Below are 115,343 nucleotides of genomic sequence, written 5' to 3' on the forward strand. Positions count from 1 at the left end.
CCGTCGCCGCCGTGGCCGGTCTGGCCGTCGTCGTGCTGTCCGGTCACTGGTGGCTCCTGGCGGTCGGGGCCGCGGCCGTCGTCGCCGCCTGGTTCTACACCGGCGGAAAGCGCCCCTACGGCTACAACGCCCTCGGCGAGGTCTTCGTCTTCGTCTTCTTCGGCCTCGTGGCGACGGTGGGCACGACGTTCGTGCAGCTCGGTCGGTTCCCGGCCGACGCGTGGATCGCCGGCGTCGCCGCGGGCCTGTTCGCCTGCGCCGTGCTGATGGTCAACAACATCCGCGACATCCCGCAGGACACGGCCGCTGGTAAGCGGACCCTCGCCGTCGTGGTCGGCGATCCGGTGGCCCGGGCCCTGTACGCGCTGTTCCTGCTGCTGCCGTTCCTGATCCTGGCGTACTTCGGCTTCCTGTACTTCGACGCCCCGTACGTCTATTTCACCCTGCTGGCCGCCATCCCCGCCGCGATCATCGGCGTCACCGGGCGCACGCCGCGCGAGCTCATCCTCGCGCTGCAGCTGTCGTCGCTGACGTCGCTGCTGTGGGCCCTGGCCCTCTCGGCGGTCCTGTACTTCTAGCGGACGGTCTGATCGCCGTCGAGGTCCGAGCCGGACCGGCGGATCTCCTCGTCCTCGGCGATGTCGTCGCCGTGCCGGGTCTCGGGCTTCGCCCGTCGCGCGGCCAGATCGAGGGCGACACGGCGACGGAGCGGCGCGAAGAAGATGTACGAGACGCAGAGGCCGACGACCGCCGCGACGACGGTCGCGATGAAGGGGTCGATGCGGATCACGAGCAGCACGGCCAACGCCACCGCGAAGATGCCCAGACGGATGAACGTGTACTTGACCCAGGGATTCACGCGGCGATTCTACGCAGGCCGAGCCGTGCGATCGCCGGGCGCATCACAGGTCGGACACGGAACGGCCGACGGTCAGGAACCCCACCGGGACGACGCATATAGTCGACGCATGGTGAGGTTGTACGTCGTCGGCATCGTGATCGCCGCTGCCTTCATCATCTACGCGCTGGTCGACTGCCTGTTCGCCGACGCCTCGCGATTCCGGGCGCTGAACAAGCCCCTCTGGGCCGTCATCATCGTGGTGCTGCCGGTCATCGGCGCGGTGCTGTGGTTCCTGCTCGGGAAGACCCGCAAGAACGGGCAGCCCGAGCGCCGCCGCTTCGTGGCACCCGACGACGATCCCGAGTTCTCGGGTCGCTCGGCGTCGACGATCAGCGATCTCGACCGCGAGACGACCGACGAGCGCATCCGGCGCCTCGAGCAGGAGCTCTCCGAGCTCGACGACGACGGCAAGACCGGCACGGCGTAACCGGCCGTGTCGTACGGAACCGACGATCCCACGAGCGGCAGTCCGGCCACCGACTACGCCGTCGAGCTGCTGTCGGCGCTGATCGACGCTGGCGTGCGCGAGATCGTGCTCAGCCCCGGGTCCCGTTCGCAGGCCCTCGCGCTGGTCGCCGCCGACCTCGAGCGCGCCGGCAGGGTCCGCCTGCGCGTGCGCATCGACGAACGGTCGGCGGCGTTCCTCGCCCTCGGCCTGGCCGTCGAGAGCGGATCGCCGACGGCGATCATCACGACGTCGGGCACCGCCGTCGCGAATCTGCATCCGGCCGTGCTCGAGGCCCATCACTCCGGCGTCCCCCTGGTGCTCCTGACCGCCGACCGTCCCACCGAGCTCCGCGGCATCGGCGCCAATCAGACGACCCACCAGCCGGGGCTCTTCGGCCGCGCGGTCGCGTTCGTCCGCGACGTCGAGGCACCCGTCGACAGGCCGGTCGACGTCGCCGCGGTCCGCGCGCTGGCCTCCGACGCCGTCTCGGCCTCCCTCGGGCACCGACCGGCCGCGGGCGACGCCTCGTTCGGCGATCTCCCGGCACCCGGCCCCGTGCAGATCAACGTGGCCTTCCGCGAACCGCTGTCGGCTCCGGTGGTGCGACTGGCCGAAGCCCGTCCCGACCCCGTGACCCGCGCCTCCCCGGTGTCCCGTCTGCGGCTGACCGTCGACACGGCGCCGGCCACCCTCGTCGTCGCCGGGCACGCGGCGACGGACGAGGCCGAGCGGGTCGCGAGGGCCCTCGGAGCGCCCCTCGTCGCCGAGGTCTCGAGCGGCGCCCACTTCGGACCGAACCTCGCCCTCGGGTACCGAACGCTGCTCGGTGAGCGCGCGTTCGGGGGCGCCGTGCGTCGCGTGGTCGTCTTCGGGCACCCGACGCTGACCCGGCAGGTGCCCGCACTCCTGCGTCGCTCCGACGTCGAGGTCGTCGTCGTGCGCGGATCCGCGCCCGAGGCCTACGACCCGGGGCGTGACGCCACCGTCGTCGACGCCGTCGACGTGCCCGACGACGACCGACCCCACGGTCGGCATCAGGCCGAGGTCGTCGCGGGTCCTCCCGCCGACGGGCCCGGCGCCGAGGGTCCGAGCGCCGACGACCGGGCCCATCGCGCGTGGGTCGGCCGGTGGGTCCAGGCCGGGCGACTCGTGGTCGGGGACGACGAGTCGGCTCCCGACCTCGGGTCCGCCACCAGCGACGAGCCGTCCGAGCGGGCGGCGTTCCTCCGGGGCGAGGTGGCCCTCCTGCGGCGCGAGGTGTCACGTCGCGCCCTGGCCGAGACCCTCTGGCGGGTCACCTGGCCTCACGACCGGCTCGTGCTCGGAGCGTCGAGGCTCATCCGCGAGGTCGACGAGGTCGTCCCCGGCAAGCGCATCCCCGTGCACGCCAATAGAGGGCTCGCGGGCATCGACGGCACGATCGCCACGGCGACCGGCATCGCCTACGCCAGCCAGCTCGACGAGACCCGCCCGGGCGTCACGCGCGTGCTCGTCGGCGATCTGACGCTGCTGCACGACGTCGGCTCGATGCTCTTCGGCGTCGGCGAGGTCCGCCCGCGACTGCAGGTGGTCGTGGGCAACGACGGCGGGGGCACGATCTTCGACGGCCTCGAGGTCGCCGCCTCGGCCCCTGCCGACGCGATGACCCGGGTGCAGTTCACCCCGCAGAGCGTCGATCTCTCGTCGCTGGCGGCGGCCTACGGCTGGCAGTACTCGAAGGCCGGTACGCGGGCGGAGCTCGATCGCGATCTGGCCCGTCGGTGGGACGGACCCGTGCTCATCGAGGTGCCGCTCGCCCGCTGAGCCGGCCCGGCCCGTCGCCGAGACCGCGTCGTAGGCTCGGCACATGGCCAAGACCTGGACGACCCCTCCCGCCGAATCCCTCCGAGCCGACGAGACGGTCGACCTGGGGGCGATCGACCCGTCGTCGACGCCGGGATTCGCGGGCGACAAGCAGTACGCCGCGCAGTCCCTCGAATCGGGTCGCGACACCCTCGGCGATCTCCAGGAGCGCTTCTTCGCCGGCAGCCGCCACGGGGGCGACAAGGGCTCCGTCCTGCTCGTCCTTCAGGGAATGGACACCGCGGGCAAGGGCGGCATCGTCCGTCACGTCGTCGGCGCCGTCGACCCGCAGGGAGTCGCCCATCACGCCTTCAAGACGCCTACGGAGGAGGAGCTGGCGCACGACTTCCTGTGGCGTGTCCGTCGTGAGCTGCCGGGCCCGGGCATGATCGGCGTCTTCGATCGCTCGCACTACGAGGACGTCCTGATCGGCCGGGTCCGCCGTCTCGCGTCGCCCGACGAGATCGAGGCCCGGTACGACGCCATCGTCGCGTTCGAGCGCGAGCTCGCGGAGGCCGGCACGACGGTCGTCAAGGTCATGCTCCACATCTCGTCGGACGAGCAGAGGTCGCGGCTGCGCGAGCGCCTCGACCGACCGGAGAAGAACTGGAAGTACAACCCCGGCGACCTCGACGAGCGCCTCCTCTGGAACGACTACCAGGAGGCCTACCAGACCGCGATCCGGCGCACGTCGACCGATGCCGCTCCGTGGTACGTCGTCCCCGCCGACCGGAAGTGGTACGCCCGCGTGGCCGTCCAGCGCCTCCTGATCGACGCTCTGGCCGCGCGGCGCCCGGAGTGGCCCGCGGCCGAGTACGACGTCGACCTCGAGCGCACGCGGCTGTCCTCGACATGATCGACGCGGGTCTCCTCACGTCCTGACCCGACCCGCCCCGCCCCGCGTCTCAGCGAGAGGGTGAGCGCAGGGCCGCCCCCGTGTCGCGGGGCAGGCGGAGCCCCTCGACGACGCTCACCAGGGCGAGCGCCGCGAGGACGACGAGGGCGATCCGGTAGCCCGTCGGATCGCCGGGGCCGCTCGTGCCGAGGGCGCCGTCCGCCACGCGCACCACGAGCGCCGTGACCGCGACGCCGAGCCCGACGGCGAGCTGACCGGTGATCGACGACAGCGTGTTCGCCGACCCGAGACGCTCGGGCGGGACGTCCGCGAACTGCAGCGTGTTGTACGCGGTGAAGCCGACGGAGCGGAAGACGCCGCTGGCCAGCAGCACGAGAGCGATCAGGACGGGCGGGGTGTCGGCGGAGACGAGGGCGGCGCCCACGAAGGTCGCGGCGAGCCCGACGGTCGACACCGTCACGATCGGGATGACGGCGAAGCGCCGCAGCAGCGGGGTCGTGAAGGGCTTGACGCCGAGGTTCCCCACGAAGACCCAGGTGAGCATGAGCCCCGCCTCCGTCGGCGACCACCCGAAGCCGTCCTGCAGCAGCAGCGGCACGACGAACGGGACCCCGTTCACCACCGCCCGGTAGACGGATCCGCTCAGGTTCGTCACGCGGAACGACGGGATGCGGAACGCGCCGAGGTCGAGCAGCGGATGCGCCACCCGTCGGAACCACCTCGAGGCCGCGACGACGAGCAGCACCGCCACGACGAGCAGCCCGGCCCCGCTCACGGCCGACGCGCCGGCGCCGAGCAGCTCGAACGCGACGACCCCGGCCACGATGGCGGCCACGACGAGACCGAGCCCGACCCCGTCGAGCCGCGCGCGCGGGGCGCGGGGCAGCACGGGGACGACCCGCCATGCGGCGATCAGCAGAGCGGCCCCGACCGGGACGTTGACCAGGAAGACCCACTCCCAGCCGAGGTTCTCGGTCAGCAGTCCGCCGACCAGGGGCGCGATGACCGGCGCGACCAGGGCGGGCCAGGTGAGGTAGGCGATGGCGCGGATCAGCTCGGACTTCTCGGTGCTCCGCAGCACGATCAGACGGCCGATCGGCACCATCATGCTGCCCGCGAGCCCTTGAACGGCTCGGGCGGACGTCAGCTGCACGAGGTCGCCGCTGACGGCGCAGGCGAGCGACGCGAGCGTGAAGAGGACGATGGCGGCGAGGAACACGCGCCGGGCGCCCCACCGGTCGGCGAGCCAGGCGCCCAGGGGGATGAACGCGGCGACCGCGACGAGGTAGGCGGTCACGGCGATGCCGACCTCGGCCGGGACGACGGCGAAGTCGTCGGCGATCGACGCGGTGGCCGTCGACAGGATGGTGGCGTCGAGGTTCTCCATGAAGAACGCCGCAGCCACCACGAGGGCCACCGGTCGCGACCACGACGGCGTCGCCGCCTCCGGCGCGGTCGCCGAGGGCGGGCCGGGATCCCGAGGAGGCGCGGGTGGCGTCACTGCGAGAACGCCCCCACCACGGGTTGGAACTTCATCCGCGTCTCGGCGACCTCGCGATCGGGGACGGAGTCGACGACGACGCCGGCGCCCGCGAAGGCCCGCACGGTGCCGTCGGGGTGCACCTGCGCGCATCGCAGGGCGATCGCCCACTCGCCGTCGCCGTCGGCGCCGACCCAGCCGACGGGGCCGGCGTAGCGACCGCGGTCGAACGGCTCCAGCTCCCGGATCAGGGCCAGCGCCTCCGGCGTGGGGGTGCCGGCGACGGCAGCGGTCGGGTGGAGCGAGGCGATGAGGTCGAGGGAGCTCGAGCCGTCCGTGAGACGACCGCGGACGTCGCTGGCCAGATGCCAGAGGTTCGGCAGCTTGAGCGTGAACGGCTGCTCGGCGGTGACGATCCCGTCGGCGTGCCGCCCGAGCGAGAGCAGCAGGCTGCGCAGAGCGTACGAGTGCTCGTCGAGGTCCTTGGGGGAGGTCGCGAGAGCGTGGGCGGCGCGTTCGTCGCTCGTCGCGTCGACGCCCCGGGCGGCGCTGCCGGCGAGGACCCTGGCGGTGACCTCGCCGCGCTCGGTCCGGACGAGCGTCTCGGGGCTCGCGCCGATGAGTCCGTCGACGGCGAAGGTGTAGCAGTCGGGATAGGCCGTGAGGAGCGTCGCGGCGACCAGTCGCAGATCCGCCTCCGCCGGGATCCGGCCCACCAGGTCGCGGGCCAGCACCACCTTGCTGACCTCGCCCCGCCCGATGGCCTCGACCGCTCGGGCGACCGCATCGGCGTAGCCGTCGGCGGGCAGGGCGCCGTCGGACAGCCGGAGGCGGACGGAGGCGCCCACCGGCGTGGCCGCGGGCGTCTCGGCTCCGTCGACCCGCGTGATCCAGGCCACGCCGTCGCGACGGCCGAGGACGATGTGCGGCACGATCAGGACGCTGGTGTCGGTCGACTCGTCGTCGAAGGCGAACGAGCCGAACGCGATCAGGCCGCTGCCGGGCACGCCCACCTCGTCGTCCACCGAGGCTCGTGCGGCGACCGCGCGCCAGGCGTCGGCGGCGTCCGTCATGCGGGTCGGGCCGGTGAACTCGAGGCGGAGGGCCTCGCCGATCCCGGCCATGCCGGCGCCGCCCCGGACGAAGACCAGGGGGTTCCTGCGGTCGACGACGTCGAGGAGGGGGCTGATGTGGTCGATCCGCGTGCTGCGGACGGACAACGACGGGGCTCGGAACGACGGGAGGTCCACCGCGACAGACTACTCGCGTGGCGTCCGCGGCACTCGGGCGATGCACCGGCCGTGCCGGTAGGATCGCTCATCGTGACCAAGGCCGACATGAACAAGCAACCCTCAGAGGTCGCGTCGATGTTCGACGGCGTCGCCGCGAACTACGATCGCACGAACGACGTGCTCTCGGCGGGCAACGCCGTCCTGTGGCGGATCGCCACCGTGAAGGCCATCGGCGCGGGCCCCGCCGACAAGGTGCTCGACATCGCCGCCGGCACCGGGACGAGCTCGGCCGCCATCGCCAAGCGGGGCGCGGAGGTCGTCGCGCTCGACTTCAGCCACGGCATGGTCGAGGTCGGTCGCACGCGCCACCCCGAGCTCGAGTTCGTGGAGGGCGACGCCGAGAAGCTGCCGTTCGACGACGCCACCTTCGACGCCGTCACGATCTCGTTCGGGCTGCGCAACGTCAACCGGCCGCAGGTGGCGCTCGCCGAGATGAACCGGGTGCTGAAGCCCGGCGGCCGCCTCGTGGTCTGCGAGTTCTCGACGCCCCCGTTCGGGCTCCTGCGCGCCGCCTACCGCGCCTACCTCCGATTCGGCATGCCGTTCATCGCCCGCTTCGCGAGCAGCAACGGCCCGGCCTACAGCTACCTCGCCGAGTCGATCGCCCAGTGGCCCGAGCAGCAGGTGCTCAGCCAGTGGCTCCGCGGAGCCGGGTTCAGCCGCGTCGCCTACCGCAACCTCTCGTTCGGCATCGTGGCCCTGCACCGCGGTCGCAAGCCGTCCGCCCCGTCGACCCGCGCCTCCTCGAAGAAGCGGGCGACCTCGTGAGCGCGGGTGGGCCGACGACCCACCGCAACAGCCTCGGCTCATCGCTCGGGCTCGGCGAGAAGCTCTTCGCGACACCGGCCGAACGGCGCTTCGTCGCCGCCGTCGACGACGGCCTCGAGCTCGTCGAGGAGGGGCTCCTTCGCGAGATCGCCTTCGCCGACGAGATCGCCGACGCGACGACCCGCTACCTCCTGGCCGCCGGCGGCAAGCGCGTGCGACCGACCCTCACCCTGCTGATCGCGCAGCTCGGCGACGGCGCGACGCCCGGCATCGTCGCCTCGGCGCAGGCGACCGAGATCACCCACCTGGCCTCGCTGTACCACGACGACGTGATGGACGAGGCGCAGATGCGCCGCGGAGTCCCCAGCGCGCAGAGCGTCTGGGGCAACAACGTCGCCATCCTCAGCGGCGATCTGCTCTTCGCCCGGGCCAGTACGATCGTCTCCGGTCTCGGACAGGAGGCGATCCTGCTGCAGGCCGAGACGTTCGAGCGGCTCTGCCTCGGTCAGCTCCACGAGACGATCGGCCCCCGCGAGGGTGACGATCCGATCGCGCACTACATCGACGTGCTCGCCGACAAGACCGGCTCGCTCATCTCGACGGCCGCACGCGCCGGCGTGATGTTCAGCGGCGCACCCCGCGAGTACCTGGCGCCCGTCGCCGAGTTCGGCGAGAAGATCGGCATCGCGTTCCAGCTGATCGACGACGTCATCGACCTGTCCGACCAGCCGGCCGAGACCGGCAAGAAGGCCGGCACCGACCTCCGCGCCGGGGTCGTCACCCTGCCGGTGCTGTACCTCCGCGAGCTCGCCCGGACCGACCTCGAGGCGTCCGCCCTCCTCAGCGAGATCGACCGCATCGTCGAGGCCACTCACGGCGAGGCCGACCCCGACGTCGACCAGAGCTCGCGACTCGAGGCCGAGACGACCCTCGACGACGAGTTCGCCGACGTGGTCCGCCGACTGCGCGAGCACGACGTCACCGAGCGCACGCGTCTCGAGGCCCACCGGTGGGCCAACGAGGCGCTCGAGGCCCTGTCGTCTCTGCCGTCGGGCCCCGTCAAGAAGGCCCTCACCCGCTTCGCCGACCGCGTGGTCGAGCGCTCCGCCTGACCGGCGCCGCGCCTCCTCGTCGCCACCCGCGACACAGCCCACCCGCTCGCACCGCCGAGCCCCTCAGGATGAGAGAGAACACCGTGACCACCTTGCGACTGGCCATCGTCGGAGCCGGACCCGCCGGCATCTACGCCGCCGACATCCTGCTGAAAGCCCAGAAGGGGTTCGACGTCCAGATCGACCTCTTTGAGCAGCTGCCCGCCCCCTACGGCCTGGTCCGCTACGGCGTCGCGCCCGACCACCCGCGCATCAAGGGCATCGTCAACGCCCTCCGCGACGTGCTCGACAGCGGCGACATCCGCGTCTTCGGCAACGTGCGCTACGGCGCCGACATCAGCCTGGACGACCTCAAGAAGCACTACAACGCCGTGATCTTCTCGACGGGCGCCATCCGCGACGCCGACCTCGACGTCCCCGGCATCGAGCTCGAGGGCAGCTACGGAGCAGCCGACTTCGTCAGCTGGTTCGACGGGCACCCCGACGTCCCGCGCACCTGGCCGCTCGACGCGTCGTCGGTGGCCGTCGTCGGAGTCGGCAACGTCGCCCTCGACGTCTCGCGGATCCTCGCGAAGCACGCCGACGACCTCCTTCCGACGGAGATCCCCGACAACGTCTACGAGGTGCTCAAGGCCTCGCCGGTCACCGACGTGCACGTCTTCGGTCGCCGCGGACCGGCTCAGGTCAAGTTCACGCCTCTCGAACTGCGCGAGCTCGGCGAACTGCGCGACGTCGACATGATCGTCTACGACGAGGATTTCGATCACGACGAGGCCTCGAAGACGGCCATCGCGACCAACAAGCAGGTCTTCGTGATGGACAAGGTGCTGAACCAGTGGCGTCAGCGCGAGGTCGGACAGGCCTCGCGGCGTCTGCATCTGCACTTCTACGCGAAGCCCGTCGAGATCGTCGGCGACGACGAGGGCCGCGTCTCGGCGTTCCGATACGAGCGCACCCGGCCCGACGGCCAGGGCGGCGTGGAGGGCACGGGCGAGATGCGCGACGTCCCCGTGCAGGCCGTGTACCGCGCCGTCGGCTACTTCGGATCGCCCCTCGACGGCATCCCCTTCGACGAGCGCCGCGGGGTCATCCCGAACCACGAGGGCCAGGTGATGGACGACGACAACCAGATCGTCCCCGGCGTCTACGCCACCGGCTGGATCAAGCGCGGCCCGGTCGGCCTCATCGGTCACACGAAGAGCGACGCGATGGAGACCGTCTCGCACGTCATCCGCGATCAGGCGAGCTGGTGGCAGCCGAGCGAGCTCGGTCCCGACGCCGTCCCCGCGCTGCTCGCGGCTCGCTGCGTCGAGTTCACCGACCTCGACGGATGGCACCGCCTCGACGAGCACGAGCAGGCGCTCGGAGCGGCGCACGAGCACGAGCGCGTCCGCGTCAAGGTCGTGCCCCGCGACGAGATGGTCCGCGTCTCGCGTGCGGACGAGGCGCGCACCGCCTGACCCGCGCCTCCTCGGTCTCCTCCGCGGGCCGCTCGCGACCTCCATGGCCGCGAGCGGCCCGTGGCGTGAACGGCGTCACCGGCGTCGGAGGGGATGGCTAGGCTGTCTCCCATGGCAGACAGTTCCTTCGACGTGGTCAGCAAGGTCGACAAGATGGAGGTCGACAACGCCCTCCACCAGGCGCAGAAAGAGATCGAGCAGCGCTACGACTTCAAGAACGTGGGCGCCTCGGTCGACTACAGCGGCGAGAAGCTGCTGCTCAAGGCGAACACCGAGGAGCGCGTCAAGGCCGTCCTCGACGTGCTCGAGTCGAAGTTCATCAAGCGCAGCATCAGCCTGAAGCACCTCGACGCAGGCGATCCCTTCGCCAGCGGCAAGGAGTACCGCATCGAGGCCGCCCTGAAAGAGGGCATCGAGCAGGATCAGGCGAAGAAGATCGGCAAGATCATCCGCGACGAGGCGCCGAAGAGCGTCAAGAGCCAGATCCAGGGCGACGAGCTGCGCGTCCAGTCGAAGAGCCGCGACGACCTCCAGGCGACGATGGCTCTCCTGAAGAAGGCCGACCTCGAGGTCGACCTGCAGTTCGTCAACTTCCGGTAGTCGATGGAGCTGCCGACGTGGGTGGCCCCCACCCTCGCGGTCATCGGTCTCGTCGTCGACATCGCGATCCGGGTGTTCGCCATCGTCTACGTGCCCATCAACCGGCGTCCCCAGACGGCCACCGCGTGGCTGCTCGCGATCTTCCTGATCCCCTACGTCGGCTTCATCGTCTTCCTGCTCGTCGGCAGCAGGCGCCTCCCGCGTCGCCGCCGCGAGAAGCAGGCCGAGATCAACAAGTACATCGTCGAGACCACCGAGGGCATCGAGCGGGTCAAACGCGACCACCCCTGGCCCGCATGGCTCGACACGATCGTCGAGCTGAACCGCAAGCTCGGTGCGATGCCCCTCGTCGGCGGCAACACCGCCGAGCTGCACTCCGACTATCAGGAGTCGATCGACGCCATGGTCGCCGCCGTCGACGGCGCCGAGCGCTGGGTGCATGCCGAGTTCTACATCACGAGCGTCGACGCCACGACCGAGCCCTTCTTCGTCGCCCTCGAGAACGCGCGTCGTCGTGGCGTCACGGTGCGCCTCCTGATGGATCACATCGCGAGCCGGGGGTACCCGGGCTACCGCAGGACCCGCAAGCGCCTCGATCGCATCGACGTCGACTGGCGACTGATGCTGCCCGTGCAGCCCTTCAGAGGCCGCTACCAGCGGCCCGACCTGCGCAACCACCGCAAACTGCTGGTGATCGACGGTCTCGTCGCCTTCGCCGGATCGCAGAACATGATCGACCGGGGTTACCAGAAGCGCAAGAACCGCCGCCGCGGGCTCGCCTGGAAGGACTTCATGGTCCGCTTCGACGGTCCGATCGTGGCCGGCATCAACGCGCTGTTCGTGACCGACTGGTACAGCGAGACGGACGAGCTGCTGCTCCGCGAGACCGACCCGGTGCACGTCGCCGACTCGACCGAGACGATCGACTGCCAGGTGGTGCCGAGCGGGCCCGGCTTCGACGGCGAGAACAATCTGCGGCTGTTCAACTCGCTCCTCTACAGCGCCCAGGACCGCATCATCTTGACGAGCCCCTACTTCGTCCCCGACGAGTCGATGCTCTACGCCGTGACCACGGCGGCGCAGCGCGGCCTCGACGTGCAGCTGTTCGTGAGCGAGATCGGCGACCAGCCCGTGGTGTACCACGCGCAGCGCTCGTACTACGAGGCGCTGCTGCGAGCCGGGGTCCGCATCTTCCTGTACCGATCGCCCACGGTCCTGCACGCCAAGCACATCACGATCGACGACGAGGTCGCCGTCGTCGGGTCGAGCAACATGGACATGCGCTCCTTCAGCCTCAACCTCGAGATCTCGATCATGATCCGGGGCCGCCGATTCGTCCGTCAGCTGCGCGAGGTCGAGCAGGAGTACCGCGACGCCAGCCGGGAGCTCCTCCTCGACGACTGGCTGACCCGCCCCTTCCGCTCGAAGGTGCTCGACAACGTCGCCCGTCTCACCTCCGCGGTGCAGTGACACGCTGAGCGTGCCCGTGGTCGGCGCGAGGTCCAGAAGGCTGTATATTTGTCTGGCGCCTCCGGTCGGTGAACACATGGGCTGGGCGTGCATGGCAAGTTACCCAAGCGGCCAAAGGGATCTGACTGTAAATCAGCCGGCGTAGCCTTCGGGGGTTCGAATCCCTCACTTGCCACTCTCGAACGGACTCGATCACTCGAGTCCGTTCGTGTTTCACGACCCGATCGCCCTCAGGAGGCACCGTGTCCGAGAAACCCCCGGTCGACGCCTCGAGCATCGCAGCCCTGCTCGAGGTGGCCCGTTCCGTCGCGATCGACGCCGCCGATCTCGCCGCCCGACGTCGTGCCGCGGGGGTCGAGGTGGCCGCGACGAAGAGCAGCCTGGTCGACGTCGTCACGCACACCGACCGCGAGGTCGAGGAGTACCTGCGCGAGAGGCTCGCCCGCGAGAGGCCGGGCGACGGCTTCTTCGGCGAGGAGGGTGCGCCCGACGACTCGTCGACGGGGCTGACCTGGGTCGTCGACCCCATCGACGGCACCGTGAACTTCCTCTACGGCATCCCGCAGTGGGCGGTCAGCGTCGCCGTCGTCGAGGGCGGTCCCGATCCGCGATCGTGGCGGACCCTGGCCGGCTGCGTGGTGAACCCGCTCGCCGACGAGACCTACGAGGCCTCGCTCGGGGGAGGTGCGTGGTCGTCGGGCCGCCGTCTCGCCGTCGCGTCGCCCGCCTCCCTGTCGCAGTCGCTGGTCGGCACCGGGTTCTCGTACGACGCGACCCGTCGCGTCGAGCAGGCCGAGATCCTCGGGAGGTTCATCGGCCGGGTGCGCGACGTCCGTCGCATGGGCGCCGCGTCGCTCGATCTCTGCGCCGTCGCGAGCGGCCGTCTCGACGCGTACGCCGAGCGCGGACTCAAGCCCTGGGATCACGCCGCCGGCGTGCTGGTGGCGTCCGAGGCGGGGGCCGTGGTCGGCGGTGAGGGCGACGACGCGCCCGACGAGCGACTCACGGTGGCGGCCGCTCCGGGCATCGCCGACGAGCTGCGGGAAGTCCTCGTCGAGGCCGGGTTCTGAGCCGTCGGGCGACCCGGCCGGGTGGCGGCGACCTCGCCCGTCCGACCCCGGCACGACGCCCGGGGTGGCCTCGATCGGCGGCCGCGGGTAGCCATCCGTTCACCCTTCGGCTACCCTTGACTGGTTCGTTACTTTTCCGTGACATGGTCTACGGGGTAGCGGCCGAGAAGAAGAGGGAGCAACCGCCTCTCCGTCCCGACAACCCCGAGGATCCATCAGACGTGTCGAAATACCAGAACATCTCCGAGCCCGACGGCGACGGCATCCCGTCCATCGGAGCAGAGAACGATCTTCTGGTCACCGTCTCGGACACCCCCACCGCGAGCATCACGGTCCCGACCTTCGCCACGCGCCGCGAGCTGCGCGAGGCCGAGCGTGCAGCAGCCCGCGCCGCGCAGGGCAGCGCATCCGCGGTCGGATCCGAGGCACGTGCGTCGGTCGCCGCTGAGAGCGTCGTCTCGGCCCCGATCGTGACCGAGCCCGCCGTCGCAGCTCCCTCCGTCACGGCTCCCTCCGTCATGGCGCCGGTCGACGGCGTGCCCGCCCACGACTCGCGCCGCGCCCGTCGCGCCGCCGAGGCCGCTGCCGCGACCTCCGCGCGTCGCCGCCCGGCCCACCCCGGCGCCCCTGCCGCACCCTCCGAGCCCACCGCCCGTCGCTCGGCGGCCGGGCGCCCCGCAGCGGGTGGCGGTGCGCCGAGTCGCAGCGGCGCCGTCCGCGGCGCATCGCGCCGGCCGGCTCGCACGACCGCCGGTTCCGCGGTCGCCGCGAGCACCGCCTCCCGGGGGTCGTCGTTCAGGCGCACGTCGCAGCGCGTCACCGTCGTCGGAGCCATGCTCTTCGCCGGTGCGATGCTGGTCGCGACGTCCGTCCCGGCCAACGCGTTCTTCGTCGACACCCCCGAGCTCACGGCAGCCAAGAAGGCGGCGGGTGCGCAGCAGAGCTTCGTCGCCGCCGGGGCCGCCCCCGAGGCGAGCGTCTCGCGTGACGGCTACTCCGTCAGCACCATCGTCGTCAACGAGTACGCGTCGACCAGCTCGAGCACCTTCTCGAACGACGTCGCGGGAACCGTCCAGTGGCCGTTCCAGACCGGTGTGCCGATCAGCAGCGGATTCGGCGCCCGACAGGTCAGCAACTGCAGCTTCTGCTCGACCTTCCACCAGGGTCTCGACTTCATCCCCGGCGCCGGTTCGCCGATCCAGGCCATCGCGGACGGCACGGTCAGCGCGGTCACCGGGCCGTCGGGCGCCTTCGGCAACCACGTCGAGATCGAGCACGTCGTCGACGGCCAGAAGGTGACCTCGACCTACTCGCACATGCAGAGCGGCTCCGTGGCGGTCTCCGTCGGACAGACCGTGACCGTCGGTCAGATCATCGGCGCCGTCGGCAGCACCGGAAACAGCACGGGCGCGCACCTGCACTTCGAGATCCACCTCAACGGCGTCCCCGTCGACCCGTACCCCTGGCTCACCGCCAACACGAACTGACGTCGGAGACGCGCGTGGCCCGAGACGGGCCCCACGAGAAGACCCCCGGGCAGGCGCCCGGGGGTCTCGTCGTCGTCGGGACGGACGTCAGGCGTCGACGTCGCGCAGCCAGACCGCCGCGTTGGGCGGCAGGGCGGGCCCGTCGAGCGTCATGGTCGACAGCAGCACCTCGCCGAGGGGCAGCTCGACGGCGACCTCGCCCAGGTTCGCGAGCACGGTGACCCCGGCGGTGCGGAACGCCACGACGTCTCGCGAGTACTCGTCGAGCCAGCCGATCTCCGCCGTGCCCAGGTCGAGCTCCGATCGCAGACGGAGAGCCAGCCGGTACAGCTCGAGCGTCGAGCCGGTCACGCCCACCTGCTCGTCCCGGGCGTACGTCGACCAGTCCGACGGCTGCGGCAGCCAGGAGGCGCCGGTCGAGTTGAACCCGAAGGCCGGCTCGCCGGAGGCCCAGGGCAGAGGCACACGGCACCCGTCCCGCCCGTAGCGTTCGCCCTTCGTGCGGAACCAGGTGGGATCCTGACGGCTGTCGTCGGGGAGATCGATGGCCTCGGGGAGTCCGAGCTCCTCGCCCTGATAGAGGTAGGCGCTGCCGGGGAGCGCGAGCATGACGGCCGTGGCCGCGCGGGCGCGGGCGAGACCGAGCTCGGGGATCGGGAGGCCGGCGCTGAGGGGGCCGATGCCGTGGCCCTGGGGGTTCTCGGCGGTGAGGGCGAGGCGGCTGGCGTGCCGGACGACGTCGTGGTTGCTCAGCACCCAGGTGCTGGGCGCCCCGACGCTCGAGAACACCTCGAGGGAGGAGTCGACGACCCGACGGATCTCGCCCGCCGACCAGCCCGTCTCGAGGTACGAGAAGTTGAACGCCTGGTGCATCTCGTCGGGACGCACCCAGTCGGCCAGTCGCGACAGCGGTTCGACCCAGGCCTCGGCGACGAGCACGCGGTCGCCGGGGTACTCGTCGAGCACGGTGCGCCAGGTGCGGTAGATCTCGTGGACCCCGTCCTGGCCCCAGTAGGGCGGGGGAGCGGACTCGCCCTGGCCGCCGCCCATGCTGCCGGCGTCGGAGGGGGGCGTGTAGTCGGGCAGGCCCTCGGCCTTGATCATGCCGTGGGCGACGTCGACGCGGAACCCGTCGACCCCGCGGTCGAGCCAGAAGCGGAGCACGTCGATGAACTGCTCGCGCACCCACGGGTCGGTCCAGTCGAGGTCGGGCTGCGACGAGTCGAAGAGGTGGAGGTACCACTGGCCGGGCGAGCCGTCGGCCTCGGTCACCCGAGTCCAGGCCGGGCCTCCGAAGATCGACTCCCAGTTGTTCGGCGGCAGCTCGCCGTCGTCCCCCCGGCCGTCGCGGAAGAGGTAGTGGCCGCGCTCGACCGAGCCGGGCTCCGCCGCCAGCGCCGCCTGGAACCAGGCGTGGTCCGACGAGGTGTGGTTGGGGACGACGTCGACGATGACCCTCAGCCCGAGGTCCGTCGCTCGCGCGCGCAGGGCGTCGAAGTCGTCGAGGCTGCCGAACAGCGGGTCGACGTCGCGGTAGTCGGCGACGTCGTAGCCGGCGTCGCGCTGCGGGGATCGGTAGAACGGCGACAGCCACACGGCGTCGACCCCCAGGTCGGCGAGATCGCCGAGCCGGGAGGTGATGCCGGGCAGATCGCCGATGCCGTCTCCGTCGGAGTCGGCGAACGAGCGGGGGTAGACCTGGTAGATGACGGCAGACCGCCACCACTCGCCGCCCCTCTCCGACGAGGGGCTCGGAGCCTCGTCGATGAGGGTGGTGGCGTCGGTCTCGGAGTCTGCGGGGGCGTCGAGCGTGTCGCCCGTGGGCTCTGATGAGGACATGAGGCCACGATACGGCAGGGCGTCGGGCGGTCATCCGCTAGCGTGCAGTCACGACCCGACTGCGATTGGCCCCCACCGTGACCCCACCGAGCGTCCCCGCGACCGCCGACGATCCGACCGACGGGCCCGTCTTCCCCCTCGCCCTCGGCACCAACGTCTTCGGCTGGACGGTGGGTGCGCCCACCGCCTTCGAGGTGCTCGACGTCTTCGTCGGCGACGGCGGCCGCATCATCGACACCGCGGACGTCTACTCGGCCTGGCTGCCCGGCAACGTGGGCGGCGAGTCGGAGACGATCATCGGTCGGTGGATCGCCCGCCCGGGCAATCGCGAACGGGTGCTGCTGAGCACGAAGTGCGGTCAGCATCCCGACGCCCCGGGGCTCACCCGCACGAGCATCCGGACCGCCGTGGACGCGTCCCTGCGCCGGCTGCGCACCGACTACATCGACTACTACTTCACTCACTTCGACGACGACGAGACCCCGCTCGACGAGACGGTCGCGGCGCTCAGCGAACTGGTCGACGAGGGCAAGATCCGATACCCCGCCGCGTCGAACTACACGGGCGCGAGACTCCGGCAGGCGCTCGCGATCGCCGATCGCGACGGTCTGCACCGCTTCGCCGCCGTCCAGGCCGCCTACAATCTCGTGCGCCGGACGGACTACGAGAACGACGTCCAGCCGATCGTCGACCACTTCGGTCTCGCCGTCCTGCCGCACTCGTCGCTCGCCAGCGGATTCCTCACCGGCAAGTACCGAGGCGACTCGGGTCGGGGCGACTCCCCACGCGGCAACCGCGCCCTCAGCTACGTGACCCCCAAGAACCTCGGCATCGTCGAGGTGCTCGTCGAGATCGCCGACCGACAGCGCGTCGTGCCGGGTGCGGTCGCCATCGCCTGGCTGGCGACCCGTCAGAACGTGGTCGGCGCCCTCGCGAGCGCTCGGACGACGATCCAGCTCGAAGGGCTCCTCGAGTCGGCCGGCGTCGAGTTCTCCGAGCACGACCTCGCCGCCCTCGAGGCCGTGTCGGGGCCGCCCGCCTGACCCGCGCCTCCCCGGTCCGGACCGCCGACGTCCTCGCGTCAGAGGATCGTCACGGTCCTCGCGTCGGAGTCCCACCGACGGAGGGCCACGACCCGGCCGCTCTCGGGGGGCCCCGCTGCACCGCCCGGCTCCGGTGCCGTCGTCGAGGCGGCGGCCCGGTCGGCCTCGGCCAGCACCTCGATGGCGCGTGCCAGCTGATCGGGGTCCAGCCGCGAGGCGAGCGTCACGTGGGGCGTCCACCCACCGGGGGTGGTGTGCGCCACCGTCGCCGCGCCTCCTGCGCTCTCGTGCACGTCCCGGTGCAGGGCGAGCAGGGCCGCCGTCGGGATGACGCCGCGGGCGAGGACGAGCCCGCGGGGCGGGCGCCCGAAGACGACGAGTCCGCCCAGTCCGAGCGGCAGGGGCAGGGCGCGGGAGATCCGCCGGAGGCGCGGGTCGGCCCGGTCGTCGAGGTGCTCCGTCACCGACAGGCTCACGTGCGGCGCGTTGGTCTCACCCGCGTGATGGGCGAGGGAGGGCAGCCCCGCGCCGGCGAGGGCGGCCCAGGACTCGCGGACGCCCGCGTCGGTGACGTCGTCGAGGAGCAGTTCGATGCTGTGCACCCGGTCGATTCTGCGCCGTCGAGGGGTGACGCGCCGGGTGCGCGACGGGTGGCAGCAGCACCCTCCGGGCTCTGCTAACATTGCCTGGTGCCAATCGGCCGCGAGCAGATCGCGACCCGGTGGTCACGCCCCGATAGCTCAGTGGTAGAGCACTTCCATGGTAAGGAAGGGGTCGTCAGTTCAAACCTGACTCGGGGCTCCGGCTGTCACGGTCCCGTCGCTCATCGATACGGCGGGGTTCACAGCCTGCGGCGGGGTAGCTCAGTTGGTTAGAGCACACGGCTCATAATCGTGGTGTCGCGGGTTCGAGTCCCGCCCTCGCTACCGCAAGGCCCTCTCCGGAGGGCCTTCTGTCGTCTGCGGCCCGGTCCGCCCGATCCGTCCGGTCGCAGCACCGTCCGATCCGATGGCGTCGTGTCAACCCGAGCGGCCACGCCGGTCGTGGCGGCCCTGCGGCGGAATAGCATGACGTATGCCCGCCCCCGCCGATCCCGTCAGCATCCGCAGCATCGGCACCGCCGTTCCCGACACGGTCATCGGCCAGGAGCACATCCGAGACGTGTTCCGCACGCAGCCGGGGCTGAGCCGCCTCGCGACCCGCCTCGTCGGGTCCGTCTTCGACGCGGCCGCGATCGACACCCGCCACACGGTCATCGACGAGCTCGGCGCCGGCGGGTCGGAGGGCGGCGGCCTCGGGTCGGAACCCCTCGAGGCGCCCGTCTTCCTCGACTCCGAGACCGGCCGCATCCTCGATCCGAGCACCGGCACGCGCAACGACGTCTACGTCGAGCGGAGCCCGGCCCTCTTCGAGGCGGCCGCACGTGACGCCCTCGATCGCGCCGAGGGGATCACGGCCGCCGACGTCACCCATGTCGTCACCGTCTCGTGCACCGGCTTCTTCGCGCCCGGCCCCGACTACCTCCTCGTCCGCGCGCTCGGGCTGGCCGCCTCGACGCGCCGCCTCCACATCGGCTTCATGGGCTGCTACGGCGCATTCCCCGCGATCCGATCGGCCCGCGACACGTGCCTGGCCGACCCGGACGCCGTGGTGCTCGTGGTCTGCGCCGAGCTCTGCACTCTGCATCTGCGGAGCTCGTCCGACCCCGACGCGATCGTGGCGTCCTCCGTCTTCGCCGACGGCGCGGCGGCCGCGATCATCACGGCTCGGCCCGCGCCCGAGGGCAGCCGGGTGCTCGACGTCGAGGCTCTCGAGACCGTGCTGACGCCGGTCGGCGAGGGCGACATGGCGTGGAGCATCGGCGACAGCGGCTTCGACATGGTCCTCAGCAGCTACGTGCCCCACATCGTCGAGCAGCACGTCGACGAGGCCCTGGCGGCTCTGTGGACCGACGGGCTCAGGGCCGCCGACATCGACCTCTGGGCCGTCCACCCGGGCGGACGGAGCATCGTCGACCGCGTGCAGAACCGCCTCGGTCTCGCCGACCACCAGGTCGCCGCGTCGCGGAAGGTCCTGCGCGAGGCGGGCAACATGTCGAGCGCGACGGTGCTGTTCGTGATGCGCGAGGCCCTGACCGGCGAAGGAGGCGCGTGGTCGTCCACCGCGCCTCCTCGGCCTCAGCGGGTGGTCGCGATGGCCTTCGGGCCGGGACTCACCGTCGAGACGGGATCGTTCCGCAGCCGGATCGCCTCGTGAGTCGAGCGCCCCGTGCGGCGCGGGTCGACCTCGACCGGCGCGACGCCGGTCTGGTCGAGCTGATGGACGATCCCGACTGCGACCTGCGGCTGCTCGAGAGGACGTACGGCCTGTTCCCGCTCGTGAACGCGCTCGTGGGCGGGTGGGGGGCGATCTACCGGGAGCTTCTCCGGCCGATGATGTCCGACGAGCGGCCGCTCCGGCTGCTCGATCTCGGTTCCGGGGGCGGTGACGTCGCACGCGGTCTGATGCGTCGCGCCCGGAAGGACGGTCTCCGTCTCGAGATCGTCGCCGCGGACCCGGACGCTCGCGCGCACGGCTGGGCCTCCGAGCACCCGCTGCCCGGCGTCGAGTACCGGTGCGTGTCGAGCGGGGATCTCGTGACGGCGGGCGAGCGCTTCGACGTCGTCGTCTCGAACCACGTCCTGCACCACCTCGACGACGAGGCGCGCGCATCCGTCCTGGACGACAGCGAGAGACTGGCGGAGCGCCTCGTCGTGCACGTCGACATCCGGCGGGCGCGCACCGCTTACCTCGCGTACTGGATCGGGAGCCTCCCGCTCGCCGGGCGCTCGTTCGTCCGCGTCGACGGCCTGCGCTCGATCCGTCGCAGCTTCCGGCCCGACGAGCTCCGAGCCGTCGTCCCGCCGCGGTGGCGCGTGGTCGCCCGCCGTCCGTTCCGGCTCTGGCTCGTGCACGCACCCGAGCGGGCCAGGGAGGAGGCGGCGTGAGGCGGATGCACGACGTCGCCGTGGTCGGCGGCGGCTCCGTCGGGGTCTTCGCCGCGCTGCTGCTCGCCCGGCAGGGACTCGACGTCGTCGTCTGGGAGCGCCGCGCCGCGCCTCCCGAGCAGTCGCGGGCCATCGGCATCCATCCGCCGTCGCTGCGGGCGTTCGACGCCGTCGACCTCGCCGACGACATCGTCGCGGGGGCCGTGCGGATCACGGACGCGGAGGCTCGCGGATCGGGCCGCACGCTGGGTCGCCTGAGCTTCGCCCGCGTCGACACGCGGTACCCGTTCGTGGCGGCGAGACCGCAGTCCGAGACGGAGCGGCTGCTCCGCGCCCGACTCGCGTCCGTCGCCCCCGACGCTCTGCGTCTCGGCGTCGAGGCCCTGTCGCTCGAGCAGACGGCCGAGCACGTCGTGCTGCGGGGGAGCGGACCGGACGGGCCGGCCGAGGTCGCGGCGCGGTTCGTCCTGGCCGCCGACGGTGCCCGCAGCACCGTGCGGAGACTCGTCGGCATCTCGGCTCCGGCGTCGGAACGAGGCGATCACTACGCGATGGCCGACGTCCGCGACGACACCGGCGACGGCGAGAGGGCCGTCGTGTCGCTCGAGGGCGCCGGGGTGGTCGAGTCGTTCCCCCTCCCGGGCGGCGTCCGGAGATTCGTGGTCGCCACGCCCGTCCCGGCCGACGGAGCCTCGGTCGAGACCGTGGCGCGACTCGTCGCCGAGAGGACCGGACTGGCGCTCGACCCCTCCACCGGGACGATGAGCAGTTCGTTCACCGTGCGGACGCGACTCGCGACGTCGACCGTGGCCGGTCGTGTCGTCCTGATCGGCGATGCGGCTCATCAGATCAGCCCGATCGGCGGTCAGGGCATGAATCTCGGCTGGCTCGACGCCGAGGCGGTCGCGCCGGTCATCGGCAGGGCTCTGCGCCGGGCGGGCGGGCGGCGTCTCGATCCGCAGCTGTTCGCCGGCTACGAGGAGGCGCGGCGACGGTCCGCGCATCGTGCGGCCCGTCAGGCGCAGGTCAACACGGCCCTCGGCCGCCCGTGCGGTCCGGTCGCGCTCGCAGCCCGACGGACCGTGATCCGCCTGGGTCTCGGCCTCCCGACGTCGGGCCTGCTCGCAGCGACGTACGCGATGCGCTTCGTCTGATCGCACCGCCGGCCGTGACGGGCGCCGTCAGCGCGCGGTCAGGGCTGCTCCACCGACGGCGAGCTGCGCCACCAGGAGCAGCGCCGACGCCATGATCAGCCGGAACAGCAGCCGCGACGACCGGCCCTGCAGCACGGCGGCCGCGCCGATGCCGGCCAGGGCGACGACGACCGCGGCTCCGCCGAACGCGAGGGCGAGGTGCGGGCCGTCGATGTCCGCGGGGCTCGATGTGAGCTGACCGACGAGGGCGAGCACGGCGGCCGACGCCAGCGCTCCGAACGCGACGAGACCGGCGCGGAGCCGGCCGAGTCGGTGAGGGAGCCCCACGATGCCCGTCCGAGCGTCGTCCGCCAGATCGGGCAGCACGTTGGTGAAGTGGATCGCCACCCCGAAGACGGCGCCGACGCCCAGCGCCCAGAGGGCCGGAGGGGCCGGGGGCGCGTCGGCGAGGGTCACGACGGCGGGGAGGATCCCGAAGCTGACGACGAACGGCACGACGGAGGCGGGCGTGCCCTTCAACCCCGCGTTGTACGCCAGACCCGAGGCCAGCAGGACGGCATGAGCGATCCCGGTGCCGGGCCCCAGGGCGAAGGGCAGTCCGAACCCGATCAGCGCGCACGCCACGGCCACGATGAGGATCGTGCGTGCAGCGATCACGCCCTGAGCGATCGGCTTGTCGCGGCGACCGACCCGGCGGTCGCGTTCGGCGTCGATCACGTCGTTCGAGAGACCGATCGCCAGTTGACCGGCGAGGACGCCGACGGCGACGACGGCCAGGCGGTCCGCCGGGAGTCCGATGGCGAGGCCGAGCACGACGGTCAGGACGGTGACCGTGAGCGTGGGACCGGGGTGCGACGACCGCAGCACCGCGGCGACCACCCGCAGAGCGGAGCCGGGCGACGCACGAGTGCTCACGATGCGATCCGGGGATCGGCGATCGGTGTCACGGAGGTCGGAGCTGACGTGCCCGGACCGGTGAGGATCCGGGCACGCACCCCGGTGCCGCAGGGTCGATGGGGCAAGCGGATCAGAACCAGCTCCAGACCGAGAGGGGGCACCTGCGTCGAGTTACCATCCCAGACGTGGGACGAGCATACGTCGCGCCGGTCCGGGTGAGAAGACTCGGGACGCGAACGGTCAGGCTCCGCGCCCCGTCTTCTGCTGGAGGCGGTCGATGTGCTCGCTCGCCTCGGCCTTGGTCATGTCGGCGGGGAGCTCCTCGCCGGCCTCACGAGCGAGTGTGTCGAGGTAGCTCTTCTGCGGGCCGGTGATGGGCTCGTCGCCGGTGACCCACTGCTCCGGGTCCTTCGAGGCGGTGTTCGAGGCGTCGGGGCGCTCGCCGCCGAGCGTCTCGCCGGTGGGGGCGTCGCCGCTCGGGGCCTGGCCGCCGAGGGTCTCGCCACCGGGGGTCGTGCCGTCGGCGGGTGCGGTCTGCTCGGCCTCGGCCGAGGCGGGGTCGACGGGCGTGATGTCGGGATCGATGTTGGAGTCGCTCATGCCGTGACCGTACGCCGTGCCACCGACACCCGTCCCAGCATCGGGGGCGCTCGGTACACTCGTCGACGTGTCTGTGAACCCCGAGTTGTCAGGGCGGGTCCTCCCGCCGGCGCCGCCCTATCTGGTGGGCCGAGAGAAAGTCCGCGAGTTCGCGAGGGCGACCGGCTCCACGAGTCCCCTCTCGCTCGACGTCCAGGCCGCTCGGGCGGCGGGTCACGCGGACGTCGTGGCCCCGCCCACCTTCGCGATCGTCGTCCAGGAGGCGACTCTGGCGCAGCTCCTGGCCGAGCCCGACGCGGGCATCGACTTCTCGCGCGTGGTCCACGGCGAGCAGAGCTTCTCCCTCTCGCGTTCGATCGTCGCCGGCGACGAGCTGACCGCGACCCTCACGGTCACGGGCGTCAAGAACCGCGGCGGCGTCTCCGTGGTGACGGCGTCGTCCGCGATGGTCGACGCCGACGGAGCCCACGTCGTCACCGCGGTGTCGACCCTCGTGGTCCGCTCCGCCGACGGGGACGACGCGTGAGCGCCCTCGAGGTCGGGCAGGTGATCGCGACCACGACCTACGCCCTGAGTCGCGACACCCTCGTCCGTTACGCCGGCGCTTCCGGGGACTTCAACCCCATCCACTACCGCGACGACGTCGCCGCGTCCGTCGGCCTGCCGGGGGTGCTCGCCCACGGCATGCTGACCATGGGCATGGCCGTGCAGCCCGTGGTCGACTGGCTCGAGGGCTCCGGCGACGACTCCGGCGTGCTCGGCTGGGTCAGCTCGTACCAGGTCAAGTTCACGCGCCCGGTCGTCGTCGATCCGGTCGAGGGCGCCGAGATCTCGGTGGTCGCGACGATCGCCGATCTCGACGACGAGGCCCGGACGGCCCGTGTCGACCTGACGGTGACCCACGCGGAGAAGACCGTCCTGGGCAGGGCCCAGGTCGTGGTGACCCTGGCGTGACGACGCTCGCCGAGCTCACCACGATGCAGGTCGGCGGCGAACCCGCCCGGCTCCTCGAGGCGACCACGACCGACGAGCTCCTCCTCGCCGTGCGCGAGGCCTGGTCGCTCGGCGACCCCTGGTTCGTGCTCGGAGGCGGGTCGAACACGGTGGCCTCCGACGAGCCCTTCGACGGCACGGTCGTGCACGTCGCCACGCGGGGCGTCGAGCGCGTCGGGTCCGACGACGACCGGGTGCATCTCCGCGTCGCCGCCGGCGAGCCGTGGGACGATCTCGTGGCCGCGACGGTCGCAGAGGGGCTCTCCGGTCTCGAGGCGCTGAGCGGCATCCCCGGTTCCACCGGCGCCTCGCCGATCCAGAACATCGGCGCCTACGGGCAGGAGGTCGCGACGACCGTGGTCGCCGTCGACTTCCTCGACGAGGACTCCGGCGAGTTCGTCCGCATCCCGGCGGCGAACCTCGGGCTCGGCTACCGCACGAGCGTCTTCAAGAAGGGCCGCCGGGGCGTGGTCACGGCCGTCGAATTCGCGCTCGTCGACGGAGGCGGGGTGAGCGAGCAGGTCGCGTACCCCCAGCTCGCGAAGGCGCTCGGCGTCGACCTCGGCGCCCGGGTCTCGGTCGCCGACGTGCGCTCGAGCGTGCTCGCGCTCCGCGCCGCCAAGGGGATGGTGCTCGACGCGGCGGATCGCGACACGGCCTCGAGCGGATCGTTCTTCACGAATCCGGTCGTCTCGCGCGCCGTCGCGGCCGAGCTGCCGTCGGACGCTCCGCGCTGGCGTCTCGAGCCGGACGCCGAGCCGCGCGTCGTCCCTCTGGGTGAAGAACCGGCCGCGCCGCCGCCCATCCGATCCGGTGCGGTGAAGCTGAGCGCGGCGTGGCTCATCGAGCACTCCGGCATCGAGCGCGGGTTCCGTCTGCCCGGCTCGGGTGCCGCGATCTCGTCCAAGCACACGCTCGCGATCACGAACCGCGGGTCGGCGACGGGCGACGACGTCGTCGAGCTCGCCCGCTTCGTGCAGCAGCGCGTCACCGCCGAGTTCGGGGTCGTGCTGCACCCGGAGCCGGTGCTGCTCGGCCTGTCGCTCTGAGTCGCACGCCCCCGCGCGGGCGCCTTACGACGACGGACCGCTCGGCAGGTAGCCCCGTTCGAGAGCGAGGGTGACGGCCCGGGTCCGATCCGCGACGGCCAGCTTCTCGAAGACGTGCACCAGGTGGGTCTTCACCGTGGCCTCCGCGACGAACAGCCGGCGGGCGATCTCGGGGTTCGAGCAGCCCGCGGCGACGAGAGCGAGCACCTCGGTCTCGCGGGGGCTGAGCGGACTCGCCCGCGGCACCGGCTCCGTCCCCCGCCGGGCCGATCCGGCCAGCCGCACGGCGAGGGACGGCGCCAGGGCGACCTGTCCGGCCACGACGGCGCGCAGACCCGCCAGCAGCTCCGCCTCGGGCGACGCCTTGAGCAGATAGCCGCTCGCGCCCGCCTCGATGGCCGAGAGCAGATGGTCGTCGGTCTCGTACGTCGTCAGCACGACGACGCGCGTCGACGGGCGCGCCGCCAGGACGGCCCCCGTCGCGGCGACGCCGTCGAGCCCCGGCATGCGGAGATCCATGACGACGAGATCGGGTTCCAGAGCGGCGGCCAGCGCCACGGCCTCGAGCCCGTCGCCTGCCTGGCCGACGACGTCGAAGTCGTCGGTGGCGCCCAGCAGGGCGGCGATCCCCTGGCGCACGATCGGATGGTCGTCCGCCACGAGCGTGCGGTGGCGGGTCACGCCGTCACCGCCCCGACGGTCGACCCGGCGTCCGGGCGGAGGTCGCCGGTCCCGGCCGGGGTCCGAGGCAGGCGGCAGGTGATCGTCGTGCCCGCCGGGCCGGTCTCGACGTCGAACGAGCCGCCGGCCAGGGCGAGCCGCTCGCGCAGCCCGATCAGCCCGAAGCCGGTCGAGGGGGAGTGCGGATCGAAGCCGCGGCCGTCGTCAGCGACGGTCAGCACCGCCGCGTCGTCGCGGGTGGTGAGGCCCACCCGGGCCGTCGGCGAGCCGCTGTGCTTGCGGACGTTGGCCAGCGCCTCCTGCACGACCCGGATCAGGACCACCTGCAGGTCGCGCGGGAGATCGACCGCCTCGGCCCGCACCGAGACGTCGACGCCGCTCTCGCGGCGGAACCGCTCGGCGACGCGGCCGACGGCGGCGGCGACGTCACGACCCGTCAATCCCGAGGAGGCGGTGGCCGCGACGAGCGTGCGGGCCTCGGTCAGCGCCTCCCGAGCGGCCTCCTCGATGGTGCCGAGCCGCGCCAGCGCACCGTCCACGTCGCCGCCCTCGAGCGTGCCGCGCGTGCTCTGCGCCAGCATGACCACGCCGGTCAGGCTCTGCGCGATCGTGTCGTGGATCTCCCTCGCCAGGCGCTCGCGTTCGGTGCTGCTGCCGATGTCGCGGCTGCGGGCCGCGAGCTCGGCCTGGGCGTCGCGCAGCTCGTCGAGCAGGCGTCCGCGCTCGGCGCCCACCCGGGCGATGGTCGTGATCCAGAGTCCGAGCGCGATGCTGAAGACGAGCGAGAGCGCCTCGCTCGTCACCGCCGTCGCGACCGTGTCGGCCGACCAGCCGAGCCCGACGACGAAGCCGGCCGAGATCGCCAGGCAGAGGGCGATGTTGGCCGCGATCGCGGGGCGCGGGCCGGGCATGAGGGTCCAGAGCACCGGCATGACGAAGGCCTGGAGGGTCGCGAGCTCGGGGGTCGCCGCGACCGCGGCGCCGCCGGCGACGACGAGAGCCCCGGCCGCCACGACGGCCTGCGACGAGAGCCGCCCCTCGTTCCGGCGGATCACGGGTCGGGCGACGGCGGACCAGACGAGCACGAGAGCCCCGACGGCCGCGAGCGACAGCCCCACGCGGGAGCTCGACGACGTCGCCGCGAGAACGCCGAGGACGACGGCGGTCAGGGCGAGACCCGCGTCCCACCACCGCATCGACAGGGCCGTTCCCGACAGCTCGCGCCATTCGGCATCGGATCGGTCGCGGTCGTCGTCCATGGGCGACACGCTAGCGCCGTCGGGGGAGGTGCGCGGCCCGATCCCGACGGCCCTCACCCGTCCTTCCGGATCCACCGGAAGGTCAGCACCGATGCGGCCGCGCCGGCGACGAGCCACACGACGAGCCAGAGGGCCACCCCGGGGAGGTCCCACGAGCCCCCGGCCTCGGCGGCGGCGAACGTGTCGGGCAGGAACACGCTGCGCATCCCCTGCGCGAGCCACTTGAGCGGGAACACCGAGGCCACGGTCTGCAGCCACTCGGGCAGCTGCGTGAAGGGCAGGTAGACACCCGAGATGAACTGCAGCACGAGGGTGATCGGCACGATGACGGCGGTGGCGCTCTTGCCGCTGCGGGGCACCCGCGAGAGGGCGATGCCGACGAGGGCCGAGGTCGCGATGCCGAGCAGGTAGACCCAGGCGAGCGTCGCCCACGACGACGCCTCCGTCGGCAGCGGCACGCCGAAGAGCAGCCGCGCCACGAGCACGAGCAGGGCGACCTGCAGCAGGCTCGTGACGAGCACCTGGCCGAGCTTGCCGACGAAGTACGACGCCACCGGCAGCGGGGTCCCCGCGAGCCGTTTGAGCGTCCCGTCGCCTCGTTCGAGGGCGATGTCGACGGCGAGGTTCTGCACGCCCGAGAGCAGGATGCCCGCGGCGATCATGCCGGGCAGATAGAAGGCGGCGGCGCCGACCTCGCTGCCGTCGGCGCGTGTGCCGAACGAGCCCGACGCACTGAACGCCGTCGAGAAGATGGCCAGCATGACCACGGGGAACAGGAACGTGAAGAAGACCGTGTCCCCGGCCCGGAAGTACGACCGCACCTCGTACCGGGTGCGACTCGCTCCGAGCGTCAGCGTCCTCACGACGTCACCCCCGCCGAGGAGGCGCGGTGCGCGTCGACCGCGGCCGGCGCCTCCTCGGGGCCGTCGGCGGTCTGCTCGGCCCGCGCGACCAGGTCGAGGTAGACGTCCTCCAGCGACGGCCGGATGACCTCGAGCGAGCGCGGTTCACCTCCGTCGGCGTGGAGTCGCGCGACGAACGCGCCGGGCTCCGGGGTCCGGACGTCATGGCGCCCGTCGTCGTCGAGCCACGTGACCCGCGGTGTGCGCGTCTCCTCGTCGCCGAGCTCGTCGGGTCGGCCCAGGGCGACGAGGCGGCCGCCCGTCACGACGGCGACCCGGTCGCTGAGCTGAGCCGCCTCGTCGAGGTAGTGGGTGGTCAGCACGATGCTCGTGCCGTCCGACGAGAGAGAGCGGATGAGCTGCCAGAACGCGCGACGCGCCTCGGGGTCGAATCCGGTGGTCGGCTCGTCCAGGAACAGCAGCTCGGGGCGGCCGACCACGCCGAGCGCGACGTCGACGCGACGACGCTGCCCACCCGACAGCGAGCGGATCCGGGCGTTCGCCTTGGCCTCGAGGCCGACGGCCACGAGCACCTCGTCGACGTCGCGCGGGCGGGGGTAGAAGCCCGCGAAGTGCGCGATCTGCTCACGGACGGTCGCCGTCCCCTGGTCGCCCGAGGTCTGCAGCACGATGCCGAGGCGGGCCTTCCAGTCGAGACCGCCCCGACGGGGGTCGACGCCGAGCACGGACACCTCGCCGGAGCTCCGGTCGCGGTAGCCCTCGAGGATCTCGATGGTGGTCGACTTGCCGGCCCCGTTGGGGCCGAGGAGCCCGAGGGTCTCGCCGGGTTCGACGTCGAACGAGACGCCTCGCAGAGCAGCTGTCGCCCCGTAGCTCTTCGTGAGGTCGCGCACGCGCACGACGGGTTCTGAGGTCATGTGACCAGGGTGCGCCCCTTCTCGGCCGGGCACCAGGGTCGACCGGTCGAGCGGGCGTCCATCGACCGGTTGACCCTCGTCGCGGCGGCCGCGTGCTAGCCGAAGAGACGCTGGAGGCGCCGGACCCCTTCGAGCAGCTCGTCGTCTCCGAGGGCGTACGACAGACGCAGGTACCCGCTCGGCCCGAAGGCCTCTCCGGGCACGACCGCCACGTCGGCCTGCTCGAGGATGAGATCGGCCAGCTCGAGCGACGTGGTCGGCGTCACGCCGTTCCAGTCGCGGCCGAGCAGACCGGTGACGTCGGGGTAGACGTAGAAGGCGCCCTCGGGCGTCGGGGTGACGACGCCCTCGATGGCGTTCAGCTCGCGGACGATCGTCGCGCGACGGGTGTCGAAGGAGGCGCGCATCGCCTCGACGGCGCTCTGCGAGCCGGTCAGCGCCGCGATGGCGGCCCGCTGCGACACGTTCGAGACGTTCGAGGTCAGGTGGGACTGCAGGTTGGCCGCCCCGGCGATGACGTCGGCCGGGCCGATCATCCAGCCGACCCGCCAGCCGGTCATCGCGTAGGTCTTGGCGACGCCGTTCACCAGGATGGTCTGCTCGGCGAGCTCGGGGACCGCCTGCGTGATGGAGGTGGCGACCACGCCGTCGTAGGTGAGGTTCTGGTAGATCTCGTCGGTGACGACCCAGACGCCGTTCTCGAGGGCCCAGCGGCCGATCGCCTCGACCTCGGCGGGGGAGTGGACGGCGCCGGTGGGGTTGGACGGCGAGCAGAACAGCAGGACCTTCGTCCGCTCGGTGCGGGCCGCCTCGAGCTGGTCGACGGTCACCTTGTAGTCCTGGTCGGCGCCGGAGAACACCTCGACGGACACCCCGCCGGCGAGGGCGATCGCCTCGGGGTAGGTGGTCCAGTAGGGCGCGGGGAGCAGCACCTCGTCGCCGTCGTCTAGCAGCGCCTGGAACGCCTGGTAGACGGCCTGCTTGCCGCCGTTCGTGACGATCACCTGCGAGGTCGAGACGGTCGTCCCGCTGTCGCGGAGCGTCTTGGCGACGATGGCCTCACGGAGCTCGGGGAGGCCGGCCGCCGCGGAGTACCGGTGGTTGCGCGGGTCGCGAGCCGCGGCCACCGCGGCCTCGACGATGTGATCGGGGGTGGCGAAGTTCGGCTCGCCGGGGCCGTAGCTGATGATCGGACGCCCGGCCGCGACGAGCGACTTGGCCTTCGCATCGACCTTCAGGGTGGCGGACTCGGCGATGGACGCGATGCGGGACGAGAGGCGGCGGGCTGGCGTGGTCACGCCCGTCAGCCTAGCCCGCGGGCCCGGCTTTACACCGGCCCGCGCGGTCGCCTACACTGGTCCAGGCGGTCGATGATCGCCAAGCTTTTGCGCGCCTCACGGCGTCGCCCACCGTGCATCGATCGGCGGTGGTGAGCTTGGTGTCGGCCCCGAAGGGCGGTGGCTCAATTGGTAGAGCAGCGGTCTCCAAAACCGCAGGTTGCAGGTTCGAGTCCTGTCCGCCCTGCAGCCCGGTCGGGCCGTCGCGACTGATCCAGCAGGTTTCAGCGCGGCGGCCCGGATCACGGACACAGGCCCGCGGGCCGAGCTCGGAAGGTACCCACAGTGGCGAGAAAAGACGTTGACGTTCCCAGCGAGGACGTCGTCGACAAGGCGAAGAAGGACACTGCGGCACGCCGTGGTCCCTTCGCCCGGATCGCCCTGTTCATCCGACAGGTGATCAACGAACTCAAGAAGGTCGTCACCCCCACCCGCAAAGAGCTCTTCAGCTACACGGGCGTCGTCCTCGTCTTCGTCGTCATCATGATGGCGCTGGTCAGCGGGCTCGACACGGTGTTCGGCATCGTGGTCGGCTACGTCTTCGGCAACGGCCCCACCGGCAGCTGAGTCCGGCGTCGCCCCGACGCCACACGTGATCCGGCCCCGACCGACGGGCAGCCGATCCGAACCCCACGAACGGAAGTAGAAACCCTTGCCTGACAACGAGCGCGACGACATCGATCTCGCCACCGCTGCGGAGCAGTCCTCCGAGGTCGAAGAGGCCCAAGAGGGCGGCACCCTGAGCGCCGACGAAGAATCCGTCGAGTCCGCCGAGAGCGAGGCCATCACGGTCGTCGACGACAGCGAAGCCGGTTCGGACGACACCGACGACCTCGACGGTCTGCTCGACACGCTCGCCGAGGCCCGCGACCCCGAAGCCGACGCCATCGTCGACGACGCGCTCGACATCGACGACGCCGCTGAGGCGGAGGCCGCCGTCGAGGCGACCGACGACGAGGCCGAGACCGAGGCTGACGAAGCCGCCGCCGAGGGCGACGCCGTCGCGGCCGACGCCGCCGTCGCCGCAGAGCAGTCCGACGACGAGGATGACGACGTGGTCGTCGCCGAGGCCGAGCAGTCGGTCCAGGACGCCGACGCCCAGGCCGCCTTCGGCGACGAGGTGCTCGACGCCGACGACGTCACGACCGACGACGAGGCCGAGCCCGTCGAGGTCGACCCCTACGAGGCGTTCCGTTCGGAGCTCCGCGGCAAGCCCGGCAAGTGGTACGTCATCCACAGCTACGCGGGCTTCGAGCGTCGCGTGAAGCAGAACATCGAGAACCGCATGGTCTCCATGACCATGGAGGACTACATCTACCAGGTCGAGGTCCCCATGGAGGACGTCGTCGAGATCAAGAACGGCCAGCGCAAGCTCGTCACCCGCGTGCGGATCCCCGGCTACGTCCTGGTCCGCATCGACCTCAACGAGGACAGCTGGTCCGTCGTCCGTCACACCCCCGGGGTGACCGGCTTCGTGGGCAACGCGCACAACCCGACGCCGCTCCGCTTCGAAGAGGCGTTCAACATGCTGAAGAGCCTCGTCCAGATCGATACGACGCCGGCTCCCGCCAAGGGCGGCGCCAAGGGCGGCAAGCAGGCCCAGCGCGTCATCCCCGCCGAGGTCGACTTCGAGATCGGCGAGACGATCACGATCAAAGAGGGGTCGTTCGCCGGTCTTCCCGGTACGATCAACGAGATCAAACCCGAGAGCGGCAAGCTCACGGTGCTCGTCTCGCTCTTCGAGCGCGAGACGCCGGTCGAGCTGAGCTTCGACCAGGTCACCAAGCTCTAACCCCTCCACGTCGCGGCATCCTCCCGGGGATGCCGCCCCGACAGATCACCGGAGCCCGCCCCGCGGGTCACCGGGAGAGCCGGCTGCGACCGCAGTCGTCTCGACACCCACAAGAAGGAAAAGAAGAATGGCACCGAAAAAGAAGGTCACGGGTCTGATCAAGCTTCAGATCAACGCCGGCGCCGCGAACCCCGCCCCGCCCATCGGCCCGGCCCTGGGTCAGCACGGCGTGAACATCATGGAGTTCTGCAAGGCCTACAACGCCGCGACCGAGTCGCAGCGCGGCAACGTCGTCCCCGTCGAGATCACCGTGTACGAAGACCGTTCGTTCACGTTCATCCTGAAGACCCCGCCCGCCGCCGAGCTCATCAAGAAGGCCGCCGGCGTCGCCAAGGGCTCCGGTACCCCGCACACGGACAAGGTCGGCAAGCTGACCATGGACCAGGTCCGCGAGATCGCCACGACCAAGCAGGCCGACCTCAACGCCAACGACATCGACGCCGCGGCGAAGATCATCGCCGGCACCGCCCGCTCCATGGGCATCACGGTGGACGCGTAAGCACTCGCCCCCGGGCACCCCACCACCCAGACATCTGTGGGAGAGCCGGCCAGGCTCGTAACCACACTCTCGAAATCAGGAGATTTCCGCATGGCTCAGAAGTCCAAGGCGTACCGCGCCGCTGCCGAGAAGATCGAGGCAGGCAAGTTCTACAGCACCAGCGAGGCCGTCGCCGTCGCTCGTGAGACCGGCTCCAAGAAGTTCGACTCGACCGTCGAGGTCGCGCTGAAGCTCGGCGTCGACCCCCGCAAGGCCGACCAGATGGTCCGCGGAACGGTCATCCTGCCTCACGGCACGGGCAAGACCGCCCGCGTCATCGTCTTCGCGACCGGTGCGGCCGCCGAGGCCGCCCTGGCCGCCGGAGCCGACGAGGTCGGTGGCGACGAGCTCATCGAGAAGGTCGCCGGCGGTTACACGTCGTTCGACTCCGCCGTCTCGACCCCCGAGCTCATGGGCAAGGTCGGTCGTCTCGGCAAGGTCCTCGGCCCGCGTGGTCTGATGCCCAACCCGAAGACCGGCACCGTGACGCCGAACGTGGCCCAGGCCGTGAACGACATCAAGGGCGGAAAGATCGAGTTCCGTGTCGACAAGCACTCGAACGTGCACTTCGTCATCGGCAAGGCCGGCTTCTCGGAAGAGCAGCTGAACACCAACCTCGACGCCGCCCTCGACGAGGTCGTCCGTCTGAAGCCGTCCTCCTCCAAGGGCCGCTACATCACCAAGGGCACGCTGTCGACGACCTTCGGTCCCGGCATCCCCCTCGACATCAACGTCTTCTAGGCTCCGCCTCGATCACGACGATCGTCACGACAGGCCGTCCCGCTCTCGAGCGGGGCGGCCTTCGTCGTCTCCGGTGGGGCACGATGGTAGGGTGACCGTCTCCATCCGCCTGGCCTCCGCCTCCGACGCACCACGGCTTGCGCACGTCGCCGCCATCACCTTCCCGCTGGCCTGTCCGCCCGGCACGGCCCTGGTCGAGATCGCGCGCTTCGTGACGACGCACCTCAGCGCCGAGCGCTTCGCCGAGTACGCGGCCGACCCCGATCGCACCGTGCTCGTCGCCGTCGACGAGGAGACCGACGACGTGGTCGCCTACGCGATGCTCGTCGAAGGGGACCCGTCGGACGACGACGTGTCCCGCTCCGTCGCCGCCCGGCCGACCGTCGAGCTGAGCAAGTTCTACGTCCTGCCCGACCGCCACGGTCAGGGCGTCGCCGCCCGGCTCATGGCGGCCGTGTTCGAGACCGCGGTCACCGACGGGGCGGGCTCCGTCTGGCTCGGGGTCAACACCGAGAACGGCCGAGCCCGCGCCTTCTACGCGGGACGGGGCTTCGAGGAGGTCGGCACGCGACGCTTCGTCGTCGGCGGTCGAACCCACGACGACCTCGTGCTCGAGTGCGAGGTCTGACCCCGCCTCACTCGTCGGCGACGCGCAGCACCAGCTTCCCCCGGGTGTGGCCCTGGGCGAGTCTCCGTTGGGCGTCCGCGGCGTCGGCGAGGTCGTAGACGTCGTCGATGTACACGCGGACGTCGCCCGAGTCGAGCAGTCGCGACACGACGGCCAGCGCCGCGGCGTCCGGGGTCACCGCGAACCCGGTCGCCCGCACGCCGAGATCGGCGGCCATCGCGGCGACGGCATCCCAGCTCGCCGTCGGCGCGTGCACGAGCAGCCCCCCGGGGCGCAGGACCGAGAGCGAGCGCCGCGCGACGTCCTCGTCGTCGAGCAGGTCCACGACGACGTCGATGTCGCGCACCGTGCGGTCGAACTCGGCCGCCGAGTAGTCGACCACCTCGGCAGCGCCGAGCTCGCGCAGCCACGATGAGTTCCTCCCCGACCCGGTCGCGACGACATGGGCGCCGAAGTACGACGCGAACTGGACGGCGAAGTGCCCGACGCCCCCGGCGGCAGCGTGGATCAGGATCCGCTGCCCCTCGTGCGCCTTGGCGAGGTCGACGATCATGCCCCAGGCGGACAGCGCCGCGAGGGGCACCCCGGCGGCCTCGACGTGCGAGAGCGTGGCGGGTCTGCGGGTGACCGACTGCGCGGGCACGCTGACGAACGGGGCGTAGCTGCCGCCTCCTCGGGGGAACGCCGTCATGCCGTAGACGGCGTCGCCGACGCGGAGGGGGTGCGCGGCGTAGGGCGTCTCGACGACGACGCCGCTGAAGTCGTGCCCCGGGACGGATGGGGGACCGGTGAGGACGACGCCGTCCCCCCGACCCTCGCGCGCCTCCTCGTCGCAGCGGTTGACCCCCGCGGCGACCACCTCGATCAGCACCTCGTTGCCCACGCGCTGCGGCCGGGGGACGTCGCGGGCGACGATCCGATCCGCGCCGCCCGTCCCGTCGATCACCATCGCGCGCATCGTCGTCGTCGCCATCGTCGTCGTCATCGCTCTCCCTCGACCCCGGGGCGAGCGCTGCGCAGGTGGCGCACGACGGCCCCCCGGGATCCCACCAGTAAACGGGGGGCGTGAGTCGGCCGTGTTTCGCCGGTGTCACTGGTCGGAGAACTATCGCCGCCGTCGTCGACGAGCCGCGCTCAGCGCAGCGGGTCGTAGGGCGGAGGCTCGTACGCCCGGCGGCCGAGGGCGAACGGGTCGACGGGCGCCTGCCGTGCCAGCGTGTCGAGCACGTGGTCCGCGAGCACCACCAGGCGGTGGATCTCGTCGTCGTCTCGATCGACCCAGCGGCTGAGGGGGACCTCGTCGACGGGCACGAAGTCGAGGTGCTGCTCCCAGACGACGAGGGTCCGCTCGGCGCCGAGCACGTACTGCTGCCAGAAGACCTGGCGCAGGTACGTGCGGGGGATGCTCGTCCAGGCCTTCTTGGTCGTCTTGATCTCGCACAGCTCGACGCGGCCGTCGTCGCGGACGGCGACCCCGTCGGGCGTGGCGAGGTGGCGCCGCTGGTCGGCCGCGTGGAACAGCTTCGAGCTGGGCGCGATGCCGTGCTCGTTCAGCACCCAGCGGGCGATCTCGGGCTCGCGGGCGCGACCGTGGTCGGTGTAGGCGTTGCCGCCGAAGCCGTTGCCGTAGAGCTTGTCGAGCACGACGGCCTGCACGGCCTTCGGGCTCGAGAGCCTCGCGACGTCGGTGGCGGTGATGCCCTGACTGCGGGCTCGCAGCCACGCGATGCGATCGGTCGAGTCGGCGAGCACGCGGGTCTCGTGCGCGGGCCGGCGGGGAGGCGCGGGCTCGGTCTCGTCGTCGTCCCACAGCGAGAGCATGGGCTGGACGACGGTCATGGCTCCATTGTCCCTCGTCCGGCTGCGTCGGTCGACCGGGGCGGCCCCGTGTCGCCGCCGTCAGACCAGGGCGGCGAGCTCGTCGATGGCGGCGGGGGAGAGCGCGTGGTGGATGGCGAGCATGCTGGCGCCGATCATGGCCGCGCGGTCGCCCGAGCGGGACTGCACGATGCTCAGATGCTCGGTGGCGAGCGGCATCGACCGCGTGTAGACGATCTCGCGCACTCCGGCGATCAGATGCTCGCCCGCCTGGGCCATCGAGCCGCCGATGGCGATGACGGACGGGTTGATGACGTTCACGCAGGCGGTGAGCACCTCGCCGAGGTCGCGACCCGCCTGACGCACCGCCTGGATGGCGTCGATGTCGCCCCGCCGCACCAGGTCGATCACCTGCCGTCCGCCGGCGACGTCGAGCCCCGAGGCGCGGAGCGACCGGGCGATCGCGGGCCCCGACGCCACGGCCTCGAGGCAGCCGACGTTGCCGCAGTGGCAGGCGATGCCCGCGCCGCGGGGGATCTGGACGTGCCCGATGTCGCCCGCGATGCCCTGCGCGCCCCGCTGCAGGCGTCCGCCCGAGATGATGCCCGAGCCGATGCCCGTGGCGACCTTGACGAACAGGAAGTGGTCGGTGTCGGGGAACGCATGGCCCCGTTCGCCGAGGGCCATGATGTTCACGTCGTTGTCGACGAGCACGGGCACGTCGAGATGGCGCCTGACCCAGCCGGGCACGTCGAAGCCGTCCCAGCCGGGCATGATCGGCGGGTTGACGGGTCGACCGGTGCTGAACTGCACCGGTCCGGGGAGTCCGATGCCGACGCCGATGAGATCGTCGCGGTCTCGGCCGTAGCCCGACAGGAGCGTGTCGGCGGCGGTGAGCAGGGCCGTGAGACCGCTCTCGGGGCCGTCGGCGATGTCGATCTCGGTGCGGAGCACCGCGAGCTCGACGCCCATGAGGTCGGTCAGGGCGACGTTCAGGTGGCCGGCGCCGAAGTCGGCTCCCAGCACCACGCGCGCCGACGGCACGAGGGCGACGCGCGAGGGAGGACGCCCCCCGGTGGACACGGCGTCGGCGTAGGGGCCGACGAGGCCGAGCTCGATGAGGGCGTCGAGCCGGAGGCCGATGGTCGATCGGGCGAGGCCGGTCATGCTCGCCAGCTCGGCGCGGGTGCGCGGACGACCGTCGCGGAGCAGCTGGAAGAGCTCGCTGGCCCCCGCGCTCCCGAGAGCCGACGACCGCGTCGAATCGGGCATGGGAGCAGTAAAGCACAGGCAGAGGTGACGATCGAGACAAGCTCGTCGATTTCCGTCGACTTTTGCTTGCGCGTCGACAGAAGCGGTCCTATGGTGAGTCTCGATCACCGGCGATCGACTCCCGAACGGGGGTGGTTCCGCCGACGCCACCACCACTCGACGAGGAGTCCATCAGGTGACATCACCGATCTCGGTCCAGCTCTACACGGTCAGGGACGCCATCGCGGCCGACCTCCCCGGCACGCTCAGCCGTCTGGCGAGCATCGGCTACACGCAGGTGGAACCCTGGGGGTTCGTCGAACGCGTGGACGAGTACGCCGAGGCGCTCCCCGCCGCCGGCCTCACCGCGCCGAGCGCCCACGCCAAGCTCGTCGGCCAGGATCTCGAACCCATCTTCGCGGCTGCCGTGCGACTCGGCGTCGGGACGATCATCGACCCGCACATCGACGAGACCCGGTGGATCACCCGGGAGGACGTCGAGGCCGTCGCCGCCGAGCTCGGCGAGATCGCCGAGGCGGCCAGCGCGCACGGTCTCACCGTCGGGTACCACAACCACGCCTTCGAGCTCGAGAACCTCATCGACGGCACCCCGGCGCTCGAGGTCCTCGCCGCGGCGCTGCCGCCCGAGGTCGTGCTCGAGGTCGACACCTACTGGGTCGAGGTCGGCGGCGTGGATGCGGCCGAGCTGCTCGCCCGCCTGGGCGACCGGGTGCGGTTCCTCCACGTGAAGGACGGCCCCAAGACCAAGGACGACACCGAGCAGGTGGCCGTCGGGCGCGGCACGATGCCCGTGCGCGACATCCTCCGGGCCGCCCCCCAGGCGCTCGCGGTGGTCGAGCTCGACGACCACGCCGGCGACGTGTTCACGGCGCTCGAGCAGAGCTTCTCCTTCCTGGACGGGGTGCGCGCATGACCGCCACCGACACGACCTCGACGACCAGCGCCTCCTCGGCGGCCCCCGCCCGCGCGGCGAAGACGGGACCGGTCGGAGTCGGCGTCATCGGCGCCGGCGTCATCAGCGACCAGTACCTCGGCAATCTGACCCGGTTCCCCGACCTGACGGTGCTCTTCATCGCCGACATCGACGAGGCCCGCGCCGCGGCGCAGGCCGAGAAGTGGGGCGTGCCCGCCAGCGGCTCGGTCGACGAGCTGCTCGCCGTGGAGGAGGTCGAGATCGTCGTCAACCTCACCATCCCCGCCGCGCACGTCGACGTGGCGCTGAAGGCCGTCGCAGCCGGCAAGCACGTCTGGGGCGAGAAGCCCTACGCGCTCGACCGCGAGAGCGGGGCGCGACTGCTCGCCGCGGCGAAGGAGGCCGGCGTGCGGGTGGCCGTGGCCCCGGACACGTTCCTCGGCGCCGGACTCCAGACGGGTCTCCGCGTCGTCCGCCGCGGCGACATCGGCACGCCGCTCACCGGGCTGGCGCTGTTCCAGGTGCCCGGCCCCGAGTCGTGGCACCCGAGCCCCGAGTTCCTGTTCGCCTACGGCGCCGGTCCGATGTTCGACGTCGGCCCGTACTACCTGACCACGCTCGTGCAGGTCTTCGGCCCGGTCGCGAAGGTCACCGCGACCTCGTCGAAGGCCCGCGACACCCGCACGATCGGCTCGGGCCCGAAGGCGGGCACCGTGTTCCCCGTCGAGGTGCCCACGCACATCAGCGCCCTGCTCGAGTTCGAGAGCGGTGCGAGCGCGCAGGCCGTCTTCAGCTTCGACTCCAAGCTCGCCCGGGCCGGTTTCGTCGAGATCGCCGGCACCGAGGGCACGGCGGTGTTCCCCGATCCGAACGAGTTCGAGGGCGACACGCTCGTGCACACCGGCTCCGACGAGCCGACGGTCGTCCCGCCGAGCGGGTCGACCTTCACCCGCGGCACCGGCGTCGCCGAGCTGGCGCAGGCGATCCGCGGCGGTCGACGCGAGCGGGTGCCCGGCGAGCTCGCGTTCCACGTGCTCGACGTCATGGTCTCGCTCGCCGAGTCGGCCGAGCGCCACGAGGGCGTCGTCGTCGACTCGACCCTCGAACCGACACCCGAGCTGCCGGAGGACTGGGACCCTTCGGTCGCGACCCTCGGCTGAACCGGCGCCGACGCCCGGCCCCGGGTGCCCCTCGACGACGAGACAGGCACCCGGGGGCCCGGGTCGCAGCACCTCCCGCCCCACAGACCGCACCACCGACGCACAGCACCAGAGACGCACAGCACCATCAGCACCCTCCCTACTCGATGAAGAGAAATCTCGAAGATGAGACACCAGGAGAAGTCATGACGAAGAAGACCCGTTGGATCGCAGCACTGGCCGTAGGAGTCGTGGCCGCAGGGTCGATGACCGCCTGCTCCGCCTCAGGCGGCGACGGCGACAGCAAGACGATCACGTACTGGGCCAGCAACCAGGCCCCCACGGTCGAGAAGGACGCGGAGATCCTCCAGGAATCCATCGACCGCTACACCGAGGAGACCGGGGTGGAGGTCGAGCTCGAGGTCATCCCGTGGTCCGACCTCTACAACCGCATCCTCACCGCCGTGTCGAGCGGCGAGGGCCCCGACGTGCTGAACATCGGCAACACGTGGGCGGTGTCGCTGCAGTCGAGCGGCGCGTTCGTCCCGTGGGAGGGCGACCCGCTCGAGGCCGTCGGCGGGCAGGACCGCTTCGTGCAGTCCAGCTTCGCGACCGGTGGCGCGGAGGGGCAGGCTCCGACGTCGGTGCCGCTCTACGGACTCTCGTACTCGCTGTACTACAACACGGCCATGTTCGAGGCGGCCGGGATCACCGACCCGCCCGCCACATGGGACGAGTTCGTCGAGGACGCCAAGAAGCTGACCATCGACACCGACGGCGACGGCGAGATCGACCAGTGGGGCGTGACGATGGCGGGCTCGAGCATCTCGAACAACTCGCACCAGGCGTTCGTCCGTGGTCTGCAGAACGGCGGGGCCCTGTACGACGACAGCGGCGAGCCCGACTTCGCGAACGACGGCGTCGTCGCGGGCGTCAAGCAGTGGGTCGACCTCATGGCCGTCGACAAGGTGGTCTCGCCCTCCGACGCCGAGAGCGTCAACGGCTCCGACATGGCGGCGACCTTCGCCGACGGTCAGGCCGCGATGTTCTTCGACCAGGCGCCCGACGCGAACCTCGCAGCCCGTGACTTCACGGACTACGCCGCGGCACCGGTGCCGATGGAGAGCGCCGACGCTACGGGTCTGCTCGGCACCCAGAGCCACGTCGCCGGCATCAACATCAGCGTCTTCGACAACTCGGACAACAAGGATGCGGCGATCGACTTCGTCAAGCACCTCACGAGCGACGAGGAGCAGGTCTACCTGAACCAGTCGTTCAGCTCGCTGCCCGTCGTCACCAGCGCGTACGACGACCCGGCGTTCCAGTCGGAGACCATCAAGCTGAAGCAGGTCACGCTCGCCGACCACGCCCAGCCGATGCCCCTCTTCCCCTCGGAGGGACAGATGGAGACCCTGGTCGGCACCGCCGTCAAGGGACTCCTCGCCACCGCTGCCCAGGGCGGTTCCGTCAGCGAGGACGACGTGAAGTCGGCCCTCGAGGACGCGAACAGCCAGATGAGCTCGGGTCAGTAGCCCGTCCCACCGCTGCAGGTCGGAGCGGCCGGTCGATCGACGACCGGCCGCCCCGGCCGAGGCCCCGAGAGGACCCTCATGACCGTCAACGTCCTGCCCCCCGCGACGTCCGAGAAGGACACGCCGCCCGATCCGCATCAGCAGGCTCCGATCGAGCCCGTCAGACGCAAGAGGCACCGCTCGCCCCTGGCGTACCTCCTGGTGACGCCGGCCGCCCTGGCCGAGCTGCTCGTCCACATCGTCCCGATGGTGCTCGGAATCTGGATCGCCTTCATCACGCTCAACCAGCTGAGCATCGCGAACTGGGTCAACGCCCCCTTCGTGGGGCTGCAGAACTTCGTCACCGCGCTCGACCCGAGCTCGCCGATCGCGGCGCAGCTCTACGGGGCGCTCGGGCGGACGCTGCTCTTCACCGTGATCGTCGTCGCGATCGCCTGGAGCATGGGCATGCTGGGGGCGGTGCTGCTCACCAGCTCGTTCAAGGGCCGGGGGATCCTCCGCACCCTCTTCCTGGTGCCCTACGCGCTGCCGTCCTACGTCGGGACGATCGCCTGGGCCTTCATGTTCAACCAGCGCGACGGAGCCATCAACCGGTTCCTGGTCGACGACCTCGGCATCCTCCAGGACCGCCCGTTCTGGCTGCTCGGGGGCAACTCGTTCTGGGCCATCGTCATCGTGACCGCCTGGCAGTTCTGGCCCTTCGCGTTCCTGATGCTGCTGGCGGCGCTGCAGAACATCCCCGGCGACGTCTACGAGGCCGCCAGTCTCGACGGCGCCAGCCTCTGGAAGCAGTTCACCCAGATCACGCTGCCGATGGTGAAGCCCGCCAACGCGGTGCTCCTGCTCATCATGAGCCTCTGGATCTTCAACCAGTTCAACGTGCCGTACGTGCTCTTCGGCCCCGCGTCGCCCGAGCAGGCGACGCTCATCTCGCCGCTGATCTACCAGCAGTCGTTCAACAACTGGAACTTCGGTCTCGGCGGCGCCATGAGCGTCATGCTGCTGATCGTCCTGCTGATCGCCTCGGCGTTCTACATCCGCATGGTTCTCCCGAAGGGACAGAACGACAATGATTGAGACCCGCGGCTTCAAGATCTTCCGGTTCTTCGGGCTCGCCTTCCTGTCGCTGGTCGTCGTCGTGCCCCTGTACGTCGTCCTCACGACGTCGATCAAGCCGCTCGCCGACGTGCAGGGCCTGTTCACCTGGATCCCCTCGCGGGTGACCCTCGAGCCCTACATCCAGATCTGGCAGACGGTGCCCCTGGCGACGTACTTCAAGAACAGTCTCATCGTGACGGTGTCGGCGACGATCCTGTCGGTGGCGATGGCGGTCCTGGCCGCCTACGCTCTGGCCCGCCTGCGGTTCCGCGGGCAGCGCAGCTTCAGCCTCGTCGTGCTGTCGACGCAGATGTTCCCCGGCATCCTGTTCCTCCTGCCGCTGTTCCTCATCTTCGTGCAGATCCAGCGCACGGTGGGGGTCCAGCTGACGGGCAGCTACATCGGTCTGATCATCACGTACATGACGTTCTCGCTGCCGTTCTCGATCTGGATGCTCACGGGGTACTTCGCCTCGATCCCGAAGGAGCTGGAGGAGGCCTCGATGATCGACGGCACGGGTCGTCTCGGCGCCCTGTTCCGCGTCATCATCCCGGTCGCGAAGCCCGGCATCATCGCGGTGGCCGTCTACGCCTTCATCACGGCGTGGGGCGAGGTGCTGTTCGCCTCCGTCCTGACGAGCAAGGACACCCGCACCTTGTCCATCGGCCTCCGGGCCTACGCATCGCAGCAGGACGTCTACTGGAACCAGCTCATGGCCGCCTCGGTCGTCGTGTCGCTGCCGGTTCTCATAGGCTTCATGCTCGTGCAGAGACACCTGATCACCGGACTCTCGTCGGGGGCCGTGAAGTGACCGACCCGGGCGGGGCCGCGGCGGCCGGTCTCGCCGTCTCCGCTCCGGCCTCCCGCTCAGGAGGCGCGGGTCGGGTCGTGCCGCTGCGCATCGGCATCGTGGGCGGCGGGTTCATGGCCCGCGTCCACGCCGGTGCGGCCCGGTCGGCCGGTGCCGAGGTGGTGGCCCTCGCGTCGTCGAGCCCCGCCAGCGCCGCCCGGGCGGCCGACGACCTCGGCGTCGGCACCGCCCACGAGAGCGTCGACGACCTCGTGCACGACCCCCGGGTCGACGTCGTCCACGTCTGCTCGCCGAACGCGACGCACGCGCCCGTGGCGCTCGCCGCGCTCGCGGCCGGCAAGCACGTGGTGTGCGAGAAGCCTCTGGCGACGTCGACCGGCGAGGCGGAGGCGATGGTCGAGGCCGCAGCGGCGAACGGCCTCGTCGGGGCCGTGCCCTTCGTCTACCGCTACCACCCCATGGTGCGGGAGGCGCGTGCTCGCGTCGCCGCGGGCGAGGCGGGCCGCGTGCTCAGCATCCGCGGGTCGTACCTCCAGGACTGGCTGCTCGAGCGCGACGACGTCGACTGGCGGGTGGACTCCGCGGCCGGCGGCCCGTCGCGCGCCTTCGCCGACATCGGCAGCCATCTGGTCGACCTCATCGAGTTCGTCGCCGGCGACCCGCTGGCGCGACTGACCTCGACCACCAACCGCGTGCACGCCGACCGCGGCGGCAGCCGGGTCGACACGGAGGACGAGGCGGCCGTGGTCTTCGAGACCGTCGGCGGGGCCATCGGCACCCTCTTCGTGTCGCAGGTCGCCCCGGGTCGGAAGAACCGCCTCCTGCTCGACGTCTCGGGCACGGCCGAGAGCCTCGAGTTCTCGCAGGAGGAGCCCGAGACCCTCTGGGTCGGACGCCGTTCGGGCACGCGACTCGTCCCGCGGGACACCGCCCGGCTCTCGCCCGACGCCGCCCGGCTGTCGACCGTGCCGGCCGGGCATCCGATGGGCTACGTCGACGCGTTCGCCGGATTCGTCCGCGACGCTCACGACGCCGTGCGGGGCGGTGCGCCCGAAGGGCTGCCGACGTTCGCGGACGGGCTCCGGGCCGCCCGCGTGACCGAAGCGGTGCTCGACTCCGCCGCGAGCCGGTCGTGGGTCGACGTGACCTGAGGGATCGCCGTCCGCATCGTCCTCCGCGACCCCTCCCGTGCCTCCTGACATCCACCCCCACCGAGAAGGACCCATGACCGAGAGCTCCCGCCCCGTCACCTTGTTCACCGGCCAGTGGGCCGACCTGCCGTTCGAGGAGGTCGCGGCGCTCGCGGCGGGCTGGGGCTACGACGGGCTCGAGATCGCCGCGTCGGGCGACCACCTCGACCTCGAGCGGGCGGACGAGGACGACGCCTACCTGCGGTCGCGCCTCGAGGTGCTCGACCGCCACGGGCTGCGGGTCTGGGCGATCTCGAACCACCTCACCGGCCAGGCCGTCTGCGACGATCCCATCGACTTCCGGCATCAGGCGATCGTCCGTCCGTCGACCTGGGGCGACGGCGAGCCCGAAGGGGTCCGCCGGCGCGCTGCGGAGGACATGAAGCGCGCCGCCCGGGTGGCCCGCAAGATGGGCGTCGACACCGTCGTCGGCTTCACCGGCTCGAAGATCTGGCCCTACGTGGCGATGTTCCCGCCGGTGCCGGCCGCCGTCATCGACGCCGGCTACCAGGACTTCGCGGACCGCTGGAATCCCATCCTCGACGTCTTCGACGCCGAGGGCGTCCGGTTCGCGCACGAGGTGCACCCGAGCGAGATCGCGTACGACCACTGGACGAGCGTCCGCGCTCTCGAGGCGATCGAGCACCGGCAGGCGTTCGGCTTCAACTGGGACCCGTCGCACATGCTCTGGCAGGGCGTCGACACCGTCGGCTTCATCACCGACTTCGCCGACCGGATCTACCACGTCGACTGCAAGGACACGCGCATCAAGCCCCCCTCGGGTCGGTCGGGCGTGCTCGGCTCGCATCTGCCCTGGGGCGACCCCCGGCGGGGCTGGGACTTCGTGTCGACCGGTCATGGCGACATGAACTGGGAGGACGCCTTCCGCGCCCTCGACTCCATCGGGTACGCGGGCCCCATCTCGATCGAGTGGGAGGACGCCGGCATGGACCGCCTGCACGGGGCGCCCGAGGCGCTCGCCCACATCCGTTCCCTGCTCTGGAAGCGGCCGACCGCCTCCTTCGACTCCGCCTTCTCGAACCAGTAGCCCGAGAGACCCGACGCATGCCCCGCACCCTCCTCCCCGGTCAGCTCTGCCGTCTGCTGATCGTCGACCCCGCGACCCGCGCGACCGAGACCGTCTTCGAGAGCCGGACGGTGCTGGTCGAGGCGCCCAACTGGAGCCCCGACGGCCGGTGGCTCGTCGTCAACGGCGACGGTCTGCTCTGGCGCCTGCCCGCCGACGCCCGGGGCGTCGACGAGACCGCTCTCGAGTCCGTGCCGCTCGGCGACGTGCCCGAGATCAACAACGACCACGTGATCGCGCCAGACGGTTCGGCCGTCTTCGTCAGCGCTCGCGACGGGCACGTGTACGAGGTGCCCTGGGACGGCGTGCCCGAGGGGGAGTCGGCCCGCCGAGTCACCGCCCCGCACCCCGAGGGTCGCAACCACAAGAACTACCTGCACGGGGTCTCGCCCGACGGTCGCACGCTGAGCATGATCGTGGGCGCGCTGCCCGCGCCGGTCGCCGACCCCGGAGCCGAGGAGGCGCGGGTCGCCTGGCGCACGAACGTCGCCCTGGTCGCGACCGCCGACGGGGCGACGACCCCCGTCACGGACGACGAGCACCCCGACGACGGCGCCGGGTTCTCGCCCGACGGCTCCCGGCTGTGGTTCAACTCGGAGCGGGCCTCCGGGGGAGTCGCCGGTCACGCTCAGCTGTTCCGGGCGGGTCTCGACGGCTCGGACGCCGTGCAGGTGACGCACGACGAGCGGGTGAACTGGTTCCCGCACGTGTCGCCCGACGGTCGCACGCTGCTCTACGTCTCGTTCGAGCCGGGGACGCTCGGCCATCCCGAGAACCGCGACGTCGTGCTGCGCACCCTCCCGCTCGGCGTCGACGGCCTGCCCGAGCCGGGGGCGACGCCGCAGGACGTCCTCGCGGTGCTCGGCGGCCAGGGCACGATCAACGTGCCGGGCTGGAGCCCCGACTCGAGCCGCTTCGCCTGCGCCGCCTACCCCCTCGGGTGACCGGCCCGTCGCTCGGATCCCGCGCACGCGCCCGGCGGTGAGCTGCAGGCGGCGACGGACGGGTGGTCCGCGCCGCCGACGTCAGGGAGCCGCGTCATCCGGCCCCGGTCGCCCGTCTATGAGGCGGTCATGAGACGGACACGGCGCCTTCATCGGCACGTCACAGTCCGCTCATAGGAAGCTCTCGATACTGGAAGACGTGACCACGACCACTCCCGCCACCGCCTCCGCCCCGCGACTCACCCGGGCCGACGGAACCCCCCTCCGCGTCCTCGTCGTCGACGACGAGAACAGCCTCACCGACCTGCTCTCGATGGCGCTGCGCTACGAGGGATGGGACGTCAAGGCGGCCTCCGACGGGCAGACGGCCCTCACGCTCGCTCGCGAGTTCAAGCCCGATGCGATGGTCCTCGACTGGATGCTGCCCGACATCGACGGCATCCAGGTGCTCGGTCGGCTGCGGCAGTCCGGCGACGACACGCCCATCCTCTTCCTGACCGCGAAGGACGCCGTCGAGGACCGCGTCCAGGGACTGACCGCCGGGGGAGACGACTACGTCACCAAGCCGTTCTCGCTCGAGGAGGTCGTGGCCCGCCTCCGCGGACTCATCCGCCGATCGGCCTCGGCCGTCAGCGAGGCGGGCGACTCGCGCATCGTCGTCGGCGACCTCGTGCTCGACGAGGAGAGCTACGAGGTGCACCGCGGCGACCGCGAGATCGAGCTGACCGCGACCGAGTTCGAGCTGCTGAGGTTCCTCATGCGGAACCCCCGCCGCGTGCTCAGCAAGGCGCAGATCCTCGATCGGGTCTGGAGCTACGACTTCGGCGGCAAGTCGAGCGTCGTCGAGATCTACATCTCGTATCTGCGCAAGAAGATCGACGTCGGCGAAGAGCCCATGATCCACACCGTGCGCGGCGTGGGTTACGTGATCAAGCCGACTTCGTGAGCGACGCCCTGCCCGCGCGGGCGGGTTCGAGCCTGCGACGCCTGGCGCGTCGTCTGCCGGGGGCGTCTGGTCCGTTCACCCTGCGGCAGCGTCTGATCCTCAGCATCGTGGCCCTGGTCGTGCTGCTGACCGTCGTGATCGGCTCGCTGAGCGTCCTCGTGCTGCGGGTCTCCCTCGTCGACCAGCTCGACGGCGAGCTCGACGGGGCGACCACGCGCGCCGCCTCGCCGTTCGGGGGCGCCTCCGAGCCGTCGCTCACGCCCGACGGCGGCGAGTTCGACGGACCGCGTCAGGCCCCGGGAACGCTGACGGCGGTCGTCGTCGACGGGCAGGTCAGAGCCGCCTACCGCATCACCGTCGGCGGCGAGCTGGCGGCGGTCGATCTCGCCGAGCTCGACGAACCGCTGGCCGGCGTCGTCGGGCGGCCCGTCGACGCCGAGGGCCGGACGGAGCCGACGACCGTCGATCTGGGTGGCTCGCTCGGGTCGTACCGCGTCGAGTCGCAGAAGGGGACGCTCGTCTCGACCTCGACGACGGCCCACCTCGTGGTGGGTCTGCCGACCAGCGGCGTCGACCGCACCATCACCGTCATGGTCGTCGCCATCGCGGGCGTCACGATCATCGGGCTGGCGGTCGCCATCGCGATCGCCTTCGCGGTCGTCCGATCCGCCCTCCGGCCGCTCGAGCGGATGTCCGACACGGCCCTCCGCGTCGCCGAGCTCCCCCTCGATCGCGGCGAGGTCGCGCTCGCCGAACGCGTCGACGAGCAGGACACCGACACCCGCACCGAGGTCGGTCGGGTCGGGGCGTCGCTGAACCGCATGCTCGGTCACGTCGCCGGAGCCCTGGAGGCGCGGCAGCAGTCCGAGAACAAGGTGCGGCAGTTCGTGGCCGACGCCTCGCACGAACTGCGGACGCCGCTCGCCTCGGTGCGCGGCTACGCCGAGCTCACCCGACGCATGAACGCCGATCTGCCCGACGACGTCGTCTACGCGATGGGACGCATCGAGTCGGAGGCCGTCCGCATGACGTCGCTCGTCGAGGATCTCCTGCTGCTGGCACGACTCGACGAGGGTCGCGATCTCGTGCTCGGCGACGTCGATCTCACCCGCATCGTCCTCGACGCGGTGAGCGATGCGCACGTGGCCGGGCCCTCGCACGCGGTCGACGTCGACGTCCCCGACGAGCCGGTGATCGTCACGGGCGACGGCATGCGACTGCACCAGATCGTCGCCAATCTGCTGACCAACGCCCGGACGCACACGCCGGCGGGGACGCAGGTCCACGTGACGCTCGCCGTCGAGGCCGACTCGGTCGTCGTGCGCGTCGCCGACGAGGGCCCCGGCATCGACCCGGGGGTCCTGCCGGTGCTCTTCGAGCGATTCGCCCGCGCGGACAGCTCGCGGTCGCGGTCGGCCGGGTCCACCGGTCTCGGTCTGGCGATCGTGCAGGCCGTCGTGCAGGCGCACGGCGGCCTGGTCGAGGTCGACAGCTCGCCGGCGGGCGCGGTCTTCACCGTCCGACTGCCGCAGGAGGCGCGACTTGCGTGATCGCGCCTCCTGCCTCTAGTCTGTACGGAGCCCAAGACCGCCGGTCGTGTTCGTCTGCTCGCAGACGATCACCGAAGGTTCTCGAGAGAGAGCGACCAGCGCAGGTGTGTGAAGTCGTTCCTCTTCTCGAAGAGATCCAGCTCCGTGCCCCTGTGCCGGAGCTTTTTTCTTTGTGCTGAACACCTCAGACCCGAGCTCAGAACTCTGAACTCAGACCTGAGGCGTCCAGTCCGATCGAGGCCGGGGGGCTGCCGGCACACCCACGTTTTAGGAGAGCCATGGCGAACAAGGAAGCATCGGTCGCCGAGCTCACGGAGAACTTCCGTGACTCGACCGCCGTTCTGCTCACCGAGTACCGCGGTCTCACTGTTGCTGAGCTGAAAGAGCTCCGCAAGTCCATCAGTGCAGACGCGACGTACGCCGTGGTGAAGAACACGCTCAGCAAGATCGCGGCGAACAACGCCGGAATCAGCTCGTTCGACGACGAACTCGTCGGACCTTCTGCGATCGCCTTCGTGCACGGAGACCCTGTCGCCGTCGCCAAGAGCCTGCGTGACTTCGCCAAGGCACACCCCGCTCTGATCGTGAAGAACGGTTACTTCGACGGTAACCCCCTCACGGCAGACGAGGTCAAGCAGCTCGCCGATCTCGAGTCCAGGGAGGTGCTGCTGGGCAAGCTGGCCGGCGCCTTCAAGGCTTCGCTGTTCGGAGCTGCCTACCTGTTCCAGGCACCGCTGTCTCAGGCCGTTCGCACGGTCGAGGCGCTGCGTGCCAAGCAGGAAGCCGACAGCTGAACAGCTGTCGCACGAACCCACACTTCAGAAAACACATAAGGAGAACACCATGGCGAAGCTCACGCAGGACGAACTGATCGAGGCCTTCAAGGAGCTCACGCTCATCGAGCTCAGCGACTTCGTGAAGAAGTTCGAAGAGGTCTTCGAGGTCACCGCTGCTGCCCCCGTGGCCGCCGCCGGTGCCGCCGGCCCCGCCGCCGCTGCCGAAGAGGTCGAAGAGCAGACCGCCTTCGACGTCGTGCTCGAGGCTGCCGGCGACAAGAAGATCCAGGTCATCAAGGAGGTCCGTGCGCTCACCAGCCTCGGACTCGGCGAGGCCAAGGCCGTCGTCGACGGCGCCCCCAGCACCGTCCTCGAGGGTGCTTCGAAGGAAGCCGCCGAGAAGGCCAAGGGCCAGCTCGAGGCTGCCGGCGCCACCGTCACCCTCAAGTAATCCCGCTTCACCGCTTCACACGAAAGGCGTCACCCTCCGGGGTGGCGCCTTTCGCCGTCCCGGCCGGCAGCGATGGCCGGGGCTGCGCCGACCATGGCCTCCCTCAGCCGACCCGGGCCTCCCTCAGGAGGCGCGGGCGAGCACCGAGTGACGGCGCCCGTACCCGAGGTACACGGCGGCGCCGACCAGCATCCAGACGGCGAAGGCGAGCCAGGTGATCCAGCCGAGGGTCACCATGAGCAGCACGCAGAACGCGCAGCCGAGCAGTGGGACCACCGGGTAGAACGGCACGCGGAACGTCCGGTCGAGCTCGGGCCGGTTGCGGCGCAGCCAGATGACCGACACGTTGACGAGAGCGAACGCGAAGAGGGTGCCGATGCTCGTGGCGTCGGCGAGGGCGCCGAGCGGCACGAGGGCCGCGGCGAGGGCGACCACCCCGCCGACGATCAGGGTGCCGGCGACCGGCGTCCGCGTGCGCGGCGAGATGCGACCGAGCACCCTCGGGACGAGCCCGTCGCGGGCCATCGAGACGAAGATGCGGGTCTGGCCGTAGAGCACGGTGAGCACGACGCTCGCGATGGCGAGCACGGCCGCCACGGCGAACACGAACGCGACCCACGGCTGCCCGGTGATGTCCGCGACGATCGTGACGAGCGAGGCCTCGCCGTCGGTGAACGTCCGCCAGGGCCGGGCCCCGATCGCGGCGACCGCGACGAGGATGTACAGCACGGTGATGATCACGATCGAGGCGATGATCGCCCGCGGGAGGTCGCGCTTCGCATCGCGCGCCTCCTCGCCCGCCGTCGACGCCGCGTCGAAGCCGATGTACGAGAAGAAGAGCCGGGATGCCGCGGCCGAGACCCCGGCGGCGCCCATCGGCGCGAGGGGCTCGAAGTTGCCGGCGCTGAAGGCCGTGAACGCGACGGCGACGAAGAAGACGAGCAGGCCGATCTTGACCACGACGAGGAGGGTGTTCACCCAGGCGCTCTCGCGGGCGCCGGGGACGAGCACGAGGGTCGCGATGATCACGAGCAGGGCGGCCGGCAGGTTGAGCACCCCTCCGGCGCCCGGCGGCTCGGCGATGGCGTCGGGCAGCGCCAGGCCGAAGACGGCGAGCGCCTCGTTGACGTACTGACCCGCGCCGACGGCCACCGCGGCCACCGAGACGGCGTACTCGAGCACGAGGCACCACCCGCACACCCACGCCAGACCCTCGCCGAGCGTCGCGTAGGCGTAGCTGTAGCTGGACCCCGAGACGGGCACGCTGCCGGCCATCTCGGCGTACGACAGAGCCGAGAGCAGGGCGGCGACGCCTGCCAGGACGAATGCGATCCACACGGCGGGGCCCGCCAGGGGGACGGCCGTGCCCAGGACGACGAGGATCCCGGTGCCGAGCGTGGCCCCGATGCTGATGGCCGTCAGATGCCAGACGCCGAGCGAACGTCGCAGGCGCGGCCCGCCCCCGGTCGAGTCGTCGCTCTCGGCGGCGAACGCCTCGAGCGGCTTGCGGCGCCTCAGCTGGGCGACGAGCGGAGGACGGCTGACGGTGGAGGGGGCGTTCTCGGACACCGCGAGAGGCTACCAGGCGCCCGGGGCCGCCCCCGGGCCGCGGGGTCAGTCGTCGACGTGGAGTCCGAGCTCGCGCACCCGCGTCATCGCCTCGCGGCGCGACGACGCCTGCAGCTTGCGGTAGATGCTCCGCACGTGGCTCTTGACCGTGTTGACCGAGATGAAGAGCTGGCTCCCGATCTGGCCGAGGGTCTGTCCCGTCGCGAGGTGGCGCACGATCACGAGCTCGCGGTCGCTCAGCGGCTCGTCCAACCGCGGTACCGCGCCGACCGAGGAGCCGAGGAGGCGCTCGAGGGTCGTGCGGATCGCCTCCGGCTGGTCGCGGTGCGCCGCCCGGTCGAGGAGGTGCTTCAGCACGTCGTCCTGGAGCGTGGCGAACATCCACCGGGAGTCGTTCCGGCCGGCGGCGAGGAGCGCCCGGTCGAAGGCGATGTCCGCGCGGGCCGTGTCGCCGAGGGCGAGATGCGCCGCGGCGACGACGGCGTGCACGTGCGGCATGGTGCGTTCGCTGTGCAGATCGCCGAGCACGAGGCACGGCTCGAGCGCGTCGAGGGCCGCCTCGGGCTCGCCCGCTGCGAGGTGCACGAGCGCCAGCACGCGGGCCGGGCACTGGATGTGGCGTGCGGTGGCGACGAGCGGGGCGGCCAGACGCCGCGCCTCCTGGGGCTGCTGCAGGCACCGCATGGTCTCGGCCCGCAGCGAGGCGACCGCCGCGGCCAGCGTCGGTCGACCGGTGAAGGCGTCGAGGAGGCGCGTGATGCGCGCCAGCAGATCGAGCACCTCGATGAAGCGGCCCTCCTCGAGGTAGGCGTGCGCCTCGGCGAACCAGCCGTGCGCCTCCCAGTCGTTGCCGCGGGTCGCCTGGCGGACGTCGTCGATGAGCTCGGGGATCCCGCCGGGCTGACCGCGGTCGAGGGCCAGCTGGAGCCGGGTGATCTGGGCGAGCGCGCCGAACGAGCTCGTCATGAGCTCGGTCCCCTCGGCGAGGGTCGTGGCCGCGGCGAGGTGCTCGTCGGCGAGTCGGAAGTCGCCGAGCAGCATGGCGACGTGGGCGAGGGCCGAGAGGCACTCGACGCGCTCGGCGAGGCTGAGGTGCTCGGAGGCGAGGCCGCCGGCGAGACCCAGGGCGAACTGCGCCTGGTCGTACTCGCCGTAGTGGATGCGGATCAGACCGAGCTGCAGCGAGAACGACGCGCTGAGCGAGATGCGGCTGCTGATCGACTCGGTGGTGTCCGTCTCGATCATCGTGCGGGCGACCTCGAGGTGCTCGTGCGCGACGACGAGGTTCCCGAGCGTGCGGAGCGTGGCGGCGAGGTGCACGTGGTAGCCGGCCCGCACCTCCAGCGACATCGCGGGGTCGGCGTCGATCGCCTTCGCGACGCCTCGGAACCAGGGGAGGGCGGCGCTCCGGGAGCGGGAGCCGACCGAGCGATGGCTGGCCGCGAGGGCGAGCAGGATGCGGGGTCTGCCCCGCCATTCGTCCTCGGGGGTCGAGCGGATCGCGTCGCGCAGGCGGGCGCCCTGCAGCGGGGCGATGCTCGTCCAGGCGCGCTCGATGGCGTCGAGGGCAGCACGGTGGTCTGCGGGTCGCATCTCGGCGCTCGGGGGTGCGGCCGTCTCGTCAGGCGTCTTCACGGGTCCTAACCTCTGCCGCATCGGGTGGCTCCTCGGTCGGGTACGAGGAATACGGCGTCGGGATGGTGGTCAACCAACCGTCGCGCTCATCCTAAGAGCGGGAAGCTCATCCGGTGAGGAAATATCGGGATGAAGCCCAGAAATGGGGGCGATCATGTACCCCGATGCGGATCGGCGTACCGTGACCGGATGAGCAGGATGGACTCCGTCGCGTCTGGCGGCGGGATGCGCGGCGGCGGAACGCGACCCGGTCGTGTCTCGAGCGGCGACGCGCGGGCTCAGAAGGCGGCCAACGCCGAGGCCCCGCGCGTGCCCCACCTGCTGCGCCGGATCCGCGCGCTGTTCGAGCCGCACCGGCGGGCGCTCGTCGTCACGGTCGTGCTCGTGTTCATCGGCGCCGCCATCAGCGTGCTGCCGCCCCTGCTGACCAAGCAGGCGTTCGACCGGGGCCTGTTCGCGGACGGGGGGCCCGACGTCCCCGTGCTGCTCGAACTCGTCGGGGCCATGATCGGCCTGTGGGTGCTCTCGGCCGGCATCGGCGTGGGGCAGACCTTCCTCACGGCGACCGTCGGCAACAAGGTCATGGGGGCGCTGCGCATCCGGCTCTTCGGGCATCTGCAGCGGATGGAGCTGGCCTTCTTCACCCGGACCAAGACCGGCGTCATCCAGTCGCGGCTGCAGAACGACGTCGGTGGCGTGGCCAACGTCCTCAGCAACACCGTCTCGAGCGTGCTCGGCAACACCGTCACGGTCATCGCGGCGTTCGTGTCGATGCTCGTGCTCAGCTGGCAGATGACGCTCGTCACGGTCATCCTCCTGCCGCTGCTCGTCGTGGCGCAGCGCCGGGTCGGGCAGGTCCGCGCCCGCATCGCCACCCAGACGCAGGAGTCGCTGAGCGACATGACCGCGATCACGCAGGAGGCCCTGAGCGTCAGCGGCATCCTGCTCGCCAAGAGCTTCAACCAGCAGCGCGCCGAGATCGAGCGCTACTCGGCCGAGAACCGCACGCAGATCGGTCTGCAGGTGCGTCAGCAGATGAGCGGCCAGTGGTTCTTCGCCGTCGTGCAGATCTTCCTGTCGGTCATCCCGGCCATCATCTACCTGGTCGCCGCCTGGCTCATCCTGCGCGACGTCCCGGTCACCGCGGGCACGATCGTGGCCTTCACGACCGTTCAGGCGCGACTGACGTTCCCCCTGATGGGCCTCCTGCGCGTCGCCCTCGACCTCCAGACCTCGGGGGCGCTGTTCGCGCGCATCTTCGAGTACCTCGACCTGCACCCGGCGATCGACGACGACCCCGCCGCGGGCGACGTCGACGTGACGCGACTCGGTCGCGTCGAGTTCGACGACGTGTCGTTCTCGTACCCGGACGCCGAGCCCGGCCAGAAGACGCTCGACGGCGTCTCGTTCGACATCGAGCCCGGCCGGTTCGCGGCCTTCGTCGGGCCGAGCGGAGCAGGCAAGACGACGGTGTCGTACCTGATCCCGCGGTTCTACGAGGCCTCAGGAGGCGCGGTGCGGTTCGCCGGGACGGACGTCCGCGAGCTGCGCCAGGAGTCCCTGATCGAGCACATCGGCATCGTCAGCCAGGAGACGTACCTCTTCCACGCCTCGATCGCCGACAATCTCCGCTACGCCCGCCCCGGCGCCACCGACGACGAGCTCGTCGACGCGGCGCGTCGGGCGAACATCCACGAGACGATCGCCTCGTTCCCCGACGGCTACGAGACGCTGGTCGGCGAGCGGGGCTACCGGCTGTCCGGCGGCGAGAAGCAGCGCATCGCGATCGCCCGCGTCCTGCTGAAGGACCCTGCCGTCCTCGTGCTCGACGAGGCGACGAGTGCGCTCGACACGGTCTCGGAGCGGGTCGTCCAGGAGGCCCTCGACACCGCCGCCCGCGGCCGCACGACCATCGCCATCGCCCACCGGCTCTCGACCGTGCGGTCGGCCGACGTCATCTTCGTCGTGGACGCCGGACGCGTGGTCGAGCGGGGCACCCACGACGAGCTCGTCGCGCTCGGAGGCGTCTACGCCGGGCTCTACGGGCAGCAGATCGCGGCCGACTGAGCCGGGGGCGAGGCGCCCTCGTCACGAGGCGTCACTCGCGCTCGGCGAGCATGTCCTCCATGGCGTCGATCTCGCTCTCCTGACTCTGCAGCATGCCGGTCGCGAAGACGCGCACCTGACGGTTCTCGCTGCGCGCCAGCACCGCGTCGGCCATCTCGACCCCGCCGCGGTGATGCGCGATCATCAGGGTCAGGAACCGCCGTTCGGCCTCCACGCCGCTCGCCTCCTGCAGCGCGGCCATCTGCTCGTCGGTGGCGAGCCCGGGCATGCGACCACCCGGCTGATGAGCGGCGGGCGTCGGGGAGCCCTCCGTGCCTCCGGAGGGGGTGTGCTCGTGATCGCCGTACGAGCCGTCGAGCGTCGGCCGCGTCATCCAGGTCATCGTGGGCTCCGCCGGCGCCTGCGAGACGCCCCAGAGCTCCAGCCAGGCGAACATCTGCCCGGCCTGCTGCGACTGGGTCAGAGCCATGTCGTAGGCCATCGAGCGCGTGGCCGGGTCGTCGGTGCGGTCGCGGACGATCATGGCCATCCGCACGGCCTGCTCGTGGTGCACCTGCATGTCGCGCGAGAAGCCCGCCTCGACGCTCTCGGTGCCGGGGGTCACCGGGTTCGGCGAGCTCAGGCGTCCGACCGCGACGCCGACCAGCAGCACGAGGACGAGCGTCAGCGCAGCGGCGACGACGACCCGGGTGCGCCGCCTGCCCGGGGCGCGACCGGAGGCCTCGTCGGACGACGACCCGCCCGTCGCGCCGGAGTCGGTCACGCGATCTTGCCGGATCCGTCGATGCCGCCGGTGCAGGGCGCACCGGGCTCAGGCGCGTCGCCGGATTTCCAGTACTTCGTGACGAAGTCCGAGACGTCCTCCTCGTCGTCGGTCACGTTCGAGAACGGCAGCTGCGCGCCCCACGCCGAGACGTACATCGGCGAGTCGAGACCCTCGTACGGCGAGACGACCGCGTAGGTGCTGGGGGCGAAGTCCTGCAGCGCCTCGATCTCGGCCTCGCTCACCTGGGCGGGGTCGTACGTGAACCAGATCGCGCCGTGCTCGAGGTCGTGCACGGCGTTCTCGTTCGGCACGGGCTCGGTGTAGACGCCGCAGTTGAGCCAGATCTGGTTGTGATCGCCGCCGGCCGGCGGGGTCTGCGCGTAGTCGACCGGGCCGGTGACGTGGTTGGCGGTGAGGTCCGAGAAGGTCTGCGCCCCCTCGACCACGATGTCGCGCGGGTTCTCGCGCGGCTGCCCGCTGGTCACGACGAAGGTGACGATGAGGCCGATCACGGCGAGCCCGGCGACCGAGCCGGTCACGATGCCGATGAGGCGGTTGCGGCGGGCTCGCTCCTGCTGCTTCTTGAGCGCCGCGACCTTCTCTTGGCGTCGGGCGTCGCGCTGCTGCTTGACGGAGGGCTTGTCGTTGTTGCCGTTGACCACGTGAGGTCCTGTCGTCCGGAGGGGCCGATGCGGGATCGGACTGTCGCCTCCATTGTCCGGCACGCGTCGCTGAGAGGAAGGTCACAGTCTGCGCATCGTGCACGACGGGCGTCGCGTCCCGTAACACGCGCAGGGCCGCTGGATAGACTCGACGCCGGCTCGCCACCCCCGCGACCGCGTCCGCCACCTCGATCCGCACCCCACGACGGTGCCGGAGAAATGCGAGTCCTCGTGAAGTACGCCGAGACCGTCCTCGACCTCGTGGGGAACACCCCGCTCGTCAAGCTCAACAAGGTGACGGAGGGCATCAGCGCGACCGTCCTCGTCAAGGTCGAGTACCTCAACCCCGGCGGCTCCTCGAAGGACCGCATCGCCACGCGCATCATCGACGCCGCCGAACGCGAGGGGCTGCTGAAGCCGGGCGGCACCATCGTCGAGCCGACGAGCGGCAACACGGGCGTCGGGCTCGCCCTCGTCGCGCAGCAGCGGGGCTACCGCTGCGTCTTCGTGCTGCCCGACAAGGTCGGCGAAGACAAGCGGAACGTGCTCAAGGCCTACGGCGCCGAGATCGTCGTCACCCCGACCGCCGTCGAGCCCACCAGCCCCGAGTCGTACTACAGCGTCTCCGACCGCCTCGCCCGCGAGATCCCCGGGGCCTTCAAGCCGAACCAGTACGCCAACCCGAACGGCCCGCTCAGCCACTACGAGACGACCGGCCCCGAGATCTGGCGCGACACCGACGGGCGCATCACGCACTTCGTCGCCGGCGTCGGCACCGGGGGCACGATCAGCGGCACCGGCCGCTACCTCAAGGAGATCTCCGGAGGCGCGGTGCAGATCGTCGGGGCCGATCCCGAGGGCAGCGTCTACAGCGGCGGCACCGGCCGCCCGTATCTGCTCGAGGGCGTCGGCGAGGACTTCTGGCCGAGCGCCTACGACCCGAGCGTCGTCGACCGGATCATCGCCGCGTCGGACGCCCGGTCGTTCGAGCTGACCCGACGTCTCGCCCGCGAGGAGGGCCTGCTCGTCGGCGGGTCGTCCGGGCTGGCCGTGGCGGCGGCCCTCGACGTCGCCCGGGAGCTCGGACCCGACGACGTCGTCGTCGTCCTGCTGCCCGACGGCGGACGCGGCTACCTCGGCAAGATCTTCAACGACGCCTGGATGCGCTCGTACGGATTCTCGGACAGCACCGACGAGCGCACGGTGCGCGATCTGCTCGCCTCGAAGACCGGAGCGCTGCCCGAGCTGGTGCACGCTCACCCGAGCGACACGGTGCACGACGTCATCGGCATCATGACCACCTACGGGGTCTCGCAGATGCCCGTGCTCTCGGCGGAGCCGCCCGTCGTCATCGGCGAGGTCGTGGGCGCCATCGAAGAGAAGGCGCTGCTCGAGGCCCTCTTCGCCGGCGGTGCGACCATGGGCGACGCTCTGGCCCGGTTCGTGGGCGAGCCGCTGCCGCTCATCGGCATCAACGAGTCCGTGGCCGCTGCTCGCACCGCCCTCGAGTCCACCGACGCGCTGCTGGTCACCGACGACGGCAAGCCGGCCGGCGTCATCACCCGGCACGACGTGCTCGCGTTCGTGTCCGCCTGACCCCCTCCTCCCGCACCGTCGTCCCCCTCGAAAGGACACCCGCATGACCCACGGCTTCTCCACCCGCGCCATCCACAGCGGCCAGGACTTCGACCCCACCACCGGTGCGGTCGTCCCGCCGATCTACCAGTCGTCGACCTTCGTCCAAGACGGCATCGGCGGGTTCCGCGGCGGCTACGAGTACGCCCGCTCGGCCAACCCCACGCGCGACTCGCTGCAGACCCTGCTCGCCGACCTCGAGGGCGGCAGCCACGCCTACAGCTTCGCGTCCGGCCTCGCCGCGGAGGACGCCCTGCTGCGGTCGGTGCTGCGTCCGGGCTCGCGCATCGTCATGGGCAACGACGTCTACGGCGGCACGCACCGACTCGTGAACCGGCTGCACGTGCCGTGGGGGGTGGTGCTCGAGACCGTCGAGATGACCGACCTCGACGCCGTCCGCGCCGCGGTCCGTCCGGGCGAGACGGCGATCCTCTGGGTCGAGACCCCGAGCAACCCCCTGATGAAGATCAGCGACGTCACGGCGCTCGCCGAGATCGGTCACGCCGCCGGCGCGATCGTCGTCGTCGACAACACCTTCGCGTCGCCGTACCTGCAGCAGCCGCTGTCGCTCGGCGCCGACGCCGTCGTCCACTCGACGACCAAGTACATCGGCGGGCACTCGGACGTCGTCGGGGGAGCCGTGGTCGTCGACGACGCGGAGCTCGCCGAGAAGATCGGGTTCCTGCAGTTCGGCGCCGGGGCCGTCTCGGCCCCCATGGAGGCCTGGCTGACCGTCCGCGGCATCAAGACGCTGGGGGTCCGGGTCGATCGCCACTCGTCGAACGCGGCCACGATCGCCGAGACGCTCGAGGGTCACCCGGCGATCGATCGGGTCTACTACCCGGGGCTCGCCTCGCACCCCGGGCACGAGATCGCGGCCCGGCAGATGAGGGCCTTCGGGGGCATGATCTCCGTCTCGCTGGCGGACGGGCCCGCCGTGGCGCGTCGCTTCGCCGAGTCGACCGAGCTCTTCCAGCTCGCCGAGTCGCTCGGGGGCGTCGAGTCGCTGATCGGCTACCCCACCGAGATGACGCACGCGTCGGTGCGCGGAACCGAGCTCGAGGTGCCCGAGACCGTGGTCCGGCTCTCGGTCGGAATCGAGGACGTCGACGACCTCCTGGCCGACGTGCTGCAGGCACTCGACCGCGCGACGACCGACTGACGTCCGCCCCGCCCCCGCCGACCGTCCGCGCCGGAGGGGGCGCGGCCTAGGCTGGGACGATGACCGACGGCGTCCTGCGAACCCGGCCCGAGGGCGTCCTCAGCAGTCGCTATCGCCTGGCCACGCTGGGGATGTGCGCGCTGATCGGCATCGCGGCGTTCGAGTCGCTCGCCGTGACGACGATCATGCCCCTGATCAGCGCCGAGCTCGACGGGGAGCGCCTCTACTCGCTGAGCTTCGCCGCCCCGCTGGCGACCGGGCTGGTCGGCATGGTGGTGGCCGGCAACTGGGCCGATCGCAGCGGCCCCCGGGTCGTCGTCATCGCCTCGATGCTGCTCTTCGCGGTCGGCCTGCTCGTGGTCGGCACCGCGCCCGACATGCTGGTCTTCCTGCTGGGTCGTCTGGTCCAGGGGCTGGGGTCGGGCGCCGTCATCGTCGGGCTGTACGTGATGGTGGCCCGGCTGTTCCCACCGGGTCTGCACCCGTCGATCTTCGCCGGATTCGCCGCGGCCTGGGTCGTCCCCGCCCTCGTCGGTCCGCTGATCGCCGGCTTCATCGCCGAGACCCTCGGCTGGCACTGGGTCTTCATCGGCGCCGTCGTGCTGGCCGTCCCGGCGTTCGTCATGATCCTGCCGAGTCTCCGGCGGGTGCCCCCGCCGGCTCGGGCCGAGGGGGCCGACGTCGTCCCGTGGAGCCCGAGGCGCATCCTCTGGGCGGCGGGCGCCGCTCTCGGCGTCCTCGCCCTGAACCTCGTGAACGAGTTCGAGCCGGTGCTCGCGGTCGCCGTCGTCGTGGCAGCCGTCGCGGCCCTCGCGATCGCGTTGAGGCCGCTGCTGCCGCCCGGAACGCTGCGGGCCCGGCCGGGTCTTCCGACCCTCGTGCTCCTCCGGGGCCTGGCCGGGGCGGCGTTCCTCGCGAGCGAGGTCTACATCCCCTATCTGCTGCACGACCGGTACGGCTTCTCGGCCTCCGCCTCGGGCACGGCGCTCACGCTCGGCGCCCTCGGCTGGGCCCTCGCCAGCTGGGCCCAGGGGCGACTCGGCGACCGGGTGCCGCAGCGGACCGGCATCCGGGTCGGCCTCGCGCTGGTGCTCGCCGGTCTCGTGGTCGCCGTCGTCACCCCCCTGCTCGACCTGGCCCCGGGGCTGCTCATCGCGACGTGGACCCTCGCGGGCTTCGGCATGGGGTTCATGTACCCGCGGTTCTCGGTGCTGACGCTCGCCCTGTCGACCCCGACCGATCGCGGGTTCAACAGCTCGGCGCTGACCATCTCCGACTCGGCCGGCTCCGCCGTCGCCCTGGCCGTCGCGGGCGGCGTGTTCGGGCTGCTCGGAGGGTCGCCCGGCGCCGCGGCGTTCGCCGCGTGCTTCGCCGTCGGCGCCCTCGTCGCGCTGCTGGCGCTGGTCCTCAGCGGGCGCGCGGTGCCGCGCCCGAGCTGACCCGCGCCTCCCGCCGTGGGCGGCCCGTGGTCGTCGATCCGGTCCGCCGAACTGCATAATGGTCAGCAGACAGCGATGTGTACGGTCACACCGCTCGGCAGCAGAGCGACGGAGCCACGGTGAAGCCTGACATCGACAAGGTGCGTGCTCCCAACATCCGCGACGTCGCCGCCCTCGCCGGGGTGTCGTACCAGACCGTCTCGAGGGTGCTGAACGACAGCCCGAGCATCCGGCCGGCCACGCGACAGCGGGTGCTCGACGTCATCGACGAGATCGGCTACCGGCCGAACCAGGCGGCCCGGGCCCTCGTCACCAGCCGCTCGCGGGCCATCGGGGTGCTGACGCTGCAGAACGTCCACTTCGGGCCGCAGACCATGGTGAACGCGATCGAGGCCGAGGCGCGCGCCGCCGGCTACCGGCTGAGCATCGCGAGCACGACGCGGGCCGACGGGGACGTGCGCGCGAGCCTCGACCTGCTGACGAGCCAGGCGGTCGAGGCGATCATCGTCATCGCGCCCCAACGCAAGTTCTTCGACATCATCGACGAGCTCGATCTCGACGTGCCGATCGTCGCCCTCGACTCGACCCAGCGCAATCGTGCGCACAGCCTCTCGGTCGACCAGTTCGCCGGCGCGCGTCTGGCGACCCGGCATCTCATCGACCTCGGTCATCGGCACATCGTGCACGTGGCCGGCCCGCAGGACTGGATCGAGGCCGACGAGCGCATGCAGGGCTTCCTCTTCGAGATGGGCGAGGCCGAGCTCTCCATCGAGCCGCCCATCCTCGGCGACCTGACCGCCGACTTCGGGTACCTCGCAGGCAAGGAGCTGCTGCGTCGTCGCGACTTCACGGCCGTCTTCGCGGCGAACGACCTGATGGCCGTCGGGCTCCTCCACGCGTTCCGCGAGGCCGACGTCGACGTCCCGCGCGAGGTCAGCGTCGTCGGCTTCGACGACGCCCCGACCGCGGCGCACCTCTGGCCGCCGCTCACGACGGTCCGTCAGGACTTCGATCTGATCGGCCGTCGGGCCGTCGAGCTCGTCATCGGCGAGCTCGAGGGTCGAGAGGTCGTGGACCGCACCCTGCTGGCCGCCGAGCTCATCGTCCGCGCCTCGACCGACCGGCCCTGGTTCCTCTGACGGCAGGCGGCGCGGCGACGTCCCCGCGCCTCCTCGGCGGGTCCGTCGCGACGGCGATCCGGCGGGCTTCATAACAGATCGGCCACGGCATTTGACACGGGGCATTCCCAGGATTAGCTTTGCTCCAGTCGCGGTGTGAACGGTCACATTCAGTCCCCGCCCTGATCCGCCGCCCTCGGCGCGGGTCGCCACCCGACGTCGAACAGACAGTGCCCACCACGCCTCGCGGCGGGGCGGACCGACAGAGAAGTCGAACGTGGAGGTCAGCGTGCCCGGTGCACACATCGCGACGAACGGAACCCCCGGGGGTGACTCGCGTGGCTGAGTCCCCGATCATCCTCGAGATGCGCAGCATCACGAAGGAGTTCCCCGGCGTCAAGGCGCTCGACTCCGTGTCGATGCAGGTGCGGGCCGGAGAGGTCCACGCCATCTGCGGCGAGAACGGCGCCGGCAAGTCGACCCTCATGAAGGTCCTCTCGGGCGTCTACCCGTACGGCACCTACGCCGGCGACATCGTCTACCAGGGCGACGAGATGCGCTTCCGCGACATCAAGTCGAGCGAGTCGGCCGGCATCGTGATCATCCACCAGGAGCTCGCGCTGATCCCCGAGCTCTCGATCACCGAGAACATCTTCCTGGGCAACGAGCCCACCCGCTTCGGCGCCATCGACTGGACGACCGCCAAGCTCCGCGCCATCGACCTGCTCGCCCGCGTCGGTCTGAAGGACGACCCCGACACGGCCATCAAGAACCTCGGCGTGGGCAAGCAGCAGCTGGTGGAGATCGCGAAGGCGCTCAACAAGAACGTCAAGCTGCTCATCCTCGACGAGCCCACGGCCGCGCTCAACGAGGCCGACTCGCAGCACCTGCTCGACCTCATCCGCGGGCTCAAGGGCCGCGGCATCGCGTCGATCATGATCAGCCACAAGCTCAACGAGATCGAGGCCATCGCCGACTCGATCACGATCATCCGCGACGGCAAGACGATCGAGACGCTCGACGTGAAGGCGGACGGCGTCAACGAGGACCGCATCATCCGCGGCATGGTCGGCCGCAACCTCGCGAGCCGATTCCCCGACCGCAGCCCGAAGATCGGCGAGGTCTTCTTCGAGGTCAAGGACTGGTGGGTCCGTCACCCGCAGACCGCCGAGCGCTTCGTCTGCAAGGGCTCGAACATCACGGTGCGCCGCGGTGAGATCGTCGGTCTCGCCGGGCTGATGGGCGCCGGTCGCACCGAGCTCGCGATGAGCGTGTTCGGTCGGTCGTACGGGCAGTTCGTCTCGGGCACGATCGTCAAGGACGGTCACGAGGTCGAGATCAAGAACGTCCGCGACGCCATCGACAACGGACTGGCCTACGTCTCCGAAGACCGGAAGGTGCTCGGGCTCAACCTGCTCGACGACATCAAGCGCTCGACGGTGTCCGCCAAGCTGACGAAGATCTCGCGCGGCACGGTCGTCGACCGCTACCAGGAGCACACGATCGCCGAGGAGTACCGCAAGAGCCTCCGCGTGAAGACGCCCACGGTCGACGAGGGCGTGGCCAAGCTGTCCGGCGGCAACCAGCAGAAGGTCGTCCTGGCGAAGTGGATGTTCACCGACCCCGACCTGCTGATCCTCGACGAGCCGACCCGCGGCATCGACGTGGGCGCCAAGTTCGAGATCTACAACATCATCAACCAGCTCGCGGCCCAGGGTAAGGGCGTCATCGTGATCTCGTCCGAGCTGCCCGAGCTGCTCGGTCTCTCGGATCGCATCTACACGATCTTCGAGGGCACCGTCACCAACGAGATCGACGCGTCCGAGGCCGATGCCGAGACGCTGATGAGAACAATGACGTCGAAGAAGAAGGAGAACGCCGCATGAGTGGCATCAAAGACCTGAAGAAGGTGTTCGGCGGCAACCAGTCGAACGCCCGCCAGTTCGGGATGATCGCGACCCTGGTGGTCGCCATCCTGATCTTCCAGGTGCTCACGGGCGGACTCACCCTCGACCCGCCGAACCTGATCGCTCTGGTCAGCCAGTACTCGTACATCCTGATCCTCGCCATCGGCATGGTGATGGTCATCGTCGCCGGGCACATCGACCTCTCCGTCGGCTCGGTCGCGGCGTTCGTCGGCATCATGGTCGCGACCTCGATGACCACCTGGAACTTCCCCTGGCCCGTCGCCATCGTCTTCGGCCTCGTCGTGGGCGCCGCGATCGGCGCCTGGCAGGGCTTCTGGGTCGCGTACGTCGGAGTGCCCGCGTTCATCGTGACGCTCGCCGGCATGCTGCTGTTCCGCGGTGCCAACCAGTTCGTCGGCAACGCGGTCACCCTGCCCGTCCCCGAGGGCTACACGGTCATCGGCGCCGGCTACCTGCCCGAGTTCGGCCCGAACACCGGGTACAACAACGCGACCCTGCTGCTCGGGCTCGTCCTGGCCGCCGTCGTCGTCTGGCGCGAGTTCCGCCTGCGTCGCAAGCAGCAGGCCATGGGCTCCGACATGGCGCCGATGTGGGTCAGCCTCGTCAAGATCGGCGTGCTCGTCGCCATCATCCTGTACGCCGCCACGCTCTTCGGCGGCGGTCGGGTGGGCACCTCGTTCCCGATCTCGGGCATCATCCTCGGCGTGCTCGTGCTGGTCTACGGCTTCATCACGCAGAACACGATCTTCGGTCGCCACATCTACGCCGTCGGCGGCAACTCGCACGCCGCCGAGCTCTCGGGCGTCAACGCCCGCCGGGTCAACTTCCTGGTCATGATGAACATGTCCGTCCTGGCCGCGGTCGCCGGCATGATCTACGTCGCCCGAGCCGGAGCCTCCGGACCTCAGGACGGCCTCAACTGGGAGCTCGACGCCATCGCGTCGGTCTTCATCGGTGGAGCGGCGGTCGCGGGCGGCATCGGGACCGTCACCGGCTCGATCGTCGGTGGTTTCGTCATCGCCGTGCTGAACAACGGTCTGCAGCTGCTCGGAGTCGGCTCCGACAAGGTCCAGATGATCAAGGGCCTCGTGCTGCTGATCGCGGTGGCCGTCGACGTCTACAACAAGAGCCAGGGCCGACCGTCCATCACGGGCTTCCTGACCCGTGGGCTGAACCGCGACAAGAACGGCGTCGCGGCACCCGCCGCCGCGCAGTCCGCGGCCGGCACCCAGAACGGCGTCGGTCCGTCGACCGACTCCGCGAGCCCCGTCCTCACCCCCAACGGCGACGTGTCCGACGTGCAGCGTCCGAACTCGACGACCCCCAACTAGACCCTCCACCCGGCGCGACCGTCCACGACGGCCGGCCGCGCCTCCCCGGGGTCGTCGCTCGACGACCCGCCTCGCACCACCTCACACACGAGAAAGAGACACAGCATGCGCAAAATCGCGCTGGCGACCATGGCGGTCGCCGCAGCAACGACGCTGATCCTGAGCGGCTGCTCGAACTCCGCCCGCACCGAGGCCGGATCGGGCGACGCGTCCGCCGGCTTCGAGCAGGGCTCGATCGTCGGGGTCGCGCTCCCCGCGAAGACCAGTGAGAACTGGGTCCTCGCCGGCGACCTCTTCAACGAGGACCTCGAGGCCGCGGGCTTCGAGCCCGACGTGCAGTACGCGGCCGCCAGCGGCACCGTCGCGAACCAGCAGGAGCAGATCCAGTCGATGGTCACCAAGGGTGCGAAGGTCATCGTCATCGGCGCCGCCGACGGCGGTCAGCTCGGCACGCAGGTCAAGGCGGCGCACGACGCCGGCGCGATCGTCATCGCCTACGACCGTCTGATCCTCAACACCGAGGACGTCGACTACTACGTCGCCTACGACAACTACAAGGTCGGCGAGCTCCAGGGCCAGGCCCTCCTCGACGGCATGAAGGCCAAGAAGGCCGACGGCCCGTACAACATCGAGCTGTTCTCGGGCTCGTCCGACGACGCCAACTCGGCCGTGTTCTTCGACGGTGCGATGAGCGTCCTGCAGCCGGCCATCGACGACGGCACCGTCGTCGTGGGCTCGGACCAGACCGACATCAAGCAGACGGCGACCGACGGCTGGAAGGCCGAGAACGCCCAGCGCCGCATGGACTCGCTGCTCACCAGCACCTACACCGACACCGAGCTCGACGGCGTGCTGAGCCCCAACGACACGCTCGCCCGCGCCATCATCACCTCGGTGAAGCAGGCCGGCAAGGACGTCCCGGTCGTCACCGGTCAGGACTCCGAGGTCGAGTCGGTCAAGTCGATCATGGCCGACGAGCAGTACTCCACCATCAACAAGGACACCCGCAACCTGGTCAAGCAGGCCGTGGCCATGGTGACCTCGGTCTCCGAGGGCGACACCGCCGAGACGAACGACGACGAGTCGTACGACAACGGCTCGAAGGTCGTCCCCGCGTACCTCCTGCCCCCGCAGATCGTCACGAAGGAGAACGCGGCCGAGGCCTATGCCAACGACCCCACGCTGGGCCCGTTGACCAAGTAGTCGCACCGACAGCACCAGACGAGAGCCGATCGCCCAGCCGGGTGGTCGGCTCTCGCCGTGCGCCCGCTTGCTACGGTGACGGGATGGACGAGGAGGCGCGGGTCGGCACGGTCGCGCCCGTCACGATCGAGCTGCTGCTCGCGTCACCGCGCTCCCGGTACGTCGGGCGCCCCTCCGACGGGCCCGAGCCCGCGACGGACGACGAGACGCCCGATCGCATCGAGCTCCGAGCCGGACTCGGCATCGTCGGCGACCGCTACTTCGCGAGACCGGCCCACCGCGGCGCGTCCGTGACCCTGCTCGCCGCGGAGTCCCTCGAGACCGTCGCGCGCCTCCTCGGCTCCGGGGTGCTGGATCCGGCCGCCGCGAGACGGAACATCGTGCTGCGCGGCGTCGACGTCGACGCCCTGCTTGGCTTCGAGTTCTCGCTCGACTCGGGGGAGGGGCCGGTCGTGCTGCGGGCGAACCGCCCCGCGAACCCCTGCGCCTGGATGGACGTCGTGCTCGCACCCGGCGCGTTCCGTGCGATGCGGGGACGCGGGGGCGTGCGCTGCGAGCCGCTCAGCGACGGCGCGCTGACCCTCGGTCCGGCCGTGCTCTCGGTCGAGGGCGCCGTCTGACGAGGGGTCAGCGCCACCAGGCGGGAATCATCGCGGTGATCGTGTCGAGGAGCGTCCTGCGGCTCGTCCGGCGACCGCCGAGCCAGGCCTCGATGGCGCCCACGAGCGCGTGCGCGAAGAACCCCGACGCGATGTGCGGCGCGATGCCGTCGGGTGCCGTGCCGACCGGCAGGGCCTCGATGTGCGTCAGGGACGTGGCCGCGAAGTGCTCGGCCAGGGTCTGGTGGATCGACGCGTCGAGCCGATCGGGCAGGGCCAGGCGGTAGACGTCGCGGTAGCGCACGACGTGGTCGACGACCCTCTCGACGGCCCACCGGGTGACCGCCTCGGGGTCGGCGTCGGGTTCCGACCGCCGAGCGGCGTCCTCGTCGCGGATGGCGTCGAGCTCGGGGGTCAGCACGGCGGCGAGGAGGCTGCCGGGAGACGTGGCGTGGCTGTAGAAGGTGGCGCGGTTGATGCCGGCGGCCCGGGTGACGTCGGCGACCGTGATGGTCGAGACGGGCCGGCTCGAGGCCAGGTCGATGATCGCGGCGTGCAGCGAGCGGGTCGTCTGGACGATTCGGGCGTCGACCATCGGTGGCCTCCTGGGGGCGATTCGGGGCCCGAACGAGCGGGACTGACCCGAGCCTAGACCGTGCGGACCGCCGTCAGGATCCGTGTCGAGTCCGCGATCCCCTCGGCCGGCGGCCGGTCCGATCCGGCCGGGGGAGCGGTACGCTTGACGATGACGACGCCGGCACGCCGGACCCGATCGTCGCCTCCCCCTCCTCTCCCGACCCTGTCGCGGCGCACTCGACTCGAAACGATTCGATCTGCGGGAACGTCGAGCGGAACCCCGCTCGCCGTCCCGGCCGATCCGCGCCTGGCGATCCCTGACGCTTCGGAGCCCCGTGACCACAGTCGTCCACCCCGGTGACTCGCTCACCCGCCGCCAGCGACTCGTCTACGTCGTCGTGCTGGGGGCCCTGACCGCTCTCGGCCCGTTCACGATCGACCTGTACCTTCCCGCGTTCCCGCAGCTGCGCGAGGAGTTCCGCGTCGACAGCGGGGTCATCCAGCTGACCCTCACGGCCACGACGATCGGCTTCGGCGTCGGCCAGCTGCTGGTCGGGCCGTGGAGCGACAAGGTGGGTCGGCGGCTGCCGCTCATCGTCGCGACCGCCGTGCACATCCTCGCGAGCATCGGGGTGGCGACCGCGCCCTCCATCGAGGTGCTCGGCCTGTTCCGCGTGCTGCAGGGCATGGGGGCCGCCGCGGGCGGCGTCGTCGCCATGGCGACCGTCCGCGACCTCTTCGGCGGGCTGCCCCTCGTGAAGATGCTCTCGCGGCTGGCGCTCGTCAACGGGCTCGCGCCGATCGTCGCGCCCGTGCTCGGATCGCAGCTGCTGCGGTTCACCAGCTGGCGGGGCATCTTCGTCTTCCTCGTCGCGTACGGCGCGTTCGTCATCATCGCGGCGATCTTCCTGATCGTCGAGACCCTGCCCCCGGCCCGACGGCTGGCGGCAGGGCACACGACCCTGGGGCAGCGGTACAAGGCGCTCTTCAGCGACCGCGTCTTCGTGGGGGTGGCCCTGATCGGGGCGATGACCTTCTCGGGGCTGTTCTCGTACCTCTCGGCGTCGTCGTTCCTGTTCCAGACGGTCTACGGCCTCGACGCGCAGCAGTACGGGTACCTGTTCGCCGTCAACTCGCTCGGCATCGTCGCGGGGGTCCAGATCAGCTCGCGTCTGGCCCGTCGGGTCGGCCCGCAGTGGATCCTCGCCTGCTCCACGATCGTGCTGCTCGTGTCGGCGACGACCATCGTCGTGCTCGACTCGGCGGGGGCGGGCCTGGTCGGGATCCTCGTGCCCCTCTGGTTCTTCATCGCCGCATGCGGCTTCTCGTTCCCGCAGGTCCAGGTGCTCGGTCTGGCCAATCATGGCAAGGAGGCCGGCACGGCGGCGTCACTCCTCGGGGCGCTGAACTTCGGACTCGCCGGACTCATCTCGCCGATCGTCGGGTTCCTCGGGATCGGGTCGGCGGTGCCCATGGGCAGCGTCATGATCGCCACGTCGTGCGTCACCATCGCGAGTCTCTGGCTGCTCGTCCGACCGAGGACGGTGCCGGCGCTCGGTCACTGACCGTCGCGGTGCGGGTACCTTCTGGGGATGCGCACCGACCCCCTCGCTCCGAAGCCCGCCTCGCCGTCCGAAGAGCGGGTCGCGCGACGCGTGCAACGCCGGTGGTGGGTGTTCAGCGCGCTCGGGGCCATCGGCGTCGTGCTGCTGCTCGGCATCGTCATCACGGCCCGGTCGGGGGCCATCACGGTCGACGAGGAGTTCATGGGGGAGCTCGTCGAGCACCGGAACCCCTTCTGGGACGTCCCGTCGTTGATCTTCAACTCGATCGGGGGTGGCGTGATCGGCGTGTTCGTCGTCCCGCTCGGGGTGGCGGCCGTGCTGCTGCTCCGGCGGCGGTCGTGGGCCGCCCTGTACTGGATCGCCGCCTGCGCGCTGAGCGCCGGGGTGGTCCAGGTCATCAAGCACGCATTCGGTCGCGCCCGGCCGGCCGACATCATGGTCGTCAGCGACTACGGCTCGTTCCCGTCGGGTCACACGGCGAACGCCGCTACCCTCGCCGTCGTGCTCGGCGTCATCCTCCGCCGGGTGTGGGTCTGGGTGGTCGGCGTGCTCTACACGGTGGCGATGCTCCTCAGCCGCACCTACCTCGGGGCCCACTGGCTCACCGACACGATCGGGGGGCTGCTGATCGGCGCCGGCGTGGCGGTCGTCCTCTGGGCTCCGGTCGCCCACCGGCTGCTGGCCGAGCAGGAGCGCGTCCGCTCACGCGGCTGGGTGTGGCAGCACCGGACGGCCGAGCCGGTCGGCGGGCCCTCGGGCTCCGCGGGTGCCTAGGCTGACCCCATGACCGACGCGCTCGAACAGGCCCGGGCGGAGGCCGCCGCGGCGGTCGCCGCCGCCGAGAAGGCGAAGCACGACGCGGAGGCGGCGCTCGCCCGGGCCGAGCGGCTCGCAGCGGATGCGGCAGGGGCCCCGTCGACCGGCACGGCCTCGACCGGCACGGCCTCGACCGTCACGGCCTCGAGCGGTACGGCCTCGAGCGGTACGGCCTCGACAGGCACGGCGTCGTCGGGTCCGCTCTCGGCGGTCGCCGTCGACGCCGTCCGCACCGGATACGCGTTCGACGGTCCCGCCCTCGAGCTCGGCGCGCTCGTCAACGGCGACCCGCTCGCCGACGTCCCGGTGCGCATCCCCCTCGGCATGCTCGCGCGTCACGGGCTCGTGGCCGGTGCCACCGGCACGGGCAAGACCAAGACGCTGCAGGTGATGGCCGAGCAGCTGTCGGCCTCGGGCGTCCCCGTGTTCGCGGCCGACGTCAAGGGCGACCTCTCGGGCATCGCCACCCCGGGCGAGTCCGGCGCCAAGCTGCTCGAGCGGACGAGGGGCATCGGGCAGGACTGGTCGCCCGAGGGCGCACCCACCGAGTACTTCGCGCTCGGCGGCATCGGCACGGGCGTGCCCGTCCGGGCGACGGTCAGCGGGTTCGGCTCGCTGCTGCTCGCGAAGGTGCTGGGCCTCAACGACACGCAGGAGTCCAGTCTCGGGCTCGTGTTCCACTACGCCGAGCAGGCGGGTCTGCCCCTGCTCGACCTGGCCGACCTCCGCGCCGTGCTGGTGCACCTCACGAGCGACGAGGGCGAGGGCGAGCTGGACGGGCTCGGCGGACTCAGCAGGTCCACCGTCGGGGTCATCCTGCGCGAGCTCATCACGTTCGCCGATCAGGGGGCCGACGCGTTCTTCGGCGAACCCGAGATCGACACCGCCGAGTTCCTCCGCACGACCGCCGACGGCCGAGGCGTCGTCAGTCTGCTCGAGCTGCCCGGCGTGCACGACCGCCCGGCGCTCTTCTCGACCTTCCTGATGTGGCTGCTCGCCGACCTCTACAACGACCTGCCCGAGGTCGGCGACCTCGACCGGCCGAAGCTCGTCTTCTTCTTCGACGAGGCGCATCTGCTCTTCGCCGACGCCTCGAAGGAGTTCACGGCGCAGATCACCCGGACCGTGCGGCTGATCCGCTCCAAGGGCGTGGGCATCGTGTTCGTCACCCAGACGCCGAAGGACGTCCCCGCCGACGTCCTCGCGCAGCTGGGCTCGAGGGTCCAGCACCAGCTGCGGGCGTTCACGCCCGACGACGCCAAGGCGCTGCGGGCGACCGTCTCGACGTATCCGACGAGCGAGTACGAGCTCGACGAGGTGCTCACGAGCCTGGCCATCGGGGAGGCGGTGGTCACCGTCATGAACGAGAAGGGGGCGCCCAGCCCGGTCGCCTGGACCCGCGTCCGCGCGCCGCGCGGATCGATGTCGCCGACCCCGCCCGACGTGATGGCCGCCGCGGTCGCGGCCTCGCCCCTGCAGTCCGTCTACGGGGCCGCCCTCGACCGCGACTCGGCCCGCGAGATGCTGGCTCGCCGGCTCGAGGCGGCCGCCCTGGTCGCGCGCGAGCGGAGCGACGCGGCGGCCCGTCAGGCCGCCATCGACGCGGGCCTCAAGGAGGCCGCCGCCCGAGAGCGATCCGACGCGAAGGCCGCCGCCGTCGCCGAACGGGAGCGGAAGGCGGCCCAGGCCGAGTACGAGCGTCAGCAGAAGGAGTTCGAGCGGGCCGAGCGGACCGCCGCGACACGACGGGCGGGGCGCTCGTCGACGACCAGCGCCTCCTCGGGTCCGCGAACCTCGCCGGGCTCCGGCGGAGGAGTCCTCGGCGACGTCCTCGGATCGAGCATGGGACGGGCCGTCGTGCGCGAGGTCGTCAAGGGGATCTTCGGCACCCTGCGACGCCGCTGAGCCGCAGGGTCAGGCGAGCCTGCCGTAGACCAGCACGAGGGCACCCGTCGCGAGGGCGAACAGTGCGGCGACGATCGGCATGGACACGCCGGGTCGGCCCTCGTACCAGTACCGGGCATGCGGATAGGCGCGATAGAAATCGCGGAGGGACACGGGCTTCGTGACGACGGTCGAGGCTGCGCCGAGGGCGTCGTGCACGGTCATGATCGCTTCGTCGGGCCAGTAGTGGCCCCGCATGCGGAACAGGCGCACGCCGACGGCGTCGAAGGCGACGAGCTGCAGCACGACGTCGGTCGAGTGCGGCACGTACGAGCTGACGACGACGACCTCGGCGATGCGGTCGCGGCGCACCCGCACGAAGCCCGGCAGCCAGCCGCGCTTGACGAAGTGCTGGGCGTCGAGGGCGGCGAACGAGTCGAGGTACCGGCGGTGGGCCACGAGGCCGATCACGCCGGCGACGGCACCGAGCGCCACGACCACGGGCCACAGACCCGACGACCAGGTGAGCCACAGCAGCGCGACCCCCACCGGCACGAGGGCGGCGAGGCTCGTGAGGACAGCGTTCGTCGCCAGCGTGCGACGTGGCTCGACGACGACGTCGTACGCGTCTCTCTCGCCTCTCGGCATCGGATCACCCCTCGATCGACGACACCGTCGTAGCCGCCTCGTCGGCGTCGCGAAGACGGCACACCGCCCCCCGGTGGACGTCGTCAGACCCTCGATCTTAGAGGAGGGGGAAGGCCTGGACCGACCGATCCGTGCGGATCCCGAGGGTCCGGTCAGCGATCGCGCAGCTTCTCGAGCTCACGCCGCTCGCGCTTCGTCGGGCGGCCGGCGCCGCGGTCCCGCACGGCGACGGTCGCGACCTCCTCACGAGGCGGGGGCGGGGGAGTGAGATCCTCCAGCGCCGATGCCGCGACGGGCGCGCCGACGCGTTTGACGAGGCACAGCCGCACCACGAGGATGCGCTCGACGCCGCCGAGGCGCACCCGCACCTCGTCGCCCGGTCGCACGGCCTGCGCCGCCTTGACGCGCTCGCCGCCCACCTTCACGTGACCGGCTCGGCATGCCGCTGTGGCGGCGGATCGCGTCTTGACGATGCGCACCGCCCACAACCACGCGTCGACGCGGCACGAGGCGAGGGGGTCCATGGGTCGATGCTACGACGAGACGCTCCGGGCTCCGTCACGAGCCGGGGCGGGCATCCGCTAGAGTGGTCGAGGTCGCGCGCCGGTCTCCGGTGCGCCTCCTGGAGGATTCGCCTAGTGGCCTATGGCGCACGCTTGGAAAGCGTGTTGGGTGCAAGCCCTCAGGGGTTCGAATCCCCTATCCTCCGCCGCAGCACCCGAGAAGCCCCCGCGTCGTCACGACGTCGGGGGCTTTCGCGTGCTCGGACCGGAGGCGCGCCCGACGGCACGAGGCGCGCTAGCGTGATCCCCATCAGTCACCGAACCGGGGGGAACCGACATGACCGATCCGCACCAGCCCGCACAGCAGCAGCCCGGGCAGCAGCAGCCTCACGAGCCGCAGCCCCACGACCAGGCTCCGCAGCCCTACCAGGCGCAGCCGTATCAGCCGCAGCCGGGGGAGTCCGCGACGAGCGGGACCCCGCCGCTCTGGGCACCCTGGTACGGGGCGCCCCTGACCGCGGCGGTGTCGCGCTTCTTCCGCAAGTTCTTCGACTACTCGGGTCGCGCCAGCCGCAGCGAGTACTGGTGGTTCGCCCTCGCGCAGGGCGTCGTCACGTTCGTCCTGATCATGGCGACGGGGCTCGTGGCGTCCATCGGCAGCACGGTCGACGCCAGCGGTCAGCCGGTCTCGGACCCGCCCCTCGCGATCTTCGTCCCGCTCGTCATCCTCAACTTCGCTCTGTGGCTGACGGTGCTCGTCGGGTCCCTCTCGCTGACGGCCCGACGTCTCCACGACGTCGACCTGAGCGGGTTCTTCCAGTTCCTCTACCTGGTGCCTTTCGGATCGCTCGCCGTGTTCGTCATGACCCTGCTGCCGTCCAAGCCCGGGGGCGCACGTTTCGACAGGCCCCGCGACTGAGGACCGGTCAGCCGAGCGGGCGGGTCATGTAGCGCAGGTCGAGCCACCGGCCGAACTTCGTGCCGACCTCGCGCAGAACGCCCGCGTCGTCGAATCCGAGCGAGCGGTGCAGTCGGGCCGAGGCCTCGTTGCCGGCCTCGATCAGCGCCACCATGACGTGCAGGTCGTCGTGGGAGGCGCGTTCGATCAGCTCGGTCAGCAGGGCTCGGCCGATGCCGGCGCCCTGGTGGCCCGGTCGCACGTAGACGCTGTTCTCGCAGGTGTGCCGGTAGCCGTCCTTCGCGTGGAACGGGCCGTAGCTGCCGTAGCCGACCACGAGATCGCCCTCGACGGCGACGATCGCGGTGCACCGCGCCTCCTGATGGCTCGTCAGCCAGGTCCGTCGACCGTCGAGGGTCGGCGGCTCGTCGGTCCAGATGGCGGTCGATCGGGCCACGGCGTCGGCGTGGATCTCGAGCACGCCCGGGAGGTCGGATTCGGTCGCGGTGCGGATCTCCATGCCGACAGCCTAGGAGGCGCGGGGCGGGTCTCGGAGGCCGGGTTCACCGCCGCCTCGGAGCCGGCCGCCCTAGGGTGGTCGTCGTGTCGACTCGCATCTACATCACGTCCGCAGAAGGCCACACCGGCAAGTCCACGATCGCATTGGGCGTGCTCGACACGCTCAGTCACGAGCTCGGCCGGGTGGGGGTGTTCCGGCCCGTCGCCCGGTCCACCGCCGAGCGCGACTACGTGCTCGAACTGCTGCTCGCGCACGACGGCGTCGACCTCGACTACGACGAGTGCGTGGGTGTCACGTACGACGACGTGCACGCCGACCCGGACGCCGCGCTGGCCACGATCGTCAGCCGGTTCGCGGCCGTCGAGCGGCAGTGCGACGCGGTCGTCGTCATCGGCTCCGACTACACCGACGTCGGCAGCCCCACCGAGCTGTCGTTCAACGCGCGGGTGGCCGCCAACCTCGGCGCCCCCGTGCTGCTCGTGCTGGGCGGGCGCAGCGCCGACGGCGGCGCGGCGCGCACCGGGGCCGAGATGCGTCAGGTCGCCGAGGTCACCACGGCCGAGCTCCGCAGCGAGCACGCAGGCCTCCTGGGCGTCATCGCGAACCGCGTCGATCCCGATCGCCTCGACGAGGTCGTCGCCGGGGTGGGCGAGGCGCTCGCGGGGTCGCCCGCGGCCGACGTGCCCGTCTGGGCTCTGCCGGAGGACCGCCTCCTGGTCGCCCCGACCGTCCGGGCCGTGCTGTCCGCGACCGGTGCGACGATGATCCGAGGCGACGAGGCCCTCCTCGACCGCGAGGCCGTCGGCGTCGTCGTCGCCGCGATGTCGATGGAGAACGTGCTGCCCCGCCTGACCGAGGGGGCGATCGTCGTGGTCCCGGGCGACCGCTCCGACGTGCTCGTGGCCACCGTGCTCGCCCACGCGTCCGAGACGTTCCCCTCGCTCGCGGGGATCGTGCTGAACGGCGGGTTCGAGATGGCGCCGCAGGTCGACCGGCTGATCGCGGGCCTCGACAGCCCGTTGCCGATCGCCCACAACGACATGGGCACGTACGACACCGCGCTCGCCATCACGCAGACCCGGGGCCGCCTGGCCGCCGACTCCTCCGGCAAGTACGACCTGGCGCTCGCCCTCTTCGAGAAGCACGTCGACGGTGCGAAGCTCATGCGCCTCCTGCAGGTCAGCCCCTCCGGCGTCGTGACGCCCCTCATGTTCGAGTACCAGCTGCTCGAGCGCGCCCGGGGTGCTCGCAAGCACATCGTCATGCCCGAGGGCGACGACGACCGCATCCTGCGGGCCGCCTCGACCCTGCTCCAGCGCGGCGTGGCCCGCATCACCCTGCTCGGCGACGAGACCGCCATCCGCGCGCGGGGCGCCGAGCTCGGCCTCGACCTCGCCGACGCCCGGGTGCTCGATCCGTTCGATCCGAGTCTGCAGGTGCGCTTCGCCGCCGAGTACGCGAAGCTCCGCGCGCACAAGGGCATCTCGGCGTCGATGGCCATGGACACCGTGACCGACGTGTCGTACTTCGGCACCATGATGGTCAAGCTCGGTCTCGCCGACGGGATGGTCTCCGGCGCCAAGCACACCACGGCCCACACGATCCGACCGGCGTTCGAGGTCATCAAGACCCTCCCCGACGTCGGAGTCGTGTCGAGCGTGTTCCTCATGGCGCTGGCCGACCGCGTCCTCGTCTACGGCGACTGCGCCGTCATCCCCGACCCGACGGCCGAGCAGCTCGCCGACATCGCCATCTCGTCGGCGCAGACCGCCGAGCAGTTCGGCATCGAGCCCCGGGTCGCGATGCTCAGCTACAGCACCGGCGACAGCGGCTCGGGCGCCGACGTCGAGAAGGTCCGCGCCGCGACCGCTCTCGTCCGCGAGCGCCGACCCGACCTGCTGGTCGAGGGGCCGATCCAGTACGACGCCGCCGCCGACCCGACGGTGGCCGCCGCGAAGATGCCCGACTCCGAGGTGGCCGGGCGGGCGACCGTGTTCATCTTCCCCGACCTCAACACCGGCAACAACACCTACAAGGCGGTCCAACGCAGCGCCGGCGCCGTCGCCATCGGGCCGATCCTGCAGGGGCTCCGCAAGCCCATCAACGACCTCTCGCGCGGTGCGCTGGTCGGCGACATCGTCAACACCGTGGCCATCACGGCGATCCAGGCGGGGACGCAGAGCGCGTCGGCCGTCGCCCCCACCCCCGAAGGGAACCCCTCGTGAGCGCAGTCCTCGTCGTCAACTCCGGTTCGTCGTCGTTCAAGTACCAGCTGATCGAGCTCGACGGCGAGCGGACGCTCGCGAGCGGTCTCGTCGAGCGCATCGGCGACAGCGTCGGGTCCACGCGGCACCGCAACGAGGTGACGGGCGACGAGACCCGCAACGACTCGCAGCCGATCGCCGACCACGCCGCCGGCTTCGCCGCGATGCTCGACGCGTTCGAGTCGCACGGGCCGTCGTTCGCCGAGTACCCGCCGGTCGCGGTCGGGCACCGGGTCGTCCACGGCGGCGAGGAGTTCGATCGGGCGACCGTCGTGACGGCCGACGTCGAGAAGGCGATCGATCGCCTCTCGACCCTCGCGCCCCTCCACAATCCGGCCAACCTGCAGGGCATCCAGGCGGCGAAGAAGGCGTTCCCCGATGTGCCGCACGTGGCCGTCTTCGACACGGCGTTCCACCAGACGCTGGCTCCGGCCGCGTACACGTACGCCATCGACGCCGACCTCGCCAAGCGCCATCACGTGCGCCGGTTCGGGTTCCACGGCACGTCGCACAAGTACGTCAGCGAGAAGACCGCCGAGTTCCTCGGTCGCCCGCTCGCCGAGCTCAAGACCATCGTCCTCCATCTCGGCAACGGCGCATCCGCCGCCGCCATCGACGGAGGGCGCTCGATCGACACGAGCATGGGGATGACGCCGCTCGAGGGCCTCGTCATGGGCACGCGCTCGGGCGACATCGACCCGGCGGCCGTGTTCCATCTGCATCGCGAGGCCGGGCTCGACGTGGCCGAGCTCGACACCCTGCTGAACAAGCGCTCGGGTCTGCTCGGTCTCACGGGCAGCGGGGACATGCGCGACGTGCAGGACAGCGCCTCCCGAGGCGACGCCGTGGCCGAAGCCGCGCTCGCCGTCTACCGGCACCGGCTGCGCCACTACATCGGCGCCTACGTCGCTCAGCTGGGCGGGCTCGACGCGGTCGTCTTCACGGCCGGCGTCGGCGAGAACAACGCGCTGCTGCGGCGCCGCACCCTCGCGGGGCTCGAGTTCTTCGGCATCCGGGTCGACGACGACCGCAACGAGCTGTCATCGCGCGAGGCGCGTCTCATCTCGCCCGACGACTCGCGCGTGAAGGTCCTCGTGGTGCCCACGAACGAGGAGCTCGAGATCGCCCGGCAGTCGGCCGCGCTCGTCTAGCGGGGTCACCGGGGTCGGCCATCCCGATACGGCGAGGGCCCCGGGGCGCAGCACGCGCCTCCGGGGCCCTCCGTCGTCTCCCGGGGTCGACCGGGGAGGCGCGGGTCAGTACTTGATGGTCGCCAGCGCGTCCGAGACGGTCGAGTCACCCGAGACGACCTCGAACTGGGTCCGCACGGCCGTGCCCTCGATCAGCGCCGTGGCGATGATCTCGGCGACGTCCGCTCGGGGGATCGTTCCCCGCTCGACGGTCGAGGCGGCGGTCACGAGACCGGTGCCGGCGTCGTCCGTGAGGCCACCGGGGCGGACGATCGTCCAGTCGAGGTCGCGACCCCGCAGATCGGAGTCGGCCTCGCTCTTCGCGCGCATGTACACCTGGTACACGTCGTCGTCGTTCTCGGCGGGGAGCTCGGCTCGGGCCGGGTCGAAGTCGTCGGTGCCGATGGCGGACACCATCACGTAGCGCCCGACTCCGGCCTTCTCGGCGGCGTCGGCCAGCAGGATCGCACCGTCTCGATCGATGGTCAGCTTGCGCTCGGCGCCGCTGCCACCGCCGCCGCCTGCGGCGAACACGACGGCGTCGGCCCCGTCGAGGTGGCCGGCGAGGGTGTCGACGTCGGTCTTCTCGAGGTCGAGCACGAGGGCGCGAGCGCCCGAGGCCTCGAGGTCTGCGGTGTGGTCTGCGTTTCGGACGATGCCGACGGGATCGTGCCCGGCGTCGGCGAGTCGGCGTTCGAGGAGCAGGGCGATCTTGCCGTGTCCTCCGGCGATGACGATTCTCATGCCTCCAGGGAACACCTCGGGTCGCGGTCGGCACTCAGTTGCCGCTAAACTCGACGAGGCCCCTCACGTGGCGCCATCCAGGCCAACTCCCCCAGGGCAGAAATGCAGCAAGGGTAACCGGGCTCTGGCGGGTGCGTGAGGGGTCTTTTCCGTTGTGGGGGCTTCGGGGCCGTCGGTCGCCGCGTGCCGGTCGGCGCGACGGACCGATCGACGCCCGCCCCTGTTCGTGGGGTGCGGATCTCGTCCGCGACACCATAAGATGACACAACGTCGACGCCAACCACGTCGACCACGTGCCCCTCACCACGGCGCGGTTCCGGCCCCTCACCAGAGCCGGTTGTCCTGCCCCTCACCACGGCGGGACGAGATCGATCGACCCGAGAGGACCGCGACCGTGACGTCGCACAGGATCAGAAACGCCTCGTCGACCCCTGACCCGGGCGACTCCGCGCCGACCATCGTCGTCGGACCCGCCTCGCCCTCTCCGGACGACGCCCTCCCGACGCCGCCAACCCGTCCGCGCTCGGACCGACGGCACCCCCGCGTCGCCCACGCGGCCCTCGGCCTCGTCGTGGTGCTGCTCGTCGGGCACCTGGGGGCGACCCTGCTGTGGTCGTCCGCGTCGAATCCCGTCCGTGCGGCCGTCGGCGACGAGAACCTCCGCGGCTACATGCTGCCGTTCTTCCGGCAGAGCTGGTCGGTCTTCGCCCCCGAGCCCGTCTCGAGCGACATCTCACTCGACGTCCGGGCGCTGCCGAGCGGCGAGACGGAGGCCACCGACTGGTTCACCGTCACCGATCGCGACATCGCCAACGGCGTCACGCACCACCTGGTGCCCTCACGGACGTATCTGACGAACTTCTCGCTCGCTCGCGGGTACTTCCGGGCCTTCCAAGCGCTCGGCGACGGGGCGAAGCCCGCGGTCGGTCAGGATCTCGACCTCGACGACTGGCGCCCCGAGCTGGCCGCCGACATCGCGGCGACCTCCGACGCCGGCGACGTCGCCGTGCGGTCGTACCTGGACCACGAGGAGGCGCTGAACCGGGTCGCCTCGGCCGTGGCCGTCGCGCAGTGGGGCGAGGTGGACGACGTGCAGGTCCGCGTCCGCATCACCCCCGTGACGCCGTTCGAGCAGAGGGCCGATCCGGCTCCGAACCCCGAGTTCCGATTCGTGACGACGGGGTGGCGCTCGCCGCTGCCCGATTCGACCCTCGACCAGGGTGCCGTCGACGTGCTGTACGGGCGCGGAGGACGCTCGTGAGCGCCGTCGGGGAGGCGACCCGCGCCTCCTGGGTGCGGCTCGTCGGCCGGCTCGACTGGTGGTTCCTCGACGGTGAGAAGGCCTTGTACGGGGTCGCCGCGGCCCGGATCATCACCGGGCTCGGCATCCTGCTCTTCGTGCTGGCCAACGCCAGCACGGCGTCGTACACCTGGGGCGGAGCCTCCGACTGGTCCGCCTCGCTGAGCCGATCGTCGGACTGGGGGTTCCCGTTCGTGGTGTTCGCCGCGGCCCAGGCCGGCGGCCCGGCGTTCTGGTTCGGCTACGTCGCGTTGGGGGTGTCGGCCCTGGCGCTCCTCGTCGGCTGGCACGGGCGGATCGCAGCCGTCGTCACGCTCTGGCTGTACGCCAGCCTCACCGCGTCGAACCCGATCGCGGTCGATCAGACCGACAACGCGGTCCGGCTGTTCCTCTTCTACTTCTGCTTCGCCGACCTGTCGCGGGTCTGGTCGCTCGACGCCCGTCGGAGGGGACGTCGGGAGGCGCGGGGCCACAAGGCCGTCGGGTCCCGATCGCGTCTGATCGCCCGGGTGCGCGCCGAGGCGGGCTGGGTGCCGACCCTGCTGCACAACGCGGCCCTGGTGGCCGTCGCGGGGCAGCTGTTCGTCGTGTACGTCATCGCGGGTCTGTCGAAGGTGCAGGGCGAGCTCTGGCGCGACGGGACGGCGATCTACTACCCGCTGCACGTGGACCGCTTCGCGCCGTGGCCGGCTCTCAGCGGTCTGCTGACCGCCAACGGCGTGCTGGTGGCGTTCGCCACGTGGTTCGCCGTCGCCGTGCAGCTGTTCTTCCCGTTCCTCCTCCTCCGCCGATGGACCCGCGTCGTCGGACTGCTCGGAGTGAGCGCCATGCACATCGGCATCGGTCTCTTCATGGGGCTGCCGCTCTTCTCGCTCGCGATGCTCGCGGCCGACATGATCTTCATCCGCACGGTCACCTTCCAGCGCGCCGCGGCCTTCGTCGCCGCCCGCGTCGGCGTCGTGCGGGCCCGTCTCTCGAGTTCGAGGGGAGGGATCGGCGAGCTGCCCGAAGGCGCGCCGAGCGATCGGACGTCGCCCGCGATCACCTAGCGGAGCGACGGCACGACGAGACACAGCACCACAGCACACCCCCGGCCAACCACCGGGGGAGTCGGATCAGGCGGCGGGCTCGCGCCCGCCAGGAAGAGGCACCCGTGCAACGAATCAAGCGACGCGGCCCCGTGGGGTCGATCGGAATCTGGGGGGCGGCCCTGGCCGTGGGGACGCTCGTCGCCACGGCGACCGTCGTCCCCGCCCAGGCGGCTCCGCCGGACGTCACCGAGGCGGAGGGGCTGTTCCTCAGCGGCAGCGGCATCGTCGACGTCGACACGCTCGCCGACCTGAAGGGCGCCTACTCGGCCTACTCGGGGACGGCGACCGAGCCGGTCGAGAACCCCCTCGACCTCACCGCGCTGCAGGCCCTCAGGTTGACGGGCGACGTCGAGCTCTTCGGCGCCAACCCGCTCCTCGAGCTCGGAGCCACGTCGCAGTACGGCGCGGCCACCCCGACGGGCAGCACGGCCGCCTCGGGTCTCATCACCGAGAGCGGCGCCATCCGGGTCGGCGACGGGTCGCCGGCGCAGCAGGCCTCGCTCGATCTCACGCGGTTCCTCTCGGAGGCGCAGCTGTCGGGGCTCGCGGACGAGCTGTCGCTCGAGCTCGGTGCGCTCTCGTCGAGCGCGACGGCCACCCGGACGGCCGACGGCTACAGCGTCGCCAGCGAGTACCAGGTCGACGGTGCGCGCCTCACGCTGCACAGCCCGGCCGTCGCCGCCCTCAGCGCCGATCTGACCGAGACGATCACCTCGCTCGACTCCGACCTCGACACGGCGACCGGCAGTCTGCCGGCGATCGTGCAGGGAGCCGTGCTGACGCCGTTGCAGACCACGCTGGCCCCCCTCGGCGTCGTGACGCTGCGGAACACGACGGCCAGCGTCACCGCCGACGTCGATCTCGCGACGGCCACGGCCCCGGTGCTGGGAGCACCGCTGACCAACGGTCCGGTGTCGATCGACCTCTCGACCGGTGATGTCATCGTCGACGTCGCCGAGCTGCAGACGCTCAACGGCCTCGGGCCCGACACCGAGCTGCTGTCGGGCGAATTGGTCGCCGGCGAGCTCCAGACGGCCCTCGACGGCATCTTCGAGACGACGCTGCCCGAGGCGCTGGACACCGCGATCACCGGAGCCCTCGACACGACCGAGGCGACGGTCGTCGTGACGACCACGCCCGCGGTGACGGTCTCCGTCCCCATCACGGGGCCCACCGTGACGGCAGACGTCGCCACCGTCGTCGTCACGCTCGACACCACCCTCGGCGCCCTCGCGGGCACCAGCCAGGTGGCGCCCGAGGCGACGGCGGTCGTCACGCCCCTGCCGAACGCGAACCCCGCGGTCGAGTTGCTCCTGTCGCCTGTCCGAGGCATCCTCGACGGGTTGCGGGGCGCTGTCGAGACGGTCGTCGAGAGCACCGTCCCCTCGGTCACGCGTCCGGTGCTCGAGCCGGTCATCGGCGGCGAAGCCCTCGCGGCCGTCGCATCGGACCTGGGGTCGCTCACCGGAGCGGTCGGCGATGTCCTCAGCCCGCTGCTCGACGTCGTGAACGGCATCGTCTCCGTGCGGGTCAACTCGCAGACGGGACCCGGCTTCCGCGACCCGAACGGAACCGACACCGGCGCCTCGACCGTGCGGGCACTGCGACTCGCGCTGCTGCCCGGCACGGTCGGACAGTCGGGTGCGGTGATCGACCTGGCGAGCTCCACGGTCAACGCCCAGGCTCTCGACGCCCTCACGATCAACGCTCCCGGTGACGGCGACGATTTCCTCGTCTTCGCCCCGGCGACGACGACGACGGTGACGGTGGGCGGTCTCGCTGCACCCGGCGCCGTGATCGACGTCACGATCGGCGACGCGATCGCTCAGACGACGGCGGACGAGGACGGCGTCTGGTCCGTTCCCGTCGACGACGTCGTCGTGGGTCTCGGCCAGACGGTGAGCGCGACTCAGACTCCGGCCGGCGGGGGAGAGCCCTCCGCTCCCGTCACGATCCTCATCGACGTGCGTCTGACCGATCCGGTCGTCATCGAGACGCCCGACGGGGCGACACCGGTCGTCGTTCCGACGTCGACCGACACGACCGACGTCATCGTCAGCGGATCGGCCGAGCCCGGCGCGACCGTGCGGGTGACGTTCGGCGATCTGCCGGCCCGCGAGATCCCGGCTTCGGCCGAGGACGGGGAGTGGACGACCACGGTCGCCGACGTCGGGATCGGCGACTACCTGATCACGGCCGAGCAGTCGATCGGCGGCTCGCCCTTCGCGCCCGGCGACTCGGTCACCCTCCTGGTCCGGGCCGATGACGGCGGCAGCGACGTCACGGGCACCGACGTGACCGGCACCGACGTGACCGCAGCCACCGACGTGACGGGCACGGACGTGACCGCAGCCACCGACGTGACGGGCGCCACTGACGTCACGGGTACGGATGTCACCGCAGCGACGGACGTGACGGGCACGGATGTCACCGCAGCCACCGATGTGACCGGCACTGACGTGACTGGCACGGACGTGACCGCCGCCACGGACGTGACTGCCGCGACGGACGTGACGGGCACTGATGTGACTGCCGCGACTGACGTGACTGGCACCGACGTGACGGGCACTGATGTCACCGCAGCCACCGATGTGACCGGCACTGACGTGACTGGCACGGATGTCACCGCAGCCACCGATGTCACCGGCACCGACGTGACGGGCATTGACGTGACTGCCGCGACTGACGTGACGGGTACTGACGTGACCGGCACGGATGTCACCGCAGCCACCGATGTCACCGGCACCGACGTGACGGGCACGGACGTGACGGGCACTGACGTGACTGCCGCCACCGACGTGACGGGCACGGACGTGACCGCCGCCACCGACGTGACTGGCACCGACGTGACTGGCACGGACGTGACCGCCGCCACCGACGTGACTGGCACCGACGTGACTGGCACCGACGTGACTGGCACGGATGTCACCGCAGCSACCGATGTCACCGGCACCGACGTGACCGGCACTGACATGACGGGAACGGACGTGACGGGCACACCGATGTCACCGGCACCGACGTGACCGGCACTGACATGACGGGAACGGACGTGACGGGCACGGACGTGACCGCCGCCACCGACGTGACTGGCACCGACGTGACTGGCACGGATGTCACCGCAGCCACCGATGTCACCGGCACCGACGTGACGGGCACTGACGTGACGGGAACGGACGTRACGGGAACTGACGTGACCGCCGCCACCGACGTGACTGGCACCGACGTGACTGGCACGGATGTCACCGCAGCCACCGATGTCACCGGCACCGACGTGACTGCCGCCACCGACGTGACGGGCACTGACGTGACTGCCGCCACTGACGTGACGGGTACTGACGTGACCGGCACGGACGTGACCGCCGCCACCGACGTGACGGGCGCCGACGTGACTGGCACCGACGTGATTGGCACGGATGTCACCGCAGCCACCGATGTCACCGGCACCGACGTGACCGGCACTGACGTGACCGCCGCCACCGACGTGACGGGCACCGACGTGACTGGCACCGACGTGACTGGCACTGACGTGACTGGCACGGATGTCACCGCAGCCACCGATGTCACCGGCACCGACGTGACCGGCACTGACGTGACTGGCACTGACGTGACTGGCACTGACGTGACTGGCACGGATGTCACCGCCGCAACCGATGTCACCGGCACCGACGTGACCGGCACTGACGTGGCGGGAACGGACGTGACGGGCACTGACGTGGCGGGAACGGACGTGACGGGAACGGACGTGACGGGCACTGACGTGACGGGAACGGACGTGACGGGCACTGACGTGACGGGCACTGACGTGACGGGCACCGATGTGACGGGCACGGATGTGACCGCGGCCACCGATGTGACCGGCACGGATGTCACCGCCACTGACGTGACTGCCACCGATGTGACGGCCACGGACGTGACCGCGACTGACGCGACCGCCACCGACGTGACGGCCACGGACGTGACGGCCACGGATGTGACCGCCACCGACGTGACCGCCACCGACACCGCCGGCACCGACACCTCGGCGAGCGACACGGCGGGCACCACGCCCGACACGCTCCCCGGCAACCAGGAGATCACCACCTCCACGGTGCAGATCGAGCGCATCGTCCGCGGTGACGGAGTCGTCCAGACGGTCTACGGCACCGACTTCATCCCCGGTGAGAAGGTCGACGCCGTGATCCGTTCGACGCCGATGCCTCTCGGGGCGCAGATCGCGGACGAGAACGGGACGGTCACGTTCACGTTCACCGTCGCCGCCGACTTCGAGCTGGGTCTGCACCGGGTCGAGTTGACCGGCAGCGAGTCCTCGACGGTGCTGCCGGAGAACGACACCACCCAGTTCGTCGTCGTCGCCTCGGCTGACGAGGCCGGTGGGGTCGGAACGGATGGAGGCGCGGGTGGCGTCGTCGGAGCGGGCGGAAGCCCCAGCGCCGGCGGTCCCACGCTCGCCTACACGGGACTGGACGCCCTGCCCTGGGCGGCCTCCGGTCTGGGCATCCTCGTGCTCGGCCTCGGGATGCTGCTGGCCTCCCGTCGCCGCAGCAGGATCGGGACGACGATGCGTCGGATCCGGTAGCCGATGACGGCGCGGGCTCACCACCCGCGCCGTCGACGTCCACCGAAGGAGGGCCCCGTCCGCAGCTGCGGACGGGGCCCTCTCGCGAGTCGTCCGCTGTCGGTGGCCCCGACTACTCTGGTCCCGTGGTCACCGCCTTGTATCGCCGTTACCGGCCAGAGAACTTCGCCGAACTCATCGGTCAGACGCAGGTGACCGATCCTCTGCGGACGGCCCTCCGCACGAACCGCGTGAACCACGCCTATCTCTTCAGCGGCCCTCGCGGCTGCGGCAAGACGACGTCGGCGCGGATCCTCGCGCGGTGCCTCAACTGCGCCGAGGGCCCGACCGACACCCCGTGCGGCGTCTGCCCCTCGTGCGTCGAACTCGCCCGCGACGGCGGCGGATCGCTCGACGTCATCGAGATCGACGCGGCGAGTCACAACGGCGTCGACGACGCCCGCGACATCCGCGACCGCGCTATCTTCGCTCCGGCGCGCGACCGATTCAAGATCTTCATCCTCGATGAGGCCCACATGGTCACGCCGCAGGGCTTCAACGCGCTGCTCAAGGTCGTCGAAGAGCCACCGGAGCACGTCAAGTTCATCTTCGCGACGACCGAGCCCGACAAGGTCATCGGCACGATCCGGTCGCGCACGCACCACTATCCCTTCCGTCTCGTCCCGCCGGCGCAGATGCTCGACTACGTGCAGCAGCTCAGCGCGACCGAGCAGGTCGACGCCGCGCCCGGCGTCCTGCCCCTCGTCGTCCGCGCCGGCGGCGGCTCCGTCCGAGACACCCTGTCGCTGCTCGACCAGCTGATGGCCGGCAGCGAAGACAGCGGTATCGAGTACGAGCGTGCCGTGGCGCTCCTCGGCTACACGCACGCCTCGCTCCTCGACGAGGTCGTCGAGGCGCTCGGCGCGCGCGACGGCGCCGCCGCCTTCGCCGCGGTCGACCGGGTCGTGCAGACCGGTCAAGACCCGCGTCGCTTCGTCGAAGACCTCCTCGAGAGACTCCGCGACCTCATCGTCGTCGGGGCGACCGCCGAGGGGGCCTCGGCCGTGCTGCGGGGCATCACCGCCGACGAGCTCGATCGGCTGCTGCATCAGGCCCGCTCGTTCGGCGCCGCCGAGCTCTCCCGCTCCGCCGACGTCGTCAACCGCGCTCTCACCGACATGACGGGGGCGACGTCGCCTCGGCTCCACCTCGAGCTGATGATCGCCCGAGTGCTCGTCCCCGAGGCCGACGAGACCGAGCGGGGCGCCCTGGCCCGAGTCGAACGACTCGAGCGGCGCGTGGGCGTCGACGGCGCCGTCTCGTCGAGCCCCGGCCCGCAGACCTCCGTCGGTGCGCCGTCGCCCACGTCCACGCCGAACCGGGCTGAGCCGAGCCCGACCCGGGCTCCGGCGGTCCCCGTCACCGCGCCTCCCGCGACGTCGTCTCCTGCGGCGGCGGTCGACACCCCGGCAGCACCCGAGTCGGCACCCGGCGCGGTGGCCGCGACCGCGTCCGCGGCCTGGGGCGCCGCCACACCGCCCGCGGCTCCGGCGGCCGCCCACTCCGCCGCCTGGGCCCAGACGCCCCCCGTGACCGACGGCGTCCCCGCCGACCCCGACGAACGGGCGACCTCGGTGGCGCCGGTCACTCTCCAGCAGATGCGCGACAGCTGGCCCGAGATCGTCGAAGTGGTCGAGAAGGCCCGACGCACCGCCTGGATGGTCGTCGTCACCGCGACCGTGCAGGCCTACGCCGACGACGTCCTCACCCTCACCTTCCCGAGCGCCAGCGACGTCGAGAACTTCAAGAAGCCGCAGGGTGCCGGCGAGGGAGTCAGCGAGCACCTCCGTCGCGCGATCCAGAGCGTGCTGGGCGTCACCGTCAAGTACATCGCCCGTGTCGAGGGCGCTCCGACCCGACCGACCGCCCCCGCCCGTGAAGCGGTCGACGCGCCCCCGGCGGCCGCGACGCCCGCCGTCTCCACCGACCCGGCGCCCGCGCCCCCGTCGACCGCCGCCGCACGCGAACCCGAACCGGCCGACCCAGCGCCCGCTCGGCGACCGACGACCGCGCCGGTTCCGCCGACGGGGCCGCGTCAGCACGCGCCGGCAGCCGGCTCCTCAGCTGCTCCGGGCTCCGCGCCCGCCGCAGCCCCCGCGCCCGTCACCGGGTGGGACGTCGCGGCGATCCCGCAGGCCGCGCCGCCGGAGCCCGACGAACCCGAGCACATCACCGAAGAACCCGACGGGGGAGCACCGCCGCTCGACGCCGCGCCCGCGTCCGAGCCCGTCGCCTCCAGCCGGCCCGCGGCGGCCCCGTCCGGTTCCGCGGCCCCGTCCGGCGCCTCGGTATCGGCTCCCGACCGTCGTGTCGCCGCGGGCGACCCGCGCCGGGGCATCCCCGCCAACTCCCGCTACGGCGAAGCCGTCGTCCGCGAGATCCTCAACGCCCAGTTCATCGAAGAAGAGACGATCGCGCCCCGCGTCACGCCTCAGAGAAGCGAGTAGTCGTGTACGAGGGCATCGTCCAAGAGCTGATCGACGAGTTCGGCAGACTGCCGGGCATCGGTCCGAAGTCCGCGCAGCGCATCGCGTTCCACATCCTCCAGAGCGAGAACTTCGACACCACACGTCTCTCCGAGCTGCTCGTCGACGTCAAGACCAAGGTCCGCTTCTGCGAGATCTGCGGCAACGTCACCGAACAGGACACCTGCGCCATCTGCCGCGACCCGCGCCGGTCACCGGCCACCATCTGCGTCGTCGAAGAAGCCAAAGACGTGCAGGCGATCGAGCGCACCCGCGAGTTCCGCGGCCTGTACCACGTGCTGGGTGGGGCGATCAGCCCCATCGACGGCATCGGCCCCGACGACCTGCGCATCCGACAGCTCGTGCAGCGTCTGGCCGACGACACCGTGCAGGAGGTCATCATCGCGACCGACCCCAACCTCGAAGGCGAAGCCACCGCGACCTACCTGTCGCGCATGCTCGCTCCGTTCGGGCTGCGGGTCACCCGTCTCGCCTCCGGGCTGCCCGTCGGCGGCGATCTCGAATACGCCGACGAGGTCACCCTCGGCCGGGCCTTCGAGGGTCGCCGACTCGTCTCCGAATAGAGACCGTCAGAGTCGCGCGCGGCGCGCCCGGACGAAGCTGTAGAGACCGAACGCGATCAGGCCGACGGCCACCGCGGTCAAGACCGCCGTGCCGAAGGGCAGCTCGGCCAGGGCCTTCAAGGCCCCGTCGAGACCGGACGCCTCGTCCGGATCGGCCTGCACCGCCGCGACCCCGAACAGGACGCCCACGACGATCAGGGCGATCCCCTTCGCGACGTAGCCCACGACCCCGAAGGCGACCGTCACGCGTCCGGCGCTGCCCGACGGCACGACGAGATCCTCTCGGAACCTCTGGCGAGCGCCCTTGACCACGAAGTAGCCGCCGATCGCAACGATCGCGAGAGCGAGCACCACGAGCAGCACCACACCGCCCGGCGTCGCCAGCAGACGCGCGCTCAGCGACTCCGTCTGATCCGAGCTGTCGCTCGACCCGCCGCGAGCGAAGGTGAAGGCGGTGAAGCCCACCGCCAGGTAGGCGACCCCCTTGCCGCCCTCCTTGACCCGCTCCGCCCAGTCCTCCTTGTCGGACCCGCGCACGAGCGCCGCCTCGAGGATCTGGAACACGCCGAGCGCCCACAGCCCCACGACGATGACCCACAGCAGCGCCTGACCGCCGGGACGCGACGCGAGCTCCCCGAGCGCGCCTCCCTGGTCGGCCTCGCCGCCGCCGCCGAAGGCGACCCGCAGGGCGATGACCCCGATCAGGATGTGCAGCACGCCGTTCATGCCGAACCCGACCCGCGCGAGGGTCGTCAGGGCGCGGCTGTTCTGCAGGCGGCTCGTCGTGCGTCGGGCGTCTTCGGTGGCTTCGGGCATGTGACCACCGTAGGGGAGCGGAGGAGGCGCCGCCCGTCCCGCCAGGGCGCCGCTGCAGCGGTGCGTCACACGCGTCCGGCACCGAATAGAATCGGCGGACGCAGGCGCGTCGTCGATCCGACCGCCGTCCCCCTCTCCTGGAGTCACCGTGAGCTTGATCGTGCAGAAATTCGGCGGGTCGTCCGTCGCCGACGCCGAGAGCATCAAGCGCGTCGCGAAACGGATCGTCGAGACCCGCAAGGCGGGGAACGACGTCGTCGTCGCGGTCAGCGCCATGGGCGACACGACCGACGAGCTGCTCGACCTCGCCAGCGAGGTCGCGCCCATCCCCGGCGGACGCGAGCTCGACATGCTCCTCACCGCCGGTGAGCGCATCAGCATGGCGCTGCTCGCGATGGCGATCCGCAGCCTGGGCGTCGAGGCGCGGTCGTACACCGGCAGCCAGGCGGGCATGATCACCGACGCCCAGCACGGCAAGGCGCGCATCGTCGACGTCACGCCGAAGCGCATCCGCGACGCCCTCGACGCCGGCTACGTCGCCATCGTCGCGGGCTTCCAGGGCTTCAACCGCAGCACCGGCGACATCACCACCCTCGGCCGCGGCGGCTCCGACACCACCGCGGTGGCCCTCGCCGCCGCCCTCGACGCCGACGTCTGCGAGATCTACACCGACGTCGACGGCATCTTCACCGCCGACCCCCGCGTCGTGCCCAAGGCCCGCAAGCTCGACCGCGTCACCAGCGAGGAGATGCTCGAGCTGGCGGCCGCGGGGTCGAAGGTGCTCTACATCCGCGCCGTCGAGTACGCGAGACGTCACGGCGTCACCCTGCACGTCCGCTCGTCGTTCAACAACAACGAGGGAACCCTGGTCGTCAACCCGAAAGAGGGAGAGAACGTGGAAGAGCCCATCATCAGCGGTGTCGCCGGTGACCTCAGCGAGGGCAAGATCACCGTCGTCGGCGTCCCCGACGTGCCCGGCAAGGCCGCTCAGATCTTCCGGACGGTCGCGAAGACCGGGGCGAACATCGACATGATCGTCCAGAACATCTCGGCCGCGTCCACCAGTCGCACCGACATCTCGTTCACGCTTCCGAAGTCGGAGGGCGCCGTCGTGCTGCAGGCCCTCGAGTCCGAGCGCGCCGAGAGCGGCTTCGAGTCGCTGCAGTACGACGACCAGATCGGCAAGCTCGCCCTGGTCGGCGCCGGCATGCGCACCAACGCCGGGGTCTCCGCGCAGCTGTTCACCGCGCTGTTCGAGGCCGGCATCAACATCGAGATGATCTCCACCAGCGAGATCCGCATCTCGGTCGTCACCCGGGCCGACACCCTCAACGACGCGCTCCGCGTGGTCCACACGGCGTTCGGGCTCGACGGCGACGTCGAGGCCGTCGTCCACGCCGGCACCGGCCGCTGACACGACCCGTCGATGACCGAGGAGGCGCGGCGCGGCCCGCACCGCACCTCCTGATCCCCTTCCCACGGCACCACCGAGACACCCCAGGAGACAACGATGGCTGAAGGTCTGCGCGTCGGCGTGGTCGGCGCGACCGGTCAGGTCGGCAAGGTCATGAGGCGGCTCCTCGACGAGCGGGACTTCCCGCTCTCGGAGATCCGCTTCTTCGCGACGGCCCGCTCGGCCGGCACCACTCTGCCGTTCCGCGGCGCCGACATCGTCGTCGAGGACATCGAGACCGCCGATCCGACGGGACTCGACATCGCGCTCTTCTCGGCCGGCGCCACCGGCTCGCGGGCCCACGCTCCCCGCTTCGCCGCGGCCGGCGCCCTCGTCATCGACAACTCGAGCGCCTGGCGGATGGACCCCGAGGTGCCCCTCGTCGTGAGCGAGGTCAACCCGCACGCGATCGGCGAGGCCGTCAAGGGCATCGTCGCGAACCCGAACTGCACCACGATGGCCGCGATGCCGGTGCTCAAGGTCCTCGACACCGAGGCCGGTCTCGAGCGACTGATCGTCAGCACCTACCAGGCGGTCTCGGGCAGCGGGCTCAAGGGCGCGGACGAGCTCATCGGTCAGACGAAGGCCGCCCTCGAGCAGGGTGCCGAGGCGCTCGTGCACGACGGATCCGCCGTGACGATGCCCGACCCGCAGGTGTACGTGCGACCCATCGCGTTCGACGTCATCCCGCTGGCCGGCTCCCTCGTCGACGACGGTCTCGACGAGACCGACGAAGAGAAGAAGCTGCGCAACGAGAGCCGCAAGATCCTCGAGCGCCCCGAGCTGCTCGTCAGCGGCACGTGCGTCCGGGTCCCCGTCCTGACGGGTCACTCGCTGTCGATCAACGCCGAGTTCTCGACCGAGCTGACCGCCGCCCGGGCGAAGGAGCTGCTGGCCGACGCCCCCGGCGTCGTGCTGACCGACGTCCCCACCCCGCTCCAGGCCGCCGGCTCGGACCCGAGCTACGTCGGGCGCATCCGCCAGGACGAGGGCGTGCCCGGCAACCGCGGGCTGGCCCTCTTCATCAGCAACGACAACCTCCGCAAGGGAGCGGCGCTGAACGCCGTGCAGATCGCCGAGATCGTCGCCGCCGACCGAGCGGCCTCGCTCAGCGCCTGACGTGCATCCCGGCTCCCGGCGGGCTGTCTCGACATCGAGACACCCCGCCGAGGGCTCCGGCGGCCCGACGAGGGCCGGGGCTTAGACTGGCGCTCGTGAACGATGCGAAGAAGCCCGTCGACGTGGCCCTCATCGGCGGTGGCGTCATGAGCGCCACGCTGGGCGCCATGATCAAGCAGCTCGAACCCGACTGGACCATCCGGATCCTCGAGGCGCTGGACGACGTGGCGCTCGAGTCGAGCAACCCCTGGAACAACGCCGGCACGGGTCATTCGGCACTCTGCGAGCTGAACTACACGCCCGAGCGGGCCGACGGCACGATCGACACGAGCAGCGCCGTCAAGGTCAACGAGCAGTTCCAGGTCTCGCGGCAGTTCTGGTCGTTCCTCGTCGCCGAGGGCTCCCTTCCGGAGCCCTCCGCCTTCATCAACTCCAGTCCGCACATGAGCTTCGTCTGGGGCGACGCGAACGTCGAGTACCTCCGCAAGCGGTTCGAGGCCCTCCGCGGGCACCCGCTCTTCCAGGGTCTCGAGTTCAGCACCGACCGCGAGAGGATCGCCGAGTGGGCGCCCCTCCTGACGTCCCAGCGGCCTCTCGGGCAGCCGATCGCCGCGACGCGCATCGCCGCCGGAACGGACGTCGACTTCGGGAGTCTCACGCGCCTCCTCATGGACGACCTCACCGCCGGCGGCGCCGAGCTGAGTCTCGGTCACCGGGTCACCGGTCTCACGCGCCGACCGGGCGGTGGATGGATCATCTCCGCGCGACCCTCCGGCGGCGCACCCGTCGAGATCGAGGCCTCGTTCGTGTTCGTCGGGGCCGGCGGGGGAGCCCTGAACCTCCTGCAGAAGTCGGGGATCCGAGAGATCGAGGGTTTCGGCGGGTTCCCCGTCAGCGGGGAGTTCCTCCGCACCGACGACCCGGCCATCGTGGCCCGCCATCAGGCGAAGGTCTACGGCAAGGCGGCCGTGGGCTCGCCGCCGATGTCGGTCCCGCACCTCGACACCCGCGTCGTCGACGGGCGGGCCAGTCTCATGTTCGGACCCTATGCGGGGTTCAGTCCGAAGTTCCTCAAGAGCGGTTCGTGGTTCGACCTCTTCGCGTCGATCAGGCCGCACAACCTCTACCCGATGATCCGTGCCGGCCTGGCCAACCTCTCGTTGGTGAAGTACCTCGTGGGCCAGCTGGCGGCCAGCAAGGCGACGAAGTTCGAGGCGCTGCGAGAGTTCGTCCCCGACGCCGACCCGAAGGACTGGTACCGGATCACGGCGGGGCAGCGGGTCCAGGTGATCAAGAAGGATGCGAAGAAGGGCGGCGTGCTGCAGTTCGGCACCGAGGTCGTCTCCGCCGCCGACGGCTCCATCGCCGGCCTCCTCGGCGCGTCGCCCGGGGCGTCGACGGCCGTGCCGATCATGCTCGACGTGCTGGGTCGATGCTTCCCCTCGCGGATGACCGACTGGGAGCCCACCCTCCGACGCATGATCCCGAGCTACGGCTCGCCCCTCGCGGCGGACGAGGCCCGGGCCGCGGCGACCCTGGGCGCGACCGCGGAGGCGTTGGGCATCCGCTCCTGACCGCTCCGCGTTCCGGGCTCATTTGACTCGGCATCGAACATGTGTTCGAATGAGGCATGCGGTGGAGCGGGCAGGGAGTCGACGTCGAGAGCGACGCCGCGCTCCCTCCGTTGGCGAAACTCTCCTCGGTGGTGCGGTCGGTCACGACGCCGGAGTTCGCCGGCGTCACCTTCCACGAGATCCTCGCCAAGAGCGCGTTGAATCGCGTGCCGGGCGGCGATTCGGCGCTCCCCTTCGGCTGGACGATCAATCCGTACCGCGGCTGCAGCCACGCCTGCGTCTACTGCTTCGCCCGCTCTACCCACGAGTACCTCGATCTCGACGGCGGTGACGACTTCGATCGCCAAATCGTCGTCAAGGTCAACGTCGCCGAGGTCCTCTCCCGTGAGCTGCGCCGGCCGTCGTGGCAGAACGCGCCGGTCGCCCTCGGCACGAACACCGACCCGTATCAGCGGGCCGAGGGTCGCTACCGGCTCATGCCGGGCATCATCGCGGCCCTGGCCGACTCGGGGACTCCGTTCAGCATCCTGACCAAGGGCACGCTCCTCCGTCGTGACCTGCCGCTCCTGGCCGAGGCCGCCCAGCATGTACCGGTCGACATCGCCATGTCCATCGCCGTCTACGACGACGAGCTGCAGCAGTCCCTCGAGCCGGGCACCCCGACCACCGCGGCGCGCCTGGCGACCGTCCGAGCGGCTCGCGACCTCGGTCTCGACGTCTCCGTCTTCATGATGCCGGTCCTGCCGTATCTGACCGACGGCGTCGACCATCTCCGAACGGCCCTGGCGGCGGTCCGCGACTCGGGGGCGACCAGCGTCATGTACAGCGCGCTCCACCTCAAGCCGGGCGTCAAAGAGTGGTTCTTCGCCTGGCTGGGTCGCGAGCGACCGGACGTGGTCGAGCGATACGCCGATCTCTACGCCCGCGGCACCTACGCGCCCACGGGTTATCGCAAGTGGCTGGCGGCGCGCCTGCGGCCCCTGCTGGCCGAGTACGGCCTCGAGCGGGGTCGCGCCGATCCGGCGACGGGATCGACCCGATCGCGCGTGCACGACGCGCTGGGCGACCGCGCGGAGGGCGTCGCGGGCCGGGCCCTGCTGTCGGCCGAGCTCCCGGGTGGTTCGCGCACCGCGCATCCTCGGCTCTTCTGACGACCCTCGAGCGCGTCCAGAGGTCGATCGGGGCACAAAAGCGCCGGGTGGAAGGCCGTTCCCGGCTCATCCCCCCGATAACGGGGTACACCGAAAGTCCATGTTCAGGCATACTTCTATCTGCCCGCCCATCGACGAGAAAGAGGCCGCATGCTTCTCGGCCTCCCGGCTCACCTGGCTCCGCAGAGCACCGGCCGTGCCGTCGCGCGAGCCTGTCACGTCATCGCCTGCGTCATGCTGGGCAGCGCGTCCCTGGTGCTGCTCATCAATCAGGCGACCCGCCCCGGGTACATCCTCTGGCCCGCCCTCGCGGCCGTGGCGACCATGATCGCCCTCATCGTCGTCGTCGAGAGGCGACGCACGGCGACGTCCATCGCCGCCTATCTCGCGATCGGCTCGGCCGGGACGTACTGGTACGCCATCACGCTCCTCGCGCAGGTGCCGGCCGTGCAGTCGTCCGACGCGTTCTCGCTGTCGCTGCCGAAGATCGCGCTGATCATGGTCGGCGGCAGTGGGCGGCAGCCGCGACTGGGCCTTCTGTGGGCGACCATCGCGTTCGTCCTCGGCGAGGTGGGCACCCAGGCGGCGACCTGGCAGACCGGCCAGGCGTCCCGGTTCGACGTGGCCACCGGAATGGCGTACGTCCTGGTCGTTGTCACGGTCGGCTGGGGCATCGTGGCCCGCGATCGTGCCCGCCGGGCCCAGCCGAGCCTCCACCGCGCCGCGCTCGACCAGCAGATGCAGGGCATCCGTCACGACATCGAGCAGCAGGCGGCCGCCCTGCTGCACGACACCGTCCTCAGCCACCTGGCCGCCGTCGCCACCAGCGCACCCGGGCCTCTCGATCCGCGGGTGGCGAGCGCCATGTCACGGGATCTCGAGACCCTCGTCGGCCGCGAGTGGCTGGCCGGACGCGCCGCCGAGGGTAGCGCTCGCGACTGGCACCGCAGCGAGCTCGCCGTCGCGGTGGAGTCGGCGCGCGATTCGGGCCTCGAGGTCGGCGTGACCGGCGACGTGAGCGCCGTGGCCCGCCTCCGTCCCGATCAGGAGCAGGCCCTCGGTCTCGCCGTGGCGCAGTGCCTCGTCAACGTCGAGCGGCACAGCGGCACCACGCGGGCCGAGGTGGTCGTCTACGGCGACGGCGGCGACGTGTCGGTCATGGTCATCGACGACGGGGTCGGGTTCGATCCGCAGACGACCGGGGCCGACCGGCTGGGGCTCAAGAACTCCGTGCAGGCCCGTATGGAGCGCGTCGGCGGCTCCGTGCAGATCTGGTCGTCGCCGGGCAGCGGCACGAGCGTCGTCATCCGCGTCGCGGTCGACGCGACCCCGGAGCCTCCTGCGCCGCGAGATGTCACCGGACGCGATCTCGGCACGGGGCCCGTCCGCGTCGAGGGAGCGGCGTGAGGCGCCGTGAGCGCACGCCTCAGCAGGTCGATCCGCTGGGTGCGCTGAGCGCCGGTCCTCTGACGCTGCTCGCGAGCGTCGCGGCCGGCGTCTACGCCGTCGTCCTCACGACCGTCTCCCGTGACGACGTCGTGTCCTGGCCGGTGGCCGTCGGCGCCCTGGCGGCGCTGATGGCGGCCGGAGTCATCCTCGTCGTGGTCTCCCGCCCCTCCCGCGCCCCCTTCCGCCGGAGGTACGTGGTCATCATGACGGTGCTCCTCGCCGGATCGGCCGTGCTCTCGGGTGCGTCGACCGCGGGCCACAACGCGCTGGTGCGCGACGACTGGGTCCCCGTCGCGATCGGCGTGCTCGTGCTCGGGCTGGCTCCCTACCGCCCCGGTCGCGAGATCGCGATCGTCGGCGTCGCCCTCGCGGTCGTCGTGGGCGGCGTGATCGCCGCCGAGGGACCGTCGTTCGCCGCCGGACTCCCCACCGGGCTCTACGTCGTCGTCGCCGTCACGCCCGTCCTCGCCCTGTCGCTGGCGGGGGCGACCTTCTCCAGCACGTTCGTCGCCCTGGTCGACCGCTGGGTCGAACGGGCGGTGACGTATCGGCGCGAGAGCACCGACGGGCTCCGGGCCAGCATCGCGAGGTCGGTCCAGCAGGACCGCGTGACGATCCTCAACCGCGACGTCGTGCCGTTCTTCACCCGCCTGATCGAGTCCGGCGAGGTGACGGCCGACGACGGCGCGAGGGCCCGGACCATCGCCGAGACCCTGCGAGGCACCATGGTGGCCGAGGCCGACCGCAGCTGGCTCGAGCACCTGCTCACGGCGTCGTCCGTCGCCGTCCGCGGCACGGTGGACGACCCGGCGCACATCGCCGGCGAGATGGCCGACGACCACCGCACGGCCCTGCGGGCGCTGATCGTGGCGTTCGCCGACACGGGGGTCGTCGACGCCTCCGACATCCGTCTCGTCCTCCGAGCCGAGGAGGCGCGGGTCGACGTCCGACTGACCGTCGCCACCCGCGCATCCGACCTCACGATCCGACACCGGCTCGCACCCTACTTCGCCGTCCTGCGGGTGGTCTACGACGACCTCGTCGTCGACGTGACCCCTCCTCACCTGACACTAAGGTTTTCTTATGACCAGCACTGAGTCGAGCGACCGCTCGTCGCACCGTCCCGGCTTCTCGCGACCCGCGGCGGCCCCGTCGTGGAGCACCGTGGGGCCGGCCGGCGACGATCCCTCGACGCGTCGGGTGCGACTGGCCATCCTCGACGACCACGAGGTGCTGCTCGACAGCCTCTCGAGCTGGATCAACGTCAACGCCTTCGACTTCGACCTCGTGCTCACGGCGCACACGTGGCTGCAGCTGGTCCACAGCGACAACTTCCCCACGGATCTGGTGTTCCTCGACTTCCAGTTGAAGGAGCCCGTGTCGATCGAGGCCCGTGTGCGGACCTGCCGCGCCGCAGGCGCGAAGGTCATCGTGCTGTCGAGCCTCGATACGCGCGAATCCCGCGAGCGGGCGCTCGAGGCGGGAGCCTCGGCGTTCCTGTCGAAGTCGCTGCCCATGCGCGAGGTCATGGACGCCGCTCGTCAGGTCATGGGCGTCGCACGCGACGCCTCGCCGCAGCGGGACTGGCGCCCCCTCCCCGTCGGGGCGACGAACCAGAGCCGCCCGAAGCTGAGCGCGGGCGAGTCCGAGGCGTTCCGCCTCTACGTCTCCGGCTTCAGCACCAACGAGGTGGCGCAGCAGATGAACGTGCAGTACGAGACGGCCAAGACCTACCTCCGGCGGGTCCGCGAGAAGTACGCCAAGGCGAATCGCCCGGCGAGCAAGAAGTCCGAGCTGATCCGACGGGCCGCCGAAGACGGTTACCTGCAGTAGTGGCGAAGCTCTACTTCCGCTACGGCGCGATGAACAGCGGCAAGAGCACGGCTCTGCTGCAGGCCGCCTACAACTACGAGGAGCGCGGGCAGCGGGTCGTCCTCGCCAAGCCCCGCGTAGACACCAAGGGCGATGACCAGATCGTCTCGCGGCTCGGCGTCACCCGCACCGCCGACGTCGCCTTCGCTCCCGGCGACGACGTGCTCGAGGTGTTCTGCGCCGAGCGGGCGCGCGTCCGCGCGGCGACGGGCAGCGACATCGCCTGCCTGCTCGTCGACGAGGTCCAGTTCCTGGAGCCGCGCCAGGTCGACGACCTGCTGCGCATCGCGATCCTCGAGGGGGTGCCCGTCCTCGCCTACGGCATCCGGACGGACTTCCGGACGATGGCGTTCCCCGGCAGCCGGCGTCTGCTCGAGGTGGCGCACTCGCTGGAGGAGCTCAAGACGATCTGCCGGTGCGGGCGCAAGGCCGTGTTCAACGCTCGGACCATCGACGGCCGCTTCGTCTTCGACGGCGACCAGGTCGCCATCGACGGCCATGAGGTCACCTACGAGTCGCTGTGCGGGGCGTGCTACCTCGCCGAGAGCGGCGGCCGTCTCACCTGACCCGGACGCCGCAGATCGCCGCTGACGGGCGCAGGGGCCGGTCGGGCCTCGAGGGCGGGCTCGCCCACGGGCGGACGGGACGTGAGACGAGAATGGCCCCGCCCGAAGGCGGGGCCATTCTCTGGTGTCGGGGTAGCGGGATTCGAACCCACGACCTCCTCGTCCCGAACGAGGCGCGCTACCAAGCTGCGCCACACCCCGATGTGGCCGGCTGCGATGCTCTGCTGCCGGTGCAACCTGATCATGTTAGCAAACGAATGGGGTCGTCCGTGACCGGCTCGACCGGCTCGACGTGGTCTCAGGCGGTGAGCGTGAGCACGACGGCCTCGGGGCGGCAGTCGAACCGGACGGGCGCGTAGATGGAGGTGCCGAGACCGGCGGAGATCTCGAGGTGCGCCGTCCTGCGGGCATGACTCCAGGTGCTGAGGCCGCTGACCTTGCTGCGGGGGATGTCGCAGTTGGTCACCAGGGCGCCGTAGCCCGGCACGCGGACCTGCCCGCCGTGCGTGTGCCCGCCGAACACGACGTCGGCGCCGTTCGTCACGAACGAGTTCAGGACCCGCTGGTACGGCGCGTGGGTGAGAGCGATGCTGATGGGGTCGGGGCCACCGCGGTCGTCCTGCCAGCCGACGTTCTCGCGGAGGTCGTCGAGGGCACCGGGGAGGCGGTCGAGGCGGTCCCAGCCGCGGTGCGCGTCGTTCACCCCGAACAGCTCGAGTCGCGAGCCGCGGATCTCGATGGCCCGTGCGGTGTTGTTCAGGTCGAGCCAGCCGAGACCGGCGAAGAACGACTCCATGCGGCCGATGTCGAGGGCGGTCGGCGTCCGGTGCGCCTTGCTCGGGCCGCCGAAGTACGCCAACGGGTTCTTCGGCGTCGGGCCGTAGTAGTCGTTCGAGCCGTGGACGAACACGCCGGCCGTGTCGCGGAACGGCTCGAGGGTGTACTCCAGCGCATCATGAGCATCGACATGCCCCATGTTGTCGCCCGTGTTGACGACGAGATCGGGCTCGTAGACCGAGAGCCCGCGGATCCATTCCTGCTTCTCGGTCTGCCAGGGAGCCAGATGCAGATCGCTCAGGTGGAGGATCGTCAGGCTGCGCGAGCCCGACTCGAGGATCGGCAGCACCTCGTGCCGCACCGTGAAGCGGTTGCGTTCGACGAGCGAACCCCAGGCGAATGCGCCCAGGCCGACGGCCGCGCCCACCATCGCGGTCGCGGCCGTCGTCCTTCCGGCGCTCAGTGGGCTCACGTGCAGTCGCCCGGGTCGCGACCCTCGGCGTTGCCGTAGAGCTGGATCGCGATGGAGGCGCCCTTGTCGACGGAGGCCCCTCCGCCCGGCTCCATGAGCGACACCTCGCACTGATTGTCTTCGGTGCCCACGGTGTAGCCGGCCAGCACGATCTTCGACCGGTCGAAGCCCGCGGCGCCGATGGCCTCGACGGCGTCGTCGTAGTTCGCTCCGACGACGTTCGGCACGGCCGCGGCGTTCGTGCCGACGCTCGTGTAGACCGTGACGGCCGTACCCGACGACACCTGCGTGCCGGCGGCGGGCGACGTGGCGGACACCGTCCCGATGGGGGCGGTCGACTCCTGCTGACCGCCGTCGACGTAGCTCAGTCCGATGCCGCGGAGCGTGGCGGCCGCCTGCTCGGCGGTCTGTCCGCTCAGGTCGGGGAGGGCCTGGGCGGCGCTGCCGCGGACGACGCTGGGATCGGCCGTGGGGAACGCGCCTCCGCCGTAGACGGTGTTGTTGACCGTCTGCACGTCGCGGAAGAAGCCGGCGCGAGCGGTGGCGTAGGTCGTGCCGGTGGCGGGCGAGTAGGCCGTCCGCAGGCTGACCTTGCCCTTGACGTTGCCCATCCAGACCGCGGTCGCCAGCTTGCTGGTCGACCCGACCAGCCAGATCTGGTCCTTCTCGGTGGTGGTGCCGGTCTTGCCGATCTCGGGCAGCCCGTCGGCGGGCAGGGCGCCGACACCGGTGCCGCCGCCCGACCAGAGCTGGGACATGCCCTGGATGGTGGCTGCGGCGATGGCCGGGTCGAGCGCCTGGTTGCACTCCTGCGGCTGTCCGCCGATCTCCTTGCCGTCGGCGTCCACGATCTGGTCGACGATGATCGGCTTGCAGTACTTGCCGCCGGCCGCGATGCCGGCGTAGGCGGCGGCCATCGTCAGCGGGGCGATCTCGTTCGTCCCGAGGAACGACGACGTGTTGGTGAGCAGCTCGGCCCCGTCGGCACGGTGGACTCCGAGCGAGCTGGCGACATCGCGGATGTCCGCCAGGTCGAGCTTCTGCGCCATGGCCGCGTACGCCGTGTTGATCGACAAGGCCGTCGCACGCTGAGCCGTGACGTATCCGGGGTTCCGGCCGTCGTCGTTCTTGGGTGCGAACCCTCGGGGGAACTGCCCGTCGACGGTGCTGTACTGCTGCCCGTCGACCGTCATCGGGGTGAAGGCCCTCGGCGTGCCGTTGACGACCTCGGAGAGCCCGTGCCCGTTCTGCAGCCAGTTGATCAGCGTGAAGGGCTTGTACGTCGACCCGGTCTGGAACCCGCTCGAACCGCCGTAGGGCTTGTCGGTGCTGTAGTTGATGGCCGTGACGTTCGGGTCGGTGACCTCGGGGTCCTCGTTCAGGCTGCGGTTCTGCGCCATGACGACCACGCGGCCCGTGCCGGCCTCGACCGAGTTCACGGCGCTGCCCAGGTTGAGGGCCGGCTCGGTCGGCGGTGCGTAGCGGTCGATCTGGGTGCGCGCGTTGGCGGTCAGATCGAGGTTGATCGTCGTGTAGACCTTGTAGCCGCCCGTGCGCCAGTTGGCGTCGCGCTCGGCGGCGTCCTTCCCGAGCGACGGGATGTCCTTGATGCTCTTCTTGACGTAGTCGCAGAACTGCTGGGCTCCGGGCGAGGTGACGGCCACGCAGCCCTGGGTCGGCTGCGTCAGCTTGACGTAGGTCTCGGGGGCGTCGTCGATGGAGGCGTCGTAGGCCTTCTGATCGAGGTAGCCCTCGCCGAGCATGCTCGCGAGGATGACATCGCGGCGGTCGACGTTGGCCTTGTAGTTGTCGGGGGTCGCGAGGTTCCGCTTCTCGGGGTACTGCACCATCGCGATGAGGCTGGCCGCCTCGACGGCCGTCAGGCCTGAGGCGGGCTTGTTGAAGTAGTGCTGCGCAGCCGCCTGGACGCCGTACGCCTGATCGCCGAAGTACGCGATGTTCAGGTAGGCGAGCAGGATGTCGTCCTTGCTGTACTTCTTCTCGAGGCCGATGGCGAACTTCATCTCCTGGAGCTTTCGCTCGATGCTGACCTCCTTGGCCTCCTGGATGGCCTTGGTCTGCGCGTCGCCCGTGAGCTCCTGCGCCTCGGCGAGACGGATGTTCCGCACGAGCTGCATCGTCAGGGTCGAGCCTCCACCGCTCTCGCCCAGCCCTCCGGCGAGCGATCCGACGCCGGCCCGGACGAGAGACGTCAGGTCGACGCCGCCGTGCTCGTAGAAGCGGCGGTCCTCACCGGCCACGACGGCGTTCTTGAGGTTCGGCGAGACCTCGTCCCACTTGAGGGCGACGCGGTTCTGCGCGTAGAGGGTGGCGAACGGGACGTCCTTCCCGTTCTGCTTGCCGTACAGCACGTTGCGCTGCTGGAGCTTGCCGATCTCGATGTACTCGGGGATCGACTCGAACACGCCGATCGAGCTGGAGGCGGTCATTCCGGCGACGGCGATGGCGGGAGTGACGCCGATGGTGACCAGCAGACCGGCGAGGACGCTGAAGCCGACGAAGCCGAAGAGCGCGCCGACGACGGAAGTCGGCTTCGATTTTGGGGCAGACATAAGATCAGGGTAAGTGATGACCCGGAAATCCAAGCTGAACGGAACCACAAATGGTCCTTTGGGAGTACATGACCACGCCGCTCATGGTGCACAACAGCACCGCGATCCTGAACAACTGGGGGAGTGACGGCTGGGAGCTCGTGCAGGTGACGCAAGGACCCGAGGGCGGCCCGGTCGCCTGGTTCAAGCGACCGAAGCAGGCGGACTGATGTCCGTCGTCGGCGACCGGCTCGCCGAGCTCGGCCTCGAACTGCCGGGCGTCGCGACCCCGGCCGGCGCCTACGTGCCCGCCGTCCGCACGGGGTCGTACGTCTACACGGCGGGTCAGCTGCCCTTCGTCGACGGCGTCCTGCCGGCGACCGGCAAGGTGGGCGACGGCCCGGGGCTGGTCGACCCCGCCGCCGCCAAGGAGCACGCGGCCACGAGCGCCCTCAACGCCCTGGCCGCCGCCGCCTCGGTGCTCGACTCGCTCGACGACGTCGTCCGCGTCGTCAAGGTGACCGGCTTCGTCGCCTCCGATCCCGGCTTCAGCGGACAGCCCGGCGTGATCAACGGGGCCTCCGAGCTCATCGGCCGGGTCTTCGGCGACGCGGGCGTGCACGCCCGCAGCGCGGTCGGCGTGGCCGTGCTGCCCCTCGACTCGCCCGTCGAGGTCGAGATCGTGCTCGAGGTCCGACCCGCCTGACGCTCACCGCATCTCGGCGGTGATGACGTTCATCACCGCCGAGTCGGCGAGGGTCGTCGTGTCGCCGACCTCGCGCCCCTCGGCGACGTCGCGCAGCAGCCGGCGCATGATCTTGCCCGAGCGGGTCTTCGGCAGCTCGTCGACCAGCACGACCGTCCGCGGGCGCGCGATGGCGCCGATGCGGTCGGCGACGTGCGCGCGCAACCGGGCCGCCGCCTCCTCGGGGCTCACGCTCTCCTTCTTCTTGTTCCGCAGCACGACGAACGCGACGACCGCCTGACCCGTGGTCTCGTCGGACGCCCCGACGACGGCCGACTCGGCCACGAGGGGGTTCGAGATCAGCGCGGACTCGATCTCGGCGGTCGACAGTCGGTGGCCTGAGACGTTCATGACGTCGTCGACGCGGCCCAGCAGCCAGATGTCGCCGTCGTCGTCCCGCCTCGCGCCGTCGCCCGCGAAGTAGCGGTCGCCGAATCGGCCCCAGTACGTCTCGACGTAGCGCTCGCGGTCGCCCCAGATGCCCCGCAGCATCGACGGCCACGGCTCGGTGATCACCAGCAGGCCGCTCTCGCCGGGCGCCACGGTGACGCCCTGGTCGTCGACGACATCGATCACGACGCCCGGAACCGGCGTCTGCGCCGCACCCGGCTTGGTCGTCGTGACGCCCGGCAGGGGCGAGATCATCATCGCGCCCGTCTCGGTCTGCCACCAGGTGTCGACGATCGGGGTCCGCCCCGACCCGATGACCTCCCGGTACCAGAGCCAGGCCTCGGGGTTGATCGGCTCGCCGACGGAGCCGAGGAGGCGCAGGGACGACAGATCGCGCGCCTGCGGGATCTCGCGCCCCGCCTTCATGAACCCCCGGATCGCCGTCGGCGCCGTGTAGAGGATCGTCACGCCGTACTTCTCGATCAGGTCCCACCAGCGGCCGGGCGCGGGGGAGTCCGGGGTGCCCTCGTAGAGCACCTGGGTGGCGCCGTTGGCCAGGGGGCCGTAGACGACGTAGCTGTGCCCGGTGATCCAGCCCACGTCGGCGGTGCACCAGTAGACGTCGGTCTCGGGCCGCAGGTCGAAGACGTTCCGGTGCGTGTAGGCGACCTGGGTCAGGTACCCGCCCGAGGTGTGGAGGATGCCCTTGGGCTTCCCGGTGGTGCCGCTCGTGTAGAGGATGAACAGCGGGTGCTCGGCATCGAACTGCTCGGCGACGTGGTCGCCTCCGACGCCCTCGAGGGCCTCGTGCCACCAGAGGTCGCGCCCGGCGACCCAGTCGATCTCGTTCTCGCCCCGGCGCACGACGAGCACGTTCGCGACCGTCGACGGGCCGTCGAGGGCCAGCGCGGCGTCCACGACGGGCTTGAGGGGCGAGACGGCGCCCTTCCGCCAGCCGCCGTCGGCCGTGATCACGAGCGTCGCCTCGGCGTCGTCGATGCGAGCGCGGAGGCTCTCGGCGCTGAAGCCCCCGAACACGACGGAGTGGACCGCGCCCAGCCGGACAATCGCGAGCATGGCGACCACGGCCTCGGGGATCTGCGGCAGGTAGACGACCACCCGGTCGCCCGGCCCGACTCCGAGCGACGACAGGAGGTTCGCCGCGCGCTTCACGTCGGCGGTCAGCTCGGCGTACGTGATCGAACGGGAGTCACCCGGCTCGCCCTCCCAGAGGAGGGCGACGCGCTCGCCGTGACCGGCGTCGACGTGGCGGTCGAGGCAGTTGTAGGCGACGTTCAGCGTGCCGTCGGCGAACCATCTCGCGAACGGCGGGTCGGACCAGTCGAGGGTCTCGGTGGGTCGTCGTCCCCAGGTCACGGACTCGTCCGCCTGCTCGGCCCAGAACGCGAGGCGGTCCGCGCGGGCGCGTGCTGCGAGCTCGGTCGTGGCGACCGCCTCGGCGGCGAAGACGGGGTCGGGCGCGAAGACCCGCCCCTCGGGCTGGGGCGTCGGCTGTCCGTCGGCCATGGCGTTCCTTTCGCGTCATTGCGGGAGGCGCGGGGTCAGCCGCGTAGGAGCCGACACTACCCCCGAGGGCCGGTCCGTCGGGGTCTGTCCGCTATCGGTGATCCGTCCCGTCGGTCGTGGCGCGCGGCGGTCATCCTGGGGTACAGTTGACGTAGTCGGATTCAGTTCCGACTCGCAATGCGCTGATTCCCCCCAATCGCGTGTTGCGGTGGCGGCGCCGGTTCCCCCCAATCGGCGCCGCCCCTCTTTCTTTAACCCGTCGGTCACCCTCGACGGGTGAGCGAGACCACCCCTCCACAGATCGATGCCGAGGCGGCCTCTCCCCAGTCACCAGACCGAACCGTCTGCTCGGACGCGGCCGGCTCTAGCGTCCGAGCATGTCCCTTCCGTCGGTCGCTCCCGCCCTCCCCGTCCTCCCGTCCGCCTCCGGCTCGTCCGCCTCCGGTCACCCGGGGCTCACCCGGGAGTCGGGCTCGGGCCGGTTCGTCCCCGCGCTCGTGACGGGTCCGATCATCGACCGGGGTACAGAGCGGCAGAACGGGGGACACCGATACCCTGACCGTTCGCGCGGCGCACCCTTCGGGCCCCTCCGTGACCTGATCGACGAGCCCGGGGTCACCGACGTTTTCGTCAACGGGGGACGAGGCACCTGGGTCGACCGCGGCTCCGGCCTGCGACCGGACGGCCTCGTGCATCTCTCGGACGAGGCGGCGAGGGCGTTGGCGACACGACTCGTCGCCGCGGGCGGCCGTCACGTCGACGAGGCGAGCCCGTGCGTGGACGTGCGTCTCGACGAGGGCATCCGCGTCCACGTCGTCCTTCCGCCCGTCTCGACCGTGGGGACCCTGCTCTCCATCCGCCTCCCGCGACGCGCACCCCTCTCTCTCGACGCGTTGTCCGCGCAGGGGTTCTTCGCCGCGGTCGACGAGACCGAGGTGAGGGAGTGCGTGGCGCGACGGGCGAACGTCCTCATCACCGGGGCGGGAGGCGCGGGCAAGACGACGTTCCTGGCGGGCCTGCTCTCGGAGGCCGATCCCTCCGATCGCATCGTGACCCTCGAGGACGTCGCCGAGCTGCGGGTCGATCATCCCCACGTCGTGGCGCTCGAGGCCAGACAGCCCAATCTCGAGGGCGTCGGAGGCGTCGATCTCGCTCGGCTCCTCCGCGAGGCCCTCCGGATGCGCCCCGATCGGCTCGTCGTGGGCGAATGCCGGGGCGTCGAGGTGCGCGACCTCCTCTCGGCGCTCAACACCGGACACGACGGCGGCGCGGGCACCCTCCATGCGAACGGCCTCGCCGACGTCCCCGCGCGGCTCGAGGCCCTCGGCGCGGTCGCCGGGTTGAGCCCCGACGCCCTGGCCCGCCAGGCCGTCAGCGCCTTCGACGCGGTGTTCCACCTCGAGCGGACGCCCGAGGGCCGCCGCCTCGCTCAGGTGGGGCGGCTCGTGCTCGACGGACGCGGCGCCCTCGTCGCTCGACCGGGGCTCGGCCGACGTGGCGGCTGAGCGGGCCGGGCGTCCCGTCGCCGTCACCCCGGCGTCGACGGTCGTCGAGCGGATCGCCGTGCTGCTCTCCGCCGGCGTCGTCCCGGCGTCGGCGTGGCGCCATGTGGCGGAGTCGGAGCCGCCAGGACCCGTGCGGACGGTGACGACCGCCGTCGCCGACGAGGCGGTCACGGGCACCGCGATCTCCGATGCCCTGGGGGCCGCCCTCGACGGCGAGGTCTTCGCCGGCTCGCGCGACCGGCTGCGGCATCAGCTCGACTGGCAGCAGGTGGCATCCGCCTGGTACGTCGCGGAGCGCAGCGGAGCGCCGCTGGCCGACTGTCTGCGGACCTTCGTGGTGGGGCTCCGGGCGGCGGAGGCGGCGCGGCGCGAGGTCGACGTGGCCCTGAGCGGCCCTCGATCGACCGGCCGCATCGTGCTCGCCCTCCCTCCGGTCGGACTCCTCTTCTCGCTCGGCATGGGCTTCGACACGGCGGGCGTCCTCTTCGCGACGCCGATCGGGTGGTCGTGCCTCGGGCTCGGCGGAGCGCTCGTCGGCGTGGCCCGAGCCTGGAACGCGAAGCTGGTGGCACGGGCGACCCCCCGGGGGCCGGTGCCCGGACTCCGTCTGGAGCTCCTCGCCGTCGCCGTGTCGGGTGGCGCGTCTTGGGAGAAGGGCCTCGGCCTGGTCCGAGGGGCGTTCGCGAGATTCCCGGCGGCGATCGCCCGCGAGGCCGTGCCGGGCGCTCCGACGCGTGCGGCTGCGGGTGCGGTGCCGACGACTGCCCCGGACCCCGAGCAGGACTGCCTCGACGTCCTCGACCTCTCGCGCCGGGCCGGCGCCCCGGCGGTCGAGCTGCTCCGTGCCACCGCTCGCGAACGCCGCCTCGAGTCCGCTGCGGCGTCTCAGGCGGCGGCCGCGCGTCTGGGGTCGACGCTCATGCTCCCGCTCGGTCTCTGCGTGCTGCCGGCCTTCCTCGTCGTCGCCGTCGTGCCGCTCGTGGTGTCGCTCGTCTCCTCCACAACGGCCACCTGGTGACCGACGTCCCCACCCGGGAACGCCCCGTCGACCGACCCGGTCCCTCGTCTCCGAGACTCGATCCAGGCCACAGACGGTGGCCCCCAGAACAGTAAGGAACACCGTGACAACGCGATTCGTCTCTGAACGGCCCGATCCGACCCCCTCCTTCCCCTCGCAGACCAGCCCGTCCACCCCCGGCGCCCTCCGGCGACTGCTCGCGGCCGACGACGGGGCGGCGACCGCCGAGTACGCCATCGTCATCATGGCGGCCGTCGGGTTCGCCGGACTCCTGGTCGTCATCATGCGGTCGGACGAGGTCAGGGGGACCCTCTCCGATCTGGTCCGATCCGCGCTCACGGTGGGTTGACGTGTGCGGCCCCGCACCGTGCGTCCTCGTCTCGCAGCCGACGACGGCAGCGTCGTCGCCGAGTTCGCCCTCGTGGTGCCGGCCCTCCTGTCCGTCCTCGGGCTCGCCGTGATGGTCGCCGGCGCCGGTGTGCAGACCATCCGACTGGCCGACGCAGCCGCCGTCGTCGCCCGGCAGACCGCGCGAGGCGGAGCCGACTCGGTGCCGGGCACGCTCGCCGCTCTGGCTCCGGGTGCGGTGATGGTCACGTCGGTCGAGGGCGATCTGATCTGCGTGCGGCTCACGCGTTCCGTGGATCTGGGGCCGGTCGAGGCGGTGCAGCTGTCCGGGCGGAGCTGCGCCCCCACGGCGGGCGGATGACCCGCTCGGAGCTCGAGCGTCACAGTCTCCGCGACGACTCCGGGTCCGCATCCGTGGTCGCCGTCGGAACGCTGGTCGCCGTCGTCTCCCTCGTCGTCGCCACGTCGATCGCGTCGGGCGCCCTCGTGGAGCGCAGCAGGGCGGCCGGCGCTGCCGACGCGTCCGCCCTGGCCGGCGCCGACGTCGCCGCCGGGCTGACAGCGGGCGCCGTCTGCGATGTCGCGGGTCGTGTTGCCGCGGCGAACGGGACGACCCTCCTCTCATGTCGGACCGACGGCCCCGTCGTGACCGTCCAAGTGTCGAGCGCCTTCGGCCCCGTCTCCGTGACGGCGTCCGCGACGGCGGGACCACCACCGGACGCGGCGCCTCGACCCTCGACCACGCCGTGAGCAAGTCGCGAGTGCGGTGTGTGTATGGTGTGCCTGTCGGCAGCCAGCCCGTCGCACCCGGCCCGGAGGGACATCGTCCCCCGGCCCCGCCGATCTCTCTCGATCGGCCGTACACGTTCCACAATCCAAGGAGTCCCGTGCCAGGCACGAAGAAACTGGTCATCGTCGAGTCGCCCGCGAAGGCCAAGACGATCGCCCAGTACCTCGGCAGCGGATACGAGGTCCTCGCATCCGTCGGCCACATCCGCGACCTCATCGAGCCGAAGAACCTCCCGCCCGAGATGAAGAAGGGCTCGCTCGGCAAGTTCTCCGTCGACGTCGAGAACGGCTTCGAGCCCTACTACGTCGTCTCCGACGCCAAGAAGAAGACCGTCGCCGATCTCAAGCGCGCGCTGAAGACCGCGGACGAGCTGTACCTCGCCACTGATGAGGACCGCGAGGGCGAGGCCATCGCGTGGCACCTGCTCCAGGAGTTGAAGCCCAAGGTCCCCGTCAAGCGGATGGTGTTCCACGAGATCACCAAAGACGCGATCCAGAAGGCGCAGGAGAACACCCGCGAGCTCGACACCGCGCTGGTCGACGCGCAGGAGACGCGTCGGATCCTCGACCGCCTCTACGGGTTCGAGGTCTCTCCGGTCCTCTGGCGCAAGGTCGGGCCGGGTCTGTCGGCGGGCCGTGTCCAGTCGGCCGCCACCCGCCTGGTCGTCGATCGCGAGCGCGAGCGTCTCGCGTTCGTGTCGGCCACCTACTGGGATCTCACGGCGACGTTCGAGCCCTCGAGCGGGTCGGTCGCATTCTCGTCGAAGCTCGTCCGGGTCAACGGCTCGCGGGTCGCGAGCGGTCGCGACTTCGACGACCGCGGTCAGCTGAAGAGCGAGTCGGTCTCGCTCGACGAGACGACGGCGCAGGCTCTCACCCGCGCCCTGGAGTCCGACGGCGTCGCGATCGAGGTCACCTCGGTCGAGTCGAAGCCCTACACGCGCCGTCCCGCGGCGCCGTTCACGACATCGACGCTCCAGCAGGAGGCGGCGCGCAAGCTCCGGTTCTCGGCTCGTCAGACCATGAGCGTCGCCCAGTCGCTCTACGAGAACGGCCACATCACCTACATGCGGACCGACTCGCCGTCGCTCTCGCAGCAGGCCATCGACGCGGCGCGCAACCAGGCGTCGAAGCTGTACGGCGCCGAGACCGTCCCGGCCAAGCCCCGGCTCTACACCGGCAAGAGCAAGAACGCTCAGGAGGCGCACGAGGCGATCCGGCCGTCGGGCGACACCTTCCGGACCCCGTCCGAGATGTCGAGCTCGCTCCGCGGCAACGACTGGAAGCTCTACGACCTCATCTGGAAGCGCACCGTCGCGTCGCAGATGGCCGATGCGAAGGGCTCGACGGCCTCGGTCGTCGTCGCCGCGACGACACCGGGTGCCGTCGAGGGCATCGCGTCCCGAGCCGCCGAGGGCACGCTCGCCGAGTTCACCGCCTCGGGAACGGTCATCACGTTCCGCGGCTTCCTCAACGCCTACGAAGAGGGGCGCGACGAGGACCGCCACGGCTCGGCGGAGCCCGCCGACGCCAAGCTCCCCCCGCTGACCGTCGGTCAGTCGCTCTCCCTCGACGAGATCGAGGCCAAGGGGCACGACACGAGCGCTCCGCCGCGCTACACGGAGGCCAGCCTCGTCAAGACCCTCGAAGAGCTCGGGATCGGGCGTCCGTCGACCTACGCCGCCATCATGTCGACCATCGTCGACCGCGGCTACGTGACCCCGCGGGGCACCGCGCTGGTGCCGAACTGGATCGCGTTCTCGGTGGTTCGCCTGCTCGAGGAGTACTTCGGCGACCTCGTGCAGTACGACTTCACCGCCAGCATGGAAGACGACCTCGACCTCATCGCCGGGGGAGACGCCGACCGGGTCGACTGGCTCAATGGCTTCTACTTCGGAAACGAGCAGCACCGGGGCCTCCGCAAGGTGATCGACAACCTCGGGGACATCGACGCTCGGGACATCAACTCGATCCCGCTGGGCGAGGGTCTGACGCTCCGCATCGGACGCTACGGCCCCTATCTCGAGGCACCCGGCGCAGACCCCGAGACCCCTCGACGCGTCAACGTCCCGGAGGACCTCGCCCCCGACGAGCTCACCGCCGCGAAGGCTCGAGAGCTGATCGATGCGCCGGTCGTCGGCGACCGCGTGCTCGGCGTCAACCCCGAGACCGGCAAGGAGGTCGTCGCGAAGGACGGCCGCTTCGGTCCGTACGTGACCGAGCGCACCCCCGAGGAGGTCGAGGCCGACCCGAGCACGGGCGAGGTCGTCGAGGCGACCCCCGCCGTCGCCGAGCCCGCTGCGGCGAAGCCGAAGAGGGCTCCCGCGAAGAAGGCCGCGCCGAAGGAGCGCACGTCGTCGCTCTTCAAGAGCATGCACGTCGACACGGTGGATCTCGAGACCGCCCTGCGTCTGCTCGACCTCCCGCGCGTCGTCGGGGTCGACCCCGAGAGCGGCGAGGAGATCCAGGCCCAGAACGGCCGCTACGGTCCGTACCTCAAGAAAGGAGCCGACACCCGGTCGCTCACCAGCGAGGATCAGATCTTCGACATCGATCTGGCTGGCGCCATCGAGCTCTACGCCCAGCCGAAGTACGGCGCGAAGCGCGCCAGCAGCGCGCTCAAGGAGTTCGAGGCCGACCCGGTCAGCGGCAAGCCCATCAAGGTGAAGGACGGCCGATTCGGTCCGTACGTGACCGACGGCGAGACGAACGCCACGATCCCCCGTGGCGAGACCGTCGAGGAGGTGGACTTCGATCGGGCCGTGCAGCTGATCGCCGACAAGCGCGCCAAGGGGCCGGCCAAGAAGCCCGCCGCGAAGAAGCCGGCCGCTAAGAAGCCGGCGGCGAAGAAGCCCGCCGCGAAGAAGCCGGCCGCCGCGAAGACGACCGCTTCCAAGACGACGACCGCCGCCAAGACGACGACCGCTGCCAAGAAGCCGGCGGCCAAGAAGCCGGCTGCCGCGAAGACGACCGCCGCCGAGAAGCCGGCCGCCGAGAAGCCGTCCGAGTAGTGGCGGGGCTCTTCATCACGCTCGAGGGTGGCGACGGTTCGGGCAAGACGACCCAGGCCGGCCTGCTCGAGGCCTGGCTCGTCGAAAGCGGTCGCTCGGTGGTCCGCACGCGAGAGCCGGGTGGCACGGATCTCGGCGTCGAGCTGCGTGAGATCGTCCTGCACCGACGAGGTCACATCGCGCCCCGGGCCGAGGCGCTGCTCTACGCCGCCGATCGGGCCCACCACGTCGACACTCTCGTCCGGCCGGCCCTCGATCGGGGCGACGTCGTGCTCCAGGACCGGTACATCGACTCGTCCGTCGCGTACCAGGGTGCCGGCCGCGTGCTCGGAGGCGACGAGATCCGGACCCTGTCCGACTGGGCGACCGGCGGTCTCGCGCCCGATGTCACCGTGCTGCTCGACCTCGACGAGCTCGAGGGCCGGCGCCGGCTCGACGGCGCGCGCACCGACTACGACCGCCTCGAGTCCGAGAAGGCCGAGTTCCATGCGCGGGTGCGGGCCGCGTACCTCGCGATCGCCGAGTCGGAGCCCGACCGCTTCGTCGTCATCGACGCCACCCGGCCCCAGTCCGAGATCGCCGAGGTCATCCGCCGACGCGTCTCCGGTCTGCTGGCGTGACCGTCACGGCAGGGTCGTTCTGGGACGGCCTGACGGGGCAGACCGAGGCGATCGAGACCCTGCGCGCCGCCGCCTCGACGCAACCCGGCAACTCGTCGATGACGCACTCGTGGTTGATCACCGGCCCTCCGGGGTCGGGGCGATCGAATCTCGCGTACGCGTTCGCCGCCGCGCTGCTGGCCCGGGGCGACGACGACGCGGCTGCGACCATCCGCCAGGTCGGAGCTCGATCGCACCCCGATCTGGCCGTCCTCAGCACCGAGCGCATCATCATCACGATCGACGAGGTCCGGTCGCTGGTCGCCGCGTCGCAGTTCTCGCCCTCGGTCGGCCGCTACCGCGTGGTCGTCATCGAAGACGCCGACCGGATGACCGAGCGCACGTCGAACCTGCTGCTCAAGGCGCTGGAGGAGCCGCCGCCCCGCACGGTCTGGATCCTCTGTGCGCCGAGCGAGGCCGACCTGATCCCCACGATCCGGTCGCGCGTCCGCGGAGTGCGGCTGCGCGTCCCCTCGGTGGCCGACGTCGCCGCCCTCATCGAGCGTCGGGACGGTGTCGATCACGACACCGCCCTCGTCGCTGCGCGCGAGGCCCAGAGCCACATCGGCATGGCGCACCGTCTCGCCACCAACCCCGAGGCCCGGGACCGCCGTCGACGCACACTCGAGACCGCTCTCGCCATCCGCTCCGTCTCGGACGCCGTGCAGGCCGCCGCCACGCTCCTCGCCGTGGCGGGCGACGACGCCAAGGCGATCACGACGGAGCGGGACGCCGACGAGCGCGCCAGTGCGCTCCGGTCGCTCGGGGTAGAGCCCGGCGGCACCGTCCCGCCGGCCCTCCGCAGCCAGCTGCGCGCGCTCGACGACGACCAGAAGCGCCGGGCCACCCGCAGTCTCCGGGACGGCATCGACCGCATCATGGTCGACCTGCTCTCGCTCTACCGCGACGTCCTGCTGCTGCATCTCGGGGTCGCCGACGAGCCGATCAATCAGAGCATGCGAGGCCGCCTCGACGACGCGACCCGCGCCTCCTCGCCGGCCAGCACCCTCGCGGTGATGGATGCCATCGCCGTCGCCCGCCGGCGCATCGAGTCGAACGTCTCGCCGGTGCTCGCGCTCGAGGCCATGCTCGTCGCCATCAGCAGACACGCGGTCAGGTGAGGCAAGATGGCCTGATGAGCGACCTCCCCGCCGCCCCCGGTCTCCGCGAACGGAAGCGCCTGGCCACGCGGCGGGCGATCCAGGTCGCCGTGCTCGACCTCATCGGCGAGCACGGCCTCGAGGCCGTCACGGTCGACATGATCAGCCGCCGAGCCGACGTCTCCCCGCGCACGTTCTTCAACTACTTCACGTCCAAAGAAGAGGCCGTCGTCGGCGACCCGCCTCAGCTGTCCGAGGGTGCCGAGCTCACGGCCTTCATCGACGACCACGACGGATCGCTCCTCGACGGCCTGGTGCATCTGCTCGATCACGCGGCCACCACGGCCACGACGGATCGCGGGCTCGTGCAGCGTCGGCGGGCGGTGCTCCGCGCGTACCCCGAGCTGTTCGCCCGGCGCATGGCGTCGGTGCGGGTGTTCGAGGAGCGCGTGACCGCCGTCGTCGCGCAGCGCCTCGCGTCCGACGACCGCTTAGCGTCGACCATCGAGGGTTCCGACGGCCTCGACGGCGCCGAGTCGATCGCCAGCCGCGCGAACCTGGTGGCGCTGGTCGTCATCGCCACGCTGCGTCACGCCTGGGCCGAGTGGATCGAGGACGACGACGTCGAGCACCTCGGCGACTACCGGTTCAGCCTGCGAGCCCGGATGGACGACAGCTTCGCCGACCTCCGACGCCTCGTGTCACGGGAACTCTGAGAATCCGGTACAGTATCTATTCGTGCCGAGAGGCACGGGTTCCCGGTCTCGACCGGTATCCGCCGCTTTAGCTCAGTCGGTAGAGCGTCTCACTCGTAATGAGAAGGTCTGGGGTTCGATTCCCCAAAGCGGCTCCGACAGAAAGCCCCGATCCCGATGGATCGGGGCTTTCGTCGTCCGGTGGGCGACCCGCGGACATCGAGCGCCCTGCAGCCCCGCAGCCCCGGTCGTCCCGCCGCCCCGGCCCCGCCTGGTAGACAGGGGGCATGACGATTCGATGGGGAATACTCGGCGCGGGCGGCATCGCCCACGACTTCACCTCCGACGTGCTGGGGGCGGGGCTGCCGGTCTCGGCGGTCGGCTCGCGTGACGCGGCCAAGGCGCAGGAGTTCGCCGACCGCTTCGGCATCGCGCACGCGCACGGCGGCTACGACGACCTGGTCGCCGACCCGACCGTCGACGCGGTGTACGTCGCCACCCCGCATGTGTTCCACGCGGAGCAGGCGCTGCTGGCGATCGCCGCGGGCAAGCACGTCCTCGTCGAGAAGTCGTTCACCATCACGGCCGCCGAGGCGCAATCCGTCGTCGACGCGGCAGCGGCCGCGGGCGTCGTCGTCATGGAGGCCATGTGGACGCGCTACCTGCCGCAGAGCGCGCGTCTGCGGGCGATCGTGCGCTCCGGGACCATCGGCGAGGTGCGCCTCCTGACGGCGCTGCATCTCCAGTCGCTTCCGACCGACCCGCGCCACCGCCTCAACGACCCCGCGCTCGGCGGGGGAGCGCTGCTCGACCTCGGCGTCTACCCGGTCTCGTTCGCGCACGACATCCTCGGAGCCCCGAGCAACATCCGCACCGTGGGCGTGCTCAGCGACCAGGGCGTCGACGCCCGGCACTCGGTCTCGCTCGGCTACGAGAGCGGCGCGTCGGCTCAGCTGTACTCGGCCCTCGACTCGTCGGGTCACAACGTCGCGGTGATCCACGGGACGGCGGGTCGCATCGAGGTCGACGCGACCTGGTACACGCCCGTCGGCTTCACGGTCTACGACAGCGACGACGCCGTCATCGAGCGGTACGACTCCGACGAGGGGTCGCTGCGCGGGCTCCATCACCAGGCGATCGAGCTCGACCGGGTCGTCGCGGCGGGGGAGCGCGAGAGCCCTCTGCTGCCGACGTCGGGCATCATCGACGTCATGCGCACCATGGACGAGATGCGCCGGCAGCTCGGCGTCCGCTACCCCGGCGAGTAGGAGGCGCGGCGCGCGTTTC

104 protein-coding genes, 7 tRNA genes and 1 other RNA gene (1 of these 112 running past the window's edge) are annotated in these 115,343 nt (G+C 71.2%); 83 read left to right on the top strand and 29 right to left on the bottom strand.

Going from position 1 to position 115,343, the window contains the following annotated elements; translation table 11 throughout:
* Positions 1-578 carry the 3' portion of a 1,4-dihydroxy-2-naphthoate polyprenyltransferase gene (locus tag ASF17_RS04305; RefSeq protein ID WP_235476367.1) on the top strand. 367 nt of this gene lie to the left of the window's left edge, so only the last 578 of its 945 coding nucleotides appear in the window; its start codon lies off the left edge, out of view; it ends in the stop codon at positions 576-578.
* Here ASF17_RS04305 and ASF17_RS04310 read toward each other — a convergent pair.
* Complete coding sequence (locus tag ASF17_RS04310) at positions 575-859, bottom strand: DUF4229 domain-containing protein (protein WP_055795754.1); 285 nt, start codon at positions 857-859, stop codon at positions 575-577. The genes ASF17_RS04305 and ASF17_RS04310 overlap by 4 nt on opposite strands.
* Positions 860-968: 109 nt before the next feature.
* On the opposite strand from ASF17_RS04310, the gene ASF17_RS04315 reads away from it, so the two are divergent.
* The 3 genes from ASF17_RS04315 to ASF17_RS04325 are packed head-to-tail and all read left to right on the top strand — an operon-like array spanning position 969 to position 4,047.
* A complete protein-coding gene (locus ASF17_RS04315; protein ID WP_055795756.1) occupies positions 969-1,328 on the top strand; it encodes a PLD nuclease N-terminal domain-containing protein in 360 nt (119 codons plus the stop codon).
* A gap of 6 nt (positions 1,329-1,334) precedes the next feature.
* Positions 1,335-3,152 carry a 2-succinyl-5-enolpyruvyl-6-hydroxy-3-cyclohexene-1-carboxylic-acid synthase gene (gene menD / locus ASF17_RS04320; RefSeq protein ID WP_055795759.1) on the top strand — a complete coding sequence of 606 codons (1,818 nt, stop codon included), beginning with the start codon at positions 1,335-1,337 and terminating at the stop codon, positions 3,150-3,152.
* 43 nt (positions 3,153-3,195) lie between these two features.
* Positions 3,196-4,047 carry a PPK2 family polyphosphate kinase gene (locus ASF17_RS04325; protein ID WP_055795762.1) on the top strand — a complete coding sequence of 284 codons (852 nt, stop codon included), beginning with the start codon at positions 3,196-3,198 and terminating at the stop codon, positions 4,045-4,047.
* Between the two features lie 49 nt (positions 4,048-4,096).
* On the opposite strand, the gene ASF17_RS04330 is transcribed toward ASF17_RS04325, so the two are convergent.
* Entirely contained in the window at positions 4,097-5,548 is a 1,452-nt protein-coding gene (locus ASF17_RS04330) for an MFS transporter (RefSeq protein ID WP_235476368.1), read from the bottom strand.
* Positions 5,545-6,777 (bottom strand): isochorismate synthase, encoded by a 1,233-nt coding sequence (locus ASF17_RS04335; protein WP_055795766.1) that lies wholly within the window; start codon positions 6,775-6,777, stop codon positions 5,545-5,547. The genes ASF17_RS04330 and ASF17_RS04335 overlap by 4 nt, the downstream gene beginning before the upstream one ends.
* 72 nt (positions 6,778-6,849) lie before the next feature.
* Here ASF17_RS04335 and ubiE point away from each other — a divergent pair, with 72 nt between their 5' ends.
* The 8 genes from ubiE to ASF17_RS04375 all read left to right on the top strand — a co-directional run bounded on the left by ubiE (position 6,850) and on the right by ASF17_RS04375 (position 14,786).
* Positions 6,850-7,587 carry a bifunctional demethylmenaquinone methyltransferase/2-methoxy-6-polyprenyl-1,4-benzoquinol methylase UbiE gene (ubiE, locus tag ASF17_RS04340; RefSeq protein WP_235476369.1) on the top strand — a complete coding sequence of 246 codons (738 nt, stop codon included), beginning with the start codon at positions 6,850-6,852 and terminating at the stop codon, positions 7,585-7,587.
* Positions 7,584-8,699: a polyprenyl synthetase family protein gene (locus ASF17_RS04345; protein WP_055795768.1), complete on the top strand. Its 1,116-nt coding sequence runs from the start codon at positions 7,584-7,586 to the stop codon at positions 8,697-8,699. Before ubiE ends, ASF17_RS04345 begins: the two co-directional genes overlap by 4 nt.
* A gap of 83 nt (positions 8,700-8,782) precedes the next feature.
* The gene (locus ASF17_RS04350; RefSeq protein ID WP_055798149.1) at positions 8,783-10,159 is read left to right on the top strand and encodes an FAD-dependent oxidoreductase; all 1,377 of its coding nucleotides are present in this window, start codon (positions 8,783-8,785) and stop codon (positions 10,157-10,159) included.
* A 111-nt stretch (positions 10,160-10,270) separates the two neighbouring features.
* On the top strand, positions 10,271-10,759 hold the full coding sequence (locus ASF17_RS04355; protein WP_055795770.1) for a YajQ family cyclic di-GMP-binding protein: 489 nt from the start codon (positions 10,271-10,273) through the stop codon (positions 10,757-10,759).
* 3 nt (positions 10,760-10,762) lie between these two features.
* Positions 10,763-12,229 carry a cardiolipin synthase gene (gene cls, locus ASF17_RS04360; RefSeq protein WP_055795772.1) on the top strand — a complete coding sequence of 489 codons (1,467 nt, stop codon included), beginning with the start codon at positions 10,763-10,765 and terminating at the stop codon, positions 12,227-12,229.
* A gap of 93 nt (positions 12,230-12,322) precedes the next feature.
* Positions 12,323-12,404, top strand: a tRNA-Tyr gene (locus ASF17_RS04365).
* 67 nt (positions 12,405-12,471) lie between these two features.
* The gene (locus tag ASF17_RS04370) at positions 12,472-13,299 is read left to right on the top strand and encodes an inositol monophosphatase family protein (RefSeq protein WP_082475059.1); all 828 of its coding nucleotides are present in this window, start codon (positions 12,472-12,474) and stop codon (positions 13,297-13,299) included.
* 221 nt (positions 13,300-13,520) lie between these two features.
* Positions 13,521-14,786: a M23 family metallopeptidase gene (locus tag ASF17_RS04375; RefSeq protein WP_055795774.1), complete on the top strand. Its 1,266-nt coding sequence runs from the start codon at positions 13,521-13,523 to the stop codon at positions 14,784-14,786.
* An 87-nt stretch (positions 14,787-14,873) separates the two neighbouring features.
* Here ASF17_RS04375 and ASF17_RS04380 read toward each other — a convergent pair whose 3' ends face one another.
* On the bottom strand, positions 14,874-16,625 hold the full coding sequence (locus ASF17_RS04380) for a glycoside hydrolase family 13 protein (RefSeq protein WP_082475060.1): 1,752 nt from the start codon (positions 16,623-16,625) through the stop codon (positions 14,874-14,876).
* 77 nt (positions 16,626-16,702) lie between these two features.
* On the opposite strand from ASF17_RS04380, the gene ASF17_RS04385 reads away from it, so the two are divergent.
* Entirely contained in the window at positions 16,703-17,668 is a 966-nt protein-coding gene (locus ASF17_RS04385) for an aldo/keto reductase (protein ID WP_055798158.1), read from the top strand.
* A 38-nt stretch (positions 17,669-17,706) separates the two neighbouring features.
* Here the strand turns inward: ASF17_RS04385 and ASF17_RS04390 are convergent, their stop codons facing one another.
* A complete protein-coding gene (locus ASF17_RS04390; RefSeq protein WP_235476370.1) occupies positions 17,707-18,270 on the bottom strand; it encodes a 2'-5' RNA ligase family protein in 564 nt (187 codons plus the stop codon).
* A 127-nt stretch (positions 18,271-18,397) separates the two neighbouring features.
* Between ASF17_RS04390 and ASF17_RS04395 the strand changes: the two genes are divergently transcribed.
* The 5 genes from ASF17_RS04395 (at position 18,398) to ASF17_RS04415 (ending at position 21,809) form a co-directional block, all read left to right on the top strand.
* Positions 18,398-18,469, top strand: a tRNA-Thr gene (locus ASF17_RS04395).
* 51 nt (positions 18,470-18,520) lie between these two features.
* A tRNA-Met gene (locus tag ASF17_RS04400) sits at positions 18,521-18,594 on the top strand.
* A gap of 148 nt (positions 18,595-18,742) precedes the next feature.
* Positions 18,743-19,924 carry a type III polyketide synthase gene (locus tag ASF17_RS04405; RefSeq protein WP_055795776.1) on the top strand — a complete coding sequence of 394 codons (1,182 nt, stop codon included), beginning with the start codon at positions 18,743-18,745 and terminating at the stop codon, positions 19,922-19,924.
* Positions 19,921-20,655: a methyltransferase domain-containing protein gene (locus tag ASF17_RS04410; RefSeq protein ID WP_235476371.1), complete on the top strand. Its 735-nt coding sequence runs from the start codon at positions 19,921-19,923 to the stop codon at positions 20,653-20,655. The genes ASF17_RS04405 and ASF17_RS04410 overlap by 4 nt, the downstream gene beginning before the upstream one ends.
* A 5-nt stretch (positions 20,656-20,660) precedes the next feature.
* The gene (locus tag ASF17_RS04415) at positions 20,661-21,809 is read left to right on the top strand and encodes an FAD-dependent oxidoreductase (RefSeq protein WP_235476478.1); all 1,149 of its coding nucleotides are present in this window, start codon (positions 20,661-20,663) and stop codon (positions 21,807-21,809) included.
* Positions 21,810-21,836: 27 nt separating this feature from the next.
* Here the strand turns inward: ASF17_RS04415 and ASF17_RS04420 are convergent, their stop codons facing one another.
* Both ASF17_RS04420 and ASF17_RS15945 read right to left on the bottom strand, forming a co-directional pair.
* Positions 21,837-22,724, bottom strand: coding sequence for a UbiA family prenyltransferase (locus tag ASF17_RS04420; RefSeq protein WP_235476372.1), 888 nt, complete (start codon positions 22,722-22,724; stop codon positions 21,837-21,839).
* A 222-nt stretch (positions 22,725-22,946) separates the two neighbouring features.
* Entirely contained in the window at positions 22,947-23,279 is a 333-nt protein-coding gene (locus ASF17_RS15945; RefSeq protein ID WP_055798171.1) for a DUF3072 domain-containing protein, read from the bottom strand.
* A gap of 94 nt (positions 23,280-23,373) precedes the next feature.
* Between ASF17_RS15945 and ASF17_RS04430 the strand changes: the two genes are divergently transcribed.
* Genes ASF17_RS04430 through ASF17_RS04440 form a run of 3 tightly spaced genes read left to right on the top strand, consistent with a single transcriptional unit; the run spans position 23,374 to position 25,348 of the window.
* A complete protein-coding gene (locus ASF17_RS04430; protein ID WP_082475063.1) occupies positions 23,374-23,832 on the top strand; it encodes an FAS1-like dehydratase domain-containing protein in 459 nt (152 codons plus the stop codon).
* Positions 23,829-24,260 (top strand): MaoC/PaaZ C-terminal domain-containing protein, encoded by a 432-nt coding sequence (locus ASF17_RS04435; RefSeq protein WP_055795783.1) that lies wholly within the window; start codon positions 23,829-23,831, stop codon positions 24,258-24,260. Before ASF17_RS04430 ends, ASF17_RS04435 begins: the two co-directional genes overlap by 4 nt.
* Complete coding sequence (locus tag ASF17_RS04440) at positions 24,257-25,348, top strand: UDP-N-acetylmuramate dehydrogenase (protein WP_268761056.1); 1,092 nt, start codon at positions 24,257-24,259, stop codon at positions 25,346-25,348. Before ASF17_RS04435 ends, ASF17_RS04440 begins: the two co-directional genes overlap by 4 nt.
* A 24-nt stretch (positions 25,349-25,372) precedes the next feature.
* Here the strand turns inward: ASF17_RS04440 and ASF17_RS04445 are convergent, their stop codons facing one another.
* From ASF17_RS04445 to ASF17_RS04465, 5 genes are all read right to left on the bottom strand, one after another.
* Entirely contained in the window at positions 25,373-26,029 is a 657-nt protein-coding gene (locus ASF17_RS04445) for a response regulator (RefSeq protein ID WP_055795784.1), read from the bottom strand.
* A complete protein-coding gene (locus tag ASF17_RS04450; protein ID WP_082475064.1) occupies positions 26,026-27,288 on the bottom strand; it encodes a sensor histidine kinase in 1,263 nt (420 codons plus the stop codon). The genes ASF17_RS04445 and ASF17_RS04450 overlap by 4 nt, the downstream gene beginning before the upstream one ends.
* A 53-nt stretch (positions 27,289-27,341) precedes the next feature.
* On the bottom strand, positions 27,342-28,151 hold the full coding sequence (locus tag ASF17_RS04455; RefSeq protein WP_055795785.1) for an ABC transporter permease: 810 nt from the start codon (positions 28,149-28,151) through the stop codon (positions 27,342-27,344).
* A complete protein-coding gene (locus ASF17_RS04460; protein ID WP_055795787.1) occupies positions 28,148-29,068 on the bottom strand; it encodes an ABC transporter ATP-binding protein in 921 nt (306 codons plus the stop codon). The genes ASF17_RS04455 and ASF17_RS04460 overlap by 4 nt, the downstream gene beginning before the upstream one ends.
* Before the next feature lie 95 nt (positions 29,069-29,163).
* Positions 29,164-30,366 carry a pyridoxal phosphate-dependent aminotransferase gene (locus tag ASF17_RS04465; protein WP_055795790.1) on the bottom strand — a complete coding sequence of 401 codons (1,203 nt, stop codon included), beginning with the start codon at positions 30,364-30,366 and terminating at the stop codon, positions 29,164-29,166.
* A gap of 153 nt (positions 30,367-30,519) precedes the next feature.
* Between ASF17_RS04465 and ASF17_RS04470 the strand changes: the two genes are divergently transcribed.
* The 6 genes from ASF17_RS04470 to ASF17_RS04495 all read left to right on the top strand — a co-directional run bounded on the left by ASF17_RS04470 (position 30,520) and on the right by ASF17_RS04495 (position 34,164).
* Positions 30,520-30,592: transfer RNA gene (locus tag ASF17_RS04470), tRNA-Trp, on the top strand.
* Positions 30,593-30,690: 98 nt separating this feature from the next.
* On the top strand, positions 30,691-30,972 hold the full coding sequence (secE, locus tag ASF17_RS04475; protein ID WP_055795792.1) for a preprotein translocase subunit SecE: 282 nt from the start codon (positions 30,691-30,693) through the stop codon (positions 30,970-30,972).
* 85 nt (positions 30,973-31,057) lie between these two features.
* On the top strand, positions 31,058-32,197 hold the full coding sequence (gene nusG / locus ASF17_RS04480) for a transcription termination/antitermination protein NusG (protein ID WP_055795794.1): 1,140 nt from the start codon (positions 31,058-31,060) through the stop codon (positions 32,195-32,197).
* A gap of 127 nt (positions 32,198-32,324) precedes the next feature.
* Positions 32,325-32,756 carry a 50S ribosomal protein L11 gene (gene rplK / locus ASF17_RS04485; RefSeq protein WP_055795796.1) on the top strand — a complete coding sequence of 144 codons (432 nt, stop codon included), beginning with the start codon at positions 32,325-32,327 and terminating at the stop codon, positions 32,754-32,756.
* 90 nt (positions 32,757-32,846) lie between these two features.
* Positions 32,847-33,536 carry a 50S ribosomal protein L1 gene (gene rplA, locus ASF17_RS04490; RefSeq protein WP_055795799.1) on the top strand — a complete coding sequence of 230 codons (690 nt, stop codon included), beginning with the start codon at positions 32,847-32,849 and terminating at the stop codon, positions 33,534-33,536.
* A 91-nt stretch (positions 33,537-33,627) separates the two neighbouring features.
* Positions 33,628-34,164: a GNAT family N-acetyltransferase gene (locus tag ASF17_RS04495; protein WP_055795801.1), complete on the top strand. Its 537-nt coding sequence runs from the start codon at positions 33,628-33,630 to the stop codon at positions 34,162-34,164.
* A 7-nt stretch (positions 34,165-34,171) separates the two neighbouring features.
* Here ASF17_RS04495 and ASF17_RS04500 read toward each other — a convergent pair whose 3' ends face one another.
* The 3 genes from ASF17_RS04500 to ASF17_RS04510 form a co-directional block, all read right to left on the bottom strand.
* Positions 34,172-35,149, bottom strand: coding sequence for an NADP-dependent oxidoreductase (locus ASF17_RS04500; protein ID WP_235476373.1), 978 nt, complete (start codon positions 35,147-35,149; stop codon positions 34,172-34,174).
* 149 nt (positions 35,150-35,298) lie between these two features.
* Positions 35,299-36,003 carry a YqaJ viral recombinase family protein gene (locus ASF17_RS04505; protein ID WP_235476382.1) on the bottom strand — a complete coding sequence of 235 codons (705 nt, stop codon included), beginning with the start codon at positions 36,001-36,003 and terminating at the stop codon, positions 35,299-35,301.
* Between the two features lie 60 nt (positions 36,004-36,063).
* Positions 36,064-37,254: an ROK family transcriptional regulator gene (locus tag ASF17_RS04510; protein ID WP_055795803.1), complete on the bottom strand. Its 1,191-nt coding sequence runs from the start codon at positions 37,252-37,254 to the stop codon at positions 36,064-36,066.
* 175 nt (positions 37,255-37,429) lie between these two features.
* Here ASF17_RS04510 and ASF17_RS04515 point away from each other — a divergent pair, with 175 nt between their 5' ends.
* The 12 genes from ASF17_RS04515 (at position 37,430) to rplL (ending at position 49,691) form a co-directional block, all read left to right on the top strand.
* Entirely contained in the window at positions 37,430-38,167 is a 738-nt protein-coding gene (locus tag ASF17_RS04515) for a sugar phosphate isomerase/epimerase family protein (protein ID WP_055795806.1), read from the top strand.
* Complete coding sequence (locus ASF17_RS04520) at positions 38,164-39,327, top strand: Gfo/Idh/MocA family protein (protein ID WP_055795808.1); 1,164 nt, start codon at positions 38,164-38,166, stop codon at positions 39,325-39,327. The genes ASF17_RS04515 and ASF17_RS04520 overlap by 4 nt, the downstream gene beginning before the upstream one ends.
* Before the next feature lie 185 nt (positions 39,328-39,512).
* Positions 39,513-40,838, top strand: coding sequence for an ABC transporter substrate-binding protein (locus ASF17_RS04525; protein WP_055795810.1), 1,326 nt, complete (start codon positions 39,513-39,515; stop codon positions 40,836-40,838).
* A gap of 78 nt (positions 40,839-40,916) precedes the next feature.
* Positions 40,917-41,915 carry a carbohydrate ABC transporter permease gene (locus tag ASF17_RS04530; RefSeq protein ID WP_082475065.1) on the top strand — a complete coding sequence of 333 codons (999 nt, stop codon included), beginning with the start codon at positions 40,917-40,919 and terminating at the stop codon, positions 41,913-41,915.
* A complete protein-coding gene (locus ASF17_RS04535) occupies positions 41,908-42,747 on the top strand; it encodes a carbohydrate ABC transporter permease (protein WP_055795814.1) in 840 nt (279 codons plus the stop codon). The genes ASF17_RS04530 and ASF17_RS04535 overlap by 8 nt, the downstream gene beginning before the upstream one ends.
* Positions 42,744-43,898, top strand: a complete 1,155-nt coding sequence (locus tag ASF17_RS04540; protein ID WP_326934168.1) for a Gfo/Idh/MocA family protein — start codon at positions 42,744-42,746, stop codon at positions 43,896-43,898. The genes ASF17_RS04535 and ASF17_RS04540 overlap by 4 nt, the downstream gene beginning before the upstream one ends.
* 73 nt (positions 43,899-43,971) lie before the next feature.
* A complete protein-coding gene (locus tag ASF17_RS04545) occupies positions 43,972-44,985 on the top strand; it encodes a sugar phosphate isomerase/epimerase family protein (protein ID WP_055795817.1) in 1,014 nt (337 codons plus the stop codon).
* 17 nt (positions 44,986-45,002) lie between these two features.
* Complete coding sequence (locus tag ASF17_RS04550; protein ID WP_055795819.1) at positions 45,003-45,968, top strand: TolB family protein; 966 nt, start codon at positions 45,003-45,005, stop codon at positions 45,966-45,968.
* A gap of 187 nt (positions 45,969-46,155) precedes the next feature.
* Positions 46,156-46,914, top strand: coding sequence for a response regulator transcription factor (locus ASF17_RS04555; protein ID WP_082475066.1), 759 nt, complete (start codon positions 46,156-46,158; stop codon positions 46,912-46,914).
* Positions 46,911-48,464 (top strand): sensor histidine kinase, encoded by a 1,554-nt coding sequence (locus tag ASF17_RS04560; RefSeq protein ID WP_082475067.1) that lies wholly within the window; start codon positions 46,911-46,913, stop codon positions 48,462-48,464. The genes ASF17_RS04555 and ASF17_RS04560 overlap by 4 nt, the downstream gene beginning before the upstream one ends.
* Before the next feature lie 278 nt (positions 48,465-48,742).
* A complete protein-coding gene (rplJ, locus tag ASF17_RS04565; protein WP_055795825.1) occupies positions 48,743-49,258 on the top strand; it encodes a 50S ribosomal protein L10 in 516 nt (171 codons plus the stop codon).
* A 49-nt stretch (positions 49,259-49,307) separates the two neighbouring features.
* Positions 49,308-49,691, top strand: coding sequence for a 50S ribosomal protein L7/L12 (rplL, locus tag ASF17_RS04570; RefSeq protein ID WP_055795828.1), 384 nt, complete (start codon positions 49,308-49,310; stop codon positions 49,689-49,691).
* 123 nt (positions 49,692-49,814) lie between these two features.
* On the opposite strand, the gene ASF17_RS04575 is transcribed toward rplL, so the two are convergent.
* Both ASF17_RS04575 and ASF17_RS04580 read right to left on the bottom strand, forming a co-directional pair.
* Positions 49,815-51,260, bottom strand: a complete 1,446-nt coding sequence (locus ASF17_RS04575) for an APC family permease (RefSeq protein WP_055795831.1) — start codon at positions 51,258-51,260, stop codon at positions 49,815-49,817.
* A 45-nt stretch (positions 51,261-51,305) separates the two neighbouring features.
* Positions 51,306-52,895 (bottom strand): helix-turn-helix transcriptional regulator, encoded by a 1,590-nt coding sequence (locus ASF17_RS04580; protein WP_055795836.1) that lies wholly within the window; start codon positions 52,893-52,895, stop codon positions 51,306-51,308.
* Positions 52,896-53,093: 198 nt separating this feature from the next.
* Between ASF17_RS04580 and ASF17_RS04585 the strand changes: the two genes are divergently transcribed.
* Positions 53,094-54,962, top strand: coding sequence for an ABC transporter ATP-binding protein (locus ASF17_RS04585; RefSeq protein ID WP_055795839.1), 1,869 nt, complete (start codon positions 53,094-53,096; stop codon positions 54,960-54,962).
* Between the two features lie 31 nt (positions 54,963-54,993).
* Here ASF17_RS04585 and ASF17_RS04590 read toward each other — a convergent pair whose 3' ends face one another.
* Together ASF17_RS04590 and ASF17_RS04595 are read right to left on the bottom strand one after the other, a co-directional pair.
* A complete protein-coding gene (locus ASF17_RS04590) occupies positions 54,994-55,725 on the bottom strand; it encodes a DUF305 domain-containing protein (RefSeq protein ID WP_055795844.1) in 732 nt (243 codons plus the stop codon).
* Complete coding sequence (locus ASF17_RS04595) at positions 55,722-56,390, bottom strand: DUF3105 domain-containing protein (RefSeq protein ID WP_055795847.1); 669 nt, start codon at positions 56,388-56,390, stop codon at positions 55,722-55,724. The genes ASF17_RS04590 and ASF17_RS04595 overlap by 4 nt, the downstream gene beginning before the upstream one ends.
* A gap of 231 nt (positions 56,391-56,621) precedes the next feature.
* Here ASF17_RS04595 and ASF17_RS04600 point away from each other — a divergent pair, with 231 nt between their 5' ends.
* The 8 genes from ASF17_RS04600 to ASF17_RS04635 all read left to right on the top strand — a co-directional run bounded on the left by ASF17_RS04600 (position 56,622) and on the right by ASF17_RS04635 (position 66,826).
* Entirely contained in the window at positions 56,622-57,986 is a 1,365-nt protein-coding gene (locus ASF17_RS04600) for a cystathionine beta-synthase (protein ID WP_055798195.1), read from the top strand.
* 43 nt (positions 57,987-58,029) lie between these two features.
* Positions 58,030-59,187 (top strand): cystathionine gamma-synthase, encoded by a 1,158-nt coding sequence (locus tag ASF17_RS04605; RefSeq protein ID WP_055795850.1) that lies wholly within the window; start codon positions 58,030-58,032, stop codon positions 59,185-59,187.
* Between the two features lie 59 nt (positions 59,188-59,246).
* Entirely contained in the window at positions 59,247-60,626 is a 1,380-nt protein-coding gene (locus ASF17_RS04610) for an MFS transporter (RefSeq protein ID WP_055795852.1), read from the top strand.
* A gap of 119 nt (positions 60,627-60,745) precedes the next feature.
* Positions 60,746-61,765 carry a LacI family DNA-binding transcriptional regulator gene (locus ASF17_RS04615; RefSeq protein ID WP_200913434.1) on the top strand — a complete coding sequence of 340 codons (1,020 nt, stop codon included), beginning with the start codon at positions 60,746-60,748 and terminating at the stop codon, positions 61,763-61,765.
* A 344-nt stretch (positions 61,766-62,109) separates the two neighbouring features.
* Complete coding sequence (gene mmsA, locus ASF17_RS04620; protein ID WP_055798200.1) at positions 62,110-63,630, top strand: multiple monosaccharide ABC transporter ATP-binding protein; 1,521 nt, start codon at positions 62,110-62,112, stop codon at positions 63,628-63,630.
* A 5-nt stretch (positions 63,631-63,635) separates the two neighbouring features.
* The gene (gene mmsB / locus ASF17_RS04625; RefSeq protein ID WP_156357360.1) at positions 63,636-65,003 is read left to right on the top strand and encodes a multiple monosaccharide ABC transporter permease; all 1,368 of its coding nucleotides are present in this window, start codon (positions 63,636-63,638) and stop codon (positions 65,001-65,003) included.
* Positions 65,004-65,108: 105 nt separating this feature from the next.
* Positions 65,109-66,206, top strand: a complete 1,098-nt coding sequence (locus ASF17_RS04630; protein ID WP_055795855.1) for a substrate-binding domain-containing protein — start codon at positions 65,109-65,111, stop codon at positions 66,204-66,206.
* A gap of 83 nt (positions 66,207-66,289) precedes the next feature.
* Complete coding sequence (locus tag ASF17_RS04635; RefSeq protein ID WP_055795858.1) at positions 66,290-66,826, top strand: MOSC domain-containing protein; 537 nt, start codon at positions 66,290-66,292, stop codon at positions 66,824-66,826.
* A 7-nt stretch (positions 66,827-66,833) separates the two neighbouring features.
* On the opposite strand, the gene ASF17_RS04640 is transcribed toward ASF17_RS04635, so the two are convergent.
* Positions 66,834-67,400 carry a TetR/AcrR family transcriptional regulator gene (locus ASF17_RS04640; RefSeq protein ID WP_055795861.1) on the bottom strand — a complete coding sequence of 189 codons (567 nt, stop codon included), beginning with the start codon at positions 67,398-67,400 and terminating at the stop codon, positions 66,834-66,836.
* 316 nt (positions 67,401-67,716) lie between these two features.
* Here ASF17_RS04640 and ASF17_RS04645 point away from each other — a divergent pair, with 316 nt between their 5' ends.
* Genes ASF17_RS04645 through ASF17_RS04655 form a run of 3 tightly spaced genes read left to right on the top strand, consistent with a single transcriptional unit; the run spans position 67,717 to position 71,667 of the window.
* Complete coding sequence (locus ASF17_RS04645) at positions 67,717-68,946, top strand: multidrug effflux MFS transporter (RefSeq protein ID WP_055795865.1); 1,230 nt, start codon at positions 67,717-67,719, stop codon at positions 68,944-68,946.
* A gap of 27 nt (positions 68,947-68,973) precedes the next feature.
* Positions 68,974-69,720, top strand: a complete 747-nt coding sequence (locus ASF17_RS04650; RefSeq protein ID WP_082475070.1) for a phosphatase PAP2 family protein — start codon at positions 68,974-68,976, stop codon at positions 69,718-69,720.
* A 9-nt stretch (positions 69,721-69,729) separates the two neighbouring features.
* On the top strand, positions 69,730-71,667 hold the full coding sequence (locus ASF17_RS04655) for a helicase HerA-like domain-containing protein (protein WP_055795870.1): 1,938 nt from the start codon (positions 69,730-69,732) through the stop codon (positions 71,665-71,667).
* Positions 71,668-71,676: 9 nt separating this feature from the next.
* On the opposite strand, the gene ASF17_RS04660 is transcribed toward ASF17_RS04655, so the two are convergent.
* Together ASF17_RS04660 and ASF17_RS04665 are read right to left on the bottom strand one after the other, a co-directional pair.
* Complete coding sequence (locus ASF17_RS04660; RefSeq protein WP_055795873.1) at positions 71,677-72,294, bottom strand: hypothetical protein; 618 nt, start codon at positions 72,292-72,294, stop codon at positions 71,677-71,679.
* Positions 72,295-72,446: 152 nt separating this feature from the next.
* Positions 72,447-72,818, bottom strand: a complete 372-nt coding sequence (locus ASF17_RS04665; RefSeq protein ID WP_055795877.1) for an RNA-binding S4 domain-containing protein — start codon at positions 72,816-72,818, stop codon at positions 72,447-72,449.
* A 100-nt stretch (positions 72,819-72,918) separates the two neighbouring features.
* On the opposite strand from ASF17_RS04665, the gene ASF17_RS04670 reads away from it, so the two are divergent.
* Both ASF17_RS04670 and ASF17_RS04675 read left to right on the top strand, forming a co-directional pair.
* Positions 72,919-73,003, top strand: a tRNA-Ser gene (locus tag ASF17_RS04670).
* A 131-nt stretch (positions 73,004-73,134) separates the two neighbouring features.
* Positions 73,135-73,716, top strand: coding sequence for a DUF805 domain-containing protein (locus tag ASF17_RS04675; RefSeq protein WP_082475071.1), 582 nt, complete (start codon positions 73,135-73,137; stop codon positions 73,714-73,716).
* Between the two features lie 7 nt (positions 73,717-73,723).
* Here ASF17_RS04675 and ASF17_RS04680 read toward each other — a convergent pair whose 3' ends face one another.
* The gene (locus ASF17_RS04680) at positions 73,724-74,215 is read right to left on the bottom strand and encodes a GNAT family N-acetyltransferase (RefSeq protein ID WP_055795881.1); all 492 of its coding nucleotides are present in this window, start codon (positions 74,213-74,215) and stop codon (positions 73,724-73,726) included.
* An 83-nt stretch (positions 74,216-74,298) separates the two neighbouring features.
* Here ASF17_RS04680 and pta point away from each other — a divergent pair, with 83 nt between their 5' ends.
* Together pta and ASF17_RS04690 are read left to right on the top strand one after the other, a co-directional pair.
* A complete protein-coding gene (gene pta, locus ASF17_RS04685; protein ID WP_055798203.1) occupies positions 74,299-76,440 on the top strand; it encodes a phosphate acetyltransferase in 2,142 nt (713 codons plus the stop codon).
* The gene (locus tag ASF17_RS04690) at positions 76,437-77,630 is read left to right on the top strand and encodes an acetate/propionate family kinase (RefSeq protein ID WP_055795884.1); all 1,194 of its coding nucleotides are present in this window, start codon (positions 76,437-76,439) and stop codon (positions 77,628-77,630) included. Before pta ends, ASF17_RS04690 begins: the two co-directional genes overlap by 4 nt.
* Positions 77,631-77,735: 105 nt before the next feature.
* On the opposite strand, the gene ASF17_RS04695 is transcribed toward ASF17_RS04690, so the two are convergent.
* Positions 77,736-78,413 carry an SDR family oxidoreductase gene (locus ASF17_RS04695; protein WP_055795886.1) on the bottom strand — a complete coding sequence of 226 codons (678 nt, stop codon included), beginning with the start codon at positions 78,411-78,413 and terminating at the stop codon, positions 77,736-77,738.
* 54 nt (positions 78,414-78,467) lie between these two features.
* Here ASF17_RS04695 and ffs point away from each other — a divergent pair.
* From ffs to recR, 7 genes are all read left to right on the top strand, one after another.
* Positions 78,468-78,564: signal recognition particle sRNA small type (ffs, locus tag ASF17_RS15220), an RNA gene on the top strand.
* A gap of 243 nt (positions 78,565-78,807) precedes the next feature.
* Positions 78,808-79,674 (top strand): DUF5819 family protein, encoded by an 867-nt coding sequence (locus ASF17_RS15740; protein ID WP_162236412.1) that lies wholly within the window; start codon positions 78,808-78,810, stop codon positions 79,672-79,674.
* The gene (locus ASF17_RS04705) at positions 79,671-80,762 is read left to right on the top strand and encodes an HTTM domain-containing protein (protein ID WP_055795891.1); all 1,092 of its coding nucleotides are present in this window, start codon (positions 79,671-79,673) and stop codon (positions 80,760-80,762) included. Before ASF17_RS15740 ends, ASF17_RS04705 begins: the two co-directional genes overlap by 4 nt.
* A 104-nt stretch (positions 80,763-80,866) precedes the next feature.
* Entirely contained in the window at positions 80,867-83,827 is a 2,961-nt protein-coding gene (locus ASF17_RS04710) for a choice-of-anchor G family protein (RefSeq protein WP_162236413.1), read from the top strand.
* Positions 83,824-85,380: a pentapeptide repeat-containing protein gene (locus ASF17_RS15490; RefSeq protein ID WP_055795897.1), complete on the top strand. Its 1,557-nt coding sequence runs from the start codon at positions 83,824-83,826 to the stop codon at positions 85,378-85,380. The genes ASF17_RS04710 and ASF17_RS15490 overlap by 4 nt, the downstream gene beginning before the upstream one ends.
* 125 nt (positions 85,381-85,505) lie before the next feature.
* A complete protein-coding gene (locus ASF17_RS04720; RefSeq protein ID WP_055795900.1) occupies positions 85,506-87,866 on the top strand; it encodes a DNA polymerase III subunit gamma and tau in 2,361 nt (786 codons plus the stop codon).
* A gap of 2 nt (positions 87,867-87,868) precedes the next feature.
* Positions 87,869-88,468, top strand: coding sequence for a recombination mediator RecR (recR, locus tag ASF17_RS04725; RefSeq protein ID WP_055795905.1), 600 nt, complete (start codon positions 87,869-87,871; stop codon positions 88,466-88,468).
* Positions 88,469-88,474: 6 nt separating this feature from the next.
* Here recR and ASF17_RS04730 read toward each other — a convergent pair whose 3' ends face one another.
* Positions 88,475-89,284: a DUF1206 domain-containing protein gene (locus ASF17_RS04730; protein ID WP_082475074.1), complete on the bottom strand. Its 810-nt coding sequence runs from the start codon at positions 89,282-89,284 to the stop codon at positions 88,475-88,477.
* A 148-nt stretch (positions 89,285-89,432) separates the two neighbouring features.
* Here ASF17_RS04730 and ASF17_RS04735 point away from each other — a divergent pair, with 148 nt between their 5' ends.
* The 8 genes from ASF17_RS04735 (at position 89,433) to ASF17_RS04770 (ending at position 98,468) form a co-directional block, all read left to right on the top strand.
* A complete protein-coding gene (locus tag ASF17_RS04735; protein WP_055795907.1) occupies positions 89,433-90,698 on the top strand; it encodes an aspartate kinase in 1,266 nt (421 codons plus the stop codon).
* Between the two features lie 96 nt (positions 90,699-90,794).
* On the top strand, positions 90,795-91,856 hold the full coding sequence (locus ASF17_RS04740) for an aspartate-semialdehyde dehydrogenase (RefSeq protein ID WP_055795911.1): 1,062 nt from the start codon (positions 90,795-90,797) through the stop codon (positions 91,854-91,856).
* Between the two features lie 95 nt (positions 91,857-91,951).
* Positions 91,952-93,430 carry a malate:quinone oxidoreductase gene (locus ASF17_RS04745; protein WP_082475075.1) on the top strand — a complete coding sequence of 493 codons (1,479 nt, stop codon included), beginning with the start codon at positions 91,952-91,954 and terminating at the stop codon, positions 93,428-93,430.
* A gap of 56 nt (positions 93,431-93,486) precedes the next feature.
* Positions 93,487-94,581, top strand: coding sequence for an Rv2578c family radical SAM protein (locus tag ASF17_RS04750; protein WP_055795914.1), 1,095 nt, complete (start codon positions 93,487-93,489; stop codon positions 94,579-94,581).
* Positions 94,582-94,731: 150 nt separating this feature from the next.
* Entirely contained in the window at positions 94,732-95,988 is a 1,257-nt protein-coding gene (locus tag ASF17_RS04755) for a sensor histidine kinase (protein ID WP_055795917.1), read from the top strand.
* Positions 95,985-97,127 (top strand): hypothetical protein, encoded by a 1,143-nt coding sequence (locus ASF17_RS04760; RefSeq protein WP_055795921.1) that lies wholly within the window; start codon positions 95,985-95,987, stop codon positions 97,125-97,127. Before ASF17_RS04755 ends, ASF17_RS04760 begins: the two co-directional genes overlap by 4 nt.
* Positions 97,114-97,863 (top strand): response regulator transcription factor, encoded by a 750-nt coding sequence (locus ASF17_RS04765; RefSeq protein ID WP_082475076.1) that lies wholly within the window; start codon positions 97,114-97,116, stop codon positions 97,861-97,863. The genes ASF17_RS04760 and ASF17_RS04765 overlap by 14 nt, the downstream gene beginning before the upstream one ends.
* Positions 97,863-98,468, top strand: a complete 606-nt coding sequence (locus ASF17_RS04770) for a thymidine kinase (protein ID WP_055795924.1) — start codon at positions 97,863-97,865, stop codon at positions 98,466-98,468. Before ASF17_RS04765 ends, ASF17_RS04770 begins: the two co-directional genes overlap by 1 nt.
* Before the next feature lie 127 nt (positions 98,469-98,595).
* Here ASF17_RS04770 and ASF17_RS04775 read toward each other — a convergent pair.
* The 3 genes from ASF17_RS04775 to ASF17_RS04785 form a co-directional block, all read right to left on the bottom strand.
* A tRNA-Pro gene (locus ASF17_RS04775) sits at positions 98,596-98,669 on the bottom strand.
* 97 nt (positions 98,670-98,766) lie between these two features.
* Entirely contained in the window at positions 98,767-99,708 is a 942-nt protein-coding gene (locus ASF17_RS04780) for a metallophosphoesterase (RefSeq protein ID WP_055798215.1), read from the bottom strand.
* Between the two features lie 5 nt (positions 99,709-99,713).
* Positions 99,714-102,290, bottom strand: coding sequence for a transglycosylase domain-containing protein (locus tag ASF17_RS04785; protein WP_055795927.1), 2,577 nt, complete (start codon positions 102,288-102,290; stop codon positions 99,714-99,716).
* Between the two features lie 50 nt (positions 102,291-102,340).
* On the opposite strand from ASF17_RS04785, the gene ASF17_RS15830 reads away from it, so the two are divergent.
* Both ASF17_RS15830 and ASF17_RS04790 read left to right on the top strand, forming a co-directional pair.
* Positions 102,341-102,499 (top strand): hypothetical protein, encoded by a 159-nt coding sequence (locus tag ASF17_RS15830; RefSeq protein WP_200913435.1) that lies wholly within the window; start codon positions 102,341-102,343, stop codon positions 102,497-102,499.
* On the top strand, positions 102,499-102,975 hold the full coding sequence (locus ASF17_RS04790) for a RidA family protein (RefSeq protein WP_055795929.1): 477 nt from the start codon (positions 102,499-102,501) through the stop codon (positions 102,973-102,975). The genes ASF17_RS15830 and ASF17_RS04790 overlap by 1 nt, the downstream gene beginning before the upstream one ends.
* 3 nt (positions 102,976-102,978) lie before the next feature.
* Here the strand turns inward: ASF17_RS04790 and acs are convergent, their stop codons facing one another.
* Positions 102,979-104,931, bottom strand: a complete 1,953-nt coding sequence (gene acs / locus ASF17_RS04795) for an acetate--CoA ligase (protein ID WP_055795934.1) — start codon at positions 104,929-104,931, stop codon at positions 102,979-102,981.
* Between the two features lie 377 nt (positions 104,932-105,308).
* On the opposite strand from acs, the gene ASF17_RS04800 reads away from it, so the two are divergent.
* From ASF17_RS04800 to ASF17_RS04850, 11 genes are all read left to right on the top strand, one after another.
* Entirely contained in the window at positions 105,309-106,436 is a 1,128-nt protein-coding gene (locus ASF17_RS04800) for a TadA family conjugal transfer-associated ATPase (protein WP_082475078.1), read from the top strand.
* Complete coding sequence (locus ASF17_RS04805) at positions 106,426-107,454, top strand: type II secretion system F family protein (RefSeq protein WP_055795937.1); 1,029 nt, start codon at positions 106,426-106,428, stop codon at positions 107,452-107,454. The genes ASF17_RS04800 and ASF17_RS04805 overlap by 11 nt, the downstream gene beginning before the upstream one ends.
* Positions 107,455-107,557: 103 nt before the next feature.
* Positions 107,558-107,803 (top strand): DUF4244 domain-containing protein, encoded by a 246-nt coding sequence (locus ASF17_RS04810; protein ID WP_055795940.1) that lies wholly within the window; start codon positions 107,558-107,560, stop codon positions 107,801-107,803.
* A gap of 3 nt (positions 107,804-107,806) precedes the next feature.
* Positions 107,807-108,163, top strand: a complete 357-nt coding sequence (locus ASF17_RS04815; protein ID WP_055795943.1) for a TadE family type IV pilus minor pilin — start codon at positions 107,807-107,809, stop codon at positions 108,161-108,163.
* Positions 108,160-108,552 carry an Rv3654c family TadE-like protein gene (locus ASF17_RS04820; RefSeq protein WP_055795947.1) on the top strand — a complete coding sequence of 131 codons (393 nt, stop codon included), beginning with the start codon at positions 108,160-108,162 and terminating at the stop codon, positions 108,550-108,552. The genes ASF17_RS04815 and ASF17_RS04820 overlap by 4 nt, the downstream gene beginning before the upstream one ends.
* A 137-nt stretch (positions 108,553-108,689) precedes the next feature.
* Positions 108,690-111,602, top strand: coding sequence for a type I DNA topoisomerase (topA, locus tag ASF17_RS04825; RefSeq protein ID WP_055795951.1), 2,913 nt, complete (start codon positions 108,690-108,692; stop codon positions 111,600-111,602).
* Positions 111,602-112,222 carry a dTMP kinase gene (gene tmk / locus ASF17_RS04830; RefSeq protein ID WP_055795954.1) on the top strand — a complete coding sequence of 207 codons (621 nt, stop codon included), beginning with the start codon at positions 111,602-111,604 and terminating at the stop codon, positions 112,220-112,222. Before topA ends, tmk begins: the two co-directional genes overlap by 1 nt.
* Positions 112,219-113,382, top strand: coding sequence for a DNA polymerase III subunit delta' (locus ASF17_RS04835; RefSeq protein WP_055795956.1), 1,164 nt, complete (start codon positions 112,219-112,221; stop codon positions 113,380-113,382). The genes tmk and ASF17_RS04835 overlap by 4 nt, the downstream gene beginning before the upstream one ends.
* Before the next feature lie 14 nt (positions 113,383-113,396).
* A complete protein-coding gene (locus ASF17_RS04840; RefSeq protein WP_055795961.1) occupies positions 113,397-114,077 on the top strand; it encodes a TetR/AcrR family transcriptional regulator in 681 nt (226 codons plus the stop codon).
* Between the two features lie 61 nt (positions 114,078-114,138).
* A tRNA-Thr gene (locus ASF17_RS04845) sits at positions 114,139-114,211 on the top strand.
* Positions 114,212-114,343: 132 nt separating this feature from the next.
* Positions 114,344-115,324, top strand: coding sequence for a Gfo/Idh/MocA family protein (locus ASF17_RS04850; protein WP_055795963.1), 981 nt, complete (start codon positions 114,344-114,346; stop codon positions 115,322-115,324).
* The last annotated feature ends 19 nt before the right edge of the window (positions 115,325-115,343 follow it).

The sequence above is a fragment of the Frigoribacterium sp. Leaf263 genome (assembly GCF_001422285.1).
In the GTDB taxonomy this organism is placed as follows: Bacteria; Actinomycetota; Actinomycetes; order Actinomycetales; family Microbacteriaceae; genus Frigoribacterium.

Excerpts from the sequence above, each read along its gene's own strand:
- ASF17_RS04315 (WP_055795756.1), top strand. The coding sequence starts at position 969 with ATGGTGAGGTTGTACGTCGTCGGCATCGTGATCGCCGCTGCCTTCATC.
- ASF17_RS04325 (WP_055795762.1), top strand. The coding sequence starts at position 3,196 with ATGGCCAAGACCTGGACGACCCCTCCCGCCGAATCCCTCCGAGCCGAC.
- ASF17_RS04355 (WP_055795770.1), top strand. The coding sequence starts at position 10,271 with ATGGCAGACAGTTCCTTCGACGTGGTCAGCAAGGTCGACAAGATGGAG.
- cls (WP_055795772.1), top strand. The coding sequence starts at position 10,763 with ATGGAGCTGCCGACGTGGGTGGCCCCCACCCTCGCGGTCATCGGTCTC.
- ASF17_RS04380 (WP_082475060.1), bottom strand. The coding sequence starts at position 16,625 with ATGTCCTCATCAGAGCCCACGGGCGACACGCTCGACGCCCCCGCAGAC.
- ASF17_RS04405 (WP_055795776.1), top strand. The coding sequence starts at position 18,743 with ATGCCCGCCCCCGCCGATCCCGTCAGCATCCGCAGCATCGGCACCGCC.
- ASF17_RS04415 (WP_235476478.1), top strand. The coding sequence starts at position 20,661 with ATGCACGACGTCGCCGTGGTCGGCGGCGGCTCCGTCGGGGTCTTCGCC.
- ASF17_RS04450 (WP_082475064.1), bottom strand. The coding sequence starts at position 27,288 with ATGGACGACGACCGCGACCGATCCGATGCCGAATGGCGCGAGCTGTCG.
- ASF17_RS04460 (WP_055795787.1), bottom strand. The coding sequence starts at position 29,068 with ATGACCTCAGAACCCGTCGTGCGCGTGCGCGACCTCACGAAGAGCTAC.
- rplK (WP_055795796.1), top strand. The coding sequence starts at position 32,325 with ATGGCACCGAAAAAGAAGGTCACGGGTCTGATCAAGCTTCAGATCAAC.
- rplA (WP_055795799.1), top strand. The coding sequence starts at position 32,847 with ATGGCTCAGAAGTCCAAGGCGTACCGCGCCGCTGCCGAGAAGATCGAG.
- ASF17_RS04500 (WP_235476373.1), bottom strand. The coding sequence starts at position 35,149 with ATGACGACGACGATGGCGACGACGACGATGCGCGCGATGGTGATCGAC.
- ASF17_RS04505 (WP_235476382.1), bottom strand. The coding sequence starts at position 36,003 with ATGACCGTCGTCCAGCCCATGCTCTCGCTGTGGGACGACGACGAGACC.
- ASF17_RS04510 (WP_055795803.1), bottom strand. The coding sequence starts at position 37,254 with ATGCCCGATTCGACGCGGTCGTCGGCTCTCGGGAGCGCGGGGGCCAGC.
- ASF17_RS04520 (WP_055795808.1), top strand. The coding sequence starts at position 38,164 with ATGACCGCCACCGACACGACCTCGACGACCAGCGCCTCCTCGGCGGCC.
- ASF17_RS04525 (WP_055795810.1), top strand. The coding sequence starts at position 39,513 with ATGACGAAGAAGACCCGTTGGATCGCAGCACTGGCCGTAGGAGTCGTG.
- ASF17_RS04530 (WP_082475065.1), top strand. The coding sequence starts at position 40,917 with ATGACCGTCAACGTCCTGCCCCCCGCGACGTCCGAGAAGGACACGCCG.
- ASF17_RS04535 (WP_055795814.1), top strand. The coding sequence starts at position 41,908 with ATGATTGAGACCCGCGGCTTCAAGATCTTCCGGTTCTTCGGGCTCGCC.
- ASF17_RS04545 (WP_055795817.1), top strand. The coding sequence starts at position 43,972 with ATGACCGAGAGCTCCCGCCCCGTCACCTTGTTCACCGGCCAGTGGGCC.
- ASF17_RS04550 (WP_055795819.1), top strand. The coding sequence starts at position 45,003 with ATGCCCCGCACCCTCCTCCCCGGTCAGCTCTGCCGTCTGCTGATCGTC.
- rplJ (WP_055795825.1), top strand. The coding sequence starts at position 48,743 with ATGGCGAACAAGGAAGCATCGGTCGCCGAGCTCACGGAGAACTTCCGT.
- rplL (WP_055795828.1), top strand. The coding sequence starts at position 49,308 with ATGGCGAAGCTCACGCAGGACGAACTGATCGAGGCCTTCAAGGAGCTC.
- ASF17_RS04585 (WP_055795839.1), top strand. The coding sequence starts at position 53,094 with ATGGACTCCGTCGCGTCTGGCGGCGGGATGCGCGGCGGCGGAACGCGA.
- ASF17_RS04605 (WP_055795850.1), top strand. The coding sequence starts at position 58,030 with ATGACCCACGGCTTCTCCACCCGCGCCATCCACAGCGGCCAGGACTTC.
- ASF17_RS04610 (WP_055795852.1), top strand. The coding sequence starts at position 59,247 with ATGACCGACGGCGTCCTGCGAACCCGGCCCGAGGGCGTCCTCAGCAGT.
- mmsA (WP_055798200.1), top strand. The coding sequence starts at position 62,110 with ATGCGCAGCATCACGAAGGAGTTCCCCGGCGTCAAGGCGCTCGACTCC.
- ASF17_RS04630 (WP_055795855.1), top strand. The coding sequence starts at position 65,109 with ATGCGCAAAATCGCGCTGGCGACCATGGCGGTCGCCGCAGCAACGACG.
- ASF17_RS04635 (WP_055795858.1), top strand. The coding sequence starts at position 66,290 with ATGGACGAGGAGGCGCGGGTCGGCACGGTCGCGCCCGTCACGATCGAG.
- ASF17_RS04640 (WP_055795861.1), bottom strand. The coding sequence starts at position 67,400 with ATGGTCGACGCCCGAATCGTCCAGACGACCCGCTCGCTGCACGCCGCG.
- ASF17_RS04650 (WP_082475070.1), top strand. The coding sequence starts at position 68,974 with ATGCGCACCGACCCCCTCGCTCCGAAGCCCGCCTCGCCGTCCGAAGAG.
- ASF17_RS04655 (WP_055795870.1), top strand. The coding sequence starts at position 69,730 with ATGACCGACGCGCTCGAACAGGCCCGGGCGGAGGCCGCCGCGGCGGTC.
- ASF17_RS04660 (WP_055795873.1), bottom strand. The coding sequence starts at position 72,294 with ATGCCGAGAGGCGAGAGAGACGCGTACGACGTCGTCGTCGAGCCACGT.
- ASF17_RS04665 (WP_055795877.1), bottom strand. The coding sequence starts at position 72,818 with ATGGACCCCCTCGCCTCGTGCCGCGTCGACGCGTGGTTGTGGGCGGTG.
- ASF17_RS04675 (WP_082475071.1), top strand. The coding sequence starts at position 73,135 with ATGACCGATCCGCACCAGCCCGCACAGCAGCAGCCCGGGCAGCAGCAG.
- ASF17_RS04680 (WP_055795881.1), bottom strand. The coding sequence starts at position 74,215 with ATGGAGATCCGCACCGCGACCGAATCCGACCTCCCGGGCGTGCTCGAG.
- ASF17_RS04695 (WP_055795886.1), bottom strand. The coding sequence starts at position 78,413 with ATGAGAATCGTCATCGCCGGAGGACACGGCAAGATCGCCCTGCTCCTC.
- ASF17_RS04730 (WP_082475074.1), bottom strand. The coding sequence starts at position 89,284 with ATGCCCGAAGCCACCGAAGACGCCCGACGCACGACGAGCCGCCTGCAG.
- ASF17_RS04740 (WP_055795911.1), top strand. The coding sequence starts at position 90,795 with ATGGCTGAAGGTCTGCGCGTCGGCGTGGTCGGCGCGACCGGTCAGGTC.
- ASF17_RS04750 (WP_055795914.1), top strand. The coding sequence starts at position 93,487 with ATGCGGTGGAGCGGGCAGGGAGTCGACGTCGAGAGCGACGCCGCGCTC.
- ASF17_RS04755 (WP_055795917.1), top strand. The coding sequence starts at position 94,732 with ATGCTTCTCGGCCTCCCGGCTCACCTGGCTCCGCAGAGCACCGGCCGT.
- ASF17_RS04765 (WP_082475076.1), top strand. The coding sequence starts at position 97,114 with ATGACCAGCACTGAGTCGAGCGACCGCTCGTCGCACCGTCCCGGCTTC.
- ASF17_RS04785 (WP_055795927.1), bottom strand. The coding sequence starts at position 102,290 with ATGTCTGCCCCAAAATCGAAGCCGACTTCCGTCGTCGGCGCGCTCTTC.
- ASF17_RS15830 (WP_200913435.1), top strand. The coding sequence starts at position 102,341 with ATGGTCCTTTGGGAGTACATGACCACGCCGCTCATGGTGCACAACAGC.
- ASF17_RS04790 (WP_055795929.1), top strand. The coding sequence starts at position 102,499 with ATGTCCGTCGTCGGCGACCGGCTCGCCGAGCTCGGCCTCGAACTGCCG.
- acs (WP_055795934.1), bottom strand. The coding sequence starts at position 104,931 with ATGGCCGACGGACAGCCGACGCCCCAGCCCGAGGGGCGGGTCTTCGCG.
- ASF17_RS04800 (WP_082475078.1), top strand. The coding sequence starts at position 105,309 with ATGTCCCTTCCGTCGGTCGCTCCCGCCCTCCCCGTCCTCCCGTCCGCC.
- ASF17_RS04820 (WP_055795947.1), top strand. The coding sequence starts at position 108,160 with ATGACCCGCTCGGAGCTCGAGCGTCACAGTCTCCGCGACGACTCCGGG.
- ASF17_RS04840 (WP_055795961.1), top strand. The coding sequence starts at position 113,397 with ATGAGCGACCTCCCCGCCGCCCCCGGTCTCCGCGAACGGAAGCGCCTG.
- ASF17_RS04850 (WP_055795963.1), top strand. The coding sequence starts at position 114,344 with ATGACGATTCGATGGGGAATACTCGGCGCGGGCGGCATCGCCCACGAC.